General features: G+C 67.3%; 100 protein-coding genes and 3 pseudogenes (1 of these 103 only partly in view). 51 read left to right on the top strand and 52 right to left on the bottom strand.

The window, feature by feature from the left end:
- The 10 genes from B0F77_RS47885 to B0F77_RS16040 all read left to right on the top strand — a co-directional run.
- Positions 1 to 377, top strand: a 377-nt coding sequence (locus B0F77_RS47885; protein WP_211293822.1) for a hypothetical protein, incomplete at its 5' end; no start/stop codon positions are given.
- A 352-nt stretch (positions 378 to 729) separates the two neighbouring features.
- Positions 730 to 4,620 carry a transglycosylase SLT domain-containing protein gene (locus B0F77_RS49785; protein ID WP_086663690.1) on the top strand — a complete coding sequence of 1,297 codons (3,891 nt, stop codon included), beginning with the start codon at positions 730 to 732 and terminating at the stop codon, positions 4,618 to 4,620.
- The gene (locus B0F77_RS16075; protein WP_086663689.1) at positions 4,620 to 5,375 is read left to right on the top strand and encodes a hypothetical protein; all 756 of its coding nucleotides are present in this window, start codon (positions 4,620 to 4,622) and stop codon (positions 5,373 to 5,375) included. Before B0F77_RS49785 ends, B0F77_RS16075 begins: the two co-directional genes overlap by 1 nt.
- A gap of 64 nt (positions 5,376 to 5,439) precedes the next feature.
- Positions 5,440 to 6,798, top strand: a complete 1,359-nt coding sequence (locus B0F77_RS16070; RefSeq protein WP_143466762.1) for a hypothetical protein — start codon at positions 5,440 to 5,442, stop codon at positions 6,796 to 6,798.
- Between the two features lie 23 nt (positions 6,799 to 6,821).
- Complete coding sequence (locus tag B0F77_RS16065; protein WP_086663687.1) at positions 6,822 to 7,928, top strand: DUF5047 domain-containing protein; 1,107 nt, start codon at positions 6,822 to 6,824, stop codon at positions 7,926 to 7,928.
- Between the two features lie 9 nt (positions 7,929 to 7,937).
- Complete coding sequence (locus B0F77_RS16060; protein ID WP_086663686.1) at positions 7,938 to 8,156, top strand: hypothetical protein; 219 nt, start codon at positions 7,938 to 7,940, stop codon at positions 8,154 to 8,156.
- A gap of 19 nt (positions 8,157 to 8,175) precedes the next feature.
- Positions 8,176 to 8,481 carry a hypothetical protein gene (locus B0F77_RS16055; RefSeq protein WP_086663685.1) on the top strand — a complete coding sequence of 102 codons (306 nt, stop codon included), beginning with the start codon at positions 8,176 to 8,178 and terminating at the stop codon, positions 8,479 to 8,481.
- Between the two features lie 24 nt (positions 8,482 to 8,505).
- Positions 8,506 to 8,799 carry a hypothetical protein gene (locus B0F77_RS16050; protein WP_086663684.1) on the top strand — a complete coding sequence of 98 codons (294 nt, stop codon included), beginning with the start codon at positions 8,506 to 8,508 and terminating at the stop codon, positions 8,797 to 8,799.
- Complete coding sequence (locus B0F77_RS47155) at positions 8,796 to 9,344, top strand: hypothetical protein (RefSeq protein ID WP_143466761.1); 549 nt, start codon at positions 8,796 to 8,798, stop codon at positions 9,342 to 9,344. The genes B0F77_RS16050 and B0F77_RS47155 overlap by 4 nt, the downstream gene beginning before the upstream one ends.
- Positions 9,345 to 9,386: 42 nt before the next feature.
- Positions 9,387 to 10,493, top strand: coding sequence for a LysM peptidoglycan-binding domain-containing protein (locus B0F77_RS16040; protein ID WP_158102713.1), 1,107 nt, complete (start codon positions 9,387 to 9,389; stop codon positions 10,491 to 10,493).
- Positions 10,494 to 10,696: 203 nt separating this feature from the next.
- Here B0F77_RS16040 and B0F77_RS16035 read toward each other — a convergent pair whose 3' ends face one another.
- From B0F77_RS16035 to B0F77_RS15995, 9 genes are all read right to left on the bottom strand, one after another.
- Positions 10,697 to 10,957 carry a hypothetical protein gene (locus B0F77_RS16035; protein ID WP_143466760.1) on the bottom strand — a complete coding sequence of 87 codons (261 nt, stop codon included), beginning with the start codon at positions 10,955 to 10,957 and terminating at the stop codon, positions 10,697 to 10,699.
- A gap of 522 nt (positions 10,958 to 11,479) precedes the next feature.
- Positions 11,480 to 11,752, bottom strand: coding sequence for a hypothetical protein (locus tag B0F77_RS16030; protein WP_143466759.1), 273 nt, complete (start codon positions 11,750 to 11,752; stop codon positions 11,480 to 11,482).
- Positions 11,749 to 11,991 carry a hypothetical protein gene (locus tag B0F77_RS16025; RefSeq protein ID WP_143466758.1) on the bottom strand — a complete coding sequence of 81 codons (243 nt, stop codon included), beginning with the start codon at positions 11,989 to 11,991 and terminating at the stop codon, positions 11,749 to 11,751. Before B0F77_RS16025 ends, B0F77_RS16030 begins: the two co-directional genes overlap by 4 nt.
- Before the next feature lie 104 nt (positions 11,992 to 12,095).
- Positions 12,096 to 12,416 (bottom strand): hypothetical protein, encoded by a 321-nt coding sequence (locus tag B0F77_RS47880; protein ID WP_158102711.1) that lies wholly within the window; start codon positions 12,414 to 12,416, stop codon positions 12,096 to 12,098.
- Positions 12,417 to 12,545: 129 nt separating this feature from the next.
- Entirely contained in the window at positions 12,546 to 12,743 is a 198-nt protein-coding gene (locus B0F77_RS16015) for a hypothetical protein (RefSeq protein ID WP_086663677.1), read from the bottom strand.
- Between the two features lie 82 nt (positions 12,744 to 12,825).
- On the bottom strand, positions 12,826 to 13,113 hold the full coding sequence (locus B0F77_RS16010; RefSeq protein ID WP_086663676.1) for a hypothetical protein: 288 nt from the start codon (positions 13,111 to 13,113) through the stop codon (positions 12,826 to 12,828).
- A 282-nt stretch (positions 13,114 to 13,395) separates the two neighbouring features.
- Entirely contained in the window at positions 13,396 to 13,884 is a 489-nt protein-coding gene (locus tag B0F77_RS16005) for a hypothetical protein (protein ID WP_086663675.1), read from the bottom strand.
- Positions 13,881 to 14,969 carry a hypothetical protein gene (locus B0F77_RS16000; RefSeq protein WP_158102710.1) on the bottom strand — a complete coding sequence of 363 codons (1,089 nt, stop codon included), beginning with the start codon at positions 14,967 to 14,969 and terminating at the stop codon, positions 13,881 to 13,883. The genes B0F77_RS16005 and B0F77_RS16000 overlap by 4 nt, the downstream gene beginning before the upstream one ends.
- Before the next feature lie 440 nt (positions 14,970 to 15,409).
- Complete coding sequence (locus B0F77_RS15995) at positions 15,410 to 15,838, bottom strand: recombinase family protein (protein ID WP_158102709.1); 429 nt, start codon at positions 15,836 to 15,838, stop codon at positions 15,410 to 15,412.
- A 618-nt stretch (positions 15,839 to 16,456) separates the two neighbouring features.
- Here B0F77_RS15995 and B0F77_RS15990 point away from each other — a divergent pair.
- A complete protein-coding gene (locus B0F77_RS15990; protein WP_086663672.1) occupies positions 16,457 to 16,636 on the top strand; it encodes a hypothetical protein in 180 nt (59 codons plus the stop codon).
- Positions 16,637 to 17,017: 381 nt separating this feature from the next.
- Here the strand turns inward: B0F77_RS15990 and B0F77_RS47875 are convergent, their stop codons facing one another.
- The 4 genes from B0F77_RS47875 to B0F77_RS15975 form a co-directional block, all read right to left on the bottom strand.
- Positions 17,018 to 17,197 (bottom strand): hypothetical protein, encoded by a 180-nt coding sequence (locus tag B0F77_RS47875; protein WP_158102708.1) that lies wholly within the window; start codon positions 17,195 to 17,197, stop codon positions 17,018 to 17,020.
- Between the two features lie 187 nt (positions 17,198 to 17,384).
- Positions 17,385 to 17,768, bottom strand: coding sequence for a hypothetical protein (locus tag B0F77_RS15985; RefSeq protein ID WP_086663671.1), 384 nt, complete (start codon positions 17,766 to 17,768; stop codon positions 17,385 to 17,387).
- A gap of 43 nt (positions 17,769 to 17,811) precedes the next feature.
- A complete protein-coding gene (locus B0F77_RS15980) occupies positions 17,812 to 18,375 on the bottom strand; it encodes a hypothetical protein (protein ID WP_143466755.1) in 564 nt (187 codons plus the stop codon).
- The gene (locus tag B0F77_RS15975; RefSeq protein WP_143466754.1) at positions 18,372 to 18,593 is read right to left on the bottom strand and encodes a hypothetical protein; all 222 of its coding nucleotides are present in this window, start codon (positions 18,591 to 18,593) and stop codon (positions 18,372 to 18,374) included. Before B0F77_RS15975 ends, B0F77_RS15980 begins: the two co-directional genes overlap by 4 nt.
- A 229-nt stretch (positions 18,594 to 18,822) precedes the next feature.
- On the opposite strand from B0F77_RS15975, the gene B0F77_RS15970 reads away from it, so the two are divergent.
- Positions 18,823 to 19,683 carry a helix-turn-helix domain-containing protein gene (locus tag B0F77_RS15970; protein WP_143466753.1) on the top strand — a complete coding sequence of 287 codons (861 nt, stop codon included), beginning with the start codon at positions 18,823 to 18,825 and terminating at the stop codon, positions 19,681 to 19,683.
- Positions 19,680 to 19,859 (top strand): DUF397 domain-containing protein, encoded by a 180-nt coding sequence (locus tag B0F77_RS15965; RefSeq protein WP_086663667.1) that lies wholly within the window; start codon positions 19,680 to 19,682, stop codon positions 19,857 to 19,859. The genes B0F77_RS15970 and B0F77_RS15965 overlap by 4 nt, the downstream gene beginning before the upstream one ends.
- Before the next feature lie 161 nt (positions 19,860 to 20,020).
- Here B0F77_RS15965 and B0F77_RS15960 read toward each other — a convergent pair whose 3' ends face one another.
- Positions 20,021 to 20,935 carry an AfsR/SARP family transcriptional regulator gene (locus B0F77_RS15960; protein ID WP_086663666.1) on the bottom strand — a complete coding sequence of 305 codons (915 nt, stop codon included), beginning with the start codon at positions 20,933 to 20,935 and terminating at the stop codon, positions 20,021 to 20,023.
- Between the two features lie 126 nt (positions 20,936 to 21,061).
- Here B0F77_RS15960 and B0F77_RS15955 point away from each other — a divergent pair, with 126 nt between their 5' ends.
- Entirely contained in the window at positions 21,062 to 21,520 is a 459-nt protein-coding gene (locus tag B0F77_RS15955) for a hypothetical protein (protein WP_086663665.1), read from the top strand.
- A 254-nt stretch (positions 21,521 to 21,774) separates the two neighbouring features.
- On the opposite strand, the gene B0F77_RS49780 is transcribed toward B0F77_RS15955, so the two are convergent.
- Together B0F77_RS49780 and B0F77_RS49020 are read right to left on the bottom strand one after the other, a co-directional pair.
- The gene (locus B0F77_RS49780) at positions 21,775 to 22,614 is read right to left on the bottom strand and encodes an IS1634 family transposase (RefSeq protein ID WP_245848245.1); all 840 of its coding nucleotides are present in this window, start codon (positions 22,612 to 22,614) and stop codon (positions 21,775 to 21,777) included.
- 49 nt (positions 22,615 to 22,663) lie between these two features.
- A pseudogene (locus tag B0F77_RS49020) lies at positions 22,664 to 23,290 on the bottom strand (IS1634 family transposase); the annotation flags it as partial.
- Between the two features lie 253 nt (positions 23,291 to 23,543).
- Here B0F77_RS49020 and B0F77_RS15945 point away from each other — a divergent pair.
- On the top strand, positions 23,544 to 24,437 hold the full coding sequence (locus B0F77_RS15945) for a hypothetical protein (protein WP_086663664.1): 894 nt from the start codon (positions 23,544 to 23,546) through the stop codon (positions 24,435 to 24,437).
- Between the two features lie 138 nt (positions 24,438 to 24,575).
- Positions 24,576 to 24,818 carry a hypothetical protein gene (locus B0F77_RS47145; RefSeq protein WP_143466752.1) on the top strand — a complete coding sequence of 81 codons (243 nt, stop codon included), beginning with the start codon at positions 24,576 to 24,578 and terminating at the stop codon, positions 24,816 to 24,818.
- A gap of 24 nt (positions 24,819 to 24,842) precedes the next feature.
- On the opposite strand, the gene B0F77_RS47140 is transcribed toward B0F77_RS47145, so the two are convergent.
- The 7 genes from B0F77_RS47140 to B0F77_RS15910 form a co-directional block, all read right to left on the bottom strand.
- On the bottom strand, positions 24,843 to 25,343 hold the full coding sequence (locus tag B0F77_RS47140; RefSeq protein WP_245848242.1) for an integrase core domain-containing protein: 501 nt from the start codon (positions 25,341 to 25,343) through the stop codon (positions 24,843 to 24,845).
- 83 nt (positions 25,344 to 25,426) lie between these two features.
- The gene (locus B0F77_RS15935; protein ID WP_086663663.1) at positions 25,427 to 25,891 is read right to left on the bottom strand and encodes a hypothetical protein; all 465 of its coding nucleotides are present in this window, start codon (positions 25,889 to 25,891) and stop codon (positions 25,427 to 25,429) included.
- Between the two features lie 283 nt (positions 25,892 to 26,174).
- On the bottom strand, positions 26,175 to 27,377 hold the full coding sequence (locus B0F77_RS15930) for a cytochrome P450 (protein ID WP_086663662.1): 1,203 nt from the start codon (positions 27,375 to 27,377) through the stop codon (positions 26,175 to 26,177).
- A gap of 20 nt (positions 27,378 to 27,397) precedes the next feature.
- Complete coding sequence (locus B0F77_RS15925; RefSeq protein ID WP_086663661.1) at positions 27,398 to 28,576, bottom strand: NAD(P)/FAD-dependent oxidoreductase; 1,179 nt, start codon at positions 28,574 to 28,576, stop codon at positions 27,398 to 27,400.
- The gene (locus B0F77_RS15920; protein WP_086663712.1) at positions 28,573 to 28,770 is read right to left on the bottom strand and encodes a ferredoxin; all 198 of its coding nucleotides are present in this window, start codon (positions 28,768 to 28,770) and stop codon (positions 28,573 to 28,575) included. The genes B0F77_RS15925 and B0F77_RS15920 overlap by 4 nt, the downstream gene beginning before the upstream one ends.
- Before the next feature lie 91 nt (positions 28,771 to 28,861).
- The gene (locus tag B0F77_RS15915) at positions 28,862 to 29,488 is read right to left on the bottom strand and encodes a DedA family protein (RefSeq protein WP_086663660.1); all 627 of its coding nucleotides are present in this window, start codon (positions 29,486 to 29,488) and stop codon (positions 28,862 to 28,864) included.
- 232 nt (positions 29,489 to 29,720) lie between these two features.
- A complete protein-coding gene (locus tag B0F77_RS15910) occupies positions 29,721 to 30,344 on the bottom strand; it encodes a TetR/AcrR family transcriptional regulator (RefSeq protein ID WP_086663659.1) in 624 nt (207 codons plus the stop codon).
- Between the two features lie 210 nt (positions 30,345 to 30,554).
- Here B0F77_RS15910 and B0F77_RS15905 point away from each other — a divergent pair, with 210 nt between their 5' ends.
- The gene (locus tag B0F77_RS15905) at positions 30,555 to 31,994 is read left to right on the top strand and encodes an MFS transporter (RefSeq protein WP_158102707.1); all 1,440 of its coding nucleotides are present in this window, start codon (positions 30,555 to 30,557) and stop codon (positions 31,992 to 31,994) included.
- On the opposite strand, the gene B0F77_RS50710 is transcribed toward B0F77_RS15905, so the two are convergent.
- Together B0F77_RS50710 and B0F77_RS15895 are read right to left on the bottom strand one after the other, a co-directional pair.
- Complete coding sequence (locus B0F77_RS50710; protein ID WP_143466751.1) at positions 31,989 to 32,462, bottom strand: response regulator transcription factor; 474 nt, start codon at positions 32,460 to 32,462, stop codon at positions 31,989 to 31,991. The genes B0F77_RS15905 and B0F77_RS50710 overlap by 6 nt on opposite strands.
- Positions 32,459 to 33,550 carry a sensor histidine kinase gene (locus B0F77_RS15895; RefSeq protein WP_086663656.1) on the bottom strand — a complete coding sequence of 364 codons (1,092 nt, stop codon included), beginning with the start codon at positions 33,548 to 33,550 and terminating at the stop codon, positions 32,459 to 32,461. The genes B0F77_RS50710 and B0F77_RS15895 overlap by 4 nt, the downstream gene beginning before the upstream one ends.
- A 129-nt stretch (positions 33,551 to 33,679) precedes the next feature.
- Here B0F77_RS15895 and B0F77_RS15890 point away from each other — a divergent pair, with 129 nt between their 5' ends.
- Positions 33,680 to 33,850 (top strand): hypothetical protein, encoded by a 171-nt coding sequence (locus B0F77_RS15890; protein WP_245848238.1) that lies wholly within the window; start codon positions 33,680 to 33,682, stop codon positions 33,848 to 33,850.
- Positions 33,847 to 35,103: a cytochrome P450 gene (locus B0F77_RS15885; RefSeq protein WP_086663655.1), complete on the top strand. Its 1,257-nt coding sequence runs from the start codon at positions 33,847 to 33,849 to the stop codon at positions 35,101 to 35,103. Before B0F77_RS15890 ends, B0F77_RS15885 begins: the two co-directional genes overlap by 4 nt.
- Before the next feature lie 16 nt (positions 35,104 to 35,119).
- On the opposite strand, the gene B0F77_RS15880 is transcribed toward B0F77_RS15885, so the two are convergent.
- Positions 35,120 to 35,716 carry a TetR family transcriptional regulator gene (locus B0F77_RS15880; RefSeq protein ID WP_086663654.1) on the bottom strand — a complete coding sequence of 199 codons (597 nt, stop codon included), beginning with the start codon at positions 35,714 to 35,716 and terminating at the stop codon, positions 35,120 to 35,122.
- Positions 35,717 to 35,761: 45 nt separating this feature from the next.
- Here B0F77_RS15880 and B0F77_RS15875 point away from each other — a divergent pair, with 45 nt between their 5' ends.
- Together B0F77_RS15875 and B0F77_RS15870 are read left to right on the top strand one after the other, a co-directional pair.
- Complete coding sequence (locus B0F77_RS15875) at positions 35,762 to 36,259, top strand: pyridoxamine 5'-phosphate oxidase family protein (RefSeq protein WP_086663653.1); 498 nt, start codon at positions 35,762 to 35,764, stop codon at positions 36,257 to 36,259.
- 11 nt (positions 36,260 to 36,270) lie between these two features.
- Complete coding sequence (locus B0F77_RS15870; protein WP_086663652.1) at positions 36,271 to 37,845, top strand: acyl-CoA synthetase; 1,575 nt, start codon at positions 36,271 to 36,273, stop codon at positions 37,843 to 37,845.
- A gap of 22 nt (positions 37,846 to 37,867) precedes the next feature.
- Here B0F77_RS15870 and B0F77_RS15865 read toward each other — a convergent pair whose 3' ends face one another.
- The 7 genes and pseudogenes from B0F77_RS15865 to B0F77_RS15835 form a co-directional block, all read right to left on the bottom strand.
- Complete coding sequence (locus tag B0F77_RS15865) at positions 37,868 to 39,058, bottom strand: cytochrome P450 (protein WP_086663651.1); 1,191 nt, start codon at positions 39,056 to 39,058, stop codon at positions 37,868 to 37,870.
- Positions 39,059 to 39,061: 3 nt separating this feature from the next.
- Positions 39,062 to 39,814, bottom strand: a complete 753-nt coding sequence (locus B0F77_RS15860; protein WP_281252519.1) for an alpha/beta hydrolase — start codon at positions 39,812 to 39,814, stop codon at positions 39,062 to 39,064.
- 164 nt (positions 39,815 to 39,978) lie between these two features.
- Positions 39,979 to 40,110: pseudogene (locus B0F77_RS49770) on the bottom strand (3-hydroxyacyl-CoA dehydrogenase); the annotation flags it as partial.
- A 255-nt stretch (positions 40,111 to 40,365) separates the two neighbouring features.
- Positions 40,366 to 40,566 (bottom strand): hypothetical protein, encoded by a 201-nt coding sequence (locus tag B0F77_RS15850; protein WP_086663648.1) that lies wholly within the window; start codon positions 40,564 to 40,566, stop codon positions 40,366 to 40,368.
- Positions 40,567 to 40,621: 55 nt separating this feature from the next.
- Positions 40,622 to 41,590 carry an SDR family NAD(P)-dependent oxidoreductase gene (locus B0F77_RS15845; protein WP_086663647.1) on the bottom strand — a complete coding sequence of 323 codons (969 nt, stop codon included), beginning with the start codon at positions 41,588 to 41,590 and terminating at the stop codon, positions 40,622 to 40,624.
- Positions 41,590 to 42,798 carry a cytochrome P450 gene (locus B0F77_RS15840; protein WP_086663646.1) on the bottom strand — a complete coding sequence of 403 codons (1,209 nt, stop codon included), beginning with the start codon at positions 42,796 to 42,798 and terminating at the stop codon, positions 41,590 to 41,592. The genes B0F77_RS15845 and B0F77_RS15840 overlap by 1 nt, the downstream gene beginning before the upstream one ends.
- Before the next feature lie 228 nt (positions 42,799 to 43,026).
- A complete protein-coding gene (locus B0F77_RS15835) occupies positions 43,027 to 43,224 on the bottom strand; it encodes a ferredoxin (protein ID WP_086663645.1) in 198 nt (65 codons plus the stop codon).
- Positions 43,225 to 43,327: 103 nt separating this feature from the next.
- On the opposite strand from B0F77_RS15835, the gene B0F77_RS15830 reads away from it, so the two are divergent.
- The 9 genes from B0F77_RS15830 (at position 43,328) to B0F77_RS15785 (ending at position 50,064) form a co-directional block, all read left to right on the top strand.
- A complete protein-coding gene (locus B0F77_RS15830; RefSeq protein ID WP_086663644.1) occupies positions 43,328 to 43,957 on the top strand; it encodes a TetR/AcrR family transcriptional regulator in 630 nt (209 codons plus the stop codon).
- Positions 43,958 to 44,137: 180 nt separating this feature from the next.
- Positions 44,138 to 44,380 carry a GntR family transcriptional regulator gene (locus B0F77_RS50870; protein WP_425435663.1) on the top strand — a complete coding sequence of 81 codons (243 nt, stop codon included), beginning with the start codon at positions 44,138 to 44,140 and terminating at the stop codon, positions 44,378 to 44,380.
- Entirely contained in the window at positions 44,262 to 44,774 is a 513-nt protein-coding gene (locus tag B0F77_RS15820) for an FCD domain-containing protein (protein WP_086663642.1), read from the top strand. The genes B0F77_RS50870 and B0F77_RS15820 overlap by 119 nt, the downstream gene beginning before the upstream one ends.
- A 92-nt stretch (positions 44,775 to 44,866) precedes the next feature.
- Positions 44,867 to 45,559, top strand: a complete 693-nt coding sequence (locus B0F77_RS15815; protein WP_086663641.1) for a response regulator — start codon at positions 44,867 to 44,869, stop codon at positions 45,557 to 45,559.
- 149 nt (positions 45,560 to 45,708) lie between these two features.
- Complete coding sequence (locus B0F77_RS15810) at positions 45,709 to 46,305, top strand: class I SAM-dependent methyltransferase (RefSeq protein WP_211293818.1); 597 nt, start codon at positions 45,709 to 45,711, stop codon at positions 46,303 to 46,305.
- Positions 46,306 to 46,537: 232 nt separating this feature from the next.
- Positions 46,538 to 47,734, top strand: a complete 1,197-nt coding sequence (metK, locus tag B0F77_RS15800; RefSeq protein WP_086663639.1) for a methionine adenosyltransferase — start codon at positions 46,538 to 46,540, stop codon at positions 47,732 to 47,734.
- A gap of 39 nt (positions 47,735 to 47,773) precedes the next feature.
- Positions 47,774 to 47,920, top strand: a complete 147-nt coding sequence (locus B0F77_RS47870) for a hypothetical protein (protein WP_158102706.1) — start codon at positions 47,774 to 47,776, stop codon at positions 47,918 to 47,920.
- Entirely contained in the window at positions 47,917 to 49,374 is a 1,458-nt protein-coding gene (ahcY, locus tag B0F77_RS15790) for an adenosylhomocysteinase (RefSeq protein WP_086663637.1), read from the top strand. Before B0F77_RS47870 ends, ahcY begins: the two co-directional genes overlap by 4 nt.
- A gap of 84 nt (positions 49,375 to 49,458) precedes the next feature.
- Positions 49,459 to 50,064 carry a DedA family protein gene (locus tag B0F77_RS15785; protein WP_086663636.1) on the top strand — a complete coding sequence of 202 codons (606 nt, stop codon included), beginning with the start codon at positions 49,459 to 49,461 and terminating at the stop codon, positions 50,062 to 50,064.
- 197 nt (positions 50,065 to 50,261) lie between these two features.
- Here the strand turns inward: B0F77_RS15785 and B0F77_RS47135 are convergent, their stop codons facing one another.
- Positions 50,262 to 50,768: a hypothetical protein gene (locus tag B0F77_RS47135; RefSeq protein ID WP_143466749.1), complete on the bottom strand. Its 507-nt coding sequence runs from the start codon at positions 50,766 to 50,768 to the stop codon at positions 50,262 to 50,264.
- Between the two features lie 25 nt (positions 50,769 to 50,793).
- Positions 50,794 to 51,348: a hypothetical protein gene (locus B0F77_RS15780; RefSeq protein WP_086663635.1), complete on the bottom strand. Its 555-nt coding sequence runs from the start codon at positions 51,346 to 51,348 to the stop codon at positions 50,794 to 50,796.
- A gap of 203 nt (positions 51,349 to 51,551) precedes the next feature.
- Between B0F77_RS15780 and B0F77_RS15775 the strand changes: the two genes are divergently transcribed.
- Genes B0F77_RS15775 through B0F77_RS15755 form a run of 5 tightly spaced genes read left to right on the top strand, consistent with a single transcriptional unit; the run spans position 51,552 to position 61,671 of the window.
- Positions 51,552 to 52,997, top strand: coding sequence for a lipase family alpha/beta hydrolase (locus B0F77_RS15775; protein ID WP_143466748.1), 1,446 nt, complete (start codon positions 51,552 to 51,554; stop codon positions 52,995 to 52,997).
- 18 nt (positions 52,998 to 53,015) lie between these two features.
- Positions 53,016 to 55,004, top strand: coding sequence for a vWA-MoxR associated conflict system protein (locus tag B0F77_RS15770; RefSeq protein ID WP_086663633.1), 1,989 nt, complete (start codon positions 53,016 to 53,018; stop codon positions 55,002 to 55,004).
- 3 nt (positions 55,005 to 55,007) lie between these two features.
- On the top strand, positions 55,008 to 55,919 hold the full coding sequence (locus tag B0F77_RS15765) for an AAA family ATPase (protein WP_086663632.1): 912 nt from the start codon (positions 55,008 to 55,010) through the stop codon (positions 55,917 to 55,919).
- Between the two features lie 3 nt (positions 55,920 to 55,922).
- Positions 55,923 to 61,406 carry an SAV_2336 N-terminal domain-related protein gene (locus tag B0F77_RS47865; protein WP_086663631.1) on the top strand — a complete coding sequence of 1,828 codons (5,484 nt, stop codon included), beginning with the start codon at positions 55,923 to 55,925 and terminating at the stop codon, positions 61,404 to 61,406.
- Between the two features lie 16 nt (positions 61,407 to 61,422).
- Complete coding sequence (locus B0F77_RS15755; protein ID WP_143466746.1) at positions 61,423 to 61,671, top strand: hypothetical protein; 249 nt, start codon at positions 61,423 to 61,425, stop codon at positions 61,669 to 61,671.
- Between the two features lie 177 nt (positions 61,672 to 61,848).
- Here the strand turns inward: B0F77_RS15755 and B0F77_RS15750 are convergent, their stop codons facing one another.
- Positions 61,849 to 62,664 carry a helix-turn-helix domain-containing protein gene (locus B0F77_RS15750; RefSeq protein WP_086663629.1) on the bottom strand — a complete coding sequence of 272 codons (816 nt, stop codon included), beginning with the start codon at positions 62,662 to 62,664 and terminating at the stop codon, positions 61,849 to 61,851.
- Positions 62,665 to 62,766: 102 nt separating this feature from the next.
- On the opposite strand from B0F77_RS15750, the gene B0F77_RS15745 reads away from it, so the two are divergent.
- Positions 62,767 to 63,636, top strand: coding sequence for an alpha/beta hydrolase (locus B0F77_RS15745; protein WP_086663628.1), 870 nt, complete (start codon positions 62,767 to 62,769; stop codon positions 63,634 to 63,636).
- Here the strand turns inward: B0F77_RS15745 and B0F77_RS50545 are convergent.
- Entirely contained in the window at positions 63,595 to 63,720 is a 126-nt protein-coding gene (locus B0F77_RS50545; RefSeq protein WP_281252517.1) for a hypothetical protein, read from the bottom strand. The two genes, B0F77_RS15745 and B0F77_RS50545, sit on opposite strands and share 42 nt — an antisense overlap.
- A gap of 77 nt (positions 63,721 to 63,797) precedes the next feature.
- Here B0F77_RS50545 and B0F77_RS15740 point away from each other — a divergent pair, with 77 nt between their 5' ends.
- Both B0F77_RS15740 and B0F77_RS15735 read left to right on the top strand, forming a co-directional pair.
- The gene (locus B0F77_RS15740) at positions 63,798 to 64,211 is read left to right on the top strand and encodes a sensor histidine kinase (RefSeq protein ID WP_086663627.1); all 414 of its coding nucleotides are present in this window, start codon (positions 63,798 to 63,800) and stop codon (positions 64,209 to 64,211) included.
- Positions 64,208 to 64,858 (top strand): response regulator transcription factor, encoded by a 651-nt coding sequence (locus B0F77_RS15735; protein WP_086663626.1) that lies wholly within the window; start codon positions 64,208 to 64,210, stop codon positions 64,856 to 64,858. Before B0F77_RS15740 ends, B0F77_RS15735 begins: the two co-directional genes overlap by 4 nt.
- Before the next feature lie 6 nt (positions 64,859 to 64,864).
- On the opposite strand, the gene B0F77_RS15730 is transcribed toward B0F77_RS15735, so the two are convergent.
- The gene (locus B0F77_RS15730; RefSeq protein ID WP_086663625.1) at positions 64,865 to 66,013 is read right to left on the bottom strand and encodes a serine hydrolase domain-containing protein; all 1,149 of its coding nucleotides are present in this window, start codon (positions 66,011 to 66,013) and stop codon (positions 64,865 to 64,867) included.
- An 86-nt stretch (positions 66,014 to 66,099) separates the two neighbouring features.
- On the opposite strand from B0F77_RS15730, the gene B0F77_RS15725 reads away from it, so the two are divergent.
- Positions 66,100 to 66,756 carry a response regulator transcription factor gene (locus tag B0F77_RS15725; RefSeq protein WP_086663624.1) on the top strand — a complete coding sequence of 219 codons (657 nt, stop codon included), beginning with the start codon at positions 66,100 to 66,102 and terminating at the stop codon, positions 66,754 to 66,756.
- On the top strand, positions 66,753 to 67,865 hold the full coding sequence (locus tag B0F77_RS15720; RefSeq protein WP_086663623.1) for a sensor histidine kinase: 1,113 nt from the start codon (positions 66,753 to 66,755) through the stop codon (positions 67,863 to 67,865). Before B0F77_RS15725 ends, B0F77_RS15720 begins: the two co-directional genes overlap by 4 nt.
- A 173-nt stretch (positions 67,866 to 68,038) precedes the next feature.
- On the opposite strand, the gene B0F77_RS15715 is transcribed toward B0F77_RS15720, so the two are convergent.
- On the bottom strand, positions 68,039 to 68,461 hold the full coding sequence (locus tag B0F77_RS15715) for an integrase core domain-containing protein (protein WP_245848235.1): 423 nt from the start codon (positions 68,459 to 68,461) through the stop codon (positions 68,039 to 68,041).
- A 231-nt stretch (positions 68,462 to 68,692) separates the two neighbouring features.
- On the opposite strand from B0F77_RS15715, the gene B0F77_RS15710 reads away from it, so the two are divergent.
- Together B0F77_RS15710 and B0F77_RS15705 are read left to right on the top strand one after the other, a co-directional pair.
- Positions 68,693 to 68,911: a hypothetical protein gene (locus tag B0F77_RS15710; protein ID WP_086663622.1), complete on the top strand. Its 219-nt coding sequence runs from the start codon at positions 68,693 to 68,695 to the stop codon at positions 68,909 to 68,911.
- A complete protein-coding gene (locus B0F77_RS15705; protein WP_143466745.1) occupies positions 68,908 to 69,789 on the top strand; it encodes an IS3 family transposase in 882 nt (293 codons plus the stop codon). The genes B0F77_RS15710 and B0F77_RS15705 overlap by 4 nt, the downstream gene beginning before the upstream one ends.
- Positions 69,790 to 70,066: 277 nt before the next feature.
- Here the strand turns inward: B0F77_RS15705 and B0F77_RS15700 are convergent, their stop codons facing one another.
- On the bottom strand, positions 70,067 to 70,915 hold the full coding sequence (locus B0F77_RS15700) for an alpha/beta hydrolase (protein ID WP_086663620.1): 849 nt from the start codon (positions 70,913 to 70,915) through the stop codon (positions 70,067 to 70,069).
- A gap of 80 nt (positions 70,916 to 70,995) precedes the next feature.
- Between B0F77_RS15700 and B0F77_RS15695 the strand changes: the two genes are divergently transcribed.
- Entirely contained in the window at positions 70,996 to 71,598 is a 603-nt protein-coding gene (locus B0F77_RS15695; RefSeq protein ID WP_086663619.1) for a TetR/AcrR family transcriptional regulator, read from the top strand.
- Positions 71,599 to 72,030: 432 nt separating this feature from the next.
- Here the strand turns inward: B0F77_RS15695 and B0F77_RS47120 are convergent, their stop codons facing one another.
- The 3 genes from B0F77_RS47120 to B0F77_RS15685 all read right to left on the bottom strand — a co-directional run bounded on the left by B0F77_RS47120 (position 72,031) and on the right by B0F77_RS15685 (position 72,975).
- Positions 72,031 to 72,330, bottom strand: coding sequence for a hypothetical protein (locus B0F77_RS47120; RefSeq protein WP_143466744.1), 300 nt, complete (start codon positions 72,328 to 72,330; stop codon positions 72,031 to 72,033).
- A 98-nt stretch (positions 72,331 to 72,428) separates the two neighbouring features.
- A complete protein-coding gene (locus B0F77_RS49765; protein ID WP_245848232.1) occupies positions 72,429 to 72,653 on the bottom strand; it encodes a hypothetical protein in 225 nt (74 codons plus the stop codon).
- Positions 72,654 to 72,660: 7 nt separating this feature from the next.
- Positions 72,661 to 72,975, bottom strand: coding sequence for a hypothetical protein (locus tag B0F77_RS15685; RefSeq protein ID WP_245848229.1), 315 nt, complete (start codon positions 72,973 to 72,975; stop codon positions 72,661 to 72,663).
- Between the two features lie 243 nt (positions 72,976 to 73,218).
- Here B0F77_RS15685 and B0F77_RS15680 point away from each other — a divergent pair, with 243 nt between their 5' ends.
- On the top strand, positions 73,219 to 73,602 hold the full coding sequence (locus B0F77_RS15680) for a DinB family protein (RefSeq protein ID WP_086663618.1): 384 nt from the start codon (positions 73,219 to 73,221) through the stop codon (positions 73,600 to 73,602).
- Here the strand turns inward: B0F77_RS15680 and B0F77_RS15675 are convergent.
- The 3 genes from B0F77_RS15675 to B0F77_RS15670 all read right to left on the bottom strand — a co-directional run bounded on the left by B0F77_RS15675 (position 73,591) and on the right by B0F77_RS15670 (position 76,654).
- The gene (locus B0F77_RS15675) at positions 73,591 to 74,160 is read right to left on the bottom strand and encodes a VanZ family protein (RefSeq protein WP_211293817.1); all 570 of its coding nucleotides are present in this window, start codon (positions 74,158 to 74,160) and stop codon (positions 73,591 to 73,593) included. The two genes, B0F77_RS15680 and B0F77_RS15675, sit on opposite strands and share 12 nt — an antisense overlap.
- A 478-nt stretch (positions 74,161 to 74,638) precedes the next feature.
- Positions 74,639 to 74,992 (bottom strand): hypothetical protein, encoded by a 354-nt coding sequence (locus B0F77_RS47115; RefSeq protein WP_143466743.1) that lies wholly within the window; start codon positions 74,990 to 74,992, stop codon positions 74,639 to 74,641.
- A gap of 144 nt (positions 74,993 to 75,136) precedes the next feature.
- Complete coding sequence (locus B0F77_RS15670; protein ID WP_245848224.1) at positions 75,137 to 76,654, bottom strand: right-handed parallel beta-helix repeat-containing protein; 1,518 nt, start codon at positions 76,652 to 76,654, stop codon at positions 75,137 to 75,139.
- A gap of 851 nt (positions 76,655 to 77,505) precedes the next feature.
- Here B0F77_RS15670 and B0F77_RS15665 point away from each other — a divergent pair.
- Positions 77,506 to 80,382, top strand: a complete 2,877-nt coding sequence (locus B0F77_RS15665) for a glycosyl hydrolase family 95 catalytic domain-containing protein (RefSeq protein ID WP_086663616.1) — start codon at positions 77,506 to 77,508, stop codon at positions 80,380 to 80,382.
- A gap of 24 nt (positions 80,383 to 80,406) precedes the next feature.
- Entirely contained in the window at positions 80,407 to 80,577 is a 171-nt protein-coding gene (locus tag B0F77_RS47860; RefSeq protein WP_158102705.1) for a hypothetical protein, read from the top strand.
- A gap of 53 nt (positions 80,578 to 80,630) precedes the next feature.
- Here B0F77_RS47860 and B0F77_RS50540 read toward each other — a convergent pair whose 3' ends face one another.
- Both B0F77_RS50540 and B0F77_RS15655 read right to left on the bottom strand, forming a co-directional pair.
- The gene (locus B0F77_RS50540) at positions 80,631 to 81,014 is read right to left on the bottom strand and encodes an IclR family transcriptional regulator domain-containing protein (RefSeq protein WP_086663615.1); all 384 of its coding nucleotides are present in this window, start codon (positions 81,012 to 81,014) and stop codon (positions 80,631 to 80,633) included.
- A 45-nt stretch (positions 81,015 to 81,059) separates the two neighbouring features.
- On the bottom strand, positions 81,060 to 81,611 hold the full coding sequence (locus B0F77_RS15655) for a dihydrofolate reductase family protein (protein WP_086663614.1): 552 nt from the start codon (positions 81,609 to 81,611) through the stop codon (positions 81,060 to 81,062).
- A gap of 252 nt (positions 81,612 to 81,863) precedes the next feature.
- Here B0F77_RS15655 and B0F77_RS49755 point away from each other — a divergent pair.
- Positions 81,864 to 82,025: pseudogene (locus tag B0F77_RS49755) on the top strand (NUDIX hydrolase); the annotation flags it as partial.
- An 11-nt stretch (positions 82,026 to 82,036) separates the two neighbouring features.
- Here B0F77_RS49755 and B0F77_RS48690 read toward each other — a convergent pair.
- From B0F77_RS48690 to B0F77_RS15635, 4 genes are all read right to left on the bottom strand, one after another.
- Positions 82,037 to 82,207 (bottom strand): hypothetical protein, encoded by a 171-nt coding sequence (locus B0F77_RS48690; RefSeq protein ID WP_169730936.1) that lies wholly within the window; start codon positions 82,205 to 82,207, stop codon positions 82,037 to 82,039.
- 205 nt (positions 82,208 to 82,412) lie between these two features.
- A complete protein-coding gene (locus B0F77_RS15645) occupies positions 82,413 to 83,849 on the bottom strand; it encodes an alpha/beta fold hydrolase (RefSeq protein WP_086663613.1) in 1,437 nt (478 codons plus the stop codon).
- 17 nt (positions 83,850 to 83,866) lie between these two features.
- Entirely contained in the window at positions 83,867 to 85,987 is a 2,121-nt protein-coding gene (locus B0F77_RS15640; RefSeq protein WP_086663612.1) for a DNRLRE domain-containing protein, read from the bottom strand.
- A gap of 68 nt (positions 85,988 to 86,055) precedes the next feature.
- Positions 86,056 to 88,851 carry a helix-turn-helix transcriptional regulator gene (locus B0F77_RS15635; RefSeq protein ID WP_158102704.1) on the bottom strand — a complete coding sequence of 932 codons (2,796 nt, stop codon included), beginning with the start codon at positions 88,849 to 88,851 and terminating at the stop codon, positions 86,056 to 86,058.
- A 41-nt stretch (positions 88,852 to 88,892) separates the two neighbouring features.
- Between B0F77_RS15635 and B0F77_RS15630 the strand changes: the two genes are divergently transcribed.
- The 4 genes from B0F77_RS15630 to B0F77_RS15615 all read left to right on the top strand — a co-directional run.
- Positions 88,893 to 89,705: a methyltransferase domain-containing protein gene (locus tag B0F77_RS15630; protein ID WP_086663610.1), complete on the top strand. Its 813-nt coding sequence runs from the start codon at positions 88,893 to 88,895 to the stop codon at positions 89,703 to 89,705.
- A gap of 72 nt (positions 89,706 to 89,777) precedes the next feature.
- Positions 89,778 to 90,758: an ABC transporter substrate-binding protein gene (locus tag B0F77_RS15625; RefSeq protein ID WP_086663609.1), complete on the top strand. Its 981-nt coding sequence runs from the start codon at positions 89,778 to 89,780 to the stop codon at positions 90,756 to 90,758.
- Positions 90,755 to 91,543: an ABC transporter ATP-binding protein gene (locus tag B0F77_RS15620; protein ID WP_211293816.1), complete on the top strand. Its 789-nt coding sequence runs from the start codon at positions 90,755 to 90,757 to the stop codon at positions 91,541 to 91,543. The genes B0F77_RS15625 and B0F77_RS15620 overlap by 4 nt, the downstream gene beginning before the upstream one ends.
- Positions 91,536 to 91,658: the start of an ABC transporter permease gene (locus tag B0F77_RS15615; RefSeq protein ID WP_086663608.1), read on the top strand. The gene runs 645 nt beyond the window's last position; 123 of the gene's 768 nt are visible here — the first part of the coding sequence; it begins with the start codon at positions 91,536 to 91,538; the stop codon falls past the right edge of the window. Before B0F77_RS15620 ends, B0F77_RS15615 begins: the two co-directional genes overlap by 8 nt.

The following is a 91,658-nucleotide window of genomic DNA, read 5'->3' as shown; positions in this document are numbered from 1 at the left end:
GGCCCACCCCGAAAGGAAGTACGTCCACGATGGACGTTCGTGACCTTGACGCGATCGTCAAGAAGCGCCGAGAAGCCGTAGGCGGAGACCTCGTGACCTTCGCCTTTGGTGGCGCACAGTTCGAATTTCCGCACCCCTTGCTGGCCGATGACGAATGGAAGAACGGCCTCGCCGACATCACCAGCGATGTCGAGCTTGGCCAGTACGTACTCGGCGACCAATACGACACGTTCATCTCCGTCGGCGGCCGATCGTCCTACCTCGCCATTCTGATGGAAGAGCTGCGCCGCGAAGCGCAAGACGAGGACGCAGACGGACGCCCTACACGATCGCCGATCTCCTTGCGGGAGCGGCAGAAGCGACCGAAGCGGACCTAGCCGCCACCTACGGCGGCGACCCGATCGCGGACTACTGGTGCGGCCGGATCACACTGCGACGCCTCAGAGTTCTCGTCGAACACCTCCCGCCCAACGGCGCCCGCGCCCGTGCCCTCAAAGGCCACGCGTGGACCGACGACACGTACCTACTCGCGATCACCGCCGACCGGATCGGCGAAGCGGCGGCGGGAATCGTCCGCGCACTAGGCGGAAAAGCCTCACGCCCCAAGGCATTGCCACGTCCCGGCAAGAACGGGCAACGCACCGGCGACCGCGGCAAGGCATCCACCGAAGACGTTGTGCGCTACCTCAACGCATTGAAACCAGCCTGAACACCAACAGGGGGTGATCCATGCCCACCCGTGGTGGATCGACGGTGTGGCTTGACGTTCTGCCGTCGCTCCGTGGCTTTGGCGCGATGTTCGCCAAGGAAGCCGCCGGGGCTGGAAGCAAGGCGGGTAAGCAACTCGGCAACGCGATCGAGGAAGCCGTTGGGAAGGCGAGCAAGCGCGCCGCTGACGTCCTCGCGGAGAACGTCGAGGACGCCAGCGACCGCGTCAAGGAAGCGGCTGACGGCATCAGCAAGGCCAACGACAAGGTAGCCGACGCCGCCGGACGTGTGACCGTCGCAGAGGCCAAGCTAGCCGACGCACGTAAGAAGCACGGCGAGACGGACGTACGGACCATCACCGCGCAGGAACGTCTGGCGACAGCGACCCGCGCCAAGGAACGCGCTGACCGTGACGCCGCCCAAGCGACCGAGAACCACACCCGCGCGACGGCCGAACTCACGGAAGCACAGACGCGGCTCAACGAAGAGACCAACAAGTCCGATGGCCTCCTCAAGCGTCTCTCCGGACGACTGTCCAAGGTAGACACTGATCGCATTGACCGTGGCGCGAAGTCCATGGCGAAGTTCAGTGCCGCCGCGTACGCGTCAGCGGCGGGCATCGCCGCCATCGGCGGCGCGCTCCCAGCCGTCGCGGGTGTCTCCGCGATCATGGCCCAAGCCAGCGGCGCGGCCCTCGTTCTGCCCGGTGCCCTCGCCGCCGGTGGCGTCGCCGCCGGAACGCTCAAGCTCGGACTCAGCGGCGTCGGCGACGCGCTCAAAGAATGGAACGACGTCGACAAGTTCAACGAGAAGATCAAGGAACTGAGCGGCAACGCACGCGCGTTCGCGGTCGAGGTTCGTGACCTCCGCCCCGAACTGATCGGCCTCCGCAACGCCACCCAAGACCGCCTGTTCGCCGGTGCGGCCGAGGACGTCAAGACTCTCAGTGACACCTACATTCCCTTGCTGAGCAACGAACTTGGCAACATCTCGTCTGAGTTTAGCCTGGCACGTCAGAGCTTGGTCGGGTTCGCCGTCGAGGGCGGCACGGTACGTGACGTGACGTCTCTGTTGAACCTGACGGAGCAGCAAGTCCACAACGTCCGCAGTGCCCTTGCACCGCTGGCGGCGGCGTTCCTTGATGTGTCCGTTGTGGGCGGTGAGGCCATTGCGCGTCTGACGTCGGGCCTCGGCGACAACGCCGCCGAGTTCGCCGCGTTCGTCGCACACGCCCGCGAAACCGGGCAGATCGAGCAATGGATTTACGGCGGCTTGCAAGCACTTGACGATCTCGGTCAGTTGCTACGCAACGTCAGCGCCATCATCGGGACCGTGTTCGGTGCGGCGAACGCGCAAGGCGGCTCGCTGCTCGACACCATGAACGCGGTCACCGGAAGCGTGGTTGCGATGCTGCAAAGCACGCAGGGCACGGACGCGCTTGCCACGTTCTTCCGCACGGTGCATGACACCGTGCAGAACCTGTTGCCCGGCTTGCGCGCTGTGAGTCTCGCGCTGCTAGAGGGAATCGTTCTGGTTGGCCCCCAGATTCCCCCTGTGGCACAAGCGTTCTCGGACGTCGCCATCAGCATCGCGCCCCTGATTCCAGACCTGGCGTCGTTGGCCGTCAGCATCCTCCCGCCGATCGTCGCGCTTGTCAGGGAACTGGCGCCAGCCGTCGGAACCCTTGCCGCCGCGTGGATCGGCGGACATGTAGCCCTGCTGGCCTTCAACGGCGCGGTTGCAATCTTCAAAGGATTCCAGTGGATCGTTGGGTTCATCCGCGCATGGGCCGCCGGGCAACTCGCGCTCAACGTTGCGATGACCGCGAACCCCATCGGCATCATCGTTGCCGCGATCGGCGCTCTCGTTGCCGCAGTCATCTATCTGTGGAACAACAATGAGGGCTTCCGCAACTTCTTCATCAATGCCTGGTCTTCCATCCGTGCCGCCGTGGTAGTCGCCTGGGAGCAGTACATCAAGCCTGCGTTCGCGGCGGTCGTCGGCGCAGTGAAGGCGGTCGGTGAGGGGGCGGTGTGGTTGTGGCGCAACGCTTTCGTGCCCGCCTGGTCCGCCATCTCTGGTGCCGTGTCGACCGCGTGGGGTGTTCTGTCCACGATCTTTGACGCTGTCGTGACCGTGTTCAAGTACGTCGGCACCGCAATCTTCACGCTCCTTGTCGTGCCCTACGTGCTGGCGTTTCAGGCCGTGCGTGCGGCAGTCCTGTGGGCGTGGGAGAACGGAATCAAGCCCACCCTTGAAGCGCTCGGAAACTTCTTTTCGTGGCTTTGGGTGGCGAAGATCCAGCCGTTCGTGAACCTGCTCAAGGCTGCCTTTGGGCTACTGGTCGCCGCAGCGATTTGGTTGTGGCAGAACGGACTCAAGCCGCCGTTTGACGCGATCGGAATCGCAGTCTCATGGCTCGTTGATCAGGTCGTCGCACAGTTCAACTTGTGGATTGCCGCCGTCCAAGCACTTTGGCATGGCGTCAACGCCGCCCTGTCGGCGATCGGCGGCTTCTTTACGTGGCTGTGGGCCGAGAAGATCTCGCCGTTCATCGAGATCGTCAAGGCAGGACTCAGTTTGGTCGGCCACGCCTTCCAAGTCATGTGGTCGGAACTCGTCCGCCCGGCGCTTCAGTCGCTCGGCGATTTCCTGACTTCCCTGTACGACAACGTGGTCGGCCGCGTGTTCGCCTTGCTCAAGGAAGGCGCATCATCGGTCGGCGGCGCTTTCGACTCGGTCGTCGGGTGGATTGAACGCGTCTGGGGTCGCCTAAGGGAGATCCTCGCCAAGCCGGTCAACTTCGTGATCCAGTCCGTCTACAACGACGGGCTACGCGCCGTCTGGAACAAGGTCGCAGAATTCGTTGGTATCAGCGGACTTCCGCAGATGAACCCGATCACGTTCGCGGGTGGTGGTGTCATCTCCGGCTACGCGCCGGGGCGGGACATCGTGCCCGCACTGCTCTCACCCGGCGAGGCGGTGCTAGTGCCAGAGGCCGTGCGTCTCCTTGGCGCACAGAACATCCTGGCGCTCAACGCTGCCACGTCCGGCCGTCGCGGAAACGTGGTCGGTGGCGGCTACTCCGGCGGCGGAGTTGTTAACCGGTTCGCCGGTGGCGGTGTCATCGGCACCATCGCGTCATGGGTCGGTGAGATCGGTCAGTCCGTTGTGGACCTTTTCAGCGACCCGGCCGCGTTCGTCCGGTCCCGTCTTGGCGGGGGAGGCGGATGGGTCGAACAGCTAGCACTGTTGCCAGGCAAGGTTCTCGGCAAGGCCGCTGATTTCCTCTGGGACAAGATCAAGGGATGGTTCGGCGGCGACACACCCACCGGCGGAGATCAGCTCGCACAGTGGATCACCGCCGGTATGCGCATCGCCGGTGTACCGGGAACGTGGTTCGACCCGCTGCACACGCTCATCATGCGCGAGAGCGGCGGCAACCCCAACGCGATCAACCTGTGGGACAGCAACGCTCAAGCCGGGTACCCGAGCCAAGGTTTGATGCAGACCATTCCACAGACCTTTGCCGCGTATAGGGATCCGCGTCTGCCGAACGTCATTACAGACCCAGTCGCCAACATCGTCGCGGGCATTCGCTACATCCTTGCCCGTTACGGATCCGTCTTCAATGTTCAACAGGCGGTCGGGTCCACCCCGATGGGTTACGACTCGGGCGGCTACCTGATGCCCGGCGTGACGACCGTCTACAACGGAACCGGTCGCCCAGAACCAGTTCTGACGGCCGCCCAATGGAATGCATTGCAGGGCAACACCTTCGGCTCGGACGAACCGATGATTATCACCGGTCGGCTTGACCTCGGCGATGGTCTCGAAGCGCGCATCGACGGCCGGATTTCCCAGGCACAGCAACAAGTTGGCGCTGCCATCGCCGCGCGACGGAGGTTCTAGTGGTCTACGAGTACCGCAACGGCATTGACTACTTCTACGGCCAATTGTCGACCGCCGCCGCAGTGTCGGACACGACGCTGACGGCGGCGGCATTCGCCTCCTTGCCGTCCACCTTCAGCACTACGAGCTACCTTCCCCTTGTGCTGCACGATCCCACACTCGGTCTGGAAGAGACGGTGTGGGTGACGGCGCATACCGCCGCGTCCACCTCGGTCACCGTTGTCCGGGGCAGGCAGGGCACCACGGCCCGCGCGTGGCCATCCAGCACGCAGGTTGTCGACGCGCCTACGGTGCGGGACGTGACATACCCGTTGGCACGCGCGTCCCTGCCGACTGACGCACATGTGGGTATGCGTGTCCCTGTCACTGACGAAGGAATCGTCGTCCAGCGCGCCTACAACGGCGGACGCTGGGAGGCCGATGTAGGCGTGGGTCTGCCGAGTGAGTTCGGCTACCGGCAGGATGCTTCGGCCATCCCGGCGTCATCGGTGTTGATGATGCGTGGTGGTTGCGCCACCAGCGTCACCAACGCGTCGTCTCAGTTCGCGGTCGTGTTCAAGTCGCCGTTCCCGAACCAGGCTCTGACTGCCAACATCACATGGCATTCAGGCACCCCCGGCGGGTTGGGTTTCGCCATATATCCCGGAACTCTGCTGGCCAGCGGCTTCACTGTTTACGTGTTCAGTCTGGCGACCGGCGCGCTATCGGGCGCGGGCGCCAGCGTCGTCTACAGCTATACGGCAGTGGGGTACTAGACCCATGTATGCACGCACACCATGGGCGCGGTTTCCTTGGGGTGCCAACGAACTCCCGAACGTTGTGCCCCCGGGATGGCAGGACGTCCCGACCCCGCTTCCCGGCAGTACGCCCAACTTCACGTTCGTCAACCAGGTAGGCGTCAGCCCGTGGGCGTTGCGGTCGTGGGCCGGGTACGTGAAGCCCACTGCCTACAGTGGTGGCGGTATCGCCGTTGCGCCGGATTCGGCCCGTGGCGTGATCCGGGTATGGACCTGGTGGCCGAACGCCGCCGCGCTGCAACTCGTCCGCGTCACCGCCGACGGAACGCGGAGGCCAGTGCGTGGCGCATTCCCTGCGGTGCCATCAACTCCGACAAGGCAGAACCTCTGCACCAACCCGTCGGTCGAGGTGTCGCTGTCGGGGTACATCGCGTTGAACGCGCAGACCACGTTGTCTCGGCCGTCGGTGTCAGCTCCGGCCGGTACGTACGTGATGCGGATGGTCAGCACCAGCACCACCACGGGCGCGTTGATCCCCGGCACGCTGCCCGGTCCCGGCGCGTTCACGATCGCGTTCAACCTCGCCGCCTCAACCAGGCCCAGTGGTGTCACGGTCACCGTGCCGTGGCTGGACGCGTCCGGCGCGTCGGCGGGAACGACGACGATCAACCTGCCCGCCGATCAGATCAACAACAGCGTCGGTCAGACTGCGCGGCACGTGCTCACCGCCGTGGCGCCGTCTGGCGCGGTGACGGGAAGCGTCACGCTGACCATCACCGGTGTCACAGCCAGCGTGACAACCGTCGACTTCGACGCCGTTGTGATCGAACGGAACATCACCGATGGCACCTACTTCGACGGCACCAGCACCGGCGGCAACTGGACCGGCACGCCGGGCCTGTCGATCTCGCAGCTGGCGCCGGTGCTCATCGTTGACGACGGTGAGGCGCCGTTTGACACGACGCTGACCTATGAGGCGTACAACCCGTCTCTCACAGGGGGCCGCGTTGCCTCTGTGTCGGTCGTGCTGGCCTCTACCGGCTTGACGTGGCTCACCCATCCCGCCGCGCCGTCTCAGCCGCTCACGGTCCAACTGAGCGCCCCTACACCGGCGCGGACGTACGACGTCGATCAAGGGGTCTTCTACCCCGTTGGGCGCGCACGCCCCGTCGTCGTGTCGGCGGCACAACGCCACGCCGCCACCGGCACGTTGACCTTCGGCGCGCTGACGCGGGCGGAGCTCCGATCCCTGCTGGACACATTCGCTGATCTGTCGCCGGTGCTGCTCCGCGTCCCCGGCGACTACGACCCCTCTGACATGTGGGTCGTACTCGGCGCGCTCACCGTCGATCCGCAGGGACGACTGCCCTACCAGGACACCCGTCTCATCTCCGCGCCGTTCACAGAGGTCGATCCCCCGGACGCGGCTCTTGCCGCCTAGCCCGTCGAGAGGGGGCCGCCCCCATGTGGCCCCTCTCGACACGGGCGCAGCTCGCCCTGGTCCAGTCCCACACGATCAACATCCGGGCGACCGCATACGGCCCATACGGAACAATCGAAATCCCGGTCGGCGGCGGCTCGATCACCTCCGACGCGACATCCCAGGTACGCCGGTCCGGCACGATCAACACCGATCCGAACCTGTGGCCGGTCAACCCCCGCTCCGTTCTCGCACCACTGGGAACAGAAGTCCAGGTCGACTTCGGGATCGGGATTCCTGGCGGCGTCGTCGAGTGGGTGCCGGTCATCCGGGGTCTTCTCACCGAAGCGTCCCGGCGGCAACCGATCGGATCGGACTCCGCTCTCCCGCTGTCCCTAGTCGACCGGTCTGCGCGCGTCGCGGAGAACCGTTTCACCGCACCAACCCAGACCGTCGCCGGTGCCACAGCAGTCACGGAGATCCGGCGACTCATCCAGGATGCGATCGGTGCGTCGGTGCCAGTCGTCGACTACACCGGCTCGGTTGCCGTCGCCGCCGTGCTCGACATCGACCGCGAACGGTGGACCGACGGCGTCGAGAAGCTCGCCGACAGCATCGCGGCCGAGGTGTTCTTTGATCCGCAAGGCGGCGGTGTCATCCGTCCACAACCGACACTGTCCGACACTGTCAGGTGGATCATCTCCAGTGGCGCGACCGGAATCCTTGTGACACGTGACGACAAGCTCACGCGTGAGCGGAGCTACAACGGCGTCGTTGCCAGCGGCCAACGAACTGACGGCACGGCACCGGCGACCGCGACCGTGTGGGACACCGACCCGAACTCCCCGACGTACTACCTCGGAAGTTTTGGCCGGAAGCCGCGCTTCTACACCAGCGCCCTTCTTACTACTACGGGGCAGTGCACGACGACCGCCACCGCGTTGCTGTCACGGGCAAAGGGCATGGCCGCTCAGGTGTCGCTGACGGCCGTGTGCAATCCCGCGCTTGAAGCCGGTGACGTTGTCCTGGTCCGCGACGACTCGACCGGCGAAGAGACACGGCACATCCTCGACAAGGTCACGATTCCCCTGTCTCCCAAGGATGCGCAGACCTTTGAAACGCGATCACTTGACCTCGACTCGGTGTCGTAGGGGGCGAGCATGCGACCGGAAGACGCCGTTGCCGAAGCCCTCACACAGCTCATCGAATCACTCCGCCTGGTGGGCACCGTGAGCGGCACATCCGGCACCCGAGTGTTGGTCAACGTGCGCGGCACCGTGCTCACCCTGCCCCGGTTGGCCAGCTACTCGCCGACCGTCGGCGACGTCGTACACATTCAAGGCCCGGCGCCATGGCTGGTGCTCGGCAAAACCGCCTAGCCCGTAAGGACTCTCGCCCGTGGCATTCGCCGACATGGCATACCTCGCCGAACACCCCGGCTTCCGCGACCGCGTACGAATCGCCATGATCTCCGCCGCCGTAGACGTTGGCGCAGAAGAGAACGACGGTAGCGAATACCGCCGACTGCGCCGCGCCCATGCGGTCAACGTCCTGCAAAACCAGGATGTGTTCGCGCACGTCTACGCGTGGGTTGTCGCGGCCAACGTCGCGATCAGCTTCGCGTCCAACGACGGTGACATTCAGTTCACGATCAACAGCAGGTGGGACGCCGTCGCGGGCGCCGCCCCCGATCCCACGCCGTAGCACCCAGGTGAAGGGAGTCCTCGCGTGCTCCCCCAACGACTCACCAACGTACTGACCATCCTCATCAGTCTCGTGTGGACAGCAAACGTCGTCGTCGGATTCATCAACCCCGGGCTACGAGACCCGCTGATCAACGCGATTTTCGCCGTGGTCGTCGGCACCGTCTACGCCCTAGGACGTCGCAGCACACCCGCTGACGGAGACAACGTCGTGCAGAACGCCCGGCGTCGGCTCGGTGACCTGATCGCGGGCGACAACACCGAACCTGGGGACGGGACTGTCCCAGCTGACACCAGCAGGGAGGGTGATCAGCGGTGACCACGTGGGCGTACCTACTCCAAACCGTCGGCGTCGGCGCGGTCAGCTTCCTTCTCGGCTACCTCGCCGGTCGTGCTGCGCGCGACGTGCACCGCATCGCTCAAACCGTTACGACACAAGAAGAGGTGGCAACCGGGATGCGGACCAGCAAGAGCCGGGCAAGCGGATCTCGGGGCCACGTAACACAGTTCGCGATCGCAGCCGTTGTCGTGCTGCTCGGCGTGCTCACCGTCGTCCAGGGACTGATCCAGTCCTCGGCAACACGTCGGATCTCCGACTGCAACGCCGCGTTCGCGAACGCCCTCGCCGACGCGATCGACGCACGATCCGCCAGTAACCAGTCAGCACAAGACGCCCTAGACGAACTCATGACGACCATCGGCCGTCTCGCCGCCACGCCACCCGCGAACGAAGCGGAGGCCGCGCAGCGCCGCGAAGAATCCCGCAAGGCAGTCACGGACTACGTGACAAAGAGGGCGGAAGTCAAGGCACTGCAACAGAAGAACCCCTACCCGCCGCCGCCGCGCGAGTCCTGCCCGCACTGATCACAAGGAGGTTCTGACATGGACTACGGAACAGACCTCAGCATGTGGAACGCGGTCAACGACGCGAACGCCATGCGCGCCAACGGCATCACCTACGCATGGGTCAAGGCCAGTGAGGGCGTCGGCTACGTTGACCCGAGTTTCTTCAACAAGGTCCGCCAGTTGAAGGCGGCGGGCATCGTCGTCGGCGCCTACCACTTCATGCGCGCCGGATCGGCGACAGCGCAAGCCGCACACTTCCGTCAGGTGGCGGGCGACGCCGGATGTCTCGACGGCGGGGCGCTCATGCCCATGGCGGACATGGAATCCGCCGACATCCGCGCCAACGCCGACAGCTACGTGACGGCGTTCTTTGACGCGCTGCGCGTGGAACCCATGGATTGCTACGGCAACTTGGACTGGTTCCGCAACGTCCTCGACTTCAACGCATGGGGACGCCGCGACATCCTCGGTCACCTGGCGCACTACAACGGTGACCCTGGAAACCCGGCATGGCGCTACCCGCGTGCGGCGGTGCACCAGCACACCGACCGTGGCGCAATCCCGGGCGTCGCAGGCAATGTAGACCGCAACGCCACGATGGGGACCTACGATCTCGCGTCCATCACGATCGGTCGTGTCGCCCCGCCGATTGCCGCGCCGGTCGGCGGCGGCGCTGTCGCGGACCCTGGCGATACGTGGACGGTCGCGCCGGGTGACACGCTATCCCGTGTCGCGTCGGCGTGGGGGACAACCGTGTCGGCGGTCGCCGTCGCGAACGGCGTCGCCAACGCTGACCTGATCTTCGTCGGCCAGGTGATCCGCAAGCCGGGTACGACCGGGGCCGCCGCGCCGCCGCCGTCCGGCGGGACATACACCGTCGCCGCCGGTGACACGCTCTCCGGCATCGCCGCCCGGTCCGGTACCACGGTCGCGGTTCTCGTGATGCTCAACAGGATCGCGAATCCAGACCGCATCTACGCCGGACAGACCCTCACGCTGCCCGGCGCCGCCGACATCGGACAACGGGTGTACGTGGTCGCCGCCGGTGACACGCTCTCCGGCATCGCTGCGCGTCTCGCAGTTCCCGGCGGATGGTCGGAACTGGCCCGGCGTAATAACATCGCGAACCCGGACCGCATCGTGCCGGGGCAACGGATCGTGTACTGACAAACGTCATGGCCCCCGGCGAACGCCCGCGTGCGAATCGCGGGGGCGCCCGTCCGCCGGGGGCCATGACTGGTGCTACAGCGGATGATCAAGTTGCGTTGCGCAACCCGCGTACCCCGGCATGTGGGGGTCGGATCTTCGACCGGGACACTGACAACGCACCGCTGTTTCGCCTTACCGGGTTGCCCGACCAAGCATGAACGTCACCCCAGTTCGAGCGCTTGCGCGAGACGCACTCTCAACGCGGCAAGCGCGGTTTGTACGTGCGGGGGGCCGACGGTGTCGAGATCACGGCAACAATCGAGAACCTCTGTGATCGCGGCAGAAAGCCGCAACAGACTCCCATCGGGATCATCCGGCCACGGCGACAGGTTCGGGTCTCCGTGCTCGTACAGCGCCCGCGCGTGCTGCTGCAACGCGTCCCGGATGAGCTTGTCCAGCCGCGACATCACTTCGCCTTCCAACGCCCGCCCTCACAGTCAGCCAAGTGTCGACACACCAACGAATCCGGGACCGTCCTGCCGCACTTCGTGCAGCGGAACATCTTGCACCGGTTCAGGTTCAGCCGGAAGTGTCCACGCATGTTGCTTGCCATTGACCGCCGTCCCACCTAGATCTCAAGTGGAGCCCCTGTCTGCACCCGTCGTGGGTGCAGACAGGGGCCTTTTGTCGTGCACGGAAACAGGTCGTGTGCGCCGCCCCGAATACCAGGGGCGCCCCGGTCAGCGGGCGATGTCCGAACGCCCACACGGCCCCATACGGCGCACACACTCACCAGACCGGCCGACCTGTCACCGGCACGAACCCTTCTCACCCTCGACGGCCCGCCCGGCTCACGATCAGAGCGACACCCAACAGCGTCACAGCAATCCACACCAGCGCGGGCGGAACAGACGGCCGATCCTCGCCGACCGTCCACACCGTCCACACGAGACCAGTTGTCAGCAGACTGAGACCGGCCGCGCGTGCGATCGCGCCACGTGCGCTCACGCCTCGACCCTTACCATCGCACACGGGTGGCGTTCACAGTCCTTCAAGAACGGCGCGAACACCGCCCGCGTCTCCTCCGTGTCCGCGAAGATCGTGACCATTGCCCGCAACCAGACCCGCGCGAAACTAGCGTCGGTGTGGTCCAACAACGGCAACGAGATGCCGACCACGGCGAGATCATCGACCACCGCCGACGGAACAGGATGCCGGTCCGTCCCTTCAGGCGGCTCACACTGTCGGCGGTCCTCAAGCCACAGCGTCATTGTCATCGGCCCGCCAACCACGTCAATTCGTCCAAATAGCGAATCATTGCGCTCCGGCTCTCGTTCATCCTACTGACAGCGTCGTAAGCGTCGCTCAACCCGCCGTGCTCCGCGAAGTAGCGCAACTGATTCGCCGAGATGCTCATGATCGGCGTGATGTCGTTACGCAGCAGCGCTTCTCGTGCACAGTAGACACACAGCGGTTCGATACCGTCGTCGTTGCCCACCTCGTCGAGCAGAAGCACGCTCACCCATACCCGCGTCGGACACTCAGCACACCGCATTTGGTAGGCAGCGACGCGCGGCTGGACGTGTTCCGGGACGCAGATGGCCACCCGTCGTGAGATGTTCAAGCCCGCAACCTCCCTTGGCGTTCACGGAAACGCACTACGGCGCGACCGGTCTCAATGCACTTCCACACCAGACACGCATCCTCGACTGACATGCCGCCCAACAGGGTCGCCAGTATCGGAAAGTGCCGGGCCGCATAGTTGTAGGCGTCGAGAAACTCCGCGTACTCGGGTTCGTTGAGCCACGACCCCGGGCTGACCGCCGGTGGTTCGACCACCCATAGCTGCCCGGCTATCCGGCGACGCTCGGCGAACTGCTCATCCCAACCCGGCACCGTCGTCCCTTTCTTCCACTCCCTCAAGGCATTCACGCCGTCCATCACGACGTTCGCGGCGACAGGTCCGGCGCTTCACTTTGTGCGCCGCACCGGGCCGCCTGTAGGAGACGAGGTACCGACGCCATCCGGTGTGGACATCATTCTCCTCACTGGACAAGATGCGCCGACGCGTCACGGCTTGACGTCCTTCGCCTCTACCGGCCGCAAAGTCTCCCGGCTACACGACGTGCAAGTAAGCGTCTTGACGCCAACGTTCTTCACCCGGTTGCCCTTGCCGTACAGGTCGTCTTGGAAGTCGTTGAGGCACAGGCACTTCTCGATCGTGCTTCGGCCAGGCGGCTTGCCCGTCTTGCTCTTGCTGCTGGTCACGATTGTTCTTCCTGCGGATGCGATTGTGTGCGCTTCGGTTGCACCGGGGTGGGTGCCGCTCGGGATCGGCACCCACCCCGGTTCAGGAGGCTAAGGCGCGATCGGCCTCACTCCCGCCGTCCTCTAGATCCTTGACGGCTTTCCAGACAGCTCCGGGTTTGATCCCCAGTAGTGCGGCAACCATCTTGTTGTCCCACGCCCACCGGGTCTTCATGCGTTGCATGTCGGCCCGGCGGTCAGCCGCGAACTTGACAGTCGCCGCAGTCGCTTCACGCAAGTTCGCGTGCGACGTAACGAGCTTCTCCTTGTCCCGCTCAAGTTCGGCGTCGTCGTCAGGTGCCTGGTCCGCGTTCAGCGGTACGTCTTCCACTGCTCCTGTTCACCTCGCAACATCCGTCACAGTTGTGGACGCCTTCCTGCGGCCACCAGATCACTTTCAGATCATCGGGATCGGGGTGATACCACCCGTGCTCGCACCGGCGAAGCATCATCCGGTGTACCGGATCCCAATGAAGCGGCGCGGTCGTGAGCCTGTGAGTGGAAGGGTTGTGGATGCAGCACCGATAGGGGCGGCACTGCGCCGGGCCGTGCACTTGCATCAGGCGGCCATCATGCAAGCCGATGATGTCCATGTAGGGATAGGCCATCAGTGCTATGTGTCGATCGGGCCGACGTACCGCCACCCCTGCGCGACGGCGCGACCGTCCACAGTGGCAGCCACGTGCACAACCGCCGGACCGGCCTCGACCGGGACGAAAACGGCCCGATGCACGGTGCCGGTCGAGTCGCGGGTGATCACCGGCTGTTGCTCTTCGAGCTTCGGAACCGCTTCGTACTTGCCGATGGATCCCGACACGCCAACACGAACGTCACCGCGTGAACTGTTGAACACGTCGATTTCAACCGCAAGTTCCCGCATGCCGTCCAGCCGTCGTCCGCCCGCCGCCACGGACACCGGCCGATGAACCCGCACGCGTACACCGGCGAACGGATCGCTTGTCTGCCCCCACGTGTAGCCCAGACCGAACACCACGACCGGCGGCACCGTCCGGGGCGGCGGTGCTGGCGTATGCGCCTCCGCACACGCCAGCGGCACCAACAGGGCGACGAACACCGCAGTGCGCGTCAACGCCGTCCTCACGCCGCCTCCGGGAGAATGAACGGATCCAGCGTGATACCCCACTTGCGAGGCACCTCCGCCCAATCGTTCGGCACGTAGACCGGCGGCATGAATGCCTTGCCGTGCTCCCACAACATCCGCGTCGTGTGCTCCGCCAGACACCAGCGCTCCCACGCCTTGAGGATCATCCCGAGCGTCTCAGACAACTTGGGCTTGACACCGTTGAACGCAACGCGATCCGCGTACCGGTTGAGCGCGTACCGGGGGTCACCGTCCTTGCATCGACGGGCGTCCACCACGCCGTTGAAGAACTCGTGGACCACCTTGAGCGCCAACGGGTTCCCGAGCGCGTGTCGCCGGATCAGGAACATGGCGACCGTGGCGGCCGAATGACTCATGTGGGCCTCGCTCTTCAGCGGACGCGCCAGCGTCAGACACGTACGCATGTCCGGGTTCTCATCCAAGAACTTCCGCGTGCCCTCAGTCGACGGGTTCGTTGCCTTGCCCCACTTGACGTAGGCAGTCGACGGGTAATCGTTCTCGTTCTCCAGATACTTCAGGCACAACGACACGTTCGCCGCGTGCTGGTGGCCGTTCTTCTCGTTCAGCATCTGTCCGACGGTGCGCTTACGTCCACTGTCGAGCTTCGCGAAGATGGCGGGGTCCCAGTTGTGTTCGACCGTCATGGGAATCTTGAGATCAGGGTTCGTCTTGGCGGCGAGAACCAAGGCCTTGCAACGGGTCTGGCCGTCGATCAGCTCGCCGTCTCGCGAGAACACCATCGGTTGTGGACTCGGGGCGTCCCACTCCCCGGCGAGCATTTGCTTTGCCCACGTCTCCGTGTAGATCTCAGACTCACGGCGGTTGAACGACGCGTTGCAGTCGAGACACTGCTGGGCCAGGGTCGGCGTGAGAATGATGTCGCGGTGCGCGAAGGTCTCACCGGGCTGAAGGTCCGGCGGCACCGGGCCGGTAAGCGGCACATACTTCAACACGGACTGCGCGCGGCGCTGCGCGGCCGTCTCCTCGTCCGCTTCCTTGAAAACCGCAGTAGGTACTGACGCCATGGTTGATGGGTCTCCCTTCACAGAAAGGCTTTGGGGCAACGGAACCTTCTCCGTATGCGGAACCGGCCGAGCCGGTAGTGGATCTCACGGGCTTCGCTCTCCAGGGCGCGTGTCTTCCACGTCGTCAAGCGCATGCCGAAGCCGATAGTGCCGACGGTGCTCAACAGTGACAGAAGGCCGAAGTACCAGTGTGTAGACAAGGATCGGTTCACCTCCGCACGGTGTGCCGTCCCCGCGTTCTCTCAGAGAAGTGCAGTCCCCAGAGCAGGATGAGAGTCGTACTGGCGGAGAGGGTCAGGGCGAGGTTCGCAGCAATGGCATCGAGATCCCATGTGCAGAAAGACACTCCGGATCTCCATGCGCCCGCGACGATCAACAGGCCTAAGAACCCTTGGCACACAAGGCGTATCGCAGTCAGAATCAAGTCTCTTCGCAGGATCGTGGGGACACGGTGGCGCGGGGTCTTCGCTTCGGTCTCGTCATGAGATCCGCCCCCGCTGGCGCGTGTGGTCGTCACTATCCCAATCGAGGTGCGGCGCGCTGCTGTTGTTCACCGAGTGAATGCTGATGCCGAGGTTCGCCATGCTCTGTGTGAAGCGGTAGCGGTGTTCGCGCTGCCTGCCGATCTGCTCCCACGTGTAGATCACGACGACATCGGGCCGGGTGCGCGTCAGCAGGGACATGGCCGTCTTCATGGTCGGCCGTTCGAAGGTCGTGCGCGGCCCCTCGTCGGCGATGATGCGATCAATGCCGTACCCGCTGTTGCGGCACAGTTGTACGCACGCCTTGTAGGCCCGGCCGTCTTCGAGCTTGGCACCACTGTCCTTTTGGATCGGAACAAGTACGACCGCTCTGAGGCCATTTTCGTTGTCGGGCAAAGGCTCTGCGGTCGAGCTGGTGTACCCCATGGCGGGCGAATCTCCTTGTGGAGTCGGGCGAATCATCCGATCTGTGGCCCGTCTGTCCACTGTGTCTGACCGGATGCAACAAGAACCTGACGCACTAGTGCATTTGCGTCAAGCTGCGACCGTCGTTGTCCCCCCATTGAGCGAAAGGGGATGCTTTGCGTAGTACGGAAAAGCGGTCCCCCCGCCGATTGAACCGCAACGCTGTAACCAGCAGAAACGTTGGACACCAGCGCATATGTTGCGCAACGACACGTGTACTGAGTGGACAGCTGACGTCGTCCGGATCCGCTAGCGTCCACGTCGCGGTTAACTCCGGTGAGGGACAGATAGGCGGCTAGGTAACCCTGCGCAGCTCACACAGGCACGCCGAAAGTTGAATGTCGTCCCCCCGCCGGGGCTTCCCGTACACACACAGCGACCCGACCCCACACGAAAGGACGGCGGCGGTTGTTCCACCGTCAGCGCATCGAGTTCCCGCACCTGTCCCTACTCGACGGGGACGAGAACGTGATCGGTGTCATACAACTCGTTGCCAGACCCACTGGCACACAACGGATCCCTCGCTGTGGTCCATGTGGACACCGGCGATGGCCGCAATGGTGGCTGCCCTTCCGCCTCATGCGGTTCTGGCACCTCGAACCCCGCGACGAAGATCTACCGTTGCTTCACGCACACATGGGCGACGCCGCCCTGACGTTCACCGGCCACGGCTTGCGCATCGGGCAAATGACGCTGGCACTTCCCGGCCACATCAACATCATTGAGATCAACGGCAGGAACGGAGACGTACGCGCATGAGTCCCGTGTGGAATGCGGTGCTTATCATTGCCCAGCTTGGACTCTTGGCAGGAAGCGCCGAGTTTGCCCGACGCGCCCAAGCTCACGCCATAGACGCCAGGTACGAAGCCGAGTTCGCGAAGCGGTGTGCGGCACGTGCTCGTGCGGCGGCACGCTACTGCCGTGACGCCGTCGCCCACCTCGAAGCCAACGCCGGTGTCCGCGTCCCGACAGCGCTTCGGTTGGCGTGGGGGGAAGTCGGGATCGGCGACGGCGAACACGGCCCGTTCGGCGCCCCGCCGGAACGCGGGCCGAAGACTCCGGCGTGACGTGAACGCCGGACGACGACGCCCCCGGTTCTTGTGGGGACCTTGAACCGGGGGCGTCAACTACCTCACACGGCTACGCCGGATCGGCGGGCCGCTCATCGGCGCCGTCAACAGGCACCGCAGCCTGAGCGTCGGCAACGTTGCGGTTCAGCAAGTCGCCGATTGCCTCGCGCTGTTCCGGCGTCAACGGCGGCATGGCGTCGATGGACTCCATCAGCTTCTTGAACGCCGGATCTTCCGTCATATCGGGCACCCACCCAGCCTACGACGGCCCGGCCGCCCCGGCGCGGCGTGGGCCGCACCCGAGTTCACCCGCGCGATGCACGGCCCACCCGGTACCGTCAGCCCCGCAGTGCCCTCCCAGGCACACGCAGAAGCCCCCAGGTAGATCCCTTCTACCTGGGGGCTTCCTTGTATCTGCGCTCGCGCTACAGGACGAACTAGAGGCAATCGCCGTCCGGGCCGTACCACCGGTGCGGGCGGTACAGCGTGGCCCCCTTGTTCTCCCTGTCAGTGCCGGGATCGGGGGTGCTACCAACCGGCCCCGGCACCGTGATTCCCAACCTCAAGAGCCCGGTGCGTAAGTGACCCGACCTCGCAACAAGATCCTGAACCCGCCGGTCCGTCGTGGCGTGTCCAAACGCAGTCATGGTGTACCGGTACGGCCGTCTTTCAGTCCCCGCATGGGCAAGAAAGTCCTCAGCCAAAAGACGCGCGATCACCATGAACACGGTGCCTCGCGCCATGCCCTCAAGACGCGGCATCAGGTGCTCATCCAAATCGAACACCGCCGACTGGGGCGCCTCCCTGAACAGCAGCAACACGCGAATCCGCTCAAGATCCGTGTACGGAGGCGGAGGCGGCACGTCAGTTGCCATCAGCATCGCTGCCCCCGATAGCTCTTGAAGCCGGTGCGGACACGATCGCGGGGCGTTGCAGCAACGCCCGGCCCTGCGGCGTAATCGCATACGTCGTGACCTCACTGTCCGCTGTACGCGGGCGAACAACATCAACGGCACCACTACGTGCGAGATCTTGAGCCGCTATGTCGACGCCAGCCGCGAACGTCCCGATTGCGTCCGCGATGGCGTACACATCAGCGCGTTCGCCCTTCTTGAGCGTCGCGAGGTGCTGCAAAATCGACACCCCGTAGTCCTCCATGACCGTCGCCCGGAGGCGGGCGTGTTCCTGCATCTGTTCGCCGAGGAACACGAGTTCCCGCCCGATCTCAGCCTCTCTGTTGGCGTTCCTGCCCGCATACGGGTCTTCCTGAACAAAGCGGACGTGTTCTGCAACGAAGTTGTCGAACATCCGCTGGACCCGCATGAGGTAGCGGAGCCCTTCCGTGTTGGCGTCGGCGTCCCACAGGTTGCCTCCGCTCGGTCGCGGGGGCGGCGGCCCGCCGTCGTTGCTCACAGAGTCGTTGCTCATGCGACGCCCCCGCCCCGCCGGACGAACGCCGTCAGCGTCGACTGCTGGGCACGCTTGGCGTCGTAGCGGCGGCGCCGCCTGCTCGCCTCGCGCAACGTGCGCCCGTATGACGACGACTTGAACCGGGAGATCCCGAGGTTGCCACGGTGCAGCTGAACTGCGAAGACGACCGCGGCAGTGATCACCAACACCAGCGTTATCAGTCTGAACGTTTCCACGTTGATCACACCTTCCCACCGACATTTCCGCTGGTGAGGACGACGTTCTACGTCCATGCCAGCAGCCTGCCCACGCGGCGAGTTGATCACCCGGACGTGGTACAGAATGTCCGTGTAATTGCCCTCACGCCCCGTGGTTACGGACCATAGTGTCTGGTACGTACCAACCGCACAAGTCACCGATCAGGGGAGGCCGCATGGAAAAGATGCCCGTCGTAGGCTGTGGTACGTGGTCGTAACAAACATGCAGACACCGAAACAGGTCGCCCTCGTGGCGGGGTTGCGGGCGGCCCACGAGAACAGCCGTGCCCCCGGCACTGACAAGCGCATGACGTTGCGGCAAATCGGCGAGGCACTCGGCAAGAACCACGGCGTGATCTCCATGTGGCTCAAGGGTGAGCGTCCGCCCAGCAGTGAAGACGTTGCATCGTTCTGCACCGCCGTTGGGGTGCACGGCGCTGAGCGTGACCGACTGATCTCGCTCGCCAAAGCGGCGGCAGAACCCGACTGGTTGACGCAGGGCGTTCCGGGCGCAGACGAGACAATGCAGAGCGTCCTCGAAAGCGAGAACGACGCAGAAGAGATCACCGGATGGTCGCTCAGCCTCATCCCTGGTCTACTTCAAACCGGCGACTATGCGCGTGCCATCGTCCTCAACGAGAACCTCGTAAGGCTTCGCGTCGGTCGGCGAGATGTCCTCGAACGGATCAACCCCGCCCGTCTGGTGTCACTCATCGGCGAAGCGGCGTTGCTCAACCCCATCGGTGGCGCGGGCGTCATGGCTGCGCAGCTGCGCTACTTGCTACAGGTCGGCGAGCGTCCAAACGTTGACGTCCTGGTAGTCCCGACCCGCGCGGGGTGGCATCCCGGCCTAGTCAGTTCGTTCACTCATTACAGGTTTCCGGAGTCGAGCAAGACTCCGAACATGGTTTACATCGAACACCACAGGACCGGAACGTTCCTGTCCGGTGCACAACACGTCGCCGATTACGAATCGGCGATAGAAGGGATTCAAGCTGTGGCCTTGGGTCCGGAAGAGTCGGCGCAACGCATCGCTGACATTGCTACGGAAATGGAGTTAGTCAAATGATCGAGTCGACTTGGCGGAAGTCGTCATACAGCGGGCAGACGGGGGACTGCGTCGAGGTGGACGGGTCCCTCCTGTGGCTCCGCGACAGCAAGAACCCCGACGGCGGAAGGATCAAACTGACGTCGGGGTTCATCGCGGCAGTCAAGGCGGGTTCGTCTGGCCTGCCCGCCGACTGATCGAGGGTTCGCCCCGTCCTGCCGCGAGGCGTGCGGCAGGACGGGGCGCCCACCCACCCTAGTAGGCATGCGAGGGGTCCGCCGGACGTTCACGGCGGACCCCTCGCATGTGTCTTGAACTGGGAAAACGTCGGAGTCCGACGGCACTCCGGAGAACTGTGTCAGAATTGAGGTGCGGGGTTCCCCACTCCCGCGGTACCGGCCAGAGCGGCGACGACTGCGGTCGTGCTCACCTCCGGCAGCAGGTCGTCCAATGCGCCGAGCACCTCACCGCGGCCGGTGAACCTGGGCAGCGCCGCCGGCAGTTGAGCTACTGGCACGGGCCGGACCTGAGCTTCCGCCTCGTCCTCCGCACCGAGGTCGGCGAGCACCTCCGCATGCGCCTGAACCAGCTGCTCGCCGGGCGAGACGCCCAGCTCCTGGTCCAGCAGGACCCGGGCTTCCTGGTACGCGGCGAGTGCGTCCGCACGACGGCCTGACCGGTGCAGGGCCGTGAGCAAGTCACTCCACAGCTGCTCTCGCAGCGGAAACATCGCCGTGAGCCTGCGCAGCTCCGGAACGACCTCGGCATGCTCGCCCAAACTGAACCGCGCTGCCACGTAGTCGGCGAGCAGACCGTGATACCGCTCTTCCAGTCCCGCGGCCTCGGCAGCGAGCACGGGTCCTGCGGCAAGCCCCTCGAAAGGGCGGCCGCGCCACATCCGCAGTGCCTGACCGAGGGCTTCCACCACCGTTCGCGGCTCGTCAGCGCCGCGGGCCGCTTGGGCGAGCCTCTCGAACGACAACAGGTCGAGCTCGGGCTCCTCCACTCGCAGCAGATAGCCGCCTGGCCTTGTCACCAGCCGGTCGGCCCCAACCTGCAACTGCCTGCGCAGACCGCTCACGTACGTCCGCAGGTTTCCTTCCGGCCGGGCCGGCGGCCTGTCCCACACGGCTTCGGTCAAGTACTCGAACGTCACGACCTCGTTCGCGCGCAGGAGCAGTGCCGCGAGCACGGCACGCTGCCGGGGCCCTCCCAGCGCTCGAGGCTCCCCACCGACCTGGGCTTCCAGCGGGCCCAGCACCAAGAACTTCACTCACTCAGTGTGCCCGAGCGGTTACGAGATCTGGGCGAGATCTGGGCAACGCCTCCACGAGAGTCCCTCTTGTCCGCCTGCGAGGGCAGACCACAACGATCTCATCCGTCGAATGGACTTTCTCTCATGCGATTGATTCGCACCACGGCTCTGTTCGCAGCCACTGCGCTCGCCATGCTGCTTCCTGCCGCCGGCGCCAACGCCACCGCCATCGCCTGCGGTGGCTCCGTCTCCAGCGTGGCCATCGGCGCCAACGGCTGCATCAGCGCCGACAAGTTCAACGAGGGGCGGGTCCCCATGCGCGAGATCAAGGCCCACGTCAAGCTGAGGAACACCAGCGCTCACGCCGCCACGGTCGAGTACGAAGCGTTCTTCCGCATCGTCGAGGGCGGCGACTGGTCCAAAATGGGCAACGGACGCACCAGCGTCCCCGCCCGTGGCGCCGTCGGCCCCATTGAAGTCGCCAGCGTGAGCCGCGTCTGCGGCCTGCGGAACCCCAAGGCCGAGATCCGCATCCACGTCAGGCCCGCGGGAGGCGCTTGGAGCAACTGGACCGGCGCCGTGACCGCTCAGTGCCAGACCTGATCGTCGCGACGCACCGTTGTCTGACGCGCGAGCGCTGAGCCCGTCCTGCGCTCGCGCGTCAGAGCGTGAACAGCTTCGAAGTTTTCGGGTCATTCGCTGGCAGCAGGTCGGCGACGGCCCCGTCCGGCCGATCGTGCCGCTCTCCGCGTCCAGGCTCAGTTGGCGGACCGGATCCTGATCAGCCTGGTGGATCGCGACGATCATCTAGATCCGTCTTCCGCACGTGGCTGTTGATCACCTTGGTCTGGTCGGATCTATCTCGAGCAGGGCCAGGAGTCGGGCTTGTAGTGGTGATGGTTGTGGGATGCCGGGTGGTTCGTTTGCGGTGGCTGGGATGAGACGGAGTCGGGCGAGGCTTCGAAGATCAGCCGGCCGGTGGGTTTGGCCGGTCGCTCGACGTAGAGCCCGTCGAGTGTGGTCTGTGGTGCGATGGCCAGGCGTGTCTGGCGCTCGATCAGGCAGAAGATCAGCAGGGCCAGGCAGATCACGGTGATCAGCGCGGCGATCCGCCGGTTGTTCTTGAGGAACAGCGGTGCCACGGCCAGTGGTCCCTTGATCGCGCTGTAACGGCGTTCGACGGTCTCCTGGCCCTTGTAACGGCGCAGCACCTCGGCCGCGTCGGCGTGTGCGGGGTCGAGGTTGGTCAGCAGCGCGTGCCAGCCGTCGATGGCCGCCTCTGCGGCCAGGGCCTGGTCGTCGAACGACCAGACCAAGGTGGGTTTGCCTGTGGCCGGGTCGGTGCCCACCGTGGTGCGCAGCACGCCGCTGACCCGGCTGATCGCGGCGATCCGGGCGGTGACCGACGCGGCGTCGGGGTAGTGACGGCTGCCCAGCCCGCGCGTCAGCCGCTCGAGATCATCGCGGGCTTGGTCGAGTCTGCGTTCCCGTGCGGTGACGGCGGCCTGCGCGCGGGCGGTGGAATGCACGAACACCCGTCGCAGGGTGAGGACCGGATCCTTCTTGCGCGGCGCGGCCAGCGTCATGACGTCCTCGACGACCCGCCACCGGCCGCGCTGGGCGGCGGGCTTGCCCAGATCCCGCTCGGCCACGTGGTCGACCTCGACAGCGGTGTGGATGTCCAGTGGCAAGGACATCGGCTGGCACGTAGGTCGTGGACGCGGGCGCCAGGAACGCGACGCCGGCTTCGGTCATCGCCACGAGATTGCCGTAGGACACCAGCTTGGAGTCGCCGATCAGCAGAAAGTCCCGTGGTGCGGCCATCGTCGTCAGCGCGGTCATCGTCGCGACGACCTGGGCCACTTCGCTGGCGTTGCCGTCGTAGGCGCGGTGGAACACCGGCACCGCGCCGTCCGCGGTGACAGCCAGCCCGGCCTGAACCTGTTTGAGGTCATGACGGCGGTCCTTGGGATGGCCGTACGTCAAGGCCGGATAGTCCGCGTCGAGATCCTCGAAGGCCCCGTGCAGGGAGATCGACGTCATGTCCCAATGAAGCTGCGAGACGTCCAAGCCGAACTCCGAGATCGCTTGAGCGCCAACCGATCCGACGATCGCTTCCAGCTCGGGTGCGATCGCGTCCAGCGCCCTTCCGATCCGGTCGTCGTTCAACCGCCCGGCGGCGACGCCGAAGACCTCCTCGACCGCCCACTGCTCGGCCCACTGCGTCACCCGCACCAGAGACGCCGGTGACGTGAGCCGGTTCGCGATCAACGCCTCGATCACCTGACCGTGGCTCACATACGCGAGATCACGCACCGGGCACGCACGATCGATGATCCCCGCCAGGACCAGACGACGGCAGTAATCGGCCACCACCGGCAACGCCCCCAGTGCCTTCTCCACGCTCGCCGCGACATACCGGGCCTGCCGTCCTAGGAGCTGTTTGGGGTTGGGGGTCGCTGGTCACTAGCCTGGTGAGGCCGGTGCACGAAGATCGACATGAAACCTGTCGGCTTGCGACACCGCTGTCGATCTCGGCAAGCGTCGCCTACATACTGGGTTCAGCGCAGTTCACGGGGCACGGTCGACCGTTGCGCGCAGGTCGTGCACGGTTGGGGAGGTCGCGGTGAGCCCACGTTCCGGTGGTGAGGCGGACAAGCTGGGCAACTACTACGAGAAGCTGTGGGTCGTCTGGCACCTGTTGGAGGTCATCGCCGGGAACGCGGACTCGATCACGATCGAGCCGCTCGGCGAGCTCGGCGAGGGGGCTGAGTTCGTCCTGTACCGCGGGAACGAGCAACACCTGCACCAGGTCAAGCGGCAGATCGGCAACTCGAACGAATGGTCGCTCGGCGACCTGCGGGCGAAGGGTGTTCTACGGCACGCGGCCGACCACACGAGCAAGGGCAGGAAGTTCTGGTTCGTTTCAACCGTCCCCGCGCGAGTTCTGGACGAACTGGCCGGCCGTGCACTCCGATCCGCAGACCTAACGTCTTTCACCGCTGACCTCGAGTCGAACAAGGACCTGACGAAGGCCTTCTCCAGCCTGGCAGCGGACCCAGCCTTCGGCTCTCCCTCCGCAGCGTGGCAGGCGCTGACGCTGATCCAGGTGAAGTGGCCGGACGAGACGCTGATCCGGAGCCACAACGCGATGCTCGCCGAGGTTCACCTCGCCGGCCTACCACCGGACGCAGCGGTCCTGGCACTCGGCGAGATCGCGGACACCAGCATCAGCCAGTCACTCGACATCAACGCGCTCGACCGGAAGCTCGCCGAGCACGGACTCCGGCGCACCAAGGACACCAGGCGGCAGACTGCGACCGCCGAGATCACCTCGGCACGCGAGACATGGATGGCCGGTGTCGAAGCCGAGCTCTTCGAGCCGGTCATCCCGCGATCGGTCGCGGGGTCGATCGTCGGTGCGATCGACGGCGGACGTGATGTGGTGTTCGCGGTCGGCAGTGCCGGTGGCGGCAAGTCGGCGGTGTTGCACCAGGCGGTCACATCCCTGCTGGAGTAAGGGTGGGTGGTCGCTGCGTCCCGCCTCGACCGCGTGGATCCGTTCGTGTCGACAGCGGAGCTCGGGCGGCGACTAGGTCTGAGCAGTTCACCGGTCGCCGCGCTCGCGACCTCAGCCGCAGGGCGGCGGTGCGCGCTCGTGATCGACCAGCTGGACGCGATCAGCAAAGCCTCCGGCCGATTTCCCGCCGCGATGGACGTCATCGCGTCCCTTGTCCGAGAGGCGCGAGCGTTTCCGGAGATGCGGCTGGTCTTCGCGTGCCGCAGGTTCGATCTGGACAACGACGACCGCGTCCGGCGGATCGCACATGACCAACGGACCTTGTGCGTGCCGAAAACCTCATCCATGCAGGTTAAGCGGCATAGCGATACTCATGGATGACTCCGCCGAGACGGTCCTGTCGACCTATGGTGAGGTGTTCGATCTGGGCGGGCTCAAGAGGCTGGGCCGGGCTCTCAAGGGTGCTGCGGCGGCGAGTGATCGGTGGGTTCGGTGCTTGTTGTGGTGCCGCTCGTACTCGCGCAGCGCACGTCGTAGGTGGGCCTGATTCCAGATCAGCGTGCGGTCCAGCAGTTCGGCGCGAAGTGTCTTGACCCAGCGTTCGATGATGGAGTTCATGCGGGGCATCCGGACACCGGTCGGCACCGTCGCAATCCCCACGGAACCGAGGACGTCGTCGATCAACGCGGGATGTTTGGCGTCTCGATCACGGATGAGGAACCTGATCCGCGCGACGTATCCGGTGTCCTCGAGGTCCATGAGCAAGTTGCGAATGGCCTGGGTGACCCAGGCATGGGTGGGGTGCGCGGTGGTGCCGACGATCCACACACGCCGGCTGGCGTGGTGGATGACGGCGAGAATGTACTGGCGCTGCCCGGTCAGCGTGACCGTCTCGACGAAATCCATCGCCACCCGAAGAAGATCGAGAACGTCCGAGCGGCAGAAGCTGTCCGAGCCTCTGGATGAGGACCACGGGATCGATCACGACGTCACCCGTCCTTCGTGGCGGTCGTGGCCATGGTGTGCTCGGGTTCCGGCGCGCGCGGGCGGGTGAGCATGCGCGAATGCAGAACGGGGCCCAGGATGGCCACGATCGCCGCCATGCACGCCCCGGCGATGAGATCGGCGAAGGGGCTCACGGATTGCAACGCCCACGACGTGACGACCACGAAGGCCACCAGAATCGCCTTCGCGACGGTGAATCGGAGCAATGAACCTCGCCTGCCGTCCTCCCGCAGACGCACCTTGATCAGGCGTACCCGGACGAAGTGTAGGAGCACAGGAACGACAAGGAGCACCACCGACATGACCAGGGCTCGCACCCACAGTGGCCCCAGCTGCCCGATCCAGCCGAGGCCGAAACCCAGCCCTGCCACCAGGTAACGCACACGGAGTGGGATCGCCGTCAGACGGGTGACCAATCTTGTGACGAACCCGCGATCGTTTTCGGACATAGTGGAGAACCTCTCGTTTCGACGTGGACTGATCGACGCGACAAGGTGCAGTGGTTGGAACAACGGGTGTTGCCGACGGACGAATGAGCTTCAGGGCTCAGCCGCTGATTCTCGAACCTGCCGCGATGGCCCAGAAAGGCGCGCGGTCTCTCGACCGGAAGTCCGCCGGCACGGTGCAGCCCGTCTGATCGTGTAGCTCGGCTACGGGAGGATGCGGGTGGCGGCTATCGGCGCGATGGCGTTGTCCTTGCCGCCGAGTCCCAGCTCGGTCACGGCGTCCGCGTCACCACTCGACCATGAGCTCGTGGACGCCGTAGATGTTCATGTCGTTGCGGAACCGGATCTCTTCGATCGATTCCGCGAGCCGCAGGTCCGGCAGGCGGCGCAGCAGGGTGGGCAGTGCGATCTCCAGTTCGGCGCGAGCCAGGGTCTGGCCGAGGCACTGGTGGACGCCGTAACCGAAGGCCATGTGCCCCAGCGGGAACCGGTCGATGTCGATGGTGTCGGGGTTCTCGCGGAACGCCGGGTCGCGGTTGGCGGCGGGCAGGTTCATGATCAGAGTTTCGCCGGCGCGCACGAGCGTGCCGCCGATCTCGATGTCCTCCTTGGCCACGCGGGCGACAAGGCTGTGCACGATCGTCAGGTACCGCAACAGTTCCTCGACCGCATTGGAGATCAGCCTGGGGTTGTCGGTGTCGCGGAGGCGGGCCAGGAGGTCCGGGTTCTCCAGCAGCGCCAGGGTGCCCAGGCCGATCATGTTGGCCGTGGTCTCGTGACCGGCGTTGAGCAGGATGAAGCTGTTCATGGCGATGGTCTCGCGCGACAGTTCCCCGGTCGGCAGGTACTCGTGGATCAGGCGGCTGATCAGCGCGTCGTCCGGCTCAGCCTGCTTGCGGGCCACCAGTTCGTACAGGTAGCCGAAGATCTTTCCCCTGGCCGGCTGCTTCTCCTCTTCCGTGGCGGTGCGGCTCATCAGCACACCGGTGATGTCCTGGAAGAACTGGTGGTCGGAGTACGGCACGCCGAGCAGCAGGGAGATGACCAGTGACGGGATGGGCAGCGCGTAGGCCTGCACCAGGTCGGCCGGACCGCCGCCCGCGACCATCGTGTCGATGAACTCGTTCGCCATCTTCTCGATCTCGGGGCGCAGCGCGTTGACCCGCTTGACCGTGAAGTCCTTGGTCAGCATCCGCCGCAGCACGGCATGCTCAGGATCGTCCATACGAGGAAAGAACCTGGGTGCGTTGCCGCCGTGATGCTCGTTGGCCCCGCCGGCCTGCTGCTGCGGAACCTCCGCACTGATGCGCGGGTCGGTCATCGCGAACTTGATGTCCTCGTACCGGCTCACGGCCCACACCTCATAGCCCTGCCAGTTCACCTTGCGCAGACCACCCGTCTCGCGCCACTCCTGGTAGGGAGGAGCCGGGTCGAGCGGGCAGCGGGCGTCGCGATCGGCGGGAAAGACCGGAAGTTCGCTGGTGGTCATGGAAGTCCTCCTGGAGAGTGTCAGGCCGCGGCTGCGGCGAGTGCGGAGCGCCACGAGGCGCCGGTGGCGATGAATGCGCGCCAGGCGCGCAGGACCTTGGGGGACTTGCCTGCGGCGAGCACGCCGGTCAGGCGGTCACCGGTGCGGTAGACGACGAGGAGTTGACGTGCCGCGAGATCGCTGTCCAGGACAAGGACCTCGTCGTGGTCACGGAGGTTGCCGTAGGCTTGGATCTTCACGTCGTACTGGTCGGACCAGAAGTACGGGACCGGCGCGAACGGCTTTGGCGCCTCGCGGTTGAGCAGGTTGTGGGCCACGGCCATGCCCTGCTCGGCGGCGTTGGTGCGGTGCTCGATCCTCATGTCCGTGCCGAACAACGGGTTGTGCCAGCGGGCCACGTCGCCGACTCCGTAGACGCCGGGTGCGGCGGCGCAGTACTCGTCACACACGAGTCCGTTGTGGACGGTCAGGCCACTGCCGGTCAGCCAGTCGGTGTTGGGCACCGAACCGACCGCCACCAGCACGTCGTCGGCCGGAATGTGCGTCCCGTCCGCGAGCCGGACGCCCGCGGCGGTGATCTCGGTGACCACGGCGCCGGTGTGGATCCGCACGCCGTGATCGCGGTGCAGACGGGTCAGGAACCGGCCGGCATCTTCACCCACCGCCAACGCCAGCGGGACGGGCGCCGACTCCAGCATCGTCACCTCGACTCCGAGAGCACGGGCGGTGGCGGCGACCTCCGCGCCCACGAACCCCGCGCCGACGATCACCAGCCGGCGTCCCGGCCGCAGCCTTTCCCTCAACGCCACCGCATCCGCCACGGTGCGCAACACGTGCACCCCATCCGGGCATCCCGGCAGCCTGCGGGGACGTACGCCCGTCGCGACGACCAGGGCGTCGTAGGGAACGCGGCTGTCATCGGCCAGAGTCACCACGCGCCGCGTGGTGTCCAGCCCGGTCGCCGACACGCCCAAGCGCAGATCCAGGTCGAGGTCGTCGAGAGCAGCGTCGGAGCGCAGGGCCAGCCGGTCCGGCTCCCACTGCCCGGCCAGCACCTGTTTGGACAGCGGCGGCCGGTCGTAGGGACGATCCGGCTCCTCGCCGACAAGCGTGATCACCCCCTCGAACCCCCGCCTGCGCAACGCCTCCGCCGTGCACAGCCCACCGGCCGACGCACCGACGATGACCACCCGGTTCATCGCTCGGCCAGGTGGATGGCCGCGGCCGGACACACCATCGCCGACTCGCGGACCGCGTCGTGGTGGCCGACTGCGGGCATCTCGTCCAGCAGGATCACGACGCCGTCCTCGTCACGCTGGTCGAAAACCTCCGGCGCGAGCAACACGCACTGCCCTGCGGCCACGCACTTGTCGGCCTCAACTGTCACCTTCATCTGGATCACCTCACGATCAGATCATGCATGCGACTGCAAGTTCGTCCTGTTGTCGACAGTAGCACAAGTTGCAGTTGACTGTCACTTGCTGTCAGGGCTGGGCGGGAACTGCGCCTACCGCAGACTTCTCCTTGCGGCGCTTGATAATCACGATCGTCGCGACGAGCACGAGGACCGAGCCGCCGACGATGAGAACGATGTCGCTGACGTTCTTCAGACTCGCGGCGATTCCGGCGCCGACCAGGAGGATCAGTCCTGTCGAGCAGACCGCGCCCGCCACCAACGGAGGCAGGAACGTGCCGTACGACATGCGTGCCGCGCCGGCGACGACGGGCACAACGCTGTTCACGAGCCCGGTCGGGGTCAGCCGACCGATGAACACAGCCCGGCGGCCGTGCCGTTCGAGCAGGGCCACCGCCTTGTCCCAGGCGCCGGCAGCGTATTTCCTGATGAGTTTCGTCTCGCGCACCGCAGGTCCGACGCGGCGGCCGAGCTCGAACCCGATCACGTTGCCCACGAGGGCTCCGACCGTAACCACCGCCCACAGGGCCAGGAATCCGGGCACCGATCCGACGGAGGCCGAGGCGATCATCATGGCCGCCTGCCCCGGCATGAAGAACCCGACGCCCACAGTGGACTCGGCGAGAGCGATCACTCCCGCACCGGCGACGAGTCCAGGGGCCGGCAGCGACTGCAGCCAGTCCACAATGTTCACCATCAGGTGGCACCTCTCTATGAATGGGTTCCTCGTTGCTCAATTGGCAGTATGGTGCCAGTTGCATCGAGGATGCCTCGGGGTTCACCCTGAGATCAACCCTGAGATGTCACGAGCGGTGCGACTCCCGACACGCTGAGTAGCTCAGCCAACCGCCCACAAGTGACGGGAATCCGGAGCGGATTCCCATGGCTGAGCAGGGCGAACAACGTGCGGAGGGGCCTGCGCGGCCGGATCAGGGGAGCCGGTTGTCCTGCTTCTTCACCACAGGCACGGCCGGAGGCTGGACGCTGGCCGCGGCCGGCGAGAGCCCGTCGAGGAGAAAGCCGAGGTAGCGGCGCCAGCCCTCGCTCTCGGAATCCATGCTCCAGAGCACACTGATGACCATCGCCATGATCCTTTGCAGGTCATCGGGGACGAGGTCCGCCCGCAGGAGGCGGGCCTGCTGAGCCCGCCGCGCGAGCAGGGTCAGCGTCTCGAAGAACGCGGCGGACAGTCCGGGCGAGATGTAGCCGGCATTTCTCGCGGCGGCCAGGATGTTCTGCTCGCGAGCCACGATGGCCATGGCCGCTTCGATCAACGTGGTCAAGCCACGCAGCGGGTTCTCGTCCTCGAGCGCACGTTCGGTCGCGGGTACGAGCTCCTCGGCGACAGCCTGGCCGAGAACGGCCCGAACCAGGTCACCCTTGTGCGGAAAGTGCCGGTAGAGCGTCCTGATACCCACTTCGGCGCGGCGAGCGATCTCCTCGAGCGGCACATCCGGGCCATCGTCAGCGAACGCCTCACGTGCGGCACTCACGATGCGGTGCACGTTGCGCGCGGCGTCGGACCGCAACTGGCGCTCGGTATCGGTGACCATCCCCGAAGCCTATCAACCGACATCCTTGGCTAGTTGTGCTAACTTCGCCAGCAGCAAATGTCAGTTGTGTGTCGGTTATCCGGGCTCAAGCACCCGTGAACCGCCGCACCCTCGCCACCGCAGCCGCCTGACACGCCTACGGCGTGCATGAACTCCCCTCGGATGGTGACCCGAATGCTCAGTGACTCGAGGCTCCAGCAGGAGCCGGATGTGACACTCCCCCAAGCCATGCGGCGCACGAAGCCCGCGGTGGCGTTCGGCTTCCTGACGCTGGCCGGGATGGTGTACGCGATGCTGCAGTCGCTCATCGCCCCCGCCCTGCCGATCATCGCCGTCGAGTTGAACACGTCGACCGCGGACATCAGCTGGCTCGTGACCGCCTACCTGCTGGCCAGCGCCGTCGCGACTCCGATCGCGGGCCGGCTCGGCGACATGTTCGGCCGGCGCAGGGTGCTGCTGATCGCCCTCGGCGTGCTCGCCTGCGGCGCCCTGGTCGCCGCGCTGGCCGGCAACTTCGTCGTACTGATCATCGGCCGGGTCCTGCAGGGGGCGGGGGGTTCGATCCTGCCACTGGCGTTCGGCATCGTCCGCGACGTCCTGCCGGCCAAACGACTCGGCGTGGCCGTCGGGGTGCTGTCGGCGTTGCTCGGGGCAGGCGGTGCCCTCGGCACGGCGCTGGCCGGACCGATCGTGTCCGCCCTGTCGTGGCACTGGCTGTTCTGGATCCCGCTGATCATGATCGTGCTCGCCACCGTGGGCATCGCTGTCGGGGTGCCGGAATCCCCGGTCCGCGCGCGCGGCCGGATCGACGTGCCCGGTGCGCTGCTGCTGTCCGCCGGGTTGGTGTGCCTGCTGCTGGCGCTCAGCAAGGGCGGTGGCTGGGGCTGGGGCAGCGGCGTGACACTCGCATTGCTCGGCGGGACGGTTGTCTCGCTCGCCGCGTGGGTGGTGGTCGAACTGCGCGTCCGCACTCCGCTGGTCGACATGCGCATGATCGCCAACCGGGGCGTGTGGACCACGCTCATCACCGGTATCGCTTTCGGTGTGGGGTTGTTCGGCTCCTTCCTACTCGTGCCGTTGCTGCTCCAACTGCCGGTCTCGACCGGCTACGGCCTCGGCAAGTCCGTCAGCGAGGCCGGGCTCTACCTGCTGCCCTCGGCCGTGGCGATGATCATCTTCGCGCCGCTGTCCGGCACACTGGATCGCCACTTCGGCGCGAAACTCCCGTTGGTGCTGGGCGTTCTCATGGCCGGGGCGTCCTTCGTCCTGCTCGCCGTCGCGCACGAGGCGGCGTGGCAGATGCTGATCTCGTCCACAGTCATGGGCGTCGGCCTCGGCCTGGCATCCGCCGCCATGACGAACGCGATCATCGCCACCGTCCCACCAGCCCAGACCAGCGTGGCCACCAGCCTCAACACCCTCGCCCGCACCATTGGCGGTAGCATCGGCACCGCCGTACTCGCCGCGATCGTCTCCGCCACCAGCACCACCGAACACATCCCCAGCGAGAGCGGCTTCACCGCCAGTTTCTGGATCTGCGCCGGCACGCTCGGCGTCGGTGTCCTCGCCTCTCTGCTGCTCCCCAGCGGCCGGAGCCGTCGAGCCGTTCAGGCCGCCGACTCGGACTCGGGAAACGAGTCTCGGTCATGACGGAGTGGCGGTGCGATCGGAATGCCGCGCCGGCCTGTCACATGTGCCCGCGTGCAGCACCGAAGTACCGAAGTACCGATGCGGGACGTTGCACGCCCGGCACCCTGGCTCGCCGTTGATCAGGCCGCTCCCGATGAGCACCAGCACGTCCCGTTCCCGTCCGGTGAGCTCGTCGAGCGGGCAGGTGTCCGGCGGCCCGAACAGGAATCTGTCGAGCAGTCGCCTGGTCACCGACGGGGACACGATCGCGTCGCCCTGGAGCACGCCGCGGATCGCGACGAGCAGCTCGTCGGCTGGGGCGTCCTTGACCACGAACCCGCAGGCGGCCGGAGTGCGATGGTCTGCTCGACCGCTGCGGCGCCGTCTGCCGCCTCGCCGGCGACCGTGAGGTCGTCGTGGGTCCACGATCATCCGCAGTCCGGCGCGTGCCAGCTCCTGGTCGTCGCAGACCAGTACGCAGGTCGTCACGGCGCCGCCCGCAAGGTTGCCGCCAGCCGGAACCCGCCGTCCGGTGTCGGACCGGTGTGCAGGGTGCCGTTGAACATCTCCACCCGCTGTGCCACGCCGGCCAGCCCTCGCCCCGACGAGGGCAGTGTCGGCCCCCGCCCGGTCCCGGCACTGTTCACCACTTCGATGTGGACGTCGTCGCCGACGTCGACCAGCACGTTCGTCTCGGCATCCGGCGGCGCGTGCTTGAGCACGTTGGTAAGGCCTTCCTGCACGATCCGATAAGTCTGGAGCGCCGCACTCGCGGGCAGTGTGCTGCCGTCACCTCGGACCTCCAGCAGGACCGGCAATCGGCCGACGCTCGATCGCGCGACCAGTTCGGCCAGATCGCCGACGCCGAGCTGCGGTTCGACGCCGTGCAACACCTGGAGCAGGCGGCGCAGTTCCCCGATGGCTCCGCGACCGGTACCGCCGATGGCCTCCAGGGCCTTCACCGCTCGCTCGGGGTCCTGGCGGGCGATCATCTTCGCGCCTTCGGCCTGCAGGACCATCACGCTCACGGTGTGGGCCAGAATGTCGTGCAGCTCGCGCGCGACCCGGGACCTGTCCTCGGCGAGCACGCGTCGTTCGATCTCCGCGGCGAAGGCGCGTCTGCTGCTGACGAACTCGCCCAGTGCCCACGCCGCGAGGTGGATCGGCAGGAGGACCACTATCGCGGCCAGCGGGCTGAACTCGGTACCCGCCGACCAGACGAAACCCGCCACCACGTCCAGGATCACGATGCCGACCGCGGTGACCGCCGCCGCCCGGCGTTTGCCCCGCACGACGAGCGTGTAGAGCATGATCGCCATCGCGATCTCGCCGGGAACGCCGTCGTAAGTCCGCGTCCAGTGCTGCACGGCGACCACGGTGAGCACGACGAGTGTGGCCAGTTCCGGATGACGGCGCCGCCACAGCAGCGCCAGCACGATCACGGCGAGCATCAACGCCTGCGCCCACACCGGCCGGTCCGACCAGTTCCGCAACAGCGGCAGAAGCAGCAGGTAGCCGTAGAGAGGGAGGTCCGCGAGCCACGGATGGTCGCGCAGCCATTGGTACAGGCGGTGCACCGCCTGAATATAGAGGCCACCGGCCGATACCGCGTCCTACTGCGGTAGCGCCGTTCTCCTACTGGGAGAGGAGATGGTGCGACTCCAAAGTGGACGCGTGGCGTGGTCCGCCTTTTTAGCGTCGGGACCATGTCCATCGCCAGAGAGTTCCTGCGCCGCCCAGGCCACACCGGCGCGATCGCGACCGGCTCGCGGCGCCTCGCCGTGGTCGCGGGAGTCGGGGTGGAGCGCGCGGAGCACGTCGTCGAACTCGGGCCCGGCACGGGAGTGTTCGCCGACCGAGCGGTCGTGATTCCGTGACGACTCCGGTGTCGATCAGCGACAGAGTGCTGGCCTGGGTCGCACGGCGATCGGTGACGCAATGGGCGCTCGGCAGACTCGGTTCACGTTCGCTGTCGCTGCTCCCCGCTCGCGTGCTGCTCCCGCTCAAGCGGGACGGGCTGGTGCCGGTCGCCGAGTTGGAGCAGCTGAGGCAGTCCGGTGCGGTGCACCGCGTGCAGATACCTTTCGGCGTCCGCATGTGGTTGGTCACCGGCCGCCCGGAAGCCGAAACGGTGCTCGCTGACACCAACGCGTTCAGCAACGACTACCGGCGCCTCGCCGCCGCCATCGGCCACGCCGAGCCTTCACCCGGCGGGCTCGGCTTCACCGACCCGCCGGACCACACGAGACTGCGCAAGCTGCTCACACCCGAGTTCACCATGCGCAGGCTGTCCCGGCTTGTGCCGCGTATCAACGAGATCGTGGCCGAGCGCCTTGACGCGATCGCGGCAGCATCCGGCCCAGTGGATCTGGTCGAGGAGTTCGCACTGCCGATCCCCTCACTGACCATCTGCGAACTGCTCGGCGTGCCCTACGAGGACCACGATCACTTCCAGAAGCTGGCCGCCGCCCGGTTCGACCTCGTCGGAGGCGCGAGCCAGGCGCTGGATGCGGTCTCGGAATCGTTGAGCTACCTGCGGAAGGTCGTGGAGCGCGAGCGCCGCTCCCCTGGTGACGGTCTCATCGGCGCGATCATCCGCAAGCACGGCGACGACGTGAGCGACGAGGAACTGGCAGGTCTTGCCGACGGTGTACTCACCGGCGGCTTCGACACCACCGCATCAATCCTCGCACTCGGCGCCATCGTGCTGCTGCGCGACGAACACGCCTGGGCGTCCATGCAAAACGACGCCGAGGCCGGCCCGTTGGTGGAAGAGCTGCTGAGGCACCTGAGCGTGGTGCAGGTGGCGTTCCCGCGCTTCGCCCGCCACTCGACACGGATCGGCGACCAGCAGATCGAGGAAGGCGATGTGGTCGTGGTATCGCTCTCAGCGGCCAACCGCGCGCACGCGGCCGATTTCGACCATGCCCGCCCCGCCAGTACACACTTGGCCTTCGGCCACGGCGCGCACCGCTGCATCGGGGCGGAGCTGGCACGAATGGAGCTTCGCGCGGCCTACCCCGCCCTGCTCCGCCGCTTTCCCGACATGCGCCTGGCCGAAGCGCATCCCGCGTTCCGGACGACCTCGATCGTGCACGGCGTGAACAGCCTGCTCGTCCACACGAGCTGAGCATCGGCGCGGCCGTTCACGCCGTCCCGACGGAGATCGACGCGAGAGCGCGGTGGATGAGAGCGGGCAGGTCGCCTCCGTGCCGGATCCAGTCGTCGAGCGAAATGCGGACCGAGGCCATTGCGAGTGCGGCGAGCAGGTGTGGTCGTGGGTCGCGTTCGGTGACGTCGGGGATGCGTGGGACGAGCAGTTCGGCGATGGCGTGCTCGTAGCGTTGGTAGGCCTGCGCGGTCCAGGCGCCGAGGGCCGGTGATCCGCGGGTGAGCACGGCCAGTTCCCGGATCTGGCTGACATATGCGGGGAACTCCCCTGCGAGTTCGCCGAAGGCGCTCACCACGGCCTCTTTCGCGGGCAGGTGATCGGGCTGACGGGCGATCGCCTCGGTGACCAGGGTGAGCCAGGGGCCGGTGACCCCTTCGGCGACAGCGCTTTCCTTGGTGTCGAAGTAGCGGAAGAACGTCGCGCGCGCGACTTCGGCGTCCCGCGCGATCTGATCGACCGTGGTGTTGCCGACCCCCTGTGCGCCGGCGAGCCGTGCCGCGGAGGCGGCGATGCGCGTATGCGTCGCCCGCCTCTTGCGGACGGCGAGGCCGTCCGCTTCACTATGAGACATAGTCTCATTCTGGACTAAGTCTCATCGAGCGGCAAAGGGGCTCTCATGGGAGTGAACCAGCGGCAGCAGATCGTGATGTCCGCCGACGAGATCGCCCGGTTCCTGAACGAACAGCGCGTCGCCACGCTCGCCACGATCGCTCCTTCCGGCCAGCCCCATCTCGTCGCCATGTGGTACGCGGTGATCGACGGGGTGGTGTGGTTCGAGACCAAGGCCAAGTCGCAGAAGGCCGTGAACCTCCGCCGGGACAACAGGGTCACCGTGATGGTCGAGACCGGCCACACCTACGACACGTTGCGCGGTGTCTCGCTCGAAGGGCGAGCCACGATCGTTGACGACCCGGACGCGTTGTGGGCGGTCGGTGTGAGCGTGTGGGAGCGCTACAACGGGCCCTACACCGAGGAAGTCCGGCCGATGGTGGAGTTCATGCTCGCCAAGAGGGTCGCCGTGCGGGTCGACGTCACGCACACCCGGTCGTGGGATCACCGCAAGCTCGGCCTGCCCGCTCTTCCGCTCGGTGGCAGCACCGCCGCCCACCTGTGAGGGGCAGGACGATGGAATTCAACCTGGCCGACCTGTTCGAGCACGTCGTCGACGCGGTCCCCGAGCGGAATGCCCTGTACGTCGAGGGACGGACCCTGACCTATCGGGAACTCGACCGGCGCGCCAACCGGCTCGCCCACCACTTCACCGCGGCTGGCATCGGCGCCGGCGACCACGTCGGCTGCCACCTGATGAACGGCGCCGAGTACCTGGAAACCATGCTCGCGCTGCTCAAGATCCGCGCGGTGCCCATCAACGTGAACTACCGGTACGTCCGCGACGAGTTGCGTTACCTGTACGACAACGCCGATCTCGTGGGATTGGTGTACGACACCGAGTTCGCCGACCGGGTGGCCGCCGTTGCGCCGGACGTGCCAAAGCTGCGGCATCTGCTTGCCGTTGGTCCCGATGCCGAACGCCCTCCCGGCGCCCTTCGGTACGAGGACGCGCTGGCCGCTCAACCCGATGACCGCGCGGGTTTTCCCGAGCGCTCCGCCGACGATCTGATGATCATCTACACCGGCGGCACCACCGGCATGCCCAAGGGCGTCGTGTGGCGGCACGAGGATCTGCTCTTCGGCGGCATGAGCAGCGGCGTGCCACCGCTGGCGAAACCTGAGGACGCCGGTCCTCGCGCGGCGGCCACCACTCCCCTGGTGATGTTCGCCGCGCCACCGCTGATGCACGGCACCGCTGTCCTCGCCACGTTCATCACCTTCCTGGCCGGCGGCAAGGTCTGCCTCGTCCGCAAGTACTCCGGCGCCGGAGCGGTCCGCGTCATCGCGGAGCAGGACTGCCAGACCATGATGATCGTCGGCGACGCGATGGCCATGCCGCTCATCGAAGCCCTCGACGACCGACCCCAGGCCTTGCCGTCACTGCACATCATCGTCAGCGCCGGCGCGTTGCTCACCCAGCCCGTCCGCGACCGGCTGCACGCTCACCTGTCCGAGCTGTACATAGTGGACAGTTTCGGATCCACGGAGACCGGGCACAGCGGAGTCGGGGTGGACCGGAGTCTGCGCTTCACCGTCAACGACGCCACCACGGTCCTCGATGACACCCTCAGGCCGGTCACGCCCGGCAGTGACGTGGTGGGCCAGGTCGCTCGACGCGGCCACATCGCACTGGGCTACTACGGCGATCCCGGCAAGACGTCCCGTACCTTCGTCGAGATCGACGGCGTCCGCTGGGTCCTGTCCGGCGATCTGGCCACTGTGGACAGCGACCGCACCGTCCACTTCCTCGGACGTGGCTCCATCTGCATCAACTCCGGCGGCGAGAAGATCTATCCGGAAGAGGTCGAAGCCGCACTCAAGACCCACCCCGCGATCGTCGATGCCGTCGTCGCCGGAATCCCGGACCCTCGATGGGGACAGAAAGTCGCCGCAGTGCTCCAGCTACACCCCACCGCGACGACCCCGACCCTGCGGGAACTCGAAACCCACCTCGCCCCCATGATCGCGCGCTACAAACTCCCCCGCCTCACCCACGTCGTCCCCCGCATCCAACGGTCCCCGGCAGGCAAACCGGACTACCGGTGGGCCGCCGAAACCCTCGCCCAGGCCGCCCGTCCGGCGCTCTGAACAGCTGGCTCGTCCAGTCTTTTCACCATGTGACCGGAACCCGGTCCACGCGACCAGTCGCCTGGTTCGCGATGACCTTGATGTCGGCCAGGTCCACGGCCAAGCGAAGACCGGGAAACCGGCGGAACAACGCGGGAAAGACGATGCGCAGCTCGGTGCGGGCGAGGTTGGCTCCGATGCACGCGTGCATGCCGTGACCGAAGGCCAGGTGCACGTTGGGTTTGCGATCAGGACTGAACTCGTCCGGGTCGGGAAACACCGCGGCATCGCGGTTCGCCGCGTCGTTGTTGATCAGGACCAGGTCGCCGCGGGCAATGCTGGTTCCGCCGATCTCCAGGTCCTCGTGGGAATAGCGCAGCACGCCGGTCCCCGAGGTCGCGGTCATCCGCAGGATCTCTTCGACCGTCGCGTTGATCTCGCCATCGGGATCGCCTGCGAACCGGTCTCGCCGCCGCGGATCGGACAGCAACCAGAGCACGCCGAAGTCGATGCGGGCAGCGGTCGTCTCATGTCCTGCGAACAACAGGGCCACGGCGAGCATGGCCACATCGCGATCGCTGAACGTGGGATCGTCGACCTGGGCGGCGACCAGGTCGGAGATGACATCGGGGCCCGGATTCTCCCGTTTGACCGCGGCCAGGCGATAGGTGTAGGTCATGAACTCCATCAGTGCCGCTTGAGCGTCCGCGGCGTCGTACATGCCGCCGACCCGTTCGGACAGGCCGCGGAAGAAAGCGCGGTCGCCGTGCGGAACGCCCAGCAGGTCGCAGATCACCAGTGCCGGCAACGGGAACGCCAACAGTTCGTGCAGGTCCACCGTTTCGCCCTGCATGGCCTGCATGTCGTCCAGGCAGCCGGCGGTCAGCTCCTGGATTCGTTCGGTCAGCCGTCTCATCCGGGGTGCCGAGAACGCCGGTGTCAACAGCCTGCGCATCCGCTCGTGCTCGCGCTTCTCGTCGGCGTAGCTGACCCTGGGCCCACCGGCCAACGCCGCCTCCGAAACCCGGGACGCCTTCTCCGGCTCGGGATGCGAGCGGCCGAGGCGCGGATCGCCGAATATCTGCTTCGCCTCGGCGTAGGAGGTCACCAGCCAAGCGGGGTCACCGGCCGGGGTGATCACTCGTGTCAACGGTGCCTCCCGTCGCAGCACGGCGTACAAGGGCGCGGCTTCAAGTGCATTGGGACGGTCGAAGGGAAGCTGGGGCGCCGTCATCGGTTACTCCTTCGTGGTTGAGGTCAGGGCGTTCGCGAGCGCCTTGACCTGGGCGGCGCGGAACCGCCGGGATATACCGGCACACGGTGAAGCGAGGTCGAAGCCGTGGAAGGCGCCACCGATCACCAGCAGCTCGCACTCGACCCCTGCCGCAGTCAGGCCGTTGGCGTAGGCGATGTCTTCCTCGCAGAACAGATCCAGTGAGCCGGTGCCGATCCAGGCCGGTGGCAGTCCGGACAGGTCCGCGCACCGCGCCGGCGCGGCGAGATCGCTGATGCCGGACGATCCCGGCGTGGCCCTCAGGTAGGACTGCCAGCCGAAGCGGTTGGCAGCGTTGCCCCAGCCGCGATAGTTGGTCTCGTCGACATCGGAGCGCGTGGTGGTCCGGTCGTCGATCATCGGATAGGTCAGCAACTGGAAGACAGGCCGCACTTCTCCGCGCTCGCGGGCGAACAGCGCCAGCGCAGCGGCGAGTCCCCCGCCCGCACAGGCTCCGCCGATGGCGATGCGGGTGGCATCGACGTCCGGACGGCCGGCCAACCAGGTGAGCGCGTCGTGGCAGTCGTGCAGCGGAATCGGAAACGGGTACTCCGGTGCGAGGCGATGGTCGACCGAGGCGACGATGATGCCGAGTTCACGAGCGAAGTGGCGGCATACTGCGTCGTCGAGGGCCGCCGTGCCCATCACGTACCCGCCGCCGTGAATCCACAGCAGCGCTGGAGATGGCATGGTGACACCTGCCGCCGGTTGGTACATCCGAACCGAGATCGAGCCGACTGCCTCGACAACGACGCTCTTGGCGCGGCGCAGTCCACGTAGCCGGTCGACCGTCCTCATCAGACGAAGTCGTCGAGCGCTGACCGCGTTACGCGGAAGCCATCGCGCGATCCCACGGAGATCGGGGTGAAACGCGTCGAGGTTCATGGCGACGCCAGTCGTAGCGCGCCGTCCTGACAGATGACCTCGCCGTTGAGGTAGTCGTTCCCGATGATGTCGATCACCAGTCGCGCGAACTCGTCCTCACGACCGAGACGCTTCGGAAACGGCGCGTTCTTGTACCCTGACGGGGTGTGGACGCGCAACCGCACATCAGGTGCGCCTTTCGGATCGGGGACCGCCACATCGAAGGTGTGGAACGGAACGGCCGATTCGTACACCGGCATGCCGGCGAGAGCCGCGGGGTCCATGGCACGAATGGCCTGGTAGTTCACGAGGTCGCGGGCTGGGATTCTCTCGATCCAGGGCGCGAGCTCGGAGTCGAAGGCGTATGGCATGGGTTTCCTCCGCGGTTTCAGGCCGTTGCGCACTCAGGGAATCTGGCCGAGCAGGGTCATGCCGGCGGCCAGCAGTGCATCGATCCTCGAGTAGCCGCAAATGCTGGCGCTGGCGGCGAACAGTCCCGTGGCGAACAGGGACGGGCCGCCCGGCAGGACACCGAGCAGCACGCACCCGAAGAAGATGATCAGGAAGAGGCCGACCAGCACGTACGGTCCGAGCCCAGGCAGCATGGCTTCGGGATTGAGAATCGGTGTAGTGAACCTCCAGGCCCAGTTCGGGGACTCTTCACGCGAGCCTCGTGCCGGAGGCAATCGCTTGGAGGAGCTGGGTGATCTCCCCGCCCGCGTCTTCCGGTGTGGTGTAACCGGTTTCGTCGCGGATCTCCGCCAGATGGTCGCGAACGTCCTCAATCGACAGTTCAGGGTGGTAGTAACCCCTTGTCCTGCCGATGAAGTACCTGGCGACCTGTCCTGCACCCACGGTGTAGATCTCACCGGTGACCGGACACTCTTCATGAGCCAGGTAGGCGACCACGGGTGCGACGAGCGCCGGGTCGAGCTTGCTGATGACGGCGTGCATCATGGCGATGGACGCCGGGTCGCGCTGCCGGCCGGCGGCACCCTCGGCCTCGGCCGTGTTCATGGCGAGCATGCGGGTGGCCGCGATCGGGGCGATCGCGTTGACCTTGATGTTGTGTCCGGCTCCTTCGACGGCGAGGACCCTGGTGAGGCCGATCAGCCCGGTTTTGGCGGCGCCGTAGTGGCTCTTGTGCGTGCTGCCCAGGATGCCCGCGGCCGAGGTGGTGTGGACGATGCGGCCGTAGCCCTGTTCTCGCATGACGCGCCAAGCCGGGACGGTGACGTGGAAAGCGCCCTTGAGGTGCACGTCGATCATCGGGTCGAGGTGATCGGGTGTCATCTCGGCGAGCGGAACGTCGCGGACGATGCCGGCGTTGTTGACGAGGATGTCGACGGCCCCGTAGGCAATGATCGCAGCGCGGACGATTCCCTCACCACCCTCGCGAGTGGCGACGCTGTGGGTGTCCGCCACGGCATCGCCCCCGAGGTCCCGGATCTCCTGGGCGACGGCCTCGGCCGGACCGGCGTCGGCACCCTCGCCGGTGACCGAACCGCCGAGGTCGTTGACCACCACCCGTGCCCCGCGGGACGCCAGCAACAAGGCGTGGTGGCGGCCCAGACCGTTGCCGGCGCCGGTGACGATGGCGATCTTGCCGTCGAATCGGAGGTCCGTCATCACTTCTCCCATGCGACGGGCAGCTCGTGGACGCCGTAGATGCTCATGTCGCCCCGGAACCGGATCTCCTCGATCGGTACGGCGAGCCGCAGGTCCGGCAGGCGGCGCAGCAGCGTGGGCAGCGCGATCTCCAGTTCGGCACGGGCGAGTGTCTGGCCGAGGCACTGGTGGACGCCGTAGCCGAAGGCCATGTGGGTGCGGGTGCTGCGGTCGATGTCGAGGCTGTCGGGGTTGTCGAGGAAGGCGGGGTCGCGGTTGGCGGCGGGCAGGTTCATGATCAGGCCTTCACCCGCTTTCACGAGGGTGCCGCCGATCTCGATGTCCTCCTTGGCCACGCGGGCGACCAGGCTGTGCACGATTGTCAGGTACCGCAACAGTTCCTCGACCGCGTTCGAGATGACCCGAGGGTCCTCGGCGTCGCGGATCCGTGCCAGGGTCTCCGGGTTCTGCAGCAGGGCCAGGGTGCCGAGGCTGATCATGTTGGCGGTGGTCTCGTGGCCGGCGCTGAGCAGGATGAAGCTGTTCATCGCGATGGTCTCGCGGGTCAGCTCCCCGGTCGGCAGGTGCTCGTGGATCAGGCGACTGATCAGCGCGCCGTCGGGATCGTTCTGCTTGCGCGCCACCAGTTCGTACAGATACCCGAAGATCTTGACGTTGGCCTGCTGCCGCTCTTCGGCAGTAGCGGTGCGGCTCATCAGGACACCGGTGATGTCCTGGAAGAACTGGTGGTCGCTGTAGGGCACACCGAGCAGCAGGGAGATCACCAGGGACGGGACGGGCAACGCGTAGGCCTGCACCAGGTCGGCCGGACCGCCGCCGCTGACCATCGCGTCGATGAGCTCACCAGCCAGCTTCTCGATCTCCGGGCGCATGGCGTTGACCCGCTTGACCGTGAAGTCCTTGGTCAGCATCCGCCGCAGCACAGCGTGCTCGGGGTCGTCCATTCTCGGGAAGATCTTCGGCATGGTGTCGCCGTGGTGTTCCCCACTGGCTTGCTGCGCGGCTACCTCAGCACTGATGCGCGGGTCGGTCATGGCGAGCTTGATGTCCTCGTGCCGGCTCACGGCCCACATCTCGTGGCCTTGCCAGTTCACCTTGCGCAGGCCACCCGTCTCGCGCCATTCCCGGTACACGGGCGCCGGGTCGAGCGGACAGCGCGCGTCGCGATCCACGGGGAAGACCGGAAGCCCGGTCTCGGTGCTGGTCATGAAATTCCTCCGGCAGTCAGGCGGCGAGCGCGGAACCCAGGAGGCCCCGGTCACGATGAGGGCGCGGTTCAGGACGAGGGCCTCGTCGTGGTGGCGCAGGTAGGGGCAGGCCTGGGTCTTCACGTCGTACTGGCCGGACCAGAAGTACGGGACCGTGGCGAACGACCGTGGTACCCAGGGGTTGAGGAGCGCAGAGTTCCGGCGCGTCGCCGACGATCACCACTCGGTTCATCGCTCGGCCAGGTGGATGGCGGCGGCCGGACACACCAGGGCCGCCTCACGGACGGCCTCGTGGTGCTGCGGTCCGGGCGTTTCGTCCAGCAGGACCACGACGCCGTCCTCGTCGCGCTGGTCGAAAACCTCGGCCGCGATCAGCACGCACTGCCCGGCGGCAACGCACTTGTCGGCCTCCACGCTCACTTTCATCGGTGCCTCCCATCAAGATTATCTTGCATGCGACTGCAAGTTTCTGCCGCGAGACACACGCTAGCACAACATGCAGTCGACTGCATGTTGCTACCCTGTGGTAATGACAACCGAGAGCGAGCGCCCGTTGCGCGCGGACGCAGCGCGCAACGCCGAGCGCATCGTGCGCACCGCTCGTGCGGTTTTCGCAGATCAGGGCCCAGATGCGCTGCTCGAGGAAATCGCCCGCCGCGCCGACGTGCGCATCAGGACGCTGTACAACCGCTTCCCCAGCAAGGCAGACCTGGTCCGGGCCGCACTCGACCAGGCCATCTCCGAAGACCTCACGCCCGCTGCCGCACAGGCGCTCGCCGACGAGAGTCCGCTGCGCGGCCTCGTCAGCCTGATCGAAGCCGCGATGGGCCTGGCGGCACGCGAGCTGAACACCCTCACCGCCGCCCGCGACGCCGGCATGCTGACCGCGGAGGTCTACACCCCGTTCTACGAGTCGCTGACCCTGCTGGCCCGACGCGCACAGGACGACGGCCTGCTCCGCGCCGACCTCGTCCCCGAGGACCTGAGCCGGCTCATGGCCATGCTGACCAGCACGTTGTGGACCATGGACGCCAATGTCGACGGCTGGCGGCGCTACCTGGCCCTCATGTTCGAAGGCCTGACACCCGCCGCGGCAAAGCCCTTGCCTGCGCCGGTCACGTTGACGACGGAGCGACGAAAGGGCAAGTGGTCACTCTGACCCGAGTGCGACACCGAGGCGATGCTCCGGGTCGTCTTCCCCGCCCTGCGCCTGGCCACCGGACTCGAGGGCCTCGACCCGCCCCTCAGTGATTCGCGGCATCAGCCTCGGAAGCAGTAACATCCGCCAGCGCGTCATCCACGGCGAGCTTCCTCTAGCGTCTCGTTCTCGGAGTCGGAGATCGCCGGGCAACTCCAGATGAGCAAGGCGCCCGTCCGGGAGGCCCTGGCGGCACTGCGGCGACTGGGCTGGGTGGAGGTGATCCCGCGCTCGGGTTACCGGGTGGCGCCGGTCACCCTGCGGGATGCAGGACCTCTTCGAACTGCGGCTGTTGCTCGAGCCCGAGGCCGCCGCACTGGCGGCCAGGCACGCGGCACGGCAACCAGACGAGGTCGCGGCGCTGCGGGAGTTCTGCCAGCGTGAGGAGGCAGGTCCAGAGGCGGAGACGGCTCCGGCGGACTGGCTCACTGATCACTACCGGGCGCATCGCCGCATCGCTGTCATGGGCGGAAACGTCGAGCTCGAGCGGGTGCTCGACGAGGTCCTGCTGAAGATGGAGCGGTATCACGCTCTCGATGTGACCGGGCAGGCACCACCGTCCGCCGACGCGGCGAGCACCCATCGCGCACTCGTGGAAGCGATCTCCGCCGACGACTCGGCCGCAGCGAGGACCCTGACCGCGGTTCATGTGCGGGTGGCGCATGGCCGAGCGGTCGCCGCCATTCTGGACAGTGAGGCGCTACGCACTGTCCATCTGGCGGCGCTGGGCCCGGCGGCCGGTCAGCGCCCTCGCGAATCGCGGGTGCGTACGGCCTGAATCGAGTGATTGGGCGCCGGAGTCCAAGCAGTACGCCGCGACATGCCGCACACAATGGGCCCTTCGGTTCGAGAATAGGCACAATCCCTGGCATGAACCGGGCACGCGTGGTGATCTGTGACGACCAGGAGCTCATCCGCAGCGCCCTGCGCATGATCGTGACCAGCCAGCCAGACCTCGAACTGGTCGGCGAAGCCGCGGACGGAGCACAGGCCGTGCGGCTGGCGGCCGAACACCGCCCGGACCTGATGCTGATGGACGTGCGCATGCCGGTGCTCGACGGAGTGGAAGCCACTCGGCGCGTGTGCGAGATCAGCCCCAACACCAAGGTGCTGATGGTCACCACGTTCGACCTGGACGAGTACGTCGAGCGCGCCCTGCGTCAGGGTGCCAGCGGATTCCTGCTCAAGGACGCCACCAGCGAGGAAATGCTGGTCGCCATCCGCGCGACGCTGCGCGGTGACGCGGTGATGGCACCGGCGGTGGTTCAGCGACTGGTCGAGCGGCACCTCAGCACGCCGGCCGCGCCGCAACCTGACCCGCGGCTGCAACGCCTGACCGACCGCGAACGAGAAGTCTTCGCGCTACTGGCCAAGGGTGCCAACAACGTCGAGATCGCGGGCCGGCTCTTCCTGGGCGAGACGACCGTGAAAACCCACGTGAGCAGAGTGTTGTCCAAACTGGACCTGCGAGATCGCGTCCAGGCGGTCGTGTACGCCTACGAGAGCGGATTCGTCCAGCCACGCCAGGACTCGACCGCCTCCGCCGAAGACCCCGGCCGTTGATCCCGGCGCACACGGACAACCCCGAATATTTCTGGTGATCTCTCAGGGTCACGTCATCCCACGGTAGGACACGATCTCCACCGCACGGCCACCACCGCGGCCGTCCAGGCGGACGCGCACGACACTGTCCACGAGGGACTGTTGTCGGCATGAGCACGACATCGTGGAGGACGTTCACCAGAGCCGCACTGCGTGCTCCGAGACTCGTGGGAGCCATCTCACCGAGCTCACCTCACCTCGCCGAGCGCCTGGCGGTGGTCATCCCCGATGACGGTCACCCCGTCGTCGCCGAACTCGGTCCCGGCACCGGCGCCGTCACCACGGCGATCACCGCGCGCCTGCGTGGCCGGGGACACCAGGTCGCGATCGAGGCCGACTCCGGCATGCTGTCCTACTTCCGCCGCCAGCACCCCGAAGTGCCCGTCCACCACGCCGATGCCGCCGACATCGAGGACGTGCTCGCCATCGAGGGCCACGAGCGCGCCGACGTGGTGATCTCCGGTCTGCCGTGGACTCTGTTCGACCACGCCAAGCAGCAGTTGCTGCTCGAGCGGATCATCGCGGTGCTCGCACCGCATGGAGTGTTCACCACGTTCGCCTACCTGCAGGGTCTCGGCCTGCCCACCGGCAGGCAGTTCCGCCGGCTGCTCGACCAGTCCTTCGGCGAAGTGCTGCCCACCCGGACGATCTGGGCGAACATGCCCCCGGCGATCACCTACGTGTGCCGCCGGCCGCGCCTGCGATGAGCCGCGGCCGCTGGCGCGTCTACCTGTCGGTGACGCCGTTGCCCGCGATCGCCTGTGTCCTGCTCGGGGTCGGCGACACCACCATCGGCAGCGCCGCCATCGGCGCGCTGATCTGGCTCACCGCGGTGGTCTACGTGCTTCCACTGCCCGGCACATCGCCTCCACGCCCCCGGCCACACCGACTTCGTTCCCCCACTCACCACAACCACGACCGGCAAGGAGTTCTCCGCAAATGACCAGCAGGCTGTTCACCAGTGAGTCGGTGACCGAGGGGCATCCGGACAAGATCTGCGACGCGATCAGCGACTCGATCCTGGACGCACTGCTGGCGAAGGACCCGCGTTCCCGCGTCGCGGTGGAGACGATGGTCACGACTGGTCAGGTCCACGTCGCGGGTGAGGTCACAACGGAGGCCTACGCCGACATCCCCACGATCGTGCGCGAGAAGATCCTGGGGATCGGCTACGACTCGTCCGCGAAGGGCTTCGACGGCCGTTCGTGCGGCGTGAACGTGGCCATCGGCGCGCAGTCCCCGGACATCGCGCAGGGTGTCGACACCGCGTTCGAGAACCGCGTCGAGGGTGCGGCCGACGAGATCGACAAGCAGGGCGCGGGCGACCAGGGCCTGATGTTCGGGTACGCGTGCACCGACACGCCCGAGCTCATGCCGCTGCCGATCGCCCTCGCGCACCGGCTTTCCCGCCGCCTGACCGAGGTGCGCAAGGAGGGCACCATGCCGTACCTGCGTCCGGACGGCAAGACGCAGGTCACCGTCGAGTACGCGGGTGACCAGCCGGTGCGTCTCGACACCGTCGTCGTCTCCACGCAGCACGCCGACAGCATCGACCTCGACACCATGCTCGGCGTGGACATTCGCGAGTTCGTGCTCGGCCCGACACTCGCGGAACTGCCGATCGACACGTCGGACGTCCGCCTGCTCACGAACCCGACCGGCCGTTTCGTCGTCGGCGGCCCGATGGGTGACGCGGGCCTGACCGGCCGCAAGATCATCGTCGACACCTACGGCGGCATGGCCCGTCACGGTGGCGGCGCGTTCTCCGGCAAGGACCCGTCGAAGGTCGACCGCTCCGCCGCGTACGCCATGCGCTGGGTCGCCAAGAACACCGTGGCCGCCGGTCTGGCCACCCGCGTCGAGGTCCAGGTCGCCTACGCGATCGGCAAGGCCGCCCCGGTCGGCCTGTTCGTCGAGACCTTCGGCACCGAGACCGTCGACCCGCAGAAGATCCAGCAGGCCATCACCGAGGTCTTCGACCTCCGGCCCGCCGCGATCATCCGCGACCTCGACCTGCTGCGCCCGATCTACGCCCCGACCGCCGCGTACGGCCACTTCGGCCGCACCGATGTCGACCTGCCCTGGGAGTCGACCGACCGTGCCCACGCACTCGCCAGCGCCGCCGGACTCACCTGAGTCATGCCGTTGTCCTCCACATCTTCGATCTACGGCCTCTTGCTGATCGACGCCATCCCCGCCGCGGCGTTGGCGCTGATCGGATTCCTCAACCGCCCTTCAGCACGACACAGCAGCGGCGACGAAGACACGCCAGACGAGCCTCCCCGTCACCCCGACCTCTTCAAAGACAAGAAAGAACGATGACACAAGCTCAGACCCACAACGGCATCGACTTCGCGGTGGCCGACCTGTCGCTCCATGAGTTCGGCCGCAAGGAGATCCGTCTGGCCGAGCACGAGATGCCCGGCCTGATGGCGTTCCGTCGCGAGTACTCCGGGGTGTACCCGCTCAAGGGTGCGCGCATCTCCGGCTCGCTGCACATGACCATCCAGACCGCCGTGCTGATCGAGACCCTGGTCGACCTGGGCGCCGAGGTCCGCTGGGCCTCCTGCAACATCTTCTCGACCCAGGACCACGCGGCCGCCGCGGTCGTCGTCGGCCCGTACGGCACCGAGGAGGAGCCCAAGGGCGTCTCCTGTTTCGCCTGGAAGGGCGAGACGCTGCCGGAGTACTGGTGGACGGCCGAGCAGATGCTCACCTGGCCGGACGGCAAGGGCCCGAACATGATCCTGGACGACGGCGGCGACGCGACGCTGCTCGTCCACAAGGGCGTGCAGTACGAGGCGGCCGGTGTCGTCCCCGCGGCTTCCGAGGACGACTCCGAGGAGTACCAGATCGTCCTCGAGACGCTGCGCAACTCGCTCGCCGCGGACGGCAAGAAGTGGACGAACATCGCGGCGGGCATCCGCGGCGTCACCGAGGAGACCACGACGGGCGTCATGCGCCTGTACCAGCTGGCCTCCGCCGGTGAGCTGCTGTTCCCGGCCATCAACGTCAACGACGCCGTCACCAAGTCGAAGTTCGACAACCGCTACGGCATCCGCCACTCGCTGATCGACGGCATCAACCGCGGCACCGACGTCCTGATCGGCGGCAAGGTCTGCGTCGTCGCGGGCTACGGCGACGTCGGCAAGGGCTCGGCCGAGTCACTGCGCGGCCAGGGCGCCCGCGTGATCGTCACCGAGATCGACCCGATCTGCGCGCTCCAGGCGGCCATGGACGGCTACCAGGTCGCGAAGCTCGAGTCGGTCCTCCCGATCGCCGACATCGTGATCACGACGACCGGCAACAAGGACGTCGTCACCGTCGAGCACATGGCGCAGATGAAGCACCAGGCGATCCTGGGCAACGTCGGCCACTTCGACAACGAGCTGGACATGGCAGGCCTCGCCCGCTACCCCGGCATCCGCAAGAACAACATCAAGCCGCAGGTCGACGAGTGGATCTTCCCGAACGGCCGCACGATCATCGTGCTGTCCGAGGGCCGCCTCATGAACCTGGGCAATGCGACCGGCCACCCGTCGTTCGTCATGTCGAACTCGTTCTCCAACCAGGTGATCGCCCAGATCGAGCTGTTCACCAAGCACGAGGAGTACGACAACGAGGTCTTCCGCCTCCCGAAGGTGCTGGACGAGAAGGTCGCCCGCATCCACCTCGAGGCGCTCGGCGGCGAGCTGACCAAGCTCACCAAGGAACAGGCCGAGTACATCGACGTCGACGTCGAGGGCCCGTTCAAGCCCGAGCATTACCGCTACTGAGCGACGCACGGATCGTCCTGGAAGCGGACCTGCCCGGTCCCCCAGCCCGATGCCGTGGCGAACTCACCCACGAAAGCTGATGTCATGTTCACCGACTGGGCCGACACCTTGACAACACTGCCCCCGCACACTCTCCTGCTCGTCGCCGCGGGCCTGATGTTCGTCGAGACCGCCCTGCTGGTCGGATTCGCTGTGCCGGCCGAGCTCACCCTGCTCGTCGTGGGTCTGCTCAGCTACCAAGGCGCCCTCCCGCTCGTGGCGGGGCTGCCGGTCTGCGTCGCCGCCGGGATCGCCGGCGACCAGGCCGCATACTGGACCGGACGGACTTTCCACGCCAGAACACCGACCTCGACCAGGATGGCCCGCTACCGCGAGCGCGCCGAGTCACTCCTGCGCAGGCGGGGCGGACCTGCCGTGTTCCTCGCCCGCTGGATCCCGTTCGTCCGCACCTGCATGCCCGTCACAGCCGGCGCATCCGGCCTCTCCGCCCCGGTGTTCACGCTCTTCGCCGCCGCGGGTGTCGCGACCTGGATGTCCGCCACGGTTCTCATCGGCTACGCCGCCGGTGGCTCACTGGCGATGGCGACCACGTGGGCCGGTCGCGGAACAGCGACCGTGTGCCTCGTGGTCGCCATCGCAGCGGCCGTCGTGATCATCCGCCGCCGTCACTCGGCGAGGAAGACTCCCTGAAGGACTCACACCATTGCCCGGTGTCACCAGGCGGGCATCATCGGCGCGGGGTAGCGGTCGCCGGCCGCGCCGTCCGGCAGGAGCGAGCCGATCAGATCCAGGGCAGCAATCGCGTATGATTGCCTGATCGTCTCACCATGGCCGGCGCGTGGAGCGCAGTGGAGGGAATCGCATGCTGGACCGTCTCGCCCAGGCGATCACCGACCACCGCAACGGCCCGTGGGCCACCACCGTTGATGGCGTAACGCGAGGATCTCGACGTCCTTCTCACGGTCGGTCATACGCAAGAGCCATAGCGCGGCGAAGGCGTGGGAGACGGCGAGATAGGCGAAGCGGACCAGCACGGCCGCGATCATGCCAGATGACGATCGGCAACTTGCCGATGCCACTGACCTGCACGGACGTACTTCTCGGCACGCACAGGGCTCATCGTCGGCGACACGATCACGAACCTGCGCGCCGCGTTGGACCACACCTCCTGGACCGCGGCGCTGGCTCGCGGCGGAGTCCCGGACAAGCCTCACCTCGTGACGTTTCCGCTGGCCAGCGCTGACGACAGAAACTTCCGAAACAAGAAGCGGGAGCTCAAGCCGCTCGTCTCGCCGGCGTTCTGGGACCTCGGCGAAGCCGAACTCGACGATCTCGCGACCAGCCGCGGCGAGCGCGACGAGGCGCCTTGTGAACGGCGCGTACTTGGCCAGCATCCTGCCCTCCTCGCAGCCGTGAAGCTCAGCCCGCGAGGAGAAGGTCGCGGGGATCGAGATTGCGCGTGCTGTGCCGCCACGCCGCAGCGATGGGAACGAGCAACGCGACGTAGCCAACCGCTGGCACCGCGACCCAGCCGTGAATGTGGCTGCCTGCTTTGACCAGCATGAGCACGAGGTAGGTGAGATTGATCAGCCCGACGCCGCCGTAGGTGATCAGTGTGGTCAGGCGGTGCGGCACTGGCGCTGTGTGGATGTTGGTGGCCAACTCGGTCGCTGCGGCACCGACGTCGGCGGGACCGCCCGCGCCGAGGATCTCGCGTTCGAGCGTGAGGATCGACCGGGCCCGGACGGCGGCCAGGTTGAGCAGTTGCGAGTGGAAAGCCGCGATGCAGACCAGCGGGAAGGGCAGGAGGCTGATCGCCCAGCCGAGCAGGTCCAGCTTGTCGTAGAAGGCGATGGTGCCGACGAGATAGGTGACCGCCGCGCCCATCGTGGCGAGGCTGACGGTGAGCGTGGTGACTCGGTCGGCGCGGTCGCTCTGGTAGACGGCGATCAGTGCGTGCAAGCGGTCAGCCACGGGCAGGCCCTTCTTCCAGCCGAAGACTTTCGCCCTGATCGTGCCGTACCACCGGTCGCGATGGCGCTATCCAGGTGCCGCGAGTCGGCGCTTGGCTCCGTGTGCCGCTGATCGGGTGATCCACTGGGCCGCTCTGCTGAATCTCGCTGCCTGCTTCCGCCGCACTGCCTAAGCTCGACGGTCCTGGACACGTGGAGGGCGGCGTGGCGGAACGGGCGCGGTTCGACGACATGATCGTGGTGCTGCCCGGTGTCGGCGGCAGCGTGCTGCGCGATGCGGCCGGGCCGGTGTGGGAACCGTCGATCGGCATGGCCGGCTCGCTGCTGCGCGACCGGCACGACGTGCTCGCCCGGCTCTCCGGTGATCGGGAGAAGCTGGACGACCCGGACCACCGGGACGGGGTGGTCGCGACCGGATTGATCAGCACGCCGGTCGCCGTGCCGGGATTCGCGACGCTCGACCAGTACACGCCGTTGCGGCGGACGCTCGGCGCGGCGTTCGAGCTGAGACGCGGGGATCCCGCCGATGGTGACGGCCCGCCCTCGAACTACTTCGAGTTCGCTTACGACTGGCGGCGGGACAACCGGGTGTCCGCACTCGCGCTCAAGATCCTGATCGACCGGGAGCTGGCGAAGTGGCGCACGTACCAGATAGGCGGCAGGCCGAAGGTCGTCCTCGTGTGCCACAGCATGGGCGGGCTGGTGGCGAAGTACTACCTCGACGTGCTGGGCGGCTGGCGCGACTGCCGCACGTTCATCACCTTCGGCACCCCGTTCCGCGGCTCGGTCAAGGCGATGAACGTGCTGGCCAACGGGTTGAGCCGATTCGGCATCGACTTCGTCGCACTGTCCGAGGTGCTCAGAAACTTCACCTCCTTCTACCAGCTCCTCCCCCGCTACCCGGTGGTGGCGCGGCAGCCGGGCGGGCCGCTGGCGCGGGTGAGCGAGCTGACCGAGAACGTCGGCGGGCTCGACGTCGAGCGCGCCCGCCGTGCCTACGAGGACTTCCACCGCGCGATGGATCCGGAGCGGTCCTCACATCAGGGAAAGCGGCTGGACGAGCTGGTGCGCATGCGGCCGATCGTCGGCCACGGGCAGACCACCCCGCAGTCCGCCGTCATCGACCGAACCGCTCTGAGCGTGTCCACCGAACTCGTGTCGGACGACCCGCGGGTCCTCGCGTACGGCACGGGTGACGGCACGGTGCCCGAGCTCTCGGCGCTGCCGATCGAGCTCTCCGACGAGGGCCCGTGGTGGTGGGAGAACGGAAAGCACTCCACCATGCACACCTCCTCGAACACGCTGGCGAACCTGGTGAAGACGCTGATGATGGGCTCCGCAGGGCTCAGCGATCTGCAGGGGCCGGAACAACGGGCGTGGGAGGAGGTGGCCCGGCCTGCGGAAGTCACCCTCGACGTCCGCGTCGACGAGGTCAACCCGAGCGGCGAACCGGTCACCATCGACTGCGTGCTGAGCGATCCCGATGTAACCGAAACCCCCCGATTGACGATTTCCGAGGACGTACCCGTCGAACGAACGGAAACCGAAGAGGGATACAGGTATCGCGTGAGGGGGCTCTCCGTCGGCACGCACGAGCTCAAGGTCGACTGGGCCGCGTGCTCGGTGAGCGACGTCGTCGAAGTCTGCTGAAACGACAGTGGTGGGCGTGTGGACTGGCAGAAGTGGAACAAGAACGAGCCGGCACGGCTTGCCTGCTACGTCCAGGTGGCCGAGACGGTGCGCGTGTTCGGTCCCCCGCACGTGGACGCCGATCTGCGCCGCGATCGCCTGGCCACCGTTCGCCACGTGTACGAATTCCTCTCCTCCAAGGGAATTCCGTACGACACCTCGCAGGTCGACTTCGCCGGCCACCACGAGGCCGAACAGGTCATCAGGCAGCCGTCGGAAGTGCGCGACGGCGGAAACTGCCTCGAACTGACGTTGCTGTTCGCGGCGCTGTGCCAGCGAGCGGGTCTCCGCACGCTGCTGGTGTTGCTGGAGCAGCACGCGATGATCGCGGTCCGGCTCGACCACGACGTCGAGTCACTCGGCGCCAGCCCCGGCCCCCACGACTACGAGCTGCTCAGCGGCGGGCTGCTGCCCGCGGGCTGTGACCTGCACGGCAAGGCGGCCAAGCTGGCCGAGTGGGCGGAGATGGGCCGCTGCGTCCTCGTCGAGTGCACCGGGATGGCCGGCTGGAGCGGAAGCCTGAGCTTCGACGACGCCGTCGTGAAAGCCCGGTCGCGGCTGACCGGTGCAGCGTCGGGCGCGTTGACCCAGGTCGTCGACGTCACCCTCCTCCTCTTGAACAACAAGTCCCCGTACCGGCCCTACGCCGTGACGGCACAGTCGGCGTCCTCCGTGGACGCGGCGGACGTGGTCCTGGGCAACACCGCGCTCGAGGTGGTCAAAACGTACCTGGCCCGGCTCGACAACCCGCCTCCCGAGCCGCCGCGGTGGAACGCCGACGGCCTGCACACGATGCTGACCGCGGTGGGAGGTGGCTCCGCACTCGGCGTTGTGCTCGAAGGCCTGGGCAAGGCGCTGGAGGCGGCCGCGTTCGCGGTGAACTGGATGCCGCACGAGCTCACGACGGAGCGACTGCGCGCGGCGATGATGGAGATCTTGCCTGGCAAGCCGCTGCCGGACGCCGCCGCCGTCGAGACCGACTACTTCTCCCACGTCTTCCTCCATCGCGCTCCCAGGGGCGACCGCTGGGAGGCCGCGCTGGTGGACTACCTGGCCGCCGTGGCGCTCGGCGGCGGACTGGACGTGCGCCATCCGAGGTTCCGCGGCTGGGCGGCGAGCGTGCTCACGGTGGTCGGGGCGAACGACGCGATCAAGGCGGCGGAAGAGCGGCACAGCCTCACGCGATGGCGGCTGCGGATCAGTCTGCACGGATCGCCGACCGGATGGTGGCCGGAATCCGTCACGGCGTGGTTGTTCAACGGGGACACGCAGGTCTCCGTGGAAACGGAACCGTGCGACCCGGAGCAGAGCTCGGTCGAGGCCGCGGTGGCCGACCTGCTGGCATCGGCGATCGACACCACCGAGTACCGGGGTGGCGAGCTCAAGCAGGTCGAGATCGCGGTGCCGACACCGCTGCTGGTGATCTGGTATCCGGAGAAGACCACTGTGGTCAGCCGAATCGGGTTGCATCACGACGTGGTCGTCCGCTGGAGTGAACGGCTCGGCCCGCCACAACACATGCGCAGGATGCTGTCCGAGGCGCCGAAGCGGTGGAAGTTCATCGAACAGCATGGCGCGGACGGACTGGACTGGCTGGAGCCCGAGCAGGCCAGTGACGTCAAGGCGCTGCGCAGGCAGTTGGAGAACGGCACGTACCAAGGCGCCGTGGGCCTGCGTTTCCTGCCGGAGCAGCGGCACGACCTGCTGGAGACGCTGCTGTCGTTCTCACCGGTGCTGCTGTGGCCGGACAACGACCAGTGCACCTGGGACGGTATCGAGCAAGAGCTGAGCCAGCACTGGGAGTCGCTGCCCAGGGCACTCGCGGACGCCTACCGCACCAGTTGGACGCAACAGGACGAGCCGCCGCCGCTCGCGGTCGTGCGGGCGGTGTGGGACGACGAGGACTGGATGGCGTTCTGCCGCAGCTATCTCAGGTCACAGACGAGCCTTCGGCGATTGGGAGGATGACCCATGGCGTGGGACCCCTACTACCGCGGTGACAACGAGGCGCGGGACGTCGCGCTGCCGGAGCCACCGCCGTGGCGGACGTTCCCGCTGACCGAGCAGGTCTCGTCGAAGACGTTCCAGCCACCGCACGGACTCGTCGACGCGGTCAACGCCGCGCTGTGCCTGCACCGCCCGCTGCTGCTGACCGGCCCACCGGGATCGGGCAAGTCGACGGTGGTGGACTCGATCGCGACGGAGTTGAAGCTCGGCGCAGTGCTGCGCTGGCACATCACCTCACGCAGCACGCTCACCGAAGCGCTCTACCGCTACGACGCGCTGGGCCGGCTCGACGCGACCCAGCACAACGAGCCCGACGACATCGGCCGCTTCGTCGAGCTCGGTCCACTCGGCACCGCGTTGCTGCCGGGCGACCGGCCACGGGCCGTGCTCATCGACGAGATCGACAAGAGCGACATCGACCTGCCGAGCGACCTGCTCAACGTGCTCGAACGCGGCGAGTACACGATTCCCGAGCTGTCCAGGCACAAGACCAGGCGGATCAAGGTCCGCCGGTCGGGCGGCGAAGGCATCGCCACGATCCGCAACGGCAGGGTGCAATGCACGACGTTCCCCGTGATCGTGATGACGAGCAACGGTGAACGGGACTTCCCCGCCCCGTTCCTGCGGCGCTGCATCCGCTTCGAGGTCCCGAAGCCCAGCGCCGGCGACCTGACCAGGATCGTGACCGCGCACCTGGGCGCGGAGGCGGCAGCGCGGGCGAACGACCTCCTCGCCGGTTTCCTGCAGCAGCTGACGAGCGGGCGGACCGTCGCGACCGACCAGTTGCTCAACGCGATCTACCTGGTGGAGGGACTCGAGGGCGAGCAGCGCGACACCCTGTCAAGGCTTCTGCTGCGTGCTCTCTCGGAAGCCTGAGCCGTGCTCGACCGGCTGATCCGCGGGCTCATCGCGTTCTCGGACGACATCGACGCGATGTCGGTCGCGGACGCGTTGTGGCTCGCCCACGCCATGCAGCCGGAACCCGAAATGGTGCCTCCTCCTCCGGAGGCACCCGATGTGGCACCGCGAGCCGTACCCGACTTCGGGCCGACGAGGCGAGACAAGCCACCGCCGGAGGAGCAGGAGCGACCGGACGAAGCGGACGTCGTCGCCCCGGTGGCCGACGACGAAACCAAGGGCCGCAAGGGATCTCGAACGGAACTGCCCACAGGTAGGGCGCTGGCGCAGAGCCTCGACATCGCCCGCGCGCTGCGGCCGTTCAAACAGAGGTTCCTCGACCTCGCCCGGCTCGAGCTCTCGGTCGACGACACCATCGAGCAGTTCGTGGCGACCAAGCGGCTCAGCCCCGTGCTCGTCCCGGCCAGGGAACGCTGGTTCAACGTCGACGTGGTGGTCGACCGATCCACCTCCATGGCGGCGTGGGACGACACCATCACCGAGCTCATGACCGTCCTACGCGGCACGAGCGCGTTCCGCACCGTCGAGAAGTGGCACATCGACCCGAACGAAGCCAAACCGTTGCTGCACAAGACGAACAAGATCACCTTGAAGCCACGCGGGCTGCGGGATCCGCGCCAGCGCCGGCTCGTGATCGTCTTCTCCGACTGCGTCGCGGAAGGCTGGTACCGCAAGGAGATCTGGTCGGTCCTGCGCGATTGGGGCTCCGCCACCCACACGCTGCTGATGAACCCGCTGCCGCAGAAGCTGTGGCGTCGCACCGGGCTCGACCAGCCGGCCAGCCGCCTGCGCCCGTCCAGGCCGGGCGCACCCAACGGCGATCTCAAGTTCGGTTTCTCCCCGCTGTTGCGCAGGGCTCCCGGCGGCGACCGCTGGCTCCCCCTGCCCGTGGCCGGCCTGTCCGTCGCCTCGCTCGGCCAGTGGGCCTGCACAGTCATGGCCAAGAATCCCAGCGGCTGCGACGGTGTCCTGCTCCCGCCCGACAGCGAAGTGCCGCCGGCAGACCTGGACCACCTCGCCGAGGATCCACCGGACGGAGAGGAACTCGTCAAGTCGTTCCGCCTCACCGCGTCCGGTCCCGCGTGGCGCATCGCCGTCCTCTGCGCGAACCAGGACGTCCTGCACGTGCGGGTGCTGCGGTTCATCCAGCGCGAGCTCGTGCCGGACGCCCAGCCGGCCGACCTGGCCGAGGTGCTGACCAGCGGCTTGTTCAACGAGGCCGCCGGATCGACGCCGGAGGACATGGTGATCGCGCTCCGCGACGGTGTCAGCGAACATCTCCTGACCTACGCGTCCTCATTGGACACCTGGACGCTGGTCAACGCGCTGACCGACTACACCCGGTCGGAGGCGTCGACGGACGGCCAGGTCGCCGCCGTGGTGCTGGACGACGGCGGCGAACTGACGATGTCCGAGCACCTCAAGCCGTTCGCCCGCGCGGCGAGGAAAGCCGCGGAGTTGCTCCAGCCGTCGCCGGCCTCAGTGCCGGTGACGGTCCCCGAACCCGAACCCGTGACGCCCCCGCCGCCGGCCTTCGAGACCTTGATGAAGGGCAGGTTCGTCGGCATAGGTGTCGGCTCGTACGACACGATCCAGCCGCTGCCGCACGCGGTGAGCGACGTGCGGGAGTTCGGCGCCATGCTCAAGGGCCTCGAAGGCAAACCGCTGGCCGACCCGACCGAGGCCGAGATCCGCGAGCACATGAAGTCGCTGCGGCAGAACCCGCAGGACGGCGACGCGCTGGTGGCGTTGTGGAGCGGGCACGCGATCCCCGTCGCGGGCAACCTCAGGCTCCTGGCCAGGGACAACGATGGCGTCGTCGACGGCATCATGCTGCACGAGTTCGCGCTGTGGTGTGCCGCGTCGGGCGCGCACCAGGTGCTCATCATCGTCGACGCCTGCTACTCGGGCGCGCAGCTCGACGAGGCCGTTCGCACGGTCGCCGCCGTGCAGGAGGAGCTGCTGGCGGGCCAGGTCCACTGGGCGGGCGTGCTGGTGTCGTGTTCGAGCGTCGAAACGGCCCGTGACGGCCTGTTCGGCAGCAAACTGCGCCGGCTGCTCAGGTCCGGACCGGCAACGGCCGAGGATGCATGGCGCTGGAGCGACGGCACGCCGCTGATCGACGGCGGGGCGTTCGGAACCGCGTTGCTGAACGCATGGGACAGCGACACGCAGCGGCCGCGGTTCATGCAGTACGGCTTGGCACAACCGATGCTGCCGAACCCGCTGTACGCGCGGCAGCCGATCGTGAAGCATCTCCTGCTGGCGGCACGCGGCGGTGACTCACGCGACGGCCGCTCGTGGTTCAGCGGCCGCACGGCGGAGGTCGACCGCCTCGTCGGCTGGGTCAGGTCGGGTGTCGCCGGCCTGCGGGTGGTCACCGGGTCGCCCGGCACCGGCAAGTCCGCGCTCGTCGGCCGGGTGGTGAGTCTCTCGAACCCGGCCGAACGCGCTCGTCTGCTCACGTCCGGGTGGTCCTGGCGACACGAGGATCCCGGCGAGAGCTCGATCGTGGCCAACGTCCACGTGCGGGCGATGGACGCGAACCAGGTCGCCGACGTGATCAGCCGGCAGATGGTCACTTCCGGCCTGATCCCTCCCCCGGACGGCCCCAGACGCGACGCGGCGGAGCTGGTCGGGCTCCTGGCGCGGCACACCGGCGAGCCGCCGGTCGTCGTGGTGGACGGGCTGGACGAAGCGCGAGGTGAAGCGTTCTCGATCGCGACGACGCTGCTCACCCGGATCGCCCAGTACTGCGTGGTGATCGTCTCGACCAGGCAGGCGCACCGGGTGGCGGGTGGCGCGCCGCTGCTCACCGAGCTGTCGCCGGTCGAGGTGGTCGACCTCGACGAGGCGGACAACGCGGCGGACATCCGCGCCTACGTACTGGCCCGGCTCGGCCCCGACGTTCCTCGGTCCACAGTGGACCAGCTGGCGCACCTGTCGTTCCTGACCGTGTGGATGATCACCGAGCAGGCGCTCGCGGACGGTCGCGCGGACCCCGCGCTGTCGCTGGACGCGGCGTTCGACCGTGAACTCGCGAAGGTGCCGTCCGCGCGTGCGTTGCTGACGGCGCTGACGTGGAGCTACGGCGCGGGCTTCCCCGAGGCCGAGTGGATCGCGGTCGCCGAGGCATTGTCCGACGCGACGTTCAGTCGTGACGACATCACGGCCGTGCTCACCGAACTGAGACAGCACATCATTCAGGACGGCGAGGGAGGCGCCACGGTCTTCAAGCTCACGCACCAGACGTTCGCCGACCACCTGCGGCCGCCGTTCGCGCCCAGCCGCGCCAAGGTGTTCGCCCCCGGCGCGGAGATGGTCGCGAACGCACTGATCCGGCTGTACCGCCAGCGCGTGGAGGCGGGCGTGCCGCCGGACGTACAGGGCTACCTGTGGAAGTACGCGTGGCGGCACTGCGGGAACGCGGGCGGGCGGGCGTTGGACGGCCTGCGCGACCTGGCCGTGATGAACAGGATGCTCCTGCCCGACGTGGCGCTCGCTGCCATGACGGTCGCGAACGAGCTGACGCGGTGGGGTCGTGGTGACGAGGCCATCGAACCTCTGGAGGAGGCGGCTGACCACTTCCGCGCGCTGGTGCCGACCACCCGGATGTACTTGGCGGACCTCGCACAGGCGCTCAACCGGCTCGGGCAGCGGTACCGCGAGGCCGGACGGCTGCAGCAGGCCGTGGCGCCCGCGGAAGAAGCCGTGGTGCGGTACCGCGAGCTGGTCAACGAGACTCCGACGACGGCGGAATCCTCTACGCACAAACGACTTGCTCAACGCATCGCCAACCCGGCGACGCGCGGCGGCGACAATTCCACCTATGCCTCCCATCTCAGCGGGGCACAGGTCGATCTCAGCGAGATCTACGCGATGCTCGGTCGTCGCGACGAGGCGCTCTCCACCGCACGGGACGCCGTGGCCGTGGCCGCAGGCGGCGACGACGCCCCGCTGGCGCGCGCGATGACGTGTCTCGCGGCGCGATGCCGCGAAACCGGGCTGCGGTACGAGGCCATGCAACGTTCCACGCGGGTCGTCGAACTGTGCCACAGGCTCTCGCAGACGAACCCGGCGAGCCTCTCGGCCCTGGTCAGCGCGCAGGTAGAGCTGAGTCGCGACTTCCTGGCGATGGGCAGGCTGGCAGAGGCCGACCGCGCCACCCGGCAGGCCGCCGAGATCAGCGGCACGCTCGGCAGGCACGCCGCGTTCCGGCCACAGCTCGTGGACGCGGCGCTGAGCCTGAGCGTCGCCTACAGCATGGTCAACCGAACCGACGAGGCCCTGAACACCGCACGTCAGGCCGCCGACCTCGCGGACGGCCTGCGGATCCACGGCCAGGCACTGCACAACCTGATGCGCCGCCAACGCGACGCCGGCAGGCAGAGAGAGGCGCTGGTGACCGGGCTGCGCGCCGTCGAAGTGTGCTTGCTGCCGGAGCACGCGGACGAGCTGACCACCACCCTCCCCGCGATCCTGTTCACGCTCGACACGGTCTGCGCGGACCTGCGGCAGCCGGAGATTCTGGACGAGACCTGGGTACGAGCGACCAACCGGCTCGTCGGTCCGCCGCTCGCCGTCCTCCTCATGCTGCGCGCGGCTTCCGCGCGAGCCGGAGACCCCCAAGCCGCCGAGTGGTTGCATCAGGCACTCGGGCACGTAGGTCAGTCCCGTCAGGTGATCCGCGACGTGCACGAGATCGCGCGCCGCCACTTCAGCTCGGACCGGCCGTGGCAGTGGGACATCGCGCCGGATTGGCTGACCGTCGACCGCAGGCTCCTCGCGACCGCCCGCGCCTGGGTGTTCGCCCGTTCCTACGCCGAAGAGCGCGCGATCCTGCTCGAACACCCCGAGCTGCTCTCCCCGGACGCGGACGTGGCGGTCACCGAGGCGCTGTACGGGGTCAGTCTCGTCGAGGCACAGGCCCTCCATTCCAGACGCGCCACCGCCCAGCAGTACGGCGTCCAGCACGCGTACCGGCCTTGGCTGCTGGCGAGCCTCGCCGACGAGTTCGTCGACTCCACCCCCGCACGCCGGCGGGAACTGCTCGCGACGAGACGAGACGAGTTGCTGGACAAGGAAGTTCTCAGGAACGTCCGGGACAACCGGCCGGTGCGCGCGCTGCTGCTGCTCGCCGTCGAGGACTCCGCAGCCCTCGACTTCGTGCTGGAAGCACAGGAAAACCCTGAGCTCACAACGGAAGTCCTGCGCCTACTGGCTCCCGCCGTGTCACCACGGGCGCTCAGGCAGGCCGTGACGGCACTGGAGCCACACCCGCTGGCCGCGCTCTACAAGGTGGTGGCACGGGTGCGAGCCGGGGACGGCAGGCTTTCTCTTCCGCACCCCGACCAGCGCCAAACGTGGATCAACGAGCTCACCCGGCTGCTAGCTTCCCTGCCGGAGCTCGCCACGGTGATCCGGAAGCTGTCCGACCCGGACTGACCTGTGGGGTTTGTGCGTGCCGAAAACCTCATCCATGCAGGTTAAGCCGCATGGCGATACTCGTGTGGATGACGCCGCCGAGACGGTCCTGCCGATCTGCGGTGAGGCGTTCGATCTGGCCGGGTTCGAGAGGCTGTACGGCTTGGTGTTCCTCGAACACGGCACCAGGCGCCTGCACACCACCGGCGTCACCACCCCCGTGGGGTTGTGCGTGCCGAAAACTGCGTCCGCGCAGGTCAAGCAGCACGGTAATACTCGTGGATGACTCCGCCGAGACGGTCCTGTCGATCTATGGCGAGGCGTTCGATCTGGACGGGCTCAAGGGGCTGGGGCCGGGCTCTCAAGGGTGCTGCGGCGCCGAACAGCTCTGCTCCGACAAGGCACCGGTTCACTCGGTCGGCCTCTTCACCTTGGGCCGCCTGTTTTCTCCTGCCTGGGAGGCTCAGCCTACGAGCGAGCGCAGCGCTTTCTCGGACGGGCTGCCGGCCTCCGCGGTGTAGACGACGAGTTCCTGGTCCGGGTGCGTGTCGACGGAGAACTGCTGCACGTCGAGCTCCAGCGTCCCGGCGACCGGGTGGTGGTAGACCTTCAGCAGCTGGCGCGGCCCGCGCACCTGGTGGCTCGCCCACCACTTGCGGAAGTCGGCGTCCCGCACACTCAGCTCCCCCACCAGCGCGCTGAGCGCCTGGTCGTCGGGGTGCTTGCCCGCCTCCATCCGCAGCACGGCCACGCATTCGCGCGCTGAGCGCGACCAGTCGCCGTACAACGCGCGGAAGTCCGGGTCCAGGAACGTCAAACGGATTAGATTGCGTTCAGCGGGCGGCAGTGCGCCGAAGTCGGTCAGCAACGCCACCGCTCCCGCGTTCCACGCCAGCACGTCCAGTCGCCGGTTCAGCACGAACGCCGGCACGTCGGACATCGAGTCGAGCAGCTGCCGCAGCTGCCGCGCGACCTCGGTCCTCCCCGGTCGTGGTGTCGGCGCCGGTGCCACATCGGCCACCGTGAACAGGTACGCCCGCTCGTCCGCGGCCAGCTGCAACGCGTCGGCCAGCGCTTCGAGCACCGGCCGCGAGACCCGGTTCGTGCGGCCCTGTTCGAGCCGGACGACGTAGTCGACGCTCACGTGCGCGAGCTGGGCCAGCTCCTCGCGCCGCAGGCCGGGCACCCGGCGCAACCGGCCGTCGTCGGGGAAGCCCGCCGCCGCCGGATCGACCGCGGCCCGGCGGGCCCGCATGAACTCACCCAGTTCACCGTCCATGCCACCAGTGTCCCTGGTGGACGCGCGACCGTGCCTGGTACTGGGTTGCATAGGCAGAGTTCTCCCTGGCTGGCCTGCACAGCCACGGCGCAGTGTTGCCCCATGGAAAACGTGAACTTCCCCAGCAACGGACTGACCATCGCCGGCCACCTGCACCGTCCGGAAGGGACGCCGAAGGGCGCGGTCGTCGTCGGCCATCCCGGCACCGGCGTCAAGGAGCAGGCCGCGGGCCTCTACGCGAAGCTGCTGGCCGAGCAGGGCTTCCTGGCGCTCGCGTTCGACGCCGCCTACCAGGGCGAGAGCGAGGGCCTGCCGCGCGGCCAGGAGGACCCGGCCCAGCGGGTCGAGGACATCAGGGCGGCCGTGACGTTCCTGGAGACCCAGGACGCCGGCGACATCGGCGTGCTCGGCATCTGCGCGTCCGGCGGCTACGGCCTGGCCGCCGCGTCGACCGACCAGCGGATCAAGGCGCTGGCCACGGTCAGCGGCGTCGACATCGCCCGCCAGTTCCGGTACGGCGCCGACGGCACCCAGGACCCCGCGGTGTTCCAGGGCATGCTCGCCGTGGCGGCGACGAGCACCGGCTCGTTCCCGCTCTTCCCCGCTGAGCTGGCGCACGCCACCGGGCACGCCTTCGAGGGCTGGGACTACTACATGACCCCGCGCGGCGAGCACGAGCGTTCGGCCAAGGAGCTGACGTGGAGCAGCATCGGCCGCATCGCGATGTTCGACGCCCACGCCGCGCTCGGCCTGTACACCCGGCCGCTGCTGCTGGTCGTCGGCGATCGCGCGGTCACGTCCTGGATCGCCGTCGACGCGTTCCAGAAGGCCCAGGGTCCCAAGGAACTGCACTGGGTCGAGGGCGCGACGCACGTCGACCTTTACGACCGCAGGGCTCCCGAGGCCGCTGCAAAGGTGGCGGAGTTCTTCTCAAGCCAGCTCCAGCACGACCTTCACGTCACCCGGACATGACTCGAAGGCCTCCGCGTAGGACGACAGCGGCACCCGCCTGGTGATCATCGCCGAGAGCCAGGCGTCGTCCGCCCGATCGAGCATCGCGGAGGCCTCGGCGGTGAACGCGGCTAACTTCCCCTCAGCGCTTCGTGCTGCTGCTGTGAGGAAGTGCTGCCTGCATGACGTCCACCCCGAGGTCCACCCCGGACTCGTCCGACGCGATGCGCCGGCACACCGAGCTGTCCGAGGGCACCGCCGCCTGGGCCCGCACCCGCGGAACCGGTCCCCCGCCGAACGCCCTGCCACCGCTAGTCGATCACGCCGGTTACCGGGTGGCTCAGGAAGCGCTCACCAACGCACTGCGCCACTCCGACGCCACGCGGATGGACCTGCACCTCCACCACACGCCGGACGCCGTCGTGATCACCGTGGCGGACAACGGTTCCACCACTCCCGCCGAGCCGGCCGACGGTACCGGGTTGCGCGGTCTCCGAGAACGGGCCCGGCTGCTCGGCGGCACCCTGCGGATCGAGCCGAACCAGCCCAGCGGCTGGGTCGTCGAAGCCCGTCTTCCACTGCGGGAGGGTCGATGATCCGCACATTGGTCGCCGACGACCAGGAGCCCGTGCGGTGGGCACTGCGCCTGATCCTCGACGCCGAGCCGGACATCGAGGTGGTCGACGAGGCCGGTGACGGCGCCGAAGCCGTCGAGAAGGCCCGGTGGCGAGGCGTGGACGTGGTGGTGCTCGACATGCGGATGCCCAGAATGGACGGGTTGGCGGCCATCCGCCGGATCACCGAGTCGGTCAACCCCGCGCCCGCCGTCGTCGCGCTGACCACGTTCGACGTCGACGAGTACCTGTTCGGCGCGCTCCAGGCGGGCGCGGCGGGCTTCGTGCTCAAGGACAGCGACCCGGCGTTGCTCGTCGACGCGGTCCGCGCGGCCTCGAAAGGACAGGGGCTGATCGACCCGCAGGTCACCCGCCGCACCATCCGCCGGCTCACGCGGATCGCGCCCCGGCACGCACCAGCCGAGCTGAACCTGCTCACCCCGCGAGAGCAGGAAGTGCTGATGCAGGTGGCGCGTGGCCTGAGCAACGCCGAGATAGCCCGTGCCCTCACCGTCGGCGAGGGCACGGTCAAGACCCACGTGGCACGCGTGCTCGCCAAGCTCGGCCTGCGCACCCGCGTCCACCTGGTGATCTTCGCCTACGAGCACGGCCTCGTGGATCCGTCCTGACGAGGATCATCTGGTGACGAGGTCTCGTGCCTTCATCACGACCGGCGGCGGCCCGCCCTCGTAGTCGTAGTTGCTCAGGATCACCGTCACCCACTCGCTGTCGGGGTACATCTGGAAGTCGGTCGATGTGCCGCGGTTGCCACCGCCGTGGCCCGTCACCCACTGGTTGTTGACCAGCAGGGTCATTGGGCCGTAGCACTGGAAGGCGACGGGCGGAACCGCGGGCGACGGGCCCTTCGGCGGCGGAAGCGGCACCTTGCCGCCGAGCGTGATACCGGTGAAGGCGCGGTCGAGCAGCTTCGAACCCTGCACCGCGCAGGCGAAACGTGCCATGTCGGCGCACGTGGTGAAGGCGTCACCGGCGGGCGTGCCCACGTACAGCCGTTCGTCGATGGTGTCGGCGCGGCCGCCGGACGGTTGCCTCGCGTAGGGGTGAGCGAGGCGAGGGTCGGTGTGCCACTGAGTTCTGGTGTAGAAGTCCGTGGTCGTCATGCCGGCCGGCCGGAGCACGTGCTCGCGAACGTAGTCGTAGTAGGTCTTTCCGGACGCTTGGGCCACGATCGCGCCCAGCAGGTGGTAGCCGGCGTTGCTGTAGCTGAACCCGGCTCCTGGCGCGAACGCGAGCGAGGAGCGCCTGATGTAGTCCGTCGTCCCGTTCATCACTTGGTCGGTGTCGGTCCAGGTGAGTGCTTCCCGCAGGTAGCCGGGCATCGTGAAGGGGTCGCCGAGGCCGGACGTGTGGGTGAGGAGGTGGTGGACCTTCACCGTGTCGGCGATCTCGGTGGGAAAGCCGCTGACATACGTGCCCAGCGTGCTCTCGTACGAGATCTTCCTGGCTTGGGCGAGCTGGGCGATGGCGACAGCCGTGAAGAGCTTCGTGATCGAGGCCATGGCGAACAGGGTGTCCGGGCCGTTGGGCGCGGCGTCGTTCGCCCGGCCGTAGGACCTGGCCAGCACGGGGCGTCCTTTGTGGACCAGCAGCAGGCTGCCGGAGAACGCGTCCTTGGCCGCCTGTTCTCTGACGAACTGGTCGAACGCTCGGATGTCGGCGGGTGTCGCGGCGGAGGCAGCACCGGTTGCGGGGAAGGCGCCGGTGGCGAGCACCGCTCCTGAGGCGCCGAGCATGCTCAGCACTGATCGACGTGTCGTGGTCACGGCGGAAGGTCTACCGATCACCGGCGATCGAGGACCGATGGCCGGTCCATACGTGATCCATATGCGGCGGGCAGGACACTGGCCGGATGCGGGTGCTGCTGGTCGAGGACGAGCGACCGTTGGCGAAGTACGTCGCGGCGGGCCTGCGCAGGCACGGGTTCGCGGTCGATGTCGCGTTCGACGGGCGTACTGCATTGGACAAGTGCGTGGTCACGCCGTACGACGTCGTCGTGCTGGACAGGGATCTGCCTGTGGTGCACGGGGACGCGGTCTGCCGCGAGCTCGCCGAGCACGGTGAGGCGCGGGTCCTGATGCTCACCGCCTCCGGCACGGTCGAGGACCGGGTCGAGGGGCTCACCCTGGGCGCCGACGACTACCTGGGCAAGCCCTTCGCGTTCTCCGAGCTCGTCGCCAGGGTGCGGGCGCTGTCCCGCCGCAGCGCACGCGCGACGCCGCCGGTCCTGCGCGCCGGTGACGTGGTGCTCGACCCCGCGCGGCGCACCGCGGAGCGCGCTGGCCTGCTCCTGCACCTGACGCCCAAGGAGTTCGGCGTGCTCGAACAGCTGCTCGCCGCCGGCGGTACGGTGCTGAGCGCGGAGACGTTGCTGGACAAGGTGTGGGACGAGCACGCCGACCCGTTCACCAACGCGGTCCGGATCACCGTCGGCACGTTGCGGCGCAAGCTCGGCGACCCGCCGCTCATCGAGACCGTGACGAGCGCCGGCTACCGGACCGTCACGTGACCGCCCGCGCCCGGCTCACGATCCTTTACACCGCACTGGTTATCGCCGCCGGCATCCTCCTGACCGGTCTCACCTACCTGCTGATGCGCAGGAACGCCGGCCACCGGAAGTCAGTCGTCATCCTGACCCCGTTGCCGCAGGGCGGTGAGCTGCCTCCACTGCCGCCAGGAGAGGTCAAGGAGATCACCCTCGCCGACTTCATCACCCAGTCCGCGATCGCGCTCACGGTGGTGACCGTGCTCGCCGCGGTACTGGGCTGGCTGGTCGCCGGGCGGGTGCTGCGCCCCATCCGCACGATCTCCGCGACCGCGCGACGCCTCTCCGCGGAGACGCTGTCCGAGCGGATGCCGGTCACCACACCCGCCGACGAGCTCGCCACCCTGGCCACCACGATCAACGGGATGCTGGACCGCATCCAGGAGGGCGTCACCGAACGCGACCGCGTGCTCGCGAGCCAGCGCCTGTTCACCGCCAACGCCGCCCACGAGCTGCGCACCCCGCTGACCACCATGCGCACCGCCATCGACGTCACCCTCGACAGCGACCCCGGCATCGAGGAACTGCTGGCCATGATCGGCGACGTCCGGGCCGCCGTCGAACAGAGCCAACGCACCCTCGACGGACTGCTGGCGCTGGCCCGCAGCCAGACGGGAACCGGCCACCGGCACCACGTGGACCTCGCCCAGACCATGGCGAACTGCCTCGACGGCGTCACCCTCACCGTGCGAACCGACCTGCGACCGGCGCCGGTCCGCGGCGAACCGGTTCTGCTGGAACGCATGTGCGGCAACCTGGCCGACAACGCCGTGCGCCACAACCGTTCCGGCGGCCACGTCGAGGTCGCGACCGGCGTGGCGCACGGGTCGGCGTTCCTGCGCATCGGGAACAGCGGCGCACTCGTGTCGCCGGACGTCCTCAGCCAGCTGCGCGAACCGTTCGTGCGCGGCGACGGCGAGCGGATTCACACCGATCGCGGCATCGGGCTCGGTCTGTCCATCGTGGATGCGATCGTCGCCGCGCACCAAGGCGAGATGACCATCAGCGCCCGCCCGGCCGGCGGGCTGGACGTCACGGTCCTCCTCCCGTCCGCCACGACGCCGGCGAAGTGATCCGTCAGCGGCGACGCGACCAGAGCTGATATTCGCCAAAAGGGTTGTACCGGAAATTTCCCGGTACAACCGCAGCGGCGACCGCGGCCCTGACAGCGACGTCCTGGCCGTGCTGCGCGGTCTCCTCGACCCTGTGGGGTGCCAAAACTAGACCTGGTGGTCTGACCTGCGCCTCAGGCCGCCGCGGGTTCGTGCTCGTTGATCAAGCCGCCGAGTACTCGCCGACGACGAACGGCGCCGCTGCCTGATTCTGTGAGCGGGTAATCGGGTCGTGGTGGAGTGTGGTCCCGCGCTCTGTGTGGCCGTCGGTGGTTGTAGTGGGACACGTAGCGGTTCAGCACTGACGTCAGGTGATGCTCGTTGATGACGAGCAGCCGGTCTGTGAGCTCTCGTCTGAGAGTGCCGACAAACCGCTCGGCGTAGCAGTTGGCCCGCAGACATCGCGGCGGAATCTTCACGACGTCGATGCCGGCGTCACTGAGAACAGAATCAAACGACGCCGTGAACTGGCCCGCCCTGTCACGAACCAGGAATCGAACGTCGTTCGCCCGATCGTCAAGCGTCATAAGGAAGTTGCGAGCCTGCTGAGTGTCCACAGCCCGTCAGGGTTAGAGGTGGTCCCGAGTATATGGACGTAGCGGGTGCCGACCTCCATCACGAAGAATGAACCGTCACGGATTTGAGAACCGCTTCCGTTCTTGAGGACGATGGGTCGTCATCATGTCGAAGCGTTACCCGCCCGAAGTTCGCGAGAAGGCCGTGCGCCTGGCCCTTGAGCGACTCGATGAGTACGAGTCTCCGTACGCCGCCGCCAGGCCGATCGGCCCATGGTCGATGTGCACTACGAGACGTTGCGGGTGTGGATCAAGAAGGCCCTCGCGGAGGGCTCCCGGCCTGCCGCACAGCCGTCACAGGGACTGCCGCCGGCCGAGCGTGAGGAGTTGCTGCGGCTGCGGAAGGAAGTCCGGGATCTCAAGCAGGCCGACGAGATCCTGAAGCTGGCCTCGGCCTTTTTCGCGCGGGAACTCGATCCGCGGCACCACTGATCGTCGGCTTCATCGACGAGTACCGCCAGGTCTACGGCGTCCAGTCAATCTGTGACGTGCTCACCGAGCACGGAATCCAGATCGCGCCCAGGACCTATCGCAAGGCCCGCCGCCGACCACCGTCGGCCCAGGATGTCACCGATGCCTACGTGGAGAACGCCCTGCGCGACCTGCGGGGCAAACCAGAGCAGATGTACGGGCGCCGCAAGATGACCCATTACCTGCGTCGTCAGGGTCACGACGTGGCGTTCTGCACCGTGGACCGGATCATGCGCAGACTCGGCCTCAACGGCGTGGTCAGAGGCCGCAAGCAGCGCACCACGATCCCGGTCAAGGATGGCATACGCGCCGCGGACAGGCTCAACCGCGACTTCACCGCGACCGCGCCGAACCTGGTCTGGGTCACTGACTTCACCTACGTTTCCACGTGGGCCGGGTGGGCCTACGTGGCGTTCGTGTTCGACGCCTACTCCCGCGCGATCGTCGGCTGGACCGCGTCCAACTCGAAGACGACCGCGCTGGTGTCCAAAGCACTCAACATGGCCGTGTGGCGCCGTGATCATTACGGCTACCCGGTCGAGCCCGGACTGATCCACCACTCGGATGCCGGCAGTCAGTACACGTCGGTGAAGTTCACCGAATCCCTTTCCCTGCAAGGACTCTCGGCGTCTATAGGCTCGGTGGGTGATGCCTACGACAACGCTCTAGCGGAGTCGATCATCGGCTTGTTCAAAACTGAGGTAGTCAACCGGCACGGCCCGTTCAAGACCCTCGCCGAGGTCGAGTTCGCGCTCATGGAATGGGCAGACTGGTACAACAGGTTGTCCATGAGCTTTTCGTTGCAGCAAGGAAGACTTGACGCTTTGTCGCATGTGTGAGCCGCAGAAGTCAGCGGTCCACCCCCGTTCGACGTCCGCTGGAACGCGTCTGGAAGCAGGGCGCTGCCATCGTGGTTCGGACAAGCCCTGTGTAGCTGGCGACGGTCGGCGTCACCGCTGACCGTCGCTCTCGCTGGCTGGCTGGCACCGGTCGCCGCGGCCGCGTTCGCCGTCATGGTGGGGCGGAAGCTCGCAGGGCGGTTGCCGACGCACCGGATCCAAGTGTGTCGCCAGCGCGGTGTTCGGCGTGATCGCCCTGGCTCAGGTGTTCTGGAGGTCACAGGGCACGGCAGGTCCTGAGGTAGCTGAGGAATGAGGCCTGCAGGCCGGTCACGTGCGTTTCGCGCAGCACCTCGCTGGTGACGGTCGCGCCGCGGGAGGTGAGGCGGTGCAGGACGGTGGCCGCGTTCTTCGTGAGGTTCTGGTAGATGGGTACGTTCCCGAGGAGCTCCCGGTCGTTGAAGGTCACGTGGAGCTTGGCCGGCTGGTCGCCCAGTTCCTGGATCTGGGTGAAGACCTGGCTGCCCGCGCTGGCGACGCCGGGGCTGCCGGCTCCGATGCTCTCGAAGAGCGTGGTGCCGGTGAGCCAGGCGTAGAGGCTGAAGAGTCCGCCGTAGGAGTAGCCAAAAAGTCCGTGACCTCTCGTGGCCGTGCTGTAGTCGCGTGCGATCCGGGGGTGCAGTTCGTCGGTGAGGAAGCGCAGGAACGCGTCGCCCTGGGTGTCGCGCAGTTCGTCGAGATAGGCGTCGGCTTGCTCGCGGGTCATCGCGCCCGCCTGGACTCCCATCTCCACGGCGTCGAGGAACTCCTGGGCGACGGGCTCACCGGGTGGCACGAGGTCCCTGTTACGCAGTCTGGCCCAGTGCTCCGCTTCCTCGCCGGCGTAGCCGACGCTGACCTGGATGTACGGCTTGATCTTCTGCATGGGGTCCTGCTGGCTGACGATGAGCGGGGCCGTCTGGCCCACCGTCCAGTTGCCGTCGAGCACGTACACGACGGGCGGCTGCGTTGTGGCGGGGTCATAGCGTGGAGGCGTGGTGACCCAGACGCCGTAGTCGTGCCCACGGCTGGAACGCAGCTCAAAGTAATCGGTGTCGGCGAGGCAGCCGTGCCACATGGTGCTCATCGAAGGTCCTTCACGTCCTACAAGCCCTCCGGCCGGTTTTCCAATGGATAAATCCCTTTTCCAATGGATAAACTAGGGGGGTGGTTCTGTCAAGCACGGCACGCAACGGCGATGCACGCGAGCGCCTCCTGGCGCGGCTCCTCGACGTCTTCGACGACGGCCTTCCGCCACCGGAGACGTCACTCCGCGAGATCGCTGCCCGGACCGAGACCAGCCACGCGCTCATGCGGTACCACTTCGGGTCGCTCACGGGCGTCCTGGCAGCCATGCTCGGGGCGCAGCGGAACCGCGACAACGAAGCGCTGTTCAGGACGGCCGAGCAGGGGACATTCGACGACCTCGTCCTGGCGATTTGGCGGGCCTACACCCGCCCGGAGCAGCTGTCGCGTATCCGCGGGTTCTTCCACGTCGTGGGGCTGGCCGCCTACAGCCCGGACGACTTCCGCGAGTTCATCTCGTCGCTGGACGACCTCACCAGGATGCTGGCCTCGCTGGCGGAGCGCGAAGGGCTCGGCGCCGGGGAAGCCCTGACGAGGGCCACGGTCGTCATCGCCGCGATCCGTGGCCTGCTGCTGCAGGAGGTTCTGACGCCGGGGGCGTGCTCGGAGGACGCGGTCGCGTTGATCCTGGGCATGGGCATGGGCGGGGAGCGGTCCGGTCAACGAGCATGCCCAGGGGCTTGAACTCGGACGCGCCCCGGCCCGCTGGGCCAGGACGCGGGGGCCTGCTGGCAGGTTCGCGAGCCCGGCAGGGCCGAACACGGCCAGCCGCCGCCGTACGGCGCCTGAGGTCAGGTCCGGCCGGCCCAGTGCCATGCCGGCGACGACGAACGCCATCCAGGGGATCGTCGGGTAGAAGCCGGTCAGCACGAGGTCCAGCACGCCCGCGCCGCCGATGCGGTCGAGCGGGTCGCAGGCCTTGAGCGCGGCCTGGACCGACTTGAGGCCGAGGGCCAGCGGTGGCAGGACTACGGCGAGTGCGGCAGCGATGATCGCGAGGGTCTTGGCGCTCAGGCGCCAGCAGTGGCAGGGCCAGCAGGAAGTAGAGGGCGTAGAAGGAGAGGATCACCACGCCGCCGAAGAACATCGCCATCACGGTGCCCAGCGCGAGCAGGATCACGGCGCGGATCGCGATGAGCGGAACCCGTAGACCGGTTCCATCACCTGTCCGGTGATGTCCAGACCCGCTGCAGGGGTCTGCCGTTCAGCACGCGCGAGATTTCTGGCGGTCAGCACCAAGCTGAGGGCCTGCACCGGCCGTTTCATCCAGACCGCCTGGACCGCCAGCACTACCAGTCGATCTACGGCCTTCTCCCAGGGCCGAGAGCTCGCAGCCAGCGCGGACGTCCACTCCAAGAGTCGCGTCGCGGTCTTCACGTCTCCGACGGCAATACCGTGCTGCAGCAGACCGGTCAAAGCTCGCGTTCTATCCGGAGTCTCTGCGATACAGCGCGCCACCCGTGCCGCTCGAAAAGTCATCGCTGCAGCTCAAGCGGCATACCTGTACTCGTTGATTACCCCACCGAGGATCCGCGCACGAAGTGGTCGGCCACCAGGGCCATCGAGATCATGCGCCGACGCGGATTGTTCTTGGCTGCCTGGAGCGGAATCCGAAGCCGCTTCAGCACACGACGAACAGTCGACGCCGCCGTCCGGTAGCCGAGCTTGAGCAGCTCACCTTGGATACGGCGGTAACCCCACCCGGTGTTCTCACGCGCCATACGCTCGATCAACGCCACCACGGTCTCATCGACCCGCGGGCGACCACTCCGGTTCGGGTAGATCCACTTCTTGGCGACCAGGCGCCGATGCCAACCGCAACACGGTGTCTGGGAACATCAACCGGTGCTCTCGCAGCCACACCGGTAGCCGCCGCACCAACACGGCCAGCACCGCACAACCAGCCCAATCCAGCCGAGGACGGCGCTGACCTCGACGCAACACCTTGACTTCGTGCCGCAACACCAGCAACTCGACGTCCTTGGCCGCTGAGAACCGGCCGCGCAGGACCAGCCAAACACCCAGCCGGACAAAGACAAGGTGCAGCAGTCGCAGCGCCACGCCCACGATCATGCCCTCAGGACGACAACACCTGATCACCGCAGCTCAGCGTCTCAGTGCCGAGTTCTGGCACCCCACAGCCGATACCTTCCCAACGTGTGGGGCGATCTCACCGCATCCCGCTCGGGCGGCTCCCCTTCAGTCAGACTCTTCTGCCCTCTCCACCGCATTTCCCGCCGCGCACACTCCGCGCGATGTCGTAGGCGCGTAAGGTACTGCGCCGACTGCGACTTCGAGTACGACATGTACTTGGGAGACAAGGCTTCGAGCCTCGCGCAGCAGTACGCGGAGGACTATGCGGATCTGCTGTGCGACGACCGGGAGGGCCTCCGCACCCGCACCCTGCCGGAGGTCTGGTCACCGATCGAGTACGCCTGCCACGTTCGCGACGTCATGCTGGTCCAACGGGAACGGCTGCTCGCAGCCCGGCGCAGCGACGGTCCGGTCACCGAGCCCATGGGACGCGCGTGCTGGACCTGCTCGGACACGGCGACTGGGAGCGCACGCTCACCGTTCCGACCCGTAAGCGTCGAGCGTTCTGTGCGCTGGGTCGCGGTGCACACCTTGCACGAGCTGCAGCACCACCTGCTGGACTTCCGCCGCCGGCTGGACCGGTCACCTCGATGACGAACTGACCACAGGACGCGGGTCGGCCCAGCGGAACCGGTCGATGAGAGCGGCAAGGGCCGGCACTCGGTTCAGCAGGGAGAACACGCCGTACCCCAGCACACCGCCGACCACGTTGAAGAACAGGTCGTTCACGTCGGCCAGGTGACCACCGTTCCCGAGGTTGCTGCCGAAGAACTGGCTCATCTCGATCACCGCGCTGAACGCCGTTGACGCGACCAGCACACGCCACCACGAAGGTTTGGCCAGGAGCAGCGGCACAAGCATGCCCACAGGCACGAACACCAGGATGTTCGTCACCGCGTCAATGACGGAGTAGCCGTTGATCAGACCGAAGTAGACCTTCCATTGCGATTCTCTCGCCGGCGCGCTCAAGTAGATCGGGAACACCGTGTTCGCAACAACTCCGGCGACGTACACGCAGAGCGCGAGAGCGACACAGGCACGCGGCACTGTGAGACGGCCACGCCGGTGCAGGACCCACAGCAACACCAGAAAGACCACCGCCGCCACGGGAATCACCACCGGAAGCACCGGCACAGGGTCGAACACGTCCACTTCGCATCGAGTCCTTTCAGGATTCACCGCACGGTCTTGGAACATCAGGGGCGATCGTCCTACGGGCCGACCACATGTCCGGCCACCAACTCCCTTTTACGTAAATCTCTACCCTTTCAGCGAATGCACCGTCTCGAATGGTCACCCGATGGGGTCAGCGCGTGCCCCTGCAACAGCACCACTTCGGCTCCTCACGCGAGCGGGTTGTCACGGCCTCGCGATCGAGGGGATGACGTCGAGCGAGACGTGTCCAGCTCGGCGGTCGCCACGACGTGGCGCAGCTGTGTGCGCAGCACGCTGCCCGGTGCGGAGCGTCGGCGACATCAACCGACACCGCCCTCGGGTTTGCAGCGGCCAGGCCGTGGTGTTGCGCGACTTGCGCGTCGTGGTCGAGCGGCGATACCTACCCGGTCCGGACTCGCGTCCGTCGCGGCGGACGTGCTCCAGGTCTGCACGTTCTCCTATGCCATCGAGCCGATCATGCGATGGTGCAGCTTCCATCGCAAGCCAGCAGATTTGGACCATCGAGGCCGTCGAACCGACAGCAGCCGTGGAGCCGGCTCGCATCCGTGTGCGGACGCAGCCCCAGAACGTCGTCCGGGTGGACGAGAATGGTCCCACGTGGTCCGGCTGACACCATGACCTGAGCGTTGTCCGGCAACGGCTCGAGCGGCGGCCCGAACGGGTCAGGGTCGAGGACGAATGTGCCCTGGCGTACTCGCGGCTGGGGGTCTGCATGCTCGTCGCTGGTTCCCGCGTCACCTGGGAATGGGATCTCGACGAGATCGACCGTCACCATCACCCCGCAGGCCCCACAGGAAAATGCCGTCATCGCCCCAGGTTCGCAGGTCAACGCCCTCACGTCGTCCGATTTTCGAACTCCTGAGGTCCTGCCGCCTCGCGACAGCAGGACCTCCGCCGGAAGAGAGCCCGTTCACACCGTCCGGTCAGGTGTTCGCCCGGTCAGCACCGTTTTTCATTGACCTGGCTGAAGTGTGGCGACCGAGCAGGTCGGCGCGACGTTCCAGCGGTTGCCGGTGGAGATGATCGACGGCGGAAAGCCGCCCGGCGCACGCTGTGAGCACTGCAGTGAGCGGGTGGCACCGCGCGACGAGTTGAGCGCGACTGTGACGCCGCGGAACGGTTCGGGCCGTGAGTCGAGCCGGACCGCCGCGAAGTAGGGACTCGCGCCGGTCACCGTGTTGCCGGTGATCATCGCGTCCTCGATCGGGCCGGTGATGCCCTGCAGCGTGATTCCGGAGCCGTCGGGGGCCGCTTCGGTGAACGTGATGTCGTTGTCGCGAATGCCGATCTCGTGCACCGAGTCGCCGTAGATCGCGTCCGCGTTGCCGTCCGCGACGATCGTGTTGCCGGCCACCGTCACCTGGGCCGGGATGCCGCCGCTGTGCGGCGTGATCCGGATGCCAGGACCGGACACGCCGTGGCGCCGGATGATGTTGCCGGTGATCTTGTTCCGGGTGGCGATGTTCTGCGAGTCGATGACTCCGCCTCCGGTCCCCGCCGTGACGTCGAACGTGTTGCCGGTGACGACGACGTCCTCGGTCCGGTAGAGGGCGAGTCCCTTGCCGCCGAAGGTGTTTCCGGTGATCGTGACGTGCCGGTAGGTCGACAGCGCGACGCTGGAGGTCACCCTCGAGTCGGCGAAGGAGTTGCCCTCCAGCCGCAGGCCGTCGTCCCAGTCACCGCCGGTGGCCTCCCCGTCGAAGGCGGTGTCGCCGATCTGCTCGCCGAAGTGGTTTCCCAGTACCGCCAGCGAGAACACGTTGCGCTGCACGCCGATCCCGGAGCGCGCGCAGCTGACGAACGACCCGCCCGTGATCGTCACGCGCCTGACCGCCGTGGCCTGGGTGTTGCCGAGCAGCCGGATGCAGTCGCCCTTGCGTGCACCGGGCGTCGACGGATGGGCGAAGACCACGTCGCGCACCGTGACGTCCGTGACCGGCATCGAGCAGGTTCCGTTCGCCGTCGTGCACACGCCGGAGCCGATCGCGATCGCATGGGTCTGCTCGTCGGTGTTGGTCGTCGCCGAGGTGTCGATCCTCAGCCGCTCCACGGTGATGTCACTCGCCCCGGGGTCGAGCGAGAGCACCGACACCGCGCCCGCCTGCTGGTCTCCCGCCAGTTCGAGCACCGTGCCCGGCCCGGTGCCGCTGAACGTCACGCGCGCACCGTGCGTGGACAACGCCGCGGCCCGGTTGTAAGACCCCACCGGCGCGCGGGTCACCCGCCAGCGCCCGCTCCCCAGACACACCGTGCCACCTCCCGCGGCGCTCGCCGCGTCGATGGCGGCCTGGATGGGCACCCGGTCGTCCGTACCGTCGTCAGGCACGGCACCGAAGGCCACCGGGTCGAAACACCCGCCGGCCCCCGAACCGGCCTTGGATCCAGCCGCCTGGACGGCGACCGCGGTCCCGATGGACAACGTGGCGATCGCGGCCGTCACCAGCAGCACCCGTCGTTTGCTCCGATTCACGCGCACTCCCGTTCCTGGAAGGGATGGACGAAAGTCGAGTCGGCTGCCATCGAGCGTTCGCCGTGTCCCCCGGCGGGTGACGCAGCCGGCATCGTCCATGCGGTCACCGTCGCAGGCCCCGTCGACAGTTCGTCGACAGTCCGTTGATGGACGATTCCCGCCGTGAACGCGTGATCACTTGAGTGCTCGGCCACCCGATGGCGGCTCGATTCGTGATCGCACCAGGCCGCGATCCAGCAGACGTGGGCAATGCAGTCTCTAAGTAGCCGCTGACCGTGCGAGTCTCCGCTATCTCGTCAACGAGTTCGACGGCATCGTTCAGACTGCTGGCCAGCCGTATTCTCCCGGATAAGAGCGTAGTCAGGGCGCGCCAGTTCGCCGCAGAGCGACCCGCGACGCAGCGATGTCCACGGACTCGTCATCAGCTGTCGGCCACATGATTGTGCGTGGCTAGGGTTTCGGATCTGCTCCGAATACCGGGATCCGGACCAGCTGGTATGTCCAGTTGTGTTCGGACGGCGGTGTACAACAGCTCCGGCTCAGGCTCCTCACGTACAAGTCGTCATCTCGCCGATTCTCCAACACGCGCGACGACGAGCGTCTTGACCGCCTCGCGTATCAGGTTGCAAGACATCTCATCTTTCGGGACAAAGAGGGAATTGTCGTCACCTCGCACCTCCGGATGCCGCTCACGTCTCGGCTGTTCAGCGGCATTTGGTCGCCCTGACAACTCTCGGGTATGGACATCGGTGAGATCGAAGGCTGAAAATTCATCATATGTCCTGGCTCTCCTGTGCGCTGGACATCAGGGTGCGCAGGAGAGCCAGTCTCCAGACATAGGAGTTTGCGTGATGGACCTGCCCATCGACCGCAGGCGCTTCCTCACCGCCGCCACGCTGACCGCCGGGGCCGCCGCGCTGCCCGGTGGGTTGCTGTCCGGCGCGGCAGCGGTGGCCGCACCACCGCAGATCACCCTTCCCGAGCGGGGTGTCTACGACACCAGCCCGGCCCCGTCCTGGACGGACGGTTTCCTGACTGGCAACGGCGAGTACGGCGCCACGCTGTACGGCGCGCCGACGCTGGAGAAGGTGATCGTCAACTATCACCGCCTCGTGCTGCCCAACGGCTCCCGATCGCTCACCCCGCCAGTGCTTTCGGGACGCCTGCAGGGTGCCCGAGACAAGGCGCTCGCCGGTGACTACGCCGGTGCGAACCGGGACTTCGCGGCCGGCTGGTCGCTGCGCTGGACCCAGACCTACCACCCGGCGTACGAGCTTCGGATCGCGGCGCCGGACATGACCACGGCCAACGACTACGGCCGCGTGACCGACTTCCGTACCGGCGAGGTCATCGCCAGCTGGACCGACAGCTATGGCACGTGGACCCGCCGAGCGTTCGTCTCCCGCGCCGACCACGTGATCGTCCACGAACTGGCGCCTGCGCCCGGCCGGACGATCGACGTAACACTGAGCGTGCACACCGCGCTGGACGGAGTGCCCGGCAGCATGGGCTTCACGACCCGGGCCACCGTGGGCAACGGTTCCGGCTACCTGAACCTGCGCGGCACCTATCCCTCCGGGCAGGGCGCGTTCGGCTATGAAGGCGTCACGCGCGTCGTCCCGACCGGAGGCACCGTCTCCGCCAGCGGGCCCACCATTGTCGTGTCCAGAGCGACGCGGCTGCTGCTGCTCACCAAGCTCGACCGGTACGAGACGCCGAACGCGTGGGATTCCCAGCCGCTGCACGCGGCGCTGGCCGCGGTCGACACCGATTACACCGCGCTGCGTTCACGGCACACCGCGGTCCACACCAGCTGGTACGACCGCTCCCGGCTGGACCTCAACGTCTCCGGCGCCGACCGGAGACTGTCGGTCAGTGAGCTGATCACCCGGCAGAACAACAACAAGAGCGTCATCGACATCGCGCTGCTGGAGCGTCTCTACGACTCGGGCCGGTACCTCTTCATCAGCTCCAGCGGGATCCTGCCGCCGCGGCTGACGGGGATCTGGACCGGCACATGGACCGGTGCCTGGGCCGACGACTTCACCACCGACGCCAACATCAACCTCCAGGTCGCCGGCGGCAACATCCTCGACACGACCGAGGCCATGCAGGGGTACTTCAACCTGGTCCTCGGCCAACTCGGCCACTGGCGCACCAACGCGCGGAACCTCTACGGCGCCCGTGGTTTCCTCGCCCCGTCCCGCACCGACGGCGAGTACGGCCACATGCTCCACTTCGACACCGGCTTCCCCGGCCAGACCTGGACCGGCGGCGCCGACTGGCTGCTCCACCCGCTCATCGAGTACTGGGAGGTCACCGGCGACCAGGCGTTCCTGCGGGACAAGCTCGGTCCCGCGCTCATGGAACTGGCGCTGTTCTACGAGGACTTCCTGACCCGAACCGACTCGGGCGGCAAAGTCGTGTTCGTACCGTCGTTCTCGATGGAGAACGCCCCCGGCAACACCCGCGTGTTGCTGTCCGTCAACGCCACCGGCGACATCATGGCCGGCAAGCACGCCCTCCAGGCCGCCATCTCCGCGGCCAACGCGCTCGGAGTGGAGCAGGGCGCCGGCCAGGGCGTGCAGCGCTGGACGGCGTTGCTCAGGAAACTGCCCGCGTACCGGATCAACGGGGACAACGCGCTGGCGGAGTGGTCCTGGCCGAGCCTGGGCGACAACTACAACCACCGGCACGTCCATCACCTGTACGGAGCCTGGCCACTGCACGAGATCAACCCCGAAGACCGGCCCGAGCTGATCACACCCGCGCTGCGGGCACTGGAACTGCGTGGCGACGAGAACCTCTCCGCCCACGGGAGCCTGCACCGGGCACTGGCCGCCGCCCGGCTCAAGGACGGCGGGAAGGTCTACGCCAACCTCCGCAAGATCATCGGCAACAACATGGTCTTCCGGTCGCTGATGACATCGCACAACCCGAACCTGCAGACCTACAACGCGGACGCCGCCCATGCGATCCCCGGTGTACTGGCCGAGGCGTTGCTCTACTCCCGGCCCGGCGTGCTGGAGATCCTCCCGGCCCTGCCCGGGCAACTGGCCAAGGGCTCGATCACCGGCGTACGAGCGCGTGGCCAGATCCGGATCCACAGTCTCAGCTGGGACCTGTCCGCCCGCACGGCAACGCTTTCCGTGACCTCGGCGATCGACCAGGACGTCACGCTGATCAGCCGCCGGGGCATGACGTCCGTGACCACCTCCGCGCCCATCACCACGTCACCGTTGGGGTCCTACGCCAGAATCGTGTCGCTGACGGCGGGCCGGCGCGTCGATGTCACCGTCGCGCTGCAGAGCGGGTACGTGCGACTGGTCAACCGGCGCAGCGGCAAGGTTCTTGACGTCACCGGCAACGGAACGGCCGACGGCGTCAAGGTCGTCCAGTGGACCTGGTCCGGCGGCGCCAACCAGCAGTGGCAGCTTCTGTCCAATCCGGACGGCTCGGTCCGCCTGGTCAACCGCAACAGCGGCCGACTGCTCAACAGCCCGAGCGGAGCGAACCAGGGAACCCAACTGGACCAGTGGCAGGACACCAACAGCGACAACCAGTGGTGGAACCTCGCCGACACCGGTGACGGCTACCACCGGCTCGTCAACGTACGCACCGGTCTGTGCGCGGACGTGGAGAGCGGCTCGACGAACGACAACGCCCGCGTGATCGGATGGCCCGCCAACACGGGCACCAACCAGCAGTGGCAGATAGTCGACGGATGACCCGAACGGCCCGATCAGCCAGAATTGACCGGTGATGTCCGGGACGCTCGTCGGGGGCGCGCGGAGGCCGCGGCACAGGCCCTCAAAGGCATCACCGACAAAGACGGTCACGCGGTGAGCGTGGTGGTCGCCGCGGCCGTGAAGGAGTTCGAGCAGCTCGAGGGTGACGGTGACGAACGCCGGAGTTCTGCCTGACCAGGTGTTCAATGCGTGAGTGGACGTTTGATCCTGATCTCCTCCCCCGCAGATCAGCGCGGTGCCCTCGGCCAGGCGAACAAGGCTGGCGTCGTCATGATGGCCTCTGGGTGAGCGACGGCGGACGCCACAATCCGGCCCAGCTTGTCGAGCTGCACGCCGATCCGCTCGTTCGGTGCGGAGACGTTGAGCGCGGCGACGACCCGGGACGTGAAGTTGTACACCGGGATCGATGCGGCAACCACCCCTCGGTCCAGCTCCTCGTCGGAGGTGGCGTAGCCGTGCTCGCGAACCTTTGAGCTCTGCCAGCAACGTGTCCAGGTCCCTGATCGGGGTGTCCGCGGGTGGAGGTCTCGGCAGAACGGCGAAGAGGGAGCACGCGCTCGACAGGCTGGGGACGGTCCTGCCCAACGTCTGTTCGAACAGACGTCACTCATGATCAAACAGGGTCTCGTCCAGCCGCTCGGAGGTCAAAACTCGGGCTAGGCGCTCGCATAGCGCAACAACACCACGCCCGACTTGAACTGCCGAGTCTCCTGCAGGGCCAGGCGGATGTCCGCCGACTCGAACAGCCGTGCACCGTGACCGATCACCACCGGATACACGAAGAGCCGGTACTCGTCGACGATGTCCGCGGCAATGAGCGACTGCACCAACTGAATGCTTCCGGTGACGACGACGTCCCCACCAGGTCGATCTTTGAGAGCCTGCACTTCGTCGAGCAGTGGACCACGCAACACTGTCGTGTTATCCCAACCCGGATCGTCCATTGCATTGGCAATGACGTACTTGCTGACCCGGTTCAGGTAGTCCGACACGCCGGTGGGATCTTCGGACTGCTTCGGCCAGAACTCGCGGAAGGCTTCGAAGGTGTTGCGACCCAGGAGAAGGGCATCAGCTGCCGCGCGCTGTTCCGCGATCACCTCGTTGATGTCGGACTGGTCGACCTCAGCTCCCAACGGATCGAACCACCCGCCGGCCAGATCAACGATCCCGTCGAGCGTGATGTTCTCCGTGACGACAAGTTTCCGCATGCCATTACCCTGCCAACGGACGGCGTCCTCAAGCAACCGACCGACGCGTACGCCAAACTGCCCCTGGCATCAGTGCCGCGGCCGGACTGGAACCCTGCCGACATCGCAGGAGCCCTCGAACTCGTCCTGGCTGGAGGAAACGACGTAGAACGCAACGCTGGTGTTCCCCCCAGCGTTGGGCCGGACGAGACCGGTGATCCCGCCTGGACGTCCACCTTCGCTGGCGTGGGCCGCAGGACGAGCCAGGCCGTGCAGTGGGAACTCCCGGGAGGAGCACGCGAGCCGGGCGAGACATCGCGTCAGGCCGCAGTCCGGGAGCTGCGCGAGGAAACTGGCCTCCACGAAGTGGAACCAGACGGCGTCGCGGTAGCCGAGTTCGATCTAACCAGCCCTGACCGGCACGAGCTCCTCGCCAGATGTCTGCTTCACTTCGGGCGGCCCAGAACCTTTTCGTTGCCTGCGAAGAGTTCGACGAGGAAGTAGAACGCACACCTGCCAGTGTCGCCGCCACCGTCGGTGCCGCTGACCACGACTGGATCGATGTTGTGCTCCAGCTCGACGCCCAGGGTGTCCGGGCGGCTCGCGCGCCGGTACACGAACGGGTTGGGACATAGCGGCAGGCTCGGCTCCCCGGTTCTGAGCTGCGGCCCTCGTCCGTGCGATATGCCTTCTGTTCGAGGATCACGTCGGACGCCGCCACGTTCAGCACCGCGCCGTCGATCGTGACCCAGCCGTCCTTGTCGGCGTCCAGCCGGATGTCGCTGCGCACAGCTCGTTTCCTTCCCTTCGACGGGTGGTGGATCAGGTTGCTCGGGCGGGATTCGCCACGCCGCTCTCGTTGACCACGAAGTGTCCGCGCGAAGCCCCGTCGAAGGTGCCGTTCTTGATCCACTCCGTCAGTGCGGCCTGGTAGGTGGAATACGGACCTGCCCAGGGGTCGCCGGGGCGACCGCCGTACGACGTGCCCGACTCCGGGGTGCAGCGATCGCCGGAGCAGCCCGCGAGGTGCAGCAGGTGGCTGCCGCACTGCACCTGCACCAGCACCTTGTCGGACGCGCCGAGGCTGTTGTAGATGGCGGGTCCCCACTCCGGTTTCGCGACTGTGTCGTCGGTGCCGTGGATGACCAGCGAGGGCGTCGTCAGTGAGGAGGCGACCCGAGAGTTCCAGCCGTACAAGGAGAACGTCGGCGAGCGGTGCAGGCCCGTGCCTCCGCCCCACGTGCTGCCCAGCGGGTCCTCCTCCATCATCTGGTTCCACAGCTGCTCCTGTGTTCCCGGGATGCGGTGGCCGGTGCAGGCCGCGGCACGTCCTGGCGGCATCGTCGGGCCGGAGACGATGGAGTCCCGCGTCGCGAGGTTCGTCGGGAAGCTCGTGAAACCGTCCGGCGGGACCAGTTCCTCGGTCGGAGTGTCGAAACCCGAGGCGTGGAACACGACGCGGTTGACCTTCTTGGCGAACGCGGGGTTGGCGTACAGCGTCGCGGCGACGTAGTTCGCGCCGAACGACCAGCCGATCAGGGTGACCTTGCGGTCCGACGGTTTCGCGTGCGCGATGGCGTAGTTGACGACCTGGCGGATGTCGCGGACGAACACGTCGGTCCGGGCGAAGCGGGTGCCGGTGGAGTGTGCGCTCCGCTCCCCGTCGAGGGGGTTGTTCAGCAGGAGCGTGCCCTGCTGGTCCAGGGGGAAGATCGGGAGGTGCGCGCGGTCGCATCCCTCGGTGTGGGAACAGCTGCCATCGGCGTTGTAGGGCCTGAGGCTCGCATTGCCGGGATCGTCGAGGCCGTCGGCGAACCGCGTCGAACGGCCGTAGCCGAGCAGACTGGGCGCGAAGGTGTCGATTCCCGCCTGGGCGAGCGCGCGCTGTGTGCTGAGCGTGTCGCCGTTGGGGGCGTTGTGCCGCAGGTCGAACGACGGCGTGCCAGACACTCTGCTGCCGTGCACCAGCACTGCCGCGCGGTTGAGCACATAAGCACATTTGCCGTGGGCGTACACGGGACTGACGCGGTGCACCTGGATCTCCGCGGAACGCCCGTCGAACTTCGGATCGGGCATCAGCCCGGCCGGAACGGTGAACGACAGCCATTCATCCGAGACGCTGACGCTCGTCGGAGCCTTGTCGCACCAGTCGTCCGAGGACGCGGTGGCCGTCAGGTGGCCCGAGCCGAAAGCCGCTGCCAGGCTGACGGACAGGAGGAGCGACCACCTCTTCCGCGGACGGCGTGTTGCCTGTTCCATGAGTCTCTCCGATCGGTTCACGGGCTCGGGCTGAACGTGACGATCAGTTCGGGCCTGTTGGTGGTGTTCTCGCGGCTGGTGAAGCGCTGTTCGGCGGCAGTGCCGGCGCTCTCGGACGCGTCTCGGACGCGGAAGCCGTGGTTGCTTCCGCCGTACATCGCCTCGACCTGGTCGGTCGCGTTCCACTCGACCCAACCGGCGCGGGAGGACGCACTGGCGGATGTTCCGGTCACGGCCGGCTGGTTGTTCCAGGTGACGCTGGATTCCGTGAACGGTGCGGCGAGCCGGTTGAGGTAGAGCGTTCGGCCCGTTGCGGCGGCCGAGCTGTAGAGGCGCAGCTTCGCGCCGGACACCTGGCAGCCGGCCGGAATCGCCGGGAGCGGGAAGCGGACCAGGGTGCGCGCGTTGGCATTGGCCTTGCTGCGTGCTCGCAGCGTGGCATCCGTGCCGTGGGTGGTGGTGGGTTCGTTCTGGCCGACCCAGCTGTCACCAGTAGCGGCGGTCGTGACCGCCGCACAGTTCGCCGCCGCCGTGATCGTGACAGACGCCTGGTCGTCCTCCGCCGGGTTGTAGTTGCCGGGGGTGGAGTCCGGGTCGGGCTGATCAGACGTGTTCACCGTTGCGTAGTAGGTGTTCGTGCCGGCATTGGTTCTGACGACGGTTTGAAGGGTCGCGCCGGCGCCCGCGGGGATCGTGCCGACCGTCCAGAGCCCGGTGACCGAGTCGTGCGAACCCTCGGACGGTGTCGCCGAGACCAGGTTCGAACCCCACCACGGACCGTTCCCTCCCACCTTCACACCGGTGGCGGCGTTCGGGCCGGCGTTGGTCACCGTCACCGTGTAGGTCACGTTCTGACCGACCGCGGGTGAGGTGTTCGAGGCGGTGAGCGTCAACGACAGGTCCGCACCGGACGGGCTACCCGAGACCCACACGTGGGCGAAGACGTTGCGGACCGCGTAGCCGGGGAGCTCGGCGTCGAAGGCCACCACCGACCCGTCCGCCGAGAGCGACGGATCATCGCCCTGCGAGACGAAGGTCAGCGCACTGGTCGTCAGGTCGATCACGTACGCGCCGGCACCAGCGGCGGTGAGGTTCGGGTTCGCGGTGTCGAAGGCGACGAAGCGTCCGTCGGCGGAGATGGACGGGTCATTCGAGGCTTTGTGGCCGAAGGACGGGAACGGGGCGTGCTGACTCACCCACTTCGTCGTGCCTGCCTGCACATCGCGGACGTAGACCTCGTCGCCGTTGTTGCACCCGTCAGGCAGAGAGACGCAAGCGATGTCACCCGAGCGCTCGATGCCGGCGAAGGCGACCCGGCGGCCGTCCCGTGAGATCGCCGGGCAGGACGCGGGAGAGATCCAGGAGCCGTCGTCGCGCAGGCTCACCCAGGTCTGGGTGCGGTCCCGCAGGTTCACCCTCGCGATGGCGCGGCCCGACTCGACGGCGGCGTAGCCTCCGTCCGGCGAGATCGCGGGCCCGCACGAGGTGGCCCAGCCGTCCATCAGGTACGTGGTGGTGCCGGCCGCCAGGTCGCGCACGAACACCTTGGTGCATGGAACCTCGTACGGCCAGGTGCCGCAGCTGTCCTGATCGGAGTCGCTGAGGTTCGCGGCGACCGAGTAGAACACCACCTGCTGCCCGTCCGGGGAGATCGCGGCAGCGGCGGAGGTCCCGTCCGCGGGGTCACCGTTCGATGCCCGGCTGACGAGCGTGGTCGTGCCATCGACGACATCACGCACGAACACGTTGACGCACGCCGCGATCTCACCCACTTCGTTGGTGCAGGTATCGGTGTCTTCAGACGTGAAGACGACGCGGCGTCCGTCGGCGGAGATGGACGGATTGCCCGCGTTGCCCTCCGCGCCACTGACCAGGATCATCCTTCCGTTCACCAGGTCGCGGACGAAGACGTTGGTGTGCGCGTTGTCGTCCGAGTCGCTGAGGTTGTCCGCGTCCGAGGCGAACGCGACGAACTTGCCGTCGGCCGAGAACGAGGCGTCGCGCGAGCTCCCGTCACCGGCGATGCCACCGGGAGCCGCGCTGACGAGCTTGGTGTCGTACGCATCGGCGGACGCCGGCGCGACCAGCGCCATCGACGTGACGCCCGCGACGACCACAACGATCAGCGCTCTGTTCATGGCCGCCACGTTCCGCGCGCGGGGAACCGCACACGACGGGGCCGGACCGAAGCACCGACCGAAGGGTTTCAGCGGGCGAGTGCGCCCGTGAGGCCTCGCCGGGAGTCGATGCCGAGCTTGGTGTAGGCGTTGGAGAGGTGCATTTCGACCGTGCGCAGGGTGACGAAGAGGGACTGCGCGATGTCCTTGTTGGTCTTGCCCGCGGCGGCGAGCTCGGCGACACGGCGTTCGCTCGGAGTGAGGGCGTCGGCCCCGGCCTCGGTCATCCGCCGAGGCCGGGCGCCCGCGGCACGCAGTTCGTCAGCGGCGCGTTCGGTCAGCGGTGCCGCGCCGCAGCGGTGCGCCAGGTCCATGCCTTCGCGCAGGGGGTCGCGGGCCGCGGTGCGCTGTCCGTGGCGGCGCAGGGCGGCTCCGTAGTCCACCAGCGCCTCGGCCCGCCACAGCAGCGACGGCGACTCGGCGAGGATCTCGACGGCCTGGCGGAGCTGCTCCAACCCTTCCATGCCACCGTGAACCAGGCCGGACACACGCAGCGCCCCGCCCACGGCTCGTCGAACACCAGTGGCGATGGCGGCTTCAAGTGCGTTGTGAGCCACGGTGGCTGCGGCGTCGCTGTCGCCGAGGGCGTGCAGAACGCAAACCAGCGCGACGCGGATGTCGTGTTCGTTGGGCAGCCGGTTCCGGAAGCGCTGGGTGCGGTCCAGCGCTTTCTCGAGGTCCGTACGGGCTCCGTCGAGATCACCCAAGGCGGCTTTCAACTGCCCGGTGATCGTCAGCAACCAGACCGATGGCATGTCGTGCGCCGAATGTCCGTCGAGCCCGCGTTCGGCCAGCATGATCGCGCATTCCTCGGTCCGTCCCTGGTCGAGGAGGACTTGCGCCACGGGAACGCAGGAGTTGATCTGGTAGGTCGGACGCTGCCGTTCGATCACCAGGCGGGCATCGGCTTCGGCACCACGCAGATCGCCGCGCCGGTGCCGGATGAAGGCGCGCAACCACGTGATTCTGCCGAACCACTGCGGCGAGCCGGAGCGCTCGGCGTTGAGCAACGCCTGGGACAGGATTTGCTCGGCGAGGTCGTACTGCTCGTCTGCCATCAGCGTGAAGATGATGTTCGTCCGCCACAGCGGGTGTCCGGCGTGACTCGTGAGCGTCGGATGCGCGGCTGCCCGGCGGGCGAACGCGACCGCCTCGGCGACGTGCCGCCCGGCCAGTGCCTTGCGGGCGACGAAGGACAGCAGCAGGCATTCGGCCGCCGTGCGTCCAGGCAGGTCGCGGAAGCGCTCGACCTCGTCTTCGAAAGACACCGGAAGATCACTGCTGAACAGCAACGCGCCGAGCCTGGCCGCCTCCAGTTCGAGCGCGATCTCCCTGTCCTGGGCACGTACCGCCAACGCGGCGTCCTGGCACGAATCCAGATGGGGACGCAGGCGGGCCGCATCCGGATGCACCGCCCAGGCGAAGCCGATCATCGCGCGGGCGCGGACCACGGGGTCGGCCGCGTCCTCGGCCGCGAGCAGGAAAAGACGCGGAGCCTCGGCCGAGTTCAGCTCGTCTTCGACGCGCGCCAGTCCGAGCACGACCTCAGGCCGATCGTCATCGGACGGAGGCTCCGCGATCGCTCGGCGCAGGAGCGCCGCGGCGGTGTCCGGCGCGCCGCTGGACACAGTCCGGCGAGCCGCTTCGAGCAGAACCTTGACCACTGCCGGATCCCCCGCGGGATGGGTGCTCAGCAGGTGTACCGCGATCGTTTCCGGATCGGCGTAGAGATCGGCCAGCAGCCGCGCTGCCGCAGCGTGCAACACCGAGCGTTCCGCGGGTGGTACGTCGTCGTAGATGGCCGTGCGGACGATCGGGTGAATGAACTGGAGCGGGTCGCCGGCTTCCAGCACGCCGAGGACAGCGAGCGGGTCGACCAGTGATCGCGCCAACGCGGGATCCAGCGCAGCCAGCCGACAGCAGTTGGCCAGTGTCGCGTGTGGACCGAGCACCGCGACCGCGCGGGTGAGCGCCGGTGCAGCCGGGTGCAGCCGGCTGACGCGGAGGAGCACCGAGGCCGCGATCCGCTCCGGTGCGAGGTGCGGAACGACCGCCGGATCGGGATCCGCACCTCGGCGAAGTTCCCTGAGCAGCTCCGCGAGCAGGAACGGGTTCCCACCCGTTGCCTCCCGGCAGGCCAGCCGCAGCGCGGCCGGTGCGTCGGCACCGAGACCGGCCTGGACCAGGTGACCGACCGCCGCTTCGCTCAGCGGCTGCGGCAGAATCGTGATCGCTGCCTCCATCGCCAGCGACCGCAGGTCCTCGCGGTGCGCCGCGATTCCCGACCTGGCGGTCAGCGCGATGATCACCGGTAGGCCGTCGAGCCGGTGCGCGAGGTGGTTGAGGAAGCGCAGAGACGGCGCGTCAGCCCACTGTGCGTCGTCCACGGAGAGCACCAGCGGCGCTTGCTCCGCCAGGTTCGCGACCAGCCAGTACAGCCCGTGCAGTGTCGCGTAGGTGACGTCGCCGCTGTTCTCCTGCACATCGGTCGCGGTGAACACGGGGGCCGCCAGGCGGGCCGCACCGGCCAGCAGCCGATCGCGTTCGTCCTCGGCGGCACCGGCCACCTGTGCCTCGAGCAGTTGGCGGACGATCCCGAACCCGAAATCGCGCTCCAGCTCGCCACCTCGGGCGGCCAGCACGGTCGTTCCCTCGGCGCGGGCTCGTCTGCGCAGCTCCGCGAGCAAGGTCGTCTTCCCGATGCCGGGCGCACCTTCGATCAGCAGGACCTGACCATCGCCGGTCAGTGCCCGTGCGAGGGCACGGTCGATCTGACCGAGGTCGTCGTCGCGGTCGAGTAATCCTTCGGTCGAAGCTGCGGGCATTCCCCGTTGGTGCATCGGTTCGCCGCCTCGATCATCAGCCCATGTGCCCTGACAGTCGGTGTGCGGCAGCGTCCTGTTACCCGTTCGGCAACTCCACACCAGACGCGGGTGCCCGGCTCGCCCTGCTGGAGGACCTGTACGACCCGGCCACCCGCCGGCACCTGGACGGCCTGGGCGTCGGCCCCGGCTGGCGGTGTCTCGAGGTCGGCGTCGGCCACGGCTCGATCGCCGGCTACTTGAGTGATCGTGTCGGCCCGGCCGGGTACGTGCTCGCCACCGACATCGACACCAGTGTGTTCGCGGCGCCGCCGGCCCCGAACCTGGAACTGCGCACCCACGACATCGGCGCCGACACGCTGCCCGAGGCGGCGTTCGACCTGGTGCACGCCCGCGCCGTGCTGGGTTTCGCGCCCCTGACGGCGCTGCGGCCGATGATCGCGGCTCTCAAGCCGGGCGGATGGTTGCTGCTGGAGCAGATGAGCTCGGCGCCGACCGAGTGCCTTGAGCCCGCGGACGACGAGGCTGCCGTCCTCGCCCACCAGATGCGGCGTGCGATAAACGCCCTGATCGTGCGGCGCGGCGGTGACCCGGGCCTCGGCCTGCGGGTGCCGCAGCTGGTGCGCGGTGCTGGGCTGAGCGACCTCGGAGGTGAGAGTTTCGCGGTGCCGCTGCGCACGCGGCCGGTCGCGAGGTTCACCCTGGCGACGGTCGACCTCGTCAAGGACCAGATCGTCACCGCCGGCCTGATGACCGCCGCCGACGTCGACCGGTACCGCGCCTGCCTCGCCGAGCCCGATCAGTTGTTTCCCGCGTCGCTGTGGATGGTCTCGGTGTGGGGACGGCGGCCGCGTTGAGTGAGCTGCTGTTACATCCGGCTGTGATCGATCGATAACGCATACGAGCGAGTGTCAACGAGGTGGCCCGCCATGAAGAGGAACTGGATCCGCGCTGCGGCGGTCCTGCTGCTGACCGGTGCGATCGGCGCCTGCGGAACCGATGCCCCGTCCTCGCCGGACGGGGTCACCGAGGTGCGGGTGGCGATGATCCCGCTGGGCAGCACGCTGCCGGTGCACGTCGCGGACGAGCGGGGGATCTTCGCGCGCAACGGGTTGCGCATCGAGCGGACCGAGGCTCAGGACCCCGCGACGTTCGCGCCCGCGTTGACGAACAGCCAGTACGACATCGCCTTCAGCCTCCCGACGATCGTGCTGGTGGCCGCCGGCAAGGGCCTGGACCTCCAGGTGGTCAACCGGATGCAACGCTCGACGCCCGGCAGCCCGAACGGAGCCCTGTTCACCAAGGACCGATCCCTTGACTCGTTCGGGATGCTCAAGGGCAAGAAGATCGCCGTCCCCGCGTTGACCGGCACGATCACGGACTCTCTGAAGTACCTGCTGCTGAAGGAAAACGTCGGCCTCAACGAGGTCGAGTTCGTGCAGACGCCGTTCCCGGCGATGGGCGACCAGCTGGACGCCGGCCGCGTCGATGCCGTCGTGGCCGGAATCCCGTTCAGCAGCGCACTGCTGGACCGCGGGTTCCACCTGCAGTCCGAAGTGGTCACCGCGGCGGTGCGGAAAGCGAGCGACGGCAAGGTCACCAGCGGCATGACGGCGCTGTTCGCGGCCACTGCGGCGTACACGCGCGAGCATCCCGGCGTGATCAGGGCCTGGCGCAAGTCACTGCAGGAGGCCGTCGACTACCTGAACGGCCACGACGCCGAGGCCCGCGAGTACCTGCAAACGTGGCTGGCGATGCCACCAGAGGTCGCCCAGCGGTCGCCGCTGCCCGAGTGGACGATCGACATCACGCCGGAGGACCTGCGTCCGTACGTCGCCATCTCCCGGGCCGTCGGCACCATCGACACCGAACCCGACGTGCGCGAGCTCGTCTGGCAGGACCGTCCGTGAGCACCGCCGAGCGGACCGCGGTCGCGTACGAGGTCGACTCACTCGGGGTTCGGCTGAACTCCACCGACGGCCCCCGGCAGATCGTGCGGGACATCTCCTTCGACGTCGCCGCCGGCGAGATCGTCGGCATCGTCGGCCGTTCCGGAGTCGGCAAGACCACGCTGTTGGGGGTGCTCGGCGGCCTGCTCGCCCCCTCCTCGGGCACCGTGTTCCTGGGCAACTGCGCGGTGCACGGACCACCTGCCGACGTCGTCGTGGTCTTCCAGGACTACGACAACGCACTGCTGCCGTGGCGCACCGTTGAGCGCAACGTCGCCCTCGGACTGGAGGGCAGGGTGCCCCGGCGGGAGCGGCGTGCGCGGGTGGAGCGGGCGCTGCGTCTGGTCGAACTGGACGGACGCGGCAAGGAGTACCCGCGGCGACTCTCCGGCGGCATGGCGCAGCGCGTCCAGATCGCCAGAGCGCTGGCGCTGCAACCGACCGTCCTGCTGATGGACGAGCCGTTCGGCGCACTCGACGCGCTCACCAAGGCGGCTTTGCAGGACGTGCTGCTGAACATCCACGAGCGGACCCGCGCGACGATCGTGTTCATCACCCACGACCTGGACGAGGCGATCTACCTCAGCGACCGCGTGCTCGTCCTCACCGGCGCACCGGGCACCATCACCAGAGCCTTGCCGACCGGCCTGCCTCGCCCGCGCGACCAGCTCGTCACCCGAGAACTACCCGGCTATCTGCGAGTCCGGCACCAACTCTGGGAAGCCCTGCGCGCCGATCATGGTTAGTCGCGTCGGGCTGCTGGTCCCGCTCGCCTTCATCGGCGCGTGGCAACTGCTGGTGTCAACCGGTGTGCTGCGCTACAGCTACTTGCCCGCGCCGGTCGACGTCGCTGAATCACTG

The organism is Lentzea kentuckyensis (genome assembly GCF_002150765.1).
GTDB classification, from domain to species: Bacteria; Actinomycetota; Actinomycetes; order Mycobacteriales; family Pseudonocardiaceae; genus Lentzea; species Lentzea kentuckyensis.
This window is presented reverse-complemented; position numbering and strand designations above follow the sequence as displayed.

Coding starts and splice junctions, on each gene's coding strand:
- B0F77_RS49785 (WP_086663690.1), top strand. CDS start 730: ATGCCCACCCGTGGTGGATCGACGGTGTGGCTTGACGTTCTGCCGTCG.
- B0F77_RS16065 (WP_086663687.1), top strand. CDS start 6,822: ATGTGGCCCCTCTCGACACGGGCGCAGCTCGCCCTGGTCCAGTCCCAC.
- B0F77_RS16060 (WP_086663686.1), top strand. CDS start 7,938: ATGCGACCGGAAGACGCCGTTGCCGAAGCCCTCACACAGCTCATCGAA.
- B0F77_RS16040 (WP_158102713.1), top strand. CDS start 9,387: ATGTGGAACGCGGTCAACGACGCGAACGCCATGCGCGCCAACGGCATC.
- B0F77_RS16030 (WP_143466759.1), bottom strand. CDS start 11,752: ATGACAATGACGCTGTGGCTTGAGGACCGCCGACAGTGTGAGCCGCCT.
- B0F77_RS47880 (WP_158102711.1), bottom strand. CDS start 12,416: ATGGACGGCGTGAATGCCTTGAGGGAGTGGAAGAAAGGGACGACGGTG.
- B0F77_RS15995 (WP_158102709.1), bottom strand. CDS start 15,838: ATGGGGTACACCAGCTCGACCGCAGAGCCTTTGCCCGACAACGAAAAT.
- B0F77_RS15990 (WP_086663672.1), top strand. CDS start 16,457: ATGCGGTTCTGGCACCTCGAACCCCGCGACGAAGATCTACCGTTGCTT.
- B0F77_RS15980 (WP_143466755.1), bottom strand. CDS start 18,375: ATGAGCAACGACTCTGTGAGCAACGACGGCGGGCCGCCGCCCCCGCGA.
- B0F77_RS15965 (WP_086663667.1), top strand. CDS start 19,680: ATGATCGAGTCGACTTGGCGGAAGTCGTCATACAGCGGGCAGACGGGG.
- B0F77_RS15955 (WP_086663665.1), top strand. CDS start 21,062: ATGCGATTGATTCGCACCACGGCTCTGTTCGCAGCCACTGCGCTCGCC.
- B0F77_RS49780 (WP_245848245.1), bottom strand. CDS start 22,614: ATGTCCTTGCCACTGGACATCCACACCGCTGTCGAGGTCGACCACGTG.
- B0F77_RS47140 (WP_245848242.1), bottom strand. CDS start 25,343: ATGGATTTCGTCGAGACGGTCACGCTGACCGGGCAGCGCCAGTACATT.
- B0F77_RS15935 (WP_086663663.1), bottom strand. CDS start 25,891: ATGTCCGAAAACGATCGCGGGTTCGTCACAAGATTGGTCACCCGTCTG.
- B0F77_RS15930 (WP_086663662.1), bottom strand. CDS start 27,377: ATGACCACCAGCGAACTTCCGGTCTTTCCCGCCGATCGCGACGCCCGC.
- B0F77_RS15925 (WP_086663661.1), bottom strand. CDS start 28,576: ATGAACCGGGTGGTCATCGTCGGTGCGTCGGCCGGTGGGCTGTGCACG.
- B0F77_RS15920 (WP_086663712.1), bottom strand. CDS start 28,770: ATGAAGGTGACAGTTGAGGCCGACAAGTGCGTGGCCGCAGGGCAGTGC.
- B0F77_RS15915 (WP_086663660.1), bottom strand. CDS start 29,488: ATGGTGAACATTGTGGACTGGCTGCAGTCGCTGCCGGCCCCTGGACTC.
- B0F77_RS15910 (WP_086663659.1), bottom strand. CDS start 30,344: ATGGTCACCGATACCGAGCGCCAGTTGCGGTCCGACGCCGCGCGCAAC.
- B0F77_RS15890 (WP_245848238.1), top strand. CDS start 33,680: ATGTCCATCGCCAGAGAGTTCCTGCGCCGCCCAGGCCACACCGGCGCG.
- B0F77_RS15880 (WP_086663654.1), bottom strand. CDS start 35,716: ATGTCTCATAGTGAAGCGGACGGCCTCGCCGTCCGCAAGAGGCGGGCG.
- B0F77_RS15875 (WP_086663653.1), top strand. CDS start 35,762: ATGGGAGTGAACCAGCGGCAGCAGATCGTGATGTCCGCCGACGAGATC.
- B0F77_RS15870 (WP_086663652.1), top strand. CDS start 36,271: ATGGAATTCAACCTGGCCGACCTGTTCGAGCACGTCGTCGACGCGGTC.
- B0F77_RS15865 (WP_086663651.1), bottom strand. CDS start 39,058: ATGACGGCGCCCCAGCTTCCCTTCGACCGTCCCAATGCACTTGAAGCC.
- B0F77_RS15860 (WP_281252519.1), bottom strand. CDS start 39,814: ATGTACCAACCGGCGGCAGGTGTCACCATGCCATCTCCAGCGCTGCTG.
- B0F77_RS15850 (WP_086663648.1), bottom strand. CDS start 40,566: ATGCTGCCTGGGCTCGGACCGTACGTGCTGGTCGGCCTCTTCCTGATC.
- B0F77_RS15845 (WP_086663647.1), bottom strand. CDS start 41,590: ATGACGGACCTCCGATTCGACGGCAAGATCGCCATCGTCACCGGCGCC.
- B0F77_RS15840 (WP_086663646.1), bottom strand. CDS start 42,798: ATGACCAGCACCGAGACCGGGCTTCCGGTCTTCCCCGTGGATCGCGAC.
- B0F77_RS15835 (WP_086663645.1), bottom strand. CDS start 43,224: ATGAAAGTGAGCGTGGAGGCCGACAAGTGCGTTGCCGCCGGGCAGTGC.
- B0F77_RS15830 (WP_086663644.1), top strand. CDS start 43,328: ATGACAACCGAGAGCGAGCGCCCGTTGCGCGCGGACGCAGCGCGCAAC.
- B0F77_RS15820 (WP_086663642.1), top strand. CDS start 44,262: ATGCAGGACCTCTTCGAACTGCGGCTGTTGCTCGAGCCCGAGGCCGCC.
- B0F77_RS15815 (WP_086663641.1), top strand. CDS start 44,867: ATGAACCGGGCACGCGTGGTGATCTGTGACGACCAGGAGCTCATCCGC.
- B0F77_RS15810 (WP_211293818.1), top strand. CDS start 45,709: ATGAGCACGACATCGTGGAGGACGTTCACCAGAGCCGCACTGCGTGCT.
- metK (WP_086663639.1), top strand. CDS start 46,538: ATGACCAGCAGGCTGTTCACCAGTGAGTCGGTGACCGAGGGGCATCCG.
- ahcY (WP_086663637.1), top strand. CDS start 47,917: ATGACACAAGCTCAGACCCACAACGGCATCGACTTCGCGGTGGCCGAC.
- B0F77_RS15785 (WP_086663636.1), top strand. CDS start 49,459: ATGTTCACCGACTGGGCCGACACCTTGACAACACTGCCCCCGCACACT.
- B0F77_RS47135 (WP_143466749.1), bottom strand. CDS start 50,768: ATGCTGGCCAAGTACGCGCCGTTCACAAGGCGCCTCGTCGCGCTCGCC.
- B0F77_RS15765 (WP_086663632.1), top strand. CDS start 55,008: ATGGCGTGGGACCCCTACTACCGCGGTGACAACGAGGCGCGGGACGTC.
- B0F77_RS15750 (WP_086663629.1), bottom strand. CDS start 62,664: ATGGACGGTGAACTGGGTGAGTTCATGCGGGCCCGCCGGGCCGCGGTC.
- B0F77_RS15745 (WP_086663628.1), top strand. CDS start 62,767: ATGGAAAACGTGAACTTCCCCAGCAACGGACTGACCATCGCCGGCCAC.
- B0F77_RS50545 (WP_281252517.1), bottom strand. CDS start 63,720: ATGCTCGATCGGGCGGACGACGCCTGGCTCTCGGCGATGATCACCAGG.
- B0F77_RS15740 (WP_086663627.1), top strand. CDS start 63,798: ATGACGTCCACCCCGAGGTCCACCCCGGACTCGTCCGACGCGATGCGC.
- B0F77_RS15735 (WP_086663626.1), top strand. CDS start 64,208: ATGATCCGCACATTGGTCGCCGACGACCAGGAGCCCGTGCGGTGGGCA.
- B0F77_RS15725 (WP_086663624.1), top strand. CDS start 66,100: ATGCGGGTGCTGCTGGTCGAGGACGAGCGACCGTTGGCGAAGTACGTC.
- B0F77_RS15710 (WP_086663622.1), top strand. CDS start 68,693: ATGGTCGATGTGCACTACGAGACGTTGCGGGTGTGGATCAAGAAGGCC.
- B0F77_RS15700 (WP_086663620.1), bottom strand. CDS start 70,915: ATGAGCACCATGTGGCACGGCTGCCTCGCCGACACCGATTACTTTGAG.
- B0F77_RS15680 (WP_086663618.1), top strand. CDS start 73,219: ATGTACTTGGGAGACAAGGCTTCGAGCCTCGCGCAGCAGTACGCGGAG.
- B0F77_RS47115 (WP_143466743.1), bottom strand. CDS start 74,992: ATGACGGCATTTTCCTGTGGGGCCTGCGGGGTGATGGTGACGGTCGAT.
- B0F77_RS15665 (WP_086663616.1), top strand. CDS start 77,506: ATGGACCTGCCCATCGACCGCAGGCGCTTCCTCACCGCCGCCACGCTG.
- B0F77_RS50540 (WP_086663615.1), bottom strand. CDS start 81,014: ATGAGTGACGTCTGTTCGAACAGACGTTGGGCAGGACCGTCCCCAGCC.
- B0F77_RS15655 (WP_086663614.1), bottom strand. CDS start 81,611: ATGCGGAAACTTGTCGTCACGGAGAACATCACGCTCGACGGGATCGTT.
- B0F77_RS15645 (WP_086663613.1), bottom strand. CDS start 83,849: ATGGAACAGGCAACACGCCGTCCGCGGAAGAGGTGGTCGCTCCTCCTG.
- B0F77_RS15640 (WP_086663612.1), bottom strand. CDS start 85,987: ATGAACAGAGCGCTGATCGTTGTGGTCGTCGCGGGCGTCACGTCGATG.
- B0F77_RS15635 (WP_158102704.1), bottom strand. CDS start 88,851: ATGCCCGCAGCTTCGACCGAAGGATTACTCGACCGCGACGACGACCTC.
- B0F77_RS15630 (WP_086663610.1), top strand. CDS start 88,893: ATGTGCCCTGACAGTCGGTGTGCGGCAGCGTCCTGTTACCCGTTCGGC.
- B0F77_RS15625 (WP_086663609.1), top strand. CDS start 89,778: ATGAAGAGGAACTGGATCCGCGCTGCGGCGGTCCTGCTGCTGACCGGT.